The sequence below is a fragment of the Oceanobacillus sp. B139/18 genome, assembly GCF_055524595.1.
In genome coordinates, this window is record NZ_JBVFXI010000001.1 from 230,687 (window position 1) to 346,029 (window position 115,343).

General features: G+C 40.4%; 110 protein-coding genes, 1 riboswitch and 1 other annotated feature. Of the genes, 100 read left to right on the plus strand and 10 right to left on the minus strand.

Features of this window, described 5'->3' with window-relative positions:
• Window positions 1–268: 268 nt before the first annotated feature.
• Window positions 269–634 (minus strand): YugN family protein, encoded by a 366-nt coding sequence (locus ACZSMY_RS01075; RefSeq protein WP_042535224.1) that lies wholly within the window; start codon window positions 632–634, stop codon window positions 269–271.
• A gap of 311 nt (window positions 635–945) precedes the next feature.
• Between ACZSMY_RS01075 and ACZSMY_RS01080 the strand changes: the two genes are divergently transcribed.
• The 7 genes from ACZSMY_RS01080 (at window position 946) to coaD (ending at window position 5,400) form a co-directional block, all read left to right on the plus strand.
• Entirely contained in the window at window positions 946–2,013 is a 1,068-nt protein-coding gene (locus ACZSMY_RS01080) for a CAP domain-containing protein (protein WP_289584873.1), read from the plus strand.
• Window positions 2,014–2,382: 369 nt separating this feature from the next.
• Complete coding sequence (gene ylbD / locus ACZSMY_RS01085) at window positions 2,383–2,805, plus strand: YlbD family protein (RefSeq protein WP_193063300.1); 423 nt, start codon at window positions 2,383–2,385, stop codon at window positions 2,803–2,805.
• Window positions 2,806–2,815: 10 nt separating this feature from the next.
• Window positions 2,816–3,049, plus strand: coding sequence for a YlbE-like family protein (locus ACZSMY_RS01090; protein ID WP_193063302.1), 234 nt, complete (start codon window positions 2,816–2,818; stop codon window positions 3,047–3,049).
• A 171-nt stretch (window positions 3,050–3,220) separates the two neighbouring features.
• Entirely contained in the window at window positions 3,221–3,658 is a 438-nt protein-coding gene (locus ACZSMY_RS01095) for a YlbF/YmcA family competence regulator (protein ID WP_193063304.1), read from the plus strand.
• A 117-nt stretch (window positions 3,659–3,775) separates the two neighbouring features.
• Window positions 3,776–4,048 (plus strand): YlbG family protein, encoded by a 273-nt coding sequence (locus ACZSMY_RS01100; RefSeq protein ID WP_042535218.1) that lies wholly within the window; start codon window positions 3,776–3,778, stop codon window positions 4,046–4,048.
• A 296-nt stretch (window positions 4,049–4,344) separates the two neighbouring features.
• Window positions 4,345–4,914 (plus strand): 16S rRNA (guanine(966)-N(2))-methyltransferase RsmD, encoded by a 570-nt coding sequence (rsmD, locus tag ACZSMY_RS01105; protein WP_465147409.1) that lies wholly within the window; start codon window positions 4,345–4,347, stop codon window positions 4,912–4,914.
• 3 nt (window positions 4,915–4,917) lie between these two features.
• The gene (gene coaD, locus ACZSMY_RS01110; protein ID WP_042536352.1) at window positions 4,918–5,400 is read left to right on the plus strand and encodes a pantetheine-phosphate adenylyltransferase; all 483 of its coding nucleotides are present in this window, start codon (window positions 4,918–4,920) and stop codon (window positions 5,398–5,400) included.
• A 96-nt stretch (window positions 5,401–5,496) separates the two neighbouring features.
• On the opposite strand, the gene ylbJ is transcribed toward coaD, so the two are convergent.
• Window positions 5,497–6,705: a sporulation integral membrane protein YlbJ gene (gene ylbJ, locus ACZSMY_RS01115; protein ID WP_193063306.1), complete on the minus strand. Its 1,209-nt coding sequence runs from the start codon at window positions 6,703–6,705 to the stop codon at window positions 5,497–5,499.
• Between the two features lie 288 nt (window positions 6,706–6,993).
• Here ylbJ and ACZSMY_RS01120 point away from each other — a divergent pair, with 288 nt between their 5' ends.
• Entirely contained in the window at window positions 6,994–8,013 is a 1,020-nt protein-coding gene (locus ACZSMY_RS01120) for a SepM family pheromone-processing serine protease (protein ID WP_193063362.1), read from the plus strand.
• 94 nt (window positions 8,014–8,107) lie between these two features.
• On the opposite strand, the gene ACZSMY_RS01125 is transcribed toward ACZSMY_RS01120, so the two are convergent.
• On the minus strand, window positions 8,108–9,313 hold the full coding sequence (locus ACZSMY_RS01125; protein ID WP_256704865.1) for a nucleotidyltransferase: 1,206 nt from the start codon (window positions 9,311–9,313) through the stop codon (window positions 8,108–8,110).
• A gap of 291 nt (window positions 9,314–9,604) precedes the next feature.
• Here ACZSMY_RS01125 and ACZSMY_RS01130 point away from each other — a divergent pair, with 291 nt between their 5' ends.
• The 3 genes from ACZSMY_RS01130 (at window position 9,605) to ACZSMY_RS01140 (ending at window position 10,978) form a co-directional block, all read left to right on the plus strand.
• Window positions 9,605–10,135, plus strand: a complete 531-nt coding sequence (locus ACZSMY_RS01130) for a YceD family protein (protein WP_042535211.1) — start codon at window positions 9,605–9,607, stop codon at window positions 10,133–10,135.
• 46 nt (window positions 10,136–10,181) lie between these two features.
• On the plus strand, window positions 10,182–10,355 hold the full coding sequence (gene rpmF, locus ACZSMY_RS01135) for a 50S ribosomal protein L32 (protein ID WP_042535209.1): 174 nt from the start codon (window positions 10,182–10,184) through the stop codon (window positions 10,353–10,355).
• Between the two features lie 161 nt (window positions 10,356–10,516).
• Complete coding sequence (locus tag ACZSMY_RS01140; protein WP_042535207.1) at window positions 10,517–10,978, plus strand: RsfA family transcriptional regulator; 462 nt, start codon at window positions 10,517–10,519, stop codon at window positions 10,976–10,978.
• 60 nt (window positions 10,979–11,038) lie between these two features.
• On the opposite strand, the gene ACZSMY_RS01145 is transcribed toward ACZSMY_RS01140, so the two are convergent.
• Window positions 11,039–11,521 (minus strand): N-acetyltransferase, encoded by a 483-nt coding sequence (locus ACZSMY_RS01145; protein WP_042535205.1) that lies wholly within the window; start codon window positions 11,519–11,521, stop codon window positions 11,039–11,041.
• A 329-nt stretch (window positions 11,522–11,850) separates the two neighbouring features.
• Between ACZSMY_RS01145 and ACZSMY_RS01150 the strand changes: the two genes are divergently transcribed.
• From ACZSMY_RS01150 to pyrE, 39 genes are all read left to right on the plus strand, one after another.
• Window positions 11,851–12,231: a DUF3397 domain-containing protein gene (locus ACZSMY_RS01150; protein WP_193063310.1), complete on the plus strand. Its 381-nt coding sequence runs from the start codon at window positions 11,851–11,853 to the stop codon at window positions 12,229–12,231.
• Between the two features lie 259 nt (window positions 12,232–12,490).
• Window positions 12,491–14,119 (plus strand): bacillithiol biosynthesis cysteine-adding enzyme BshC, encoded by a 1,629-nt coding sequence (gene bshC, locus ACZSMY_RS01155; RefSeq protein ID WP_465147410.1) that lies wholly within the window; start codon window positions 12,491–12,493, stop codon window positions 14,117–14,119.
• Between the two features lie 196 nt (window positions 14,120–14,315).
• Complete coding sequence (gene mraZ / locus ACZSMY_RS01160) at window positions 14,316–14,747, plus strand: division/cell wall cluster transcriptional repressor MraZ (RefSeq protein WP_042535199.1); 432 nt, start codon at window positions 14,316–14,318, stop codon at window positions 14,745–14,747.
• A gap of 41 nt (window positions 14,748–14,788) precedes the next feature.
• Window positions 14,789–15,766: a 16S rRNA (cytosine(1402)-N(4))-methyltransferase RsmH gene (rsmH, locus tag ACZSMY_RS01165; protein WP_289584942.1), complete on the plus strand. Its 978-nt coding sequence runs from the start codon at window positions 14,789–14,791 to the stop codon at window positions 15,764–15,766.
• Window positions 15,766–16,140, plus strand: a complete 375-nt coding sequence (gene ftsL / locus ACZSMY_RS01170) for a cell division protein FtsL (RefSeq protein WP_042535197.1) — start codon at window positions 15,766–15,768, stop codon at window positions 16,138–16,140. Before rsmH ends, ftsL begins: the two co-directional genes overlap by 1 nt.
• Before the next feature lie 17 nt (window positions 16,141–16,157).
• Window positions 16,158–18,431 carry a penicillin-binding protein gene (locus tag ACZSMY_RS01175; RefSeq protein ID WP_042535195.1) on the plus strand — a complete coding sequence of 758 codons (2,274 nt, stop codon included), beginning with the start codon at window positions 16,158–16,160 and terminating at the stop codon, window positions 18,429–18,431.
• Between the two features lie 192 nt (window positions 18,432–18,623).
• Entirely contained in the window at window positions 18,624–20,558 is a 1,935-nt protein-coding gene (locus tag ACZSMY_RS01180; protein ID WP_042535193.1) for a stage V sporulation protein D, read from the plus strand.
• Between the two features lie 152 nt (window positions 20,559–20,710).
• Entirely contained in the window at window positions 20,711–22,192 is a 1,482-nt protein-coding gene (locus ACZSMY_RS01185) for a UDP-N-acetylmuramoyl-L-alanyl-D-glutamate--2,6-diaminopimelate ligase (protein ID WP_193063314.1), read from the plus strand.
• A gap of 3 nt (window positions 22,193–22,195) precedes the next feature.
• Window positions 22,196–23,551, plus strand: coding sequence for a UDP-N-acetylmuramoyl-tripeptide--D-alanyl-D-alanine ligase (locus ACZSMY_RS01190; RefSeq protein ID WP_465147411.1), 1,356 nt, complete (start codon window positions 22,196–22,198; stop codon window positions 23,549–23,551).
• A 157-nt stretch (window positions 23,552–23,708) separates the two neighbouring features.
• Entirely contained in the window at window positions 23,709–24,692 is a 984-nt protein-coding gene (gene mraY, locus ACZSMY_RS01195; protein WP_042535188.1) for a phospho-N-acetylmuramoyl-pentapeptide-transferase, read from the plus strand.
• On the plus strand, window positions 24,692–26,041 hold the full coding sequence (gene murD, locus ACZSMY_RS01200) for a UDP-N-acetylmuramoyl-L-alanine--D-glutamate ligase (RefSeq protein WP_465147412.1): 1,350 nt from the start codon (window positions 24,692–24,694) through the stop codon (window positions 26,039–26,041). The genes mraY and murD overlap by 1 nt, the downstream gene beginning before the upstream one ends.
• Window positions 26,042–26,172: 131 nt before the next feature.
• On the plus strand, window positions 26,173–27,297 hold the full coding sequence (gene spoVE, locus ACZSMY_RS01205; RefSeq protein ID WP_256706326.1) for a stage V sporulation protein E: 1,125 nt from the start codon (window positions 26,173–26,175) through the stop codon (window positions 27,295–27,297).
• A 223-nt stretch (window positions 27,298–27,520) separates the two neighbouring features.
• Entirely contained in the window at window positions 27,521–28,357 is an 837-nt protein-coding gene (locus ACZSMY_RS01210; RefSeq protein ID WP_042535183.1) for a cell division protein FtsQ/DivIB, read from the plus strand.
• 198 nt (window positions 28,358–28,555) lie between these two features.
• A complete protein-coding gene (gene ftsA / locus ACZSMY_RS01215; protein ID WP_042535180.1) occupies window positions 28,556–29,839 on the plus strand; it encodes a cell division protein FtsA in 1,284 nt (427 codons plus the stop codon).
• A 65-nt stretch (window positions 29,840–29,904) separates the two neighbouring features.
• Complete coding sequence (gene ftsZ / locus ACZSMY_RS01220) at window positions 29,905–31,059, plus strand: cell division protein FtsZ (RefSeq protein WP_042535178.1); 1,155 nt, start codon at window positions 29,905–29,907, stop codon at window positions 31,057–31,059.
• A gap of 447 nt (window positions 31,060–31,506) precedes the next feature.
• Window positions 31,507–32,427 carry a sigma-E processing peptidase SpoIIGA gene (spoIIGA, locus tag ACZSMY_RS01225; RefSeq protein WP_193063320.1) on the plus strand — a complete coding sequence of 307 codons (921 nt, stop codon included), beginning with the start codon at window positions 31,507–31,509 and terminating at the stop codon, window positions 32,425–32,427.
• Window positions 32,428–32,442: 15 nt separating this feature from the next.
• Window positions 32,443–33,162 (plus strand): RNA polymerase sporulation sigma factor SigE, encoded by a 720-nt coding sequence (sigE, locus tag ACZSMY_RS01230; protein ID WP_193063322.1) that lies wholly within the window; start codon window positions 32,443–32,445, stop codon window positions 33,160–33,162.
• A 121-nt stretch (window positions 33,163–33,283) separates the two neighbouring features.
• Window positions 33,284–34,066: an RNA polymerase sporulation sigma factor SigG gene (sigG, locus tag ACZSMY_RS01235; protein WP_193063324.1), complete on the plus strand. Its 783-nt coding sequence runs from the start codon at window positions 33,284–33,286 to the stop codon at window positions 34,064–34,066.
• Window positions 34,067–34,187: 121 nt separating this feature from the next.
• Window positions 34,188–34,448 (plus strand): YlmC/YmxH family sporulation protein, encoded by a 261-nt coding sequence (locus ACZSMY_RS01240; protein ID WP_040979961.1) that lies wholly within the window; start codon window positions 34,188–34,190, stop codon window positions 34,446–34,448.
• 96 nt (window positions 34,449–34,544) lie between these two features.
• Window positions 34,545–35,363 carry a peptidoglycan editing factor PgeF gene (gene pgeF, locus ACZSMY_RS01245; protein WP_465147413.1) on the plus strand — a complete coding sequence of 273 codons (819 nt, stop codon included), beginning with the start codon at window positions 34,545–34,547 and terminating at the stop codon, window positions 35,361–35,363.
• Between the two features lie 12 nt (window positions 35,364–35,375).
• A complete protein-coding gene (locus ACZSMY_RS01250; RefSeq protein ID WP_465147414.1) occupies window positions 35,376–36,056 on the plus strand; it encodes a YggS family pyridoxal phosphate-dependent enzyme in 681 nt (226 codons plus the stop codon).
• Between the two features lie 15 nt (window positions 36,057–36,071).
• Window positions 36,072–36,509 (plus strand): cell division protein SepF, encoded by a 438-nt coding sequence (locus tag ACZSMY_RS01255; RefSeq protein ID WP_465147415.1) that lies wholly within the window; start codon window positions 36,072–36,074, stop codon window positions 36,507–36,509.
• Window positions 36,510–36,518: 9 nt separating this feature from the next.
• Window positions 36,519–36,779, plus strand: a complete 261-nt coding sequence (locus tag ACZSMY_RS01260; RefSeq protein WP_374705734.1) for a YggT family protein — start codon at window positions 36,519–36,521, stop codon at window positions 36,777–36,779.
• Window positions 36,780–36,800: 21 nt separating this feature from the next.
• Window positions 36,801–37,577 carry a YlmH family RNA-binding protein gene (locus tag ACZSMY_RS01265; protein WP_193063366.1) on the plus strand — a complete coding sequence of 259 codons (777 nt, stop codon included), beginning with the start codon at window positions 36,801–36,803 and terminating at the stop codon, window positions 37,575–37,577.
• A gap of 84 nt (window positions 37,578–37,661) precedes the next feature.
• Window positions 37,662–38,165 (plus strand): DivIVA domain-containing protein, encoded by a 504-nt coding sequence (locus ACZSMY_RS01270; RefSeq protein ID WP_042536343.1) that lies wholly within the window; start codon window positions 37,662–37,664, stop codon window positions 38,163–38,165.
• A gap of 92 nt (window positions 38,166–38,257) precedes the next feature.
• Window positions 38,258–38,475, plus strand: a binding site (T-box leader).
• Window positions 38,476–38,548: 73 nt separating this feature from the next.
• The gene (gene ileS / locus ACZSMY_RS01275) at window positions 38,549–41,302 is read left to right on the plus strand and encodes an isoleucine--tRNA ligase (RefSeq protein WP_193063330.1); all 2,754 of its coding nucleotides are present in this window, start codon (window positions 38,549–38,551) and stop codon (window positions 41,300–41,302) included.
• A gap of 131 nt (window positions 41,303–41,433) precedes the next feature.
• A riboswitch (TPP riboswitch) is annotated at window positions 41,434–41,536 on the plus strand.
• 194 nt (window positions 41,537–41,730) lie between these two features.
• Window positions 41,731–42,573: a lipoate--protein ligase family protein gene (locus ACZSMY_RS01280; protein ID WP_175297072.1), complete on the plus strand. Its 843-nt coding sequence runs from the start codon at window positions 41,731–41,733 to the stop codon at window positions 42,571–42,573.
• Window positions 42,566–43,510, plus strand: coding sequence for a lipoyl synthase (gene lipA / locus ACZSMY_RS01285; RefSeq protein ID WP_042535161.1), 945 nt, complete (start codon window positions 42,566–42,568; stop codon window positions 43,508–43,510). The genes ACZSMY_RS01280 and lipA overlap by 8 nt, the downstream gene beginning before the upstream one ends.
• A 220-nt stretch (window positions 43,511–43,730) precedes the next feature.
• Window positions 43,731–44,201, plus strand: a complete 471-nt coding sequence (lspA, locus tag ACZSMY_RS01290) for a signal peptidase II (RefSeq protein ID WP_042535158.1) — start codon at window positions 43,731–43,733, stop codon at window positions 44,199–44,201.
• Window positions 44,198–45,109, plus strand: coding sequence for an RluA family pseudouridine synthase (locus ACZSMY_RS01295; RefSeq protein ID WP_465147416.1), 912 nt, complete (start codon window positions 44,198–44,200; stop codon window positions 45,107–45,109). Before lspA ends, ACZSMY_RS01295 begins: the two co-directional genes overlap by 4 nt.
• 169 nt (window positions 45,110–45,278) lie before the next feature.
• Window positions 45,279–45,827, plus strand: a complete 549-nt coding sequence (gene pyrR, locus ACZSMY_RS01300; RefSeq protein ID WP_212928499.1) for a bifunctional pyr operon transcriptional regulator/uracil phosphoribosyltransferase PyrR — start codon at window positions 45,279–45,281, stop codon at window positions 45,825–45,827.
• A gap of 395 nt (window positions 45,828–46,222) precedes the next feature.
• Window positions 46,223–47,152, plus strand: coding sequence for an aspartate carbamoyltransferase catalytic subunit (locus ACZSMY_RS01305; protein ID WP_042535152.1), 930 nt, complete (start codon window positions 46,223–46,225; stop codon window positions 47,150–47,152).
• Entirely contained in the window at window positions 47,109–48,392 is a 1,284-nt protein-coding gene (locus tag ACZSMY_RS01310; protein WP_465147417.1) for a dihydroorotase, read from the plus strand. The genes ACZSMY_RS01305 and ACZSMY_RS01310 overlap by 44 nt, the downstream gene beginning before the upstream one ends.
• Window positions 48,385–49,485, plus strand: a complete 1,101-nt coding sequence (locus ACZSMY_RS01315) for a carbamoyl phosphate synthase small subunit (RefSeq protein ID WP_332093775.1) — start codon at window positions 48,385–48,387, stop codon at window positions 49,483–49,485. The genes ACZSMY_RS01310 and ACZSMY_RS01315 overlap by 8 nt, the downstream gene beginning before the upstream one ends.
• Entirely contained in the window at window positions 49,478–52,678 is a 3,201-nt protein-coding gene (carB, locus tag ACZSMY_RS01320) for a carbamoyl-phosphate synthase large subunit (RefSeq protein ID WP_042535146.1), read from the plus strand. The genes ACZSMY_RS01315 and carB overlap by 8 nt, the downstream gene beginning before the upstream one ends.
• The gene (locus ACZSMY_RS01325; RefSeq protein WP_465147418.1) at window positions 52,675–53,433 is read left to right on the plus strand and encodes a dihydroorotate dehydrogenase electron transfer subunit; all 759 of its coding nucleotides are present in this window, start codon (window positions 52,675–52,677) and stop codon (window positions 53,431–53,433) included. The genes carB and ACZSMY_RS01325 overlap by 4 nt, the downstream gene beginning before the upstream one ends.
• On the plus strand, window positions 53,430–54,344 hold the full coding sequence (locus ACZSMY_RS01330; protein ID WP_042535144.1) for a dihydroorotate dehydrogenase: 915 nt from the start codon (window positions 53,430–53,432) through the stop codon (window positions 54,342–54,344). Before ACZSMY_RS01325 ends, ACZSMY_RS01330 begins: the two co-directional genes overlap by 4 nt.
• A complete protein-coding gene (gene pyrF, locus ACZSMY_RS01335) occupies window positions 54,341–55,030 on the plus strand; it encodes an orotidine-5'-phosphate decarboxylase (protein WP_042535143.1) in 690 nt (229 codons plus the stop codon). Before ACZSMY_RS01330 ends, pyrF begins: the two co-directional genes overlap by 4 nt.
• Window positions 55,020–55,628, plus strand: a complete 609-nt coding sequence (pyrE, locus tag ACZSMY_RS01340; RefSeq protein ID WP_042535141.1) for an orotate phosphoribosyltransferase — start codon at window positions 55,020–55,022, stop codon at window positions 55,626–55,628. The genes pyrF and pyrE overlap by 11 nt, the downstream gene beginning before the upstream one ends.
• Before the next feature lie 52 nt (window positions 55,629–55,680).
• Here pyrE and ACZSMY_RS01345 read toward each other — a convergent pair whose 3' ends face one another.
• Window positions 55,681–56,442 carry a class I SAM-dependent methyltransferase gene (locus ACZSMY_RS01345; protein WP_193063342.1) on the minus strand — a complete coding sequence of 254 codons (762 nt, stop codon included), beginning with the start codon at window positions 56,440–56,442 and terminating at the stop codon, window positions 55,681–55,683.
• 159 nt (window positions 56,443–56,601) lie between these two features.
• On the opposite strand from ACZSMY_RS01345, the gene ACZSMY_RS01350 reads away from it, so the two are divergent.
• Both ACZSMY_RS01350 and ACZSMY_RS01355 read left to right on the plus strand, forming a co-directional pair.
• Complete coding sequence (locus tag ACZSMY_RS01350; protein ID WP_042535137.1) at window positions 56,602–57,468, plus strand: LysR family transcriptional regulator; 867 nt, start codon at window positions 56,602–56,604, stop codon at window positions 57,466–57,468.
• Between the two features lie 273 nt (window positions 57,469–57,741).
• Window positions 57,742–58,164, plus strand: a complete 423-nt coding sequence (locus ACZSMY_RS01355; RefSeq protein WP_042535135.1) for an organic hydroperoxide resistance protein — start codon at window positions 57,742–57,744, stop codon at window positions 58,162–58,164.
• 56 nt (window positions 58,165–58,220) lie between these two features.
• Here ACZSMY_RS01355 and ACZSMY_RS01360 read toward each other — a convergent pair whose 3' ends face one another.
• Together ACZSMY_RS01360 and ACZSMY_RS01365 are read right to left on the minus strand one after the other, a co-directional pair.
• Window positions 58,221–58,763, minus strand: coding sequence for an NADPH-dependent FMN reductase (locus tag ACZSMY_RS01360; RefSeq protein WP_193063344.1), 543 nt, complete (start codon window positions 58,761–58,763; stop codon window positions 58,221–58,223).
• Between the two features lie 167 nt (window positions 58,764–58,930).
• Entirely contained in the window at window positions 58,931–60,634 is a 1,704-nt protein-coding gene (locus ACZSMY_RS01365) for an Rqc2 family fibronectin-binding protein (protein WP_465147419.1), read from the minus strand.
• A gap of 100 nt (window positions 60,635–60,734) precedes the next feature.
• Here ACZSMY_RS01365 and ACZSMY_RS01370 point away from each other — a divergent pair, with 100 nt between their 5' ends.
• The 14 genes from ACZSMY_RS01370 (at window position 60,735) to spoVM (ending at window position 76,722) form a co-directional block, all read left to right on the plus strand.
• Window positions 60,735–63,389: a calcium-translocating P-type ATPase, SERCA-type gene (locus ACZSMY_RS01370; protein ID WP_368900637.1), complete on the plus strand. Its 2,655-nt coding sequence runs from the start codon at window positions 60,735–60,737 to the stop codon at window positions 63,387–63,389.
• A 253-nt stretch (window positions 63,390–63,642) separates the two neighbouring features.
• Window positions 63,643–63,903, plus strand: coding sequence for an extracellular matrix/biofilm regulator RemA (remA, locus tag ACZSMY_RS01375; RefSeq protein WP_042535126.1), 261 nt, complete (start codon window positions 63,643–63,645; stop codon window positions 63,901–63,903).
• Between the two features lie 27 nt (window positions 63,904–63,930).
• Window positions 63,931–64,551: a guanylate kinase gene (gene gmk, locus ACZSMY_RS01380; RefSeq protein ID WP_042535124.1), complete on the plus strand. Its 621-nt coding sequence runs from the start codon at window positions 63,931–63,933 to the stop codon at window positions 64,549–64,551.
• Entirely contained in the window at window positions 64,548–64,742 is a 195-nt protein-coding gene (gene rpoZ / locus ACZSMY_RS01385; RefSeq protein ID WP_084613001.1) for a DNA-directed RNA polymerase subunit omega, read from the plus strand. The genes gmk and rpoZ overlap by 4 nt, the downstream gene beginning before the upstream one ends.
• Window positions 64,743–65,010: 268 nt before the next feature.
• Window positions 65,011–66,219 (plus strand): bifunctional phosphopantothenoylcysteine decarboxylase/phosphopantothenate--cysteine ligase CoaBC, encoded by a 1,209-nt coding sequence (coaBC, locus tag ACZSMY_RS01390; protein WP_042535122.1) that lies wholly within the window; start codon window positions 65,011–65,013, stop codon window positions 66,217–66,219.
• Window positions 66,216–68,624 carry a primosomal protein N' gene (gene priA, locus ACZSMY_RS01395; protein ID WP_289584552.1) on the plus strand — a complete coding sequence of 803 codons (2,409 nt, stop codon included), beginning with the start codon at window positions 66,216–66,218 and terminating at the stop codon, window positions 68,622–68,624. The genes coaBC and priA overlap by 4 nt, the downstream gene beginning before the upstream one ends.
• A gap of 38 nt (window positions 68,625–68,662) precedes the next feature.
• Window positions 68,663–69,604: a methionyl-tRNA formyltransferase gene (gene fmt, locus ACZSMY_RS01400; protein ID WP_175297071.1), complete on the plus strand. Its 942-nt coding sequence runs from the start codon at window positions 68,663–68,665 to the stop codon at window positions 69,602–69,604.
• A gap of 7 nt (window positions 69,605–69,611) precedes the next feature.
• A complete protein-coding gene (rsmB, locus tag ACZSMY_RS01405) occupies window positions 69,612–70,958 on the plus strand; it encodes a 16S rRNA (cytosine(967)-C(5))-methyltransferase RsmB (RefSeq protein WP_042535118.1) in 1,347 nt (448 codons plus the stop codon).
• A gap of 400 nt (window positions 70,959–71,358) precedes the next feature.
• Window positions 71,359–72,120 carry a Stp1/IreP family PP2C-type Ser/Thr phosphatase gene (locus ACZSMY_RS01410; RefSeq protein WP_042535116.1) on the plus strand — a complete coding sequence of 254 codons (762 nt, stop codon included), beginning with the start codon at window positions 71,359–71,361 and terminating at the stop codon, window positions 72,118–72,120.
• On the plus strand, window positions 72,117–74,330 hold the full coding sequence (gene pknB / locus ACZSMY_RS01415; protein WP_193063353.1) for a Stk1 family PASTA domain-containing Ser/Thr kinase: 2,214 nt from the start codon (window positions 72,117–72,119) through the stop codon (window positions 74,328–74,330). Before ACZSMY_RS01410 ends, pknB begins: the two co-directional genes overlap by 4 nt.
• The gene (rsgA, locus tag ACZSMY_RS01420) at window positions 74,331–75,212 is read left to right on the plus strand and encodes a ribosome small subunit-dependent GTPase A (RefSeq protein WP_465147420.1); all 882 of its coding nucleotides are present in this window, start codon (window positions 74,331–74,333) and stop codon (window positions 75,210–75,212) included.
• A 2-nt stretch (window positions 75,213–75,214) separates the two neighbouring features.
• Window positions 75,215–75,871 (plus strand): ribulose-phosphate 3-epimerase, encoded by a 657-nt coding sequence (rpe, locus tag ACZSMY_RS01425; RefSeq protein WP_193063355.1) that lies wholly within the window; start codon window positions 75,215–75,217, stop codon window positions 75,869–75,871.
• Complete coding sequence (locus tag ACZSMY_RS01430; RefSeq protein WP_042535108.1) at window positions 75,868–76,515, plus strand: thiamine diphosphokinase; 648 nt, start codon at window positions 75,868–75,870, stop codon at window positions 76,513–76,515. Before rpe ends, ACZSMY_RS01430 begins: the two co-directional genes overlap by 4 nt.
• A gap of 123 nt (window positions 76,516–76,638) precedes the next feature.
• Complete coding sequence (spoVM, locus tag ACZSMY_RS01435) at window positions 76,639–76,722, plus strand: stage V sporulation protein SpoVM (RefSeq protein WP_042535106.1); 84 nt, start codon at window positions 76,639–76,641, stop codon at window positions 76,720–76,722.
• Window positions 76,723–76,974: 252 nt separating this feature from the next.
• On the opposite strand, the gene rpmB is transcribed toward spoVM, so the two are convergent.
• A complete protein-coding gene (gene rpmB, locus ACZSMY_RS01440) occupies window positions 76,975–77,163 on the minus strand; it encodes a 50S ribosomal protein L28 (RefSeq protein ID WP_010649390.1) in 189 nt (62 codons plus the stop codon).
• A gap of 388 nt (window positions 77,164–77,551) precedes the next feature.
• On the opposite strand from rpmB, the gene ACZSMY_RS01445 reads away from it, so the two are divergent.
• Together ACZSMY_RS01445 and ACZSMY_RS01450 are read left to right on the plus strand one after the other, a co-directional pair.
• Window positions 77,552–77,914: an Asp23/Gls24 family envelope stress response protein gene (locus ACZSMY_RS01445; protein ID WP_042535103.1), complete on the plus strand. Its 363-nt coding sequence runs from the start codon at window positions 77,552–77,554 to the stop codon at window positions 77,912–77,914.
• Window positions 77,915–77,933: 19 nt separating this feature from the next.
• Window positions 77,934–79,592 carry a DAK2 domain-containing protein gene (locus ACZSMY_RS01450; protein ID WP_465147421.1) on the plus strand — a complete coding sequence of 553 codons (1,659 nt, stop codon included), beginning with the start codon at window positions 77,934–77,936 and terminating at the stop codon, window positions 79,590–79,592.
• A gap of 56 nt (window positions 79,593–79,648) precedes the next feature.
• On the opposite strand, the gene ACZSMY_RS01455 is transcribed toward ACZSMY_RS01450, so the two are convergent.
• On the minus strand, window positions 79,649–80,905 hold the full coding sequence (locus tag ACZSMY_RS01455; RefSeq protein WP_042535099.1) for an NCS2 family permease: 1,257 nt from the start codon (window positions 80,903–80,905) through the stop codon (window positions 79,649–79,651).
• A gap of 236 nt (window positions 80,906–81,141) precedes the next feature.
• Between ACZSMY_RS01455 and sdaAB the strand changes: the two genes are divergently transcribed.
• The 9 genes from sdaAB (at window position 81,142) to rnc (ending at window position 90,016) form a co-directional block, all read left to right on the plus strand.
• The gene (gene sdaAB, locus ACZSMY_RS01460; protein ID WP_042535097.1) at window positions 81,142–81,804 is read left to right on the plus strand and encodes an L-serine ammonia-lyase, iron-sulfur-dependent subunit beta; all 663 of its coding nucleotides are present in this window, start codon (window positions 81,142–81,144) and stop codon (window positions 81,802–81,804) included.
• 15 nt (window positions 81,805–81,819) lie between these two features.
• Entirely contained in the window at window positions 81,820–82,695 is an 876-nt protein-coding gene (gene sdaAA / locus ACZSMY_RS01465; RefSeq protein ID WP_042535096.1) for an L-serine ammonia-lyase, iron-sulfur-dependent, subunit alpha, read from the plus strand.
• Between the two features lie 427 nt (window positions 82,696–83,122).
• Window positions 83,123–85,150 (plus strand): ATP-dependent DNA helicase RecG, encoded by a 2,028-nt coding sequence (gene recG, locus ACZSMY_RS01470; protein ID WP_139089152.1) that lies wholly within the window; start codon window positions 83,123–83,125, stop codon window positions 85,148–85,150.
• 237 nt (window positions 85,151–85,387) lie between these two features.
• Window positions 85,388–85,960, plus strand: coding sequence for a transcription factor FapR (gene fapR / locus ACZSMY_RS01475; RefSeq protein WP_193063358.1), 573 nt, complete (start codon window positions 85,388–85,390; stop codon window positions 85,958–85,960).
• A 4-nt stretch (window positions 85,961–85,964) separates the two neighbouring features.
• Window positions 85,965–86,966 carry a phosphate acyltransferase PlsX gene (gene plsX, locus ACZSMY_RS01480; protein ID WP_193063360.1) on the plus strand — a complete coding sequence of 334 codons (1,002 nt, stop codon included), beginning with the start codon at window positions 85,965–85,967 and terminating at the stop codon, window positions 86,964–86,966.
• The gene (fabD, locus tag ACZSMY_RS01485) at window positions 86,967–87,905 is read left to right on the plus strand and encodes an ACP S-malonyltransferase (protein ID WP_042535088.1); all 939 of its coding nucleotides are present in this window, start codon (window positions 86,967–86,969) and stop codon (window positions 87,903–87,905) included. It abuts the gene before it with no gap.
• The gene (gene fabG / locus ACZSMY_RS01490; RefSeq protein WP_042535087.1) at window positions 87,905–88,645 is read left to right on the plus strand and encodes a 3-oxoacyl-[acyl-carrier-protein] reductase; all 741 of its coding nucleotides are present in this window, start codon (window positions 87,905–87,907) and stop codon (window positions 88,643–88,645) included. Before fabD ends, fabG begins: the two co-directional genes overlap by 1 nt.
• A 195-nt stretch (window positions 88,646–88,840) precedes the next feature.
• The gene (acpP, locus tag ACZSMY_RS01495) at window positions 88,841–89,074 is read left to right on the plus strand and encodes an acyl carrier protein (RefSeq protein WP_042535086.1); all 234 of its coding nucleotides are present in this window, start codon (window positions 88,841–88,843) and stop codon (window positions 89,072–89,074) included.
• 234 nt (window positions 89,075–89,308) lie between these two features.
• Entirely contained in the window at window positions 89,309–90,016 is a 708-nt protein-coding gene (gene rnc / locus ACZSMY_RS01500; RefSeq protein WP_374705731.1) for a ribonuclease III, read from the plus strand.
• A 150-nt stretch (window positions 90,017–90,166) separates the two neighbouring features.
• On the opposite strand, the gene ACZSMY_RS01505 is transcribed toward rnc, so the two are convergent.
• Entirely contained in the window at window positions 90,167–90,388 is a 222-nt protein-coding gene (locus ACZSMY_RS01505) for a DUF1128 domain-containing protein (protein WP_042535084.1), read from the minus strand.
• Between the two features lie 915 nt (window positions 90,389–91,303).
• Here ACZSMY_RS01505 and smc point away from each other — a divergent pair.
• The 23 genes from smc to codY all read left to right on the plus strand — a co-directional run bounded on the left by smc (window position 91,304) and on the right by codY (window position 115,261).
• On the plus strand, window positions 91,304–94,873 hold the full coding sequence (smc, locus tag ACZSMY_RS01510; protein ID WP_042535082.1) for a chromosome segregation protein SMC: 3,570 nt from the start codon (window positions 91,304–91,306) through the stop codon (window positions 94,871–94,873).
• 12 nt (window positions 94,874–94,885) lie between these two features.
• Entirely contained in the window at window positions 94,886–95,896 is a 1,011-nt protein-coding gene (gene ftsY, locus ACZSMY_RS01515; RefSeq protein ID WP_465147422.1) for a signal recognition particle-docking protein FtsY, read from the plus strand.
• 87 nt (window positions 95,897–95,983) lie between these two features.
• Complete coding sequence (locus ACZSMY_RS01520; protein WP_042535078.1) at window positions 95,984–96,301, plus strand: putative DNA-binding protein; 318 nt, start codon at window positions 95,984–95,986, stop codon at window positions 96,299–96,301.
• A gap of 13 nt (window positions 96,302–96,314) precedes the next feature.
• Entirely contained in the window at window positions 96,315–97,664 is a 1,350-nt protein-coding gene (ffh, locus tag ACZSMY_RS01525) for a signal recognition particle protein (RefSeq protein WP_042535076.1), read from the plus strand.
• Between the two features lie 119 nt (window positions 97,665–97,783).
• Entirely contained in the window at window positions 97,784–98,056 is a 273-nt protein-coding gene (rpsP, locus tag ACZSMY_RS01530; protein ID WP_042535073.1) for a 30S ribosomal protein S16, read from the plus strand.
• A gap of 13 nt (window positions 98,057–98,069) precedes the next feature.
• Window positions 98,070–98,297, plus strand: coding sequence for a KH domain-containing protein (locus tag ACZSMY_RS01535; RefSeq protein ID WP_042535071.1), 228 nt, complete (start codon window positions 98,070–98,072; stop codon window positions 98,295–98,297).
• A gap of 130 nt (window positions 98,298–98,427) precedes the next feature.
• Window positions 98,428–98,817, plus strand: a complete 390-nt coding sequence (locus tag ACZSMY_RS01540; RefSeq protein ID WP_042535069.1) for a YlqD family protein — start codon at window positions 98,428–98,430, stop codon at window positions 98,815–98,817.
• Between the two features lie 15 nt (window positions 98,818–98,832).
• Window positions 98,833–99,345, plus strand: a complete 513-nt coding sequence (gene rimM / locus ACZSMY_RS01545; protein WP_042535068.1) for a ribosome maturation factor RimM — start codon at window positions 98,833–98,835, stop codon at window positions 99,343–99,345.
• Entirely contained in the window at window positions 99,346–100,083 is a 738-nt protein-coding gene (gene trmD / locus ACZSMY_RS01550; RefSeq protein WP_042535066.1) for a tRNA (guanosine(37)-N1)-methyltransferase TrmD, read from the plus strand. It begins immediately after the preceding gene.
• A 122-nt stretch (window positions 100,084–100,205) separates the two neighbouring features.
• Window positions 100,206–100,550, plus strand: a complete 345-nt coding sequence (gene rplS / locus ACZSMY_RS01555) for a 50S ribosomal protein L19 (RefSeq protein ID WP_042535064.1) — start codon at window positions 100,206–100,208, stop codon at window positions 100,548–100,550.
• A 298-nt stretch (window positions 100,551–100,848) separates the two neighbouring features.
• The gene (gene lepB / locus ACZSMY_RS01560; protein ID WP_042535062.1) at window positions 100,849–101,397 is read left to right on the plus strand and encodes a signal peptidase I; all 549 of its coding nucleotides are present in this window, start codon (window positions 100,849–100,851) and stop codon (window positions 101,395–101,397) included.
• A gap of 15 nt (window positions 101,398–101,412) precedes the next feature.
• Window positions 101,413–102,252 carry a ribosome biogenesis GTPase YlqF gene (ylqF, locus tag ACZSMY_RS01565; RefSeq protein WP_042535061.1) on the plus strand — a complete coding sequence of 280 codons (840 nt, stop codon included), beginning with the start codon at window positions 101,413–101,415 and terminating at the stop codon, window positions 102,250–102,252.
• Window positions 102,253–102,375: 123 nt separating this feature from the next.
• Window positions 102,376–103,146, plus strand: coding sequence for a ribonuclease HII (locus ACZSMY_RS01570; protein ID WP_465147423.1), 771 nt, complete (start codon window positions 102,376–102,378; stop codon window positions 103,144–103,146).
• Window positions 103,147–103,167: 21 nt separating this feature from the next.
• Entirely contained in the window at window positions 103,168–105,345 is a 2,178-nt protein-coding gene (locus ACZSMY_RS01575) for a hypothetical protein (protein ID WP_455725842.1), read from the plus strand.
• The gene (locus ACZSMY_RS01580; protein WP_042535056.1) at window positions 105,342–105,620 is read left to right on the plus strand and encodes an EscU/YscU/HrcU family type III secretion system export apparatus switch protein; all 279 of its coding nucleotides are present in this window, start codon (window positions 105,342–105,344) and stop codon (window positions 105,618–105,620) included. The genes ACZSMY_RS01575 and ACZSMY_RS01580 overlap by 4 nt, the downstream gene beginning before the upstream one ends.
• 161 nt (window positions 105,621–105,781) lie before the next feature.
• Window positions 105,782–106,942 (plus strand): ADP-forming succinate--CoA ligase subunit beta, encoded by a 1,161-nt coding sequence (sucC, locus tag ACZSMY_RS01585; RefSeq protein WP_042535054.1) that lies wholly within the window; start codon window positions 105,782–105,784, stop codon window positions 106,940–106,942.
• A 62-nt stretch (window positions 106,943–107,004) separates the two neighbouring features.
• A complete protein-coding gene (sucD, locus tag ACZSMY_RS01590) occupies window positions 107,005–107,907 on the plus strand; it encodes a succinate--CoA ligase subunit alpha (protein WP_042535052.1) in 903 nt (300 codons plus the stop codon).
• A 121-nt stretch (window positions 107,908–108,028) separates the two neighbouring features.
• Window positions 108,029–108,928 (plus strand): DNA-processing protein DprA, encoded by a 900-nt coding sequence (dprA, locus tag ACZSMY_RS01595; RefSeq protein ID WP_042535050.1) that lies wholly within the window; start codon window positions 108,029–108,031, stop codon window positions 108,926–108,928.
• 84 nt (window positions 108,929–109,012) lie between these two features.
• Complete coding sequence (topA, locus tag ACZSMY_RS01600) at window positions 109,013–111,091, plus strand: type I DNA topoisomerase (protein ID WP_193064960.1); 2,079 nt, start codon at window positions 109,013–109,015, stop codon at window positions 111,089–111,091.
• 449 nt (window positions 111,092–111,540) lie between these two features.
• The gene (xerC, locus tag ACZSMY_RS01605; RefSeq protein WP_193064983.1) at window positions 111,541–112,434 is read left to right on the plus strand and encodes a tyrosine recombinase XerC; all 894 of its coding nucleotides are present in this window, start codon (window positions 111,541–111,543) and stop codon (window positions 112,432–112,434) included.
• A gap of 13 nt (window positions 112,435–112,447) precedes the next feature.
• Complete coding sequence (gene hslV / locus ACZSMY_RS01610; protein ID WP_042535046.1) at window positions 112,448–112,993, plus strand: ATP-dependent protease subunit HslV; 546 nt, start codon at window positions 112,448–112,450, stop codon at window positions 112,991–112,993.
• Window positions 112,994–113,054: 61 nt separating this feature from the next.
• Entirely contained in the window at window positions 113,055–114,452 is a 1,398-nt protein-coding gene (gene hslU, locus ACZSMY_RS01615; protein ID WP_042535044.1) for an HslU--HslV peptidase ATPase subunit, read from the plus strand.
• Between the two features lie 29 nt (window positions 114,453–114,481).
• Window positions 114,482–115,261: a GTP-sensing pleiotropic transcriptional regulator CodY gene (gene codY, locus ACZSMY_RS01620; protein ID WP_042535043.1), complete on the plus strand. Its 780-nt coding sequence runs from the start codon at window positions 114,482–114,484 to the stop codon at window positions 115,259–115,261.
• The last annotated feature ends 82 nt before the right edge of the window (window positions 115,262–115,343 follow it).

Consider the following 115,343-nt stretch of genomic DNA (forward strand, 5'->3'; position numbering starts at 1 on the left):
AATAATTCCACTTAGATGGGAGCGGATGTTGTCGACTCCTGCGGGAAAAGCAACAGGTAGACCTGAGCAGGAAGCGGTTTTCTTACCGTGCGGCTGAACGTTGCCCGCGGAAAGCGACTTCCCGTAGCGGACATCTCTTCGGCGAGAACACCGATGTTTTAACAAGCGGTATTCTTGGTTTTTCTTATCTGATTAAATCATTCAGAATATAAAAAGAGCTGACATATTAACTGGAGATAATATGTCAGCTCTTTTGAATGGTGTCTTTTTATTTTTTGTAATATTGCAGTTCGTCGCTAAGTTTTGCGAGTAATGTGTTCGTTCTTTCTACAACGCTTTCAGGAAAGTTCTCTTCTTCGCCATACTCAACGCCGTGTGGATAATAATGTTTACCAAGTAAAGGAGTCATTAATTTAATAACGGCGTTGCGCTTATCCACATCACCTTCGATAGCATAACCTTGTACGCGGATATAGTATGTAATACCTTCTTCGTTGGATCCGATTTTGTAATCATAGGTAACGCGTTCATAATCCCATTGCCCGGCCCGGATAAAGGCAAGATTTGCTGTTACGTGATCCAATACCTGTACATCAATAATTGTGTCTTCTATCCCAGTGTTTTCAAATCTCATTTTACTTTCACCTCATCAATAATATTCTGCTTAATTTAAGGATAATACGAAACGGTAATAGATGCAATAGAAACCATGGACGATAGCAAAGAAAGGGTATAATATTATGATAATAGGGTATAAAATAGATAAGTAGATTATACATAGAAAGTTCAAAAAGTCCCCGAATGATAAAACAGCAATCGCTTTAGCTGACGCGTTGTGTCAGATAGGAAAGAAGGATACAGGCACCCGCCTATCGGAAATCGCCGGCTGCTTTTTGAACATGCATTGATAATGTTTTATTTATCTGCTGGATGGGGGTTCCAATCATGAAAAGGCTTCGTAATGTAATGATAATCATGATTATTGCACTCCTTGTATTTATTGTTATATACCAGATGAATTCATCACCTGTAGAGGTTGTAAGAGAAGCAGCGTCCTATCTTGATGAGGATGAAGAAACGATAGAGCCTAAAGGAACAGCAGCAGAGCTTCCTCAGATGAATTTGGAAGGCGATTTATATCAATGGATAGGAAAGACGTCAAATGAACTTACAGAAGAGCTGGGAGAACCGGACAGAATTGATGTTAGTGCATATAATTATGAATGGTATGTATATAATGACTCAGAAAGCCAATATGGTCAGTTTGCTATTTTAGAAGATGAGATTGTATCTGTTTATGCCATTGGGGATAATTTAGAGATATCTCCAATTGACTCTGGAGCGGATTATATCGAAGTGGCAGATACATTTCCTTTTTTAAACGAAGTAACTTATACGGAAGGCGATTCTTCGTTTACTTTCCGGTTAAACACAGAAGACCTTCAGACGAGACCGCTGGTGAAAATAAGTGACTCTACTTTTATTCAATTTTATTTTGATACGTTTACAGAAAAGTTGTCGTCTATGAGGATTTCTACAGGAGATGCGCTTTTATTGCAAAGGCCATATGAAATTGAATATCAGGGAGATCTGCCTGAACAGCCTGAATTTAATGAAGAGGAATGGAGAGAAATTCAGGAAGGGATGGAGCAGCAGGTTTTTGATATTTCTAATATCATGCGTTATAAACATGACTTGCCGCAGTTAGAATGGGATGATCAAGTAAGTCTTGTTGCATATGACCACAGCAAAGATATGTACGAGAATGATTATTTTTCTCATGTTAGTTTAGATGGAGATGGTTTAAGAGAACGTCTGGAGGAAAAGCAGGTTGCCTATGTTGCCGCTGGAGAAAATATCGCAGCGCAATATCCGGACGCTCCTGCGGCAATGGAGGGCTGGTTAAACAGTGAAAGTCACCGGGAAGCATTACTTAGTGATGAATACAGTTTCCTTGGAGTTGGTGTATACCGTTTTTATTATACCCAAAACTTTTTAGGAAAACCTTTTTAACGTACTTATGTTTGTTTAACAGAGAAAGGAGCCGCACACCTGTGGCTTCTTTATTTTTTGTAGAGTAATAAAGTAAGGATAGCCGCTCCAGCGGACATCTCTTTGGCGAGAACACCGGTATTTAAAAAAACAAGCGGTATACCTAGTTTTCTTGTACAGAAAATAATAAGCGATAGCACATTTTCAACCGATTTACATAGGTTATTGTAGGGTTATAAATAACGCTTAGCAGGCTGAGCCTCACAAATAAAGGATTACTTTCAATAGGACTGGTAGTAGAAACGCGATTACTCGTTCCAACAAAACCATGCACAAACTGTAGCTTTCATAACTGTATGCCCCTAAAGTGTAAAAAGGACGGTGAAAAAAATGAGTCAATTACATCCTAGTGTTGCAGCATTTAAAGCCTTTGTGAACCGCCATCCTAAGTTGTTGGAGGAAATCAGAAAAAGCGGCAGGGGGTGGCAGGAGTTTTATGAAAAGTGGGCAATTTTAGATGAAGATGACCCGTTTTGGGATGAATATAAAACGGAAGAAAAAGCGGCAAAAACAGAATCAAAGAGTCAGGGCGAATCAACAAATCAAGAAAGCAAAAAAAGTAAGAAAACGGATCATTCCGATATTATCCGGCAGATTGTAGACTATACGCAAAACTTAGATTCGGAAAAAGTACATGGACAAATCGAACAATTAAGTAAAGCGATTGGTGTTGTTCAGGAAATGATTGGTGATATGAAAAAGCCTTCCGCTAATAAAGCGCCCCGGGCTCCTTTTTCACTAAGAAAAGATTAGAGGGGATAACATGGATAATGACGTCATTGCCTACCTTAGAAAAAATCCGGAACTTGCTGAATTTATCCGATATCATCCTATTTGGTATCGTTATTTGATGCGCGACCCCGGCCGTCTGACAGAGTTGAAAAAAGAAGCAAAAAAATTTTATGGAAAAACATTTCCTCAAAAAGTGAATACCTTCTCGAATCAATTACAAATGGTAAGAATGTTCGCAGAGATGGCTAAATCGATGAAAGATTGAAGTCAGCTCTGTTTTCTTTCGAATAATAAAATGGTATGATAAAAAGGATAACTATTAATTGAGGATGCAGTAAAATGAAAGAACATCTATTTTAATAGGAAATGGCATAAACCTTACTAAGAGATTGTTTCTCTTGTTTACATTTATTCATTTATTCGCGGAGGTGTGGAAATGATTGCTACAATGGAATATGTAGATATATTAGATGAGTCGGAGCATGTCGGAAAAATGATCCTGCAGTCCGATATCATGCAGCAATACCAATCGGCTAAGAAAGTATTGGATGAAGATAAAGAAGCACAGAAACTGATTAGAACATTTGCAGATGTTAAAGAGCACTATGAAGATGTGCAGCGGTTCGGCAGATATCATCCGGACTATTATGATATTATGAAGCAGGTCCGTTCCAAAAAAAGGGATATGGATTTGAACGACAAAGTAGCTGCTTTTAAAATTGCTGAAAGAAATTTGCAAAATTTATTGGATGAAGTCAGCCAGTTCGTGGCAGAGAGTGTCAGTGAGCAAATTAAAGCTCCTAAAGACGGCGCAGCGTTAACAGACAGCGGCTGTGGCTGCGGGAGCGGCGGAGCTTGCGGCTGTGCCTCGTAAAATGAAACTTCCTTCCGCAAGGGGTTTCAGACGGTTATTTGTGATAAGACGTAGAGCAGGGTCCAGAAAGCGGGCTTCCTGCTTTATACATATAGAAATAAAAGGAGGGATGACAGCATGGTAGAAAGGCAAGGAATTGTTGTCTGGTTTCAACATATGAAGAATGTCAGGCAGCTAAAAAAACATGGTCATCTTATTCACGTATCTAAAAAGCATCGCTATGCGGTTATTTACGTTAATCGCGAGGATATTGATGCTATTGAGAAAAAATTTAATCAGTTTGCTTTTGTTTCTAAAGTGGAACGTTCTCAAAAGCCGTTTATTCCGACAAACTATGAAAACGCGAAGCCGGATAAAGCGAAGCAATACGATTATAAAATGGGAATTTAAACAAGACGTCTAAAAAGAAATATATCAAATAAAAAGAAAAAACCTGCAGTCAAAATTACTGCAGGTCCTTTTATTTTTATAAAAAATAAAAGGCTAAAGGGAGAGGAGAAACCGGATGAAGAGCTTATGGGGAAGAATAAGCCTTCTTCCGTTTCAACTAAATCATATTTAGCTGAATCATTATGATAGTATAGACAAAGTAAAAAATAATATACATAACGAATAAAAATAATTTGCTAAAGCGGCGAATCGTGGTAGACTATTGACGAGCTAAAAGAAGCTGAGGTGATTCAGAAGTGCGCGTTATAGCAGGAATACATAAAGGAAGAGTGTTAAAAAATGCAGCTGGTGAGTCTACAAGACCGACTTCTGATAAAGTAAAGGAAGCTGTGTTTCAAGTAATGGGTCCTTACTTTTCAGGAGGACTAACTTTAGATTTATTTGCGGGAAGCGGGTCTCTGGGAATCGAAGCATTAAGCAGAGACATGTCTAAGGTGATTTTCGTAGATAAACATCCCAAGGCAGTTCAAATCATTAAAGAAAATTTGAAATCGCTCCAATTAGAAGCGCAGGCAGAGGTCTATCGAAATGACGCAGAACGTGCTTTAAAAGCCATCGCTAAACGAGAATTACAATTTGATTTAGTGCTTTTAGATCCGCCGTATAAAAGTAAAGATTATATGAAATTACTTGATTATCTGCTCGATAGCAAAATGCTGAATAAGAATGCGATTGTCTATTGTGAGCATGATAAGACAAACATGCTGCCAGATACGTATAAATCCTTGAAAGCAATCAAACAAGCAGATTATGGCGGTTTAGTTCAAGTAACGATTTACCAATCAGATAAAAGAGAGGAAGCATAAATGATGAGGAAATTAGCGATATGCCCCGGGAGTTTCGATCCGGTAACGAATGGCCATCTGGATATTATCAGACGTGGTGCTAAAGTGTTTGAAGAGATAGTAGTTACCGTGTTTAATAATCAATCCAAATCTCCACTCTTTACAGTAGAAGAAAGAATGCAGTTATTAGAAGAATCATTGAAGGACCTGCCAAATGTAAGGGTCGATTCTTCGAGCGGATTACTCATGGATTATGCGGAAGAAGTAGGAGCTACTGCAGTTATTAGAGGATTGCGGGCAGTCAGTGATTTTGAATATGAGATGCAGATTACGTCGATGAACCGGAAGTTAAACGAAGACGTGGAAACCTTATTTATGATGACAAACACAAAATATTCTTTTTTAAGCTCAAGTATGGTAAAGGAAGCGGCTAAATACCAGGGAAATATTTCTGGTCTTGTTCCAGAAGTGGTGGAAACGGCACTGAAGCAGAAATATAATCAATAAAAAAATAATGAACGGATGCGGATTTCATTCGTTACATATTTTCAGAAGAAGAGAGAGTCAGCGGTCAAGCGGCTCTTTCTTCTTCTTTAGGGAGAATTATTTTTTTCTGACTTTATTAATAAGGATGAAAATAGCAGCCCCTAAACTGATGATTGTCAGGCTTGGCCCAATTGCCTGTAATAGATAGTATATTTGTATCCCGATGGGGGTCTCTTGTATTGTGCCGGCAGGAATCTCGTTAGAATGAAAAACAATTCGATCCAGGTATAACGGTTTGTATAATAAAATAGTTAAAATCACAGCAAAAGTTCCGTGTAAAAGCCGGGCGAAGAAATAAGGGTAGAAACGGATATCTGTCTTGGCTAAGATGCTGGCTACCTGTGCTTGGATGGATAATCCATTAAAGCCAAGGATGAAGCTGATCAAAATTGCTTTTTGTAATAAAGAATCCGTGGTGACCTGTGAAATTAAGTTTGATCCGACGGTAATTTCAAATAAACCAGAAATAAACGGAAGTCCCAGCTCTTTTGGCAGATCAAAAACAGGAAAAATCGGTTCAATAAATGCAGATATAAAGGATGTGATGTCCATCAGGAAAAGCAATTTAATAAGAACGGAAAAGAGAATAATAAATCCTCCGACCATCACAAGAGTCTGAATCGAATTTAATACCGCATCCCCTAATATTTCTCCGAAAGGCCGGGGATTTCTTAACCGATTTCGATGCATCTCTTGAAATGCTTTTTTCAGTGAAAAGGGCTGTCTCTTTTGTTTGGTAATCTGCTTTTCCTGCTTTCTGCCATGAAAACGCATAACAACCCCGACAATCGTATTAGCTCCGTAATGACACACAGCCAATAGAAGCCCCAGTTTGATATTATAAAAAAAGCCTGCAGAAATGGCACCGAATATAAAGAGCGGGCTTGAATTATTGGTAAAAGACACTAATCTTTCAGCTTCTATCTGTGTGACTTGCTTTTCTTCACGGAGTCTTGCTGCTATTTTGGCACCGGTAGGATAACCGCTGGCCATTCCCATAATCCAGCCGAAGCTGCCGGCACCGGGGATATTAAAAAGCGGCCGCATGATCGGTTCAAATAAAATGCCTAGAAATTTCACAACGCCAAAAGCTAATAATAATTCAGCGGTTATGAAAAAAGGAAGCAAAGATGGAAATACGACCTCCCACCACATATTTAATCCACGGATGGCTGCTTCTAATGCTTGATCTGGAAAACGTATTAAACTAAAAAACAAAAAAATGGATATGCCGCCATAGCCTAGTGTTTTCAGCTTTTGCTTCAATCTGATGTCCCCCTATTAGTGCGTGTTTAAAAAATGGATGTATTATTTTAATTCGTTTTTTGAACATCCTTTATTCGTTAGAAGAAAGCATCCTCATGCTGTTTTTATCTTCCTGTTATGAAGTCTCATTCTGTACAATTATGGTAGGAAGTAGTAGAATAATGCTAGCTTGTCCGATGTATCGTTTTAATAAAAAAGTTGCTATATATGATATATACGCGAATACCATCTGAAAATATGCCATAGATATATTTTTAGTAAGGGTGTCAGGAAGGGGAATAAGCAGTGTTGCGATTATCAAAACGGAGGATTATAGGATTATTAGCGGTTGTACTGATTGTTTATTTTTTGGGAGTGTATCAATTGCCGTATTATATACAAAAACCAGGCGGAGCCGATGCATTAGATCCCATTGTCGAAGTGGACGACGGCTATCCAAGTGAAGGGGATATGCATTTAGTGACCGTCAGCGGAATGCAGGCAACTCCCATTTTATATGCTGCAGCCTTTGTCCTTCCACATCAGGATATTCTTCCTTTAGATCAGGTTTTCCCGGAAGGAATGTCTCAGGAAGATTATATGGCAGCACAGCTTCAGGTAATGGAAAGCTCTCAGGAAGCTGCAACTGTGGTGGCCTATGAAACAGCAGAAAAAGATATAGATATCCATTTTAATGGCGTCTATGTGGTTGCTGCGGTGGATGGCTTGCCGGCAGATGGTAAATTAGAGAGTGGAGACCGTATCATCGGAATTGATGATGCAGAAGTGCAAGAATCTCAAGATTTAATTGATTATATTGATGGAAAAAAAGCCGGAGATACAGTGACAGTTTTGTTTGAAAGAAATGATGAAGAACACACTGCCGAGATGGAATTAGAACCGTTGGATGACGAAGGAACTCGTGTGGGCGTTGGAATAAATCTTGTAACAGATCGTGAAGTAACTGTAAATCCAGAAGTTCATTTTTCCAGTGGTAATATTGGCGGGCCGAGTGCAGGGCTCATGTTTTCATTGGAAATCTATGATCAGTTAACAGAGGGCGATTTAACCGGCGGCAAGCAAATCGGCGGAACTGGTGAAATTGACTATGAAGGAAATGTCCATCGAATTGGCGGGATAGATAAAAAAGTTGTCGCTTCCGATAGAGAAGACGTTGATATTTTCTTCGCTCCGAATGAAGGCGGCCGCGAAGACTCCAATTACCAAGTGGCAGCAGAAACAGCAGAAAGTATCGGGACAGATATGGAGGTTGTTCCGGTGGATACGTTTGAAGATGCTGTAGAATATTTAGAAAGTGTTAATGAATAAATGAATTAAATAAAAGAGGATTTCCGTATTATAATGAAGACGGAAGTCCTCTTTTTTGTAACGTCAGAAAGAATTGCTTCAACAAAATGAAGTTTCACTTTATAATAATCGGTGATTTAATCTCCTGTAAAAAGAAGTCTCTTTGCTTCTTGCCGGGTAAAATACTGTAATACGCCTTCGCAGCCCGTTCCTCGATTTCCAGGAAGGGGTGTTTGATTTGATTTATTTTTGTAATAAACGGGAGGTCCGCTTTCTTTTTCTGCTGATTAAGATAAGCCTGGCCGGTTTTATTCATGGCCAGTACCCGTATATAACCTGTCTGGGTACCAAGTATATTATCTTCTTTTCTTGTATTGGTTAAAATATGGACAAAAATACGTTGAAGCCTTGTCCATGTATAACGTTTTGTTTTTAAAGCAGTCATCCATCCTTGAAAAGAGGAAGCCTCCATAGCTGTGCGTACAATACGATGCTCCAGCCCCTCAACAATCCCTTCGATCTGCTGCAATTCTGCTAACGTCATTGTTTGTACTCGATATTTCAAAAAAGAGAAATATAACTCCCAATCATGCCAGTACCCTGAGGCATGTTTATAGCTCTGTAAAATATCTGATGTGGTCTCCGGCATAGCTTCAGCAGCTGCTTTGCTGGCAGTCGGGTTATTCAGCACTTCTTTACGGATACTTGTTGCACTTGCTATATTTCCAGTAATAGCAGTGTCGTGATAATTATTTTCGATTCGTTTTATAGTGATTGGTTTTATTGGATAATGGGCGTCTTTAATTGCCCGGACATAGCTTAATCCTAAAATATTATTTGGTCTGGACACATCCAGTATATCAGATATACCAAAAATATGCTGATATGCTTTTGTTGCTGCGTCTGGATAGGCATGTCCCTTATTTAAATATTTTTTAACAAAGGATTCGTATTGATTCTGATGCTCTTTCTGGAGCTGATAAGCATCGGAAAAAGAATCGATTATGCCTGCTTCACTTCCAAAGCATACAGCACTGACGCCGGAATGATAAAGCATATCGATTGCTCCTTTGGCGAAATAATCGCTGTGCTGTACAGCATAGACATACGGCAGCTCAACAACTAAATCAGCGCCACCGAGAATGGCCGCTTTGGCCCGGTTATATTTATCCATAATGGCCGGCTCGCCACGTTGCAAAAAGTTCCCGCTCATAACCGCAACAATACAGTCTGCATCAGTTTTTTCCCTGGCTTGTTTTAAATGATATTGATGTCCGTAATGGAAAGGATTGTATTCAACTATTAAACCGCAAGCTTCCATACACTCACCTCTATTTTTTCAAGTAGCTTTATTTTAACATATTCCGGAATTTGTAGGACGAAAAGAGAAATAGAATGACAAAAAGAAAAACTGCGGTTAGAATAGTTTTAACTGTTGTTTTTTATACACTGTAACAGGGAATACTACGTATGTATGGAAGATTTAGCAATTGGCAAGCCGACAAGGGCTGTCTGAGCTATAGTCGAACTTATACCTGTGGTGTAAAGAAAATATATTGACAAACGAAGCATTTTCTTTTATCATTTATCTTGTTGCCTAGAGGTGATTTTAATGAAATTGACTGTTAATCAGATTAGAAAAGGTTCCGTAAATGAGCCATATTTCTTTGATAGCCAAGCCGATGTGTCAGAACTGGAAACGATGAGTAATGATATACGAAAAATACCTCCAGTACATGTGACCGGACAAGTAACTGTGCATGGTGAAGAATTCTATGTGAATTTTCATGTGACCGGAGAAATGACACTCCCGTGCGCACGTACATTGGTGGATGTTCCTTATCCATTTGAAATAGATGCAAATGAGGTCTTCTCTGCATCTGCTTATTATGGAAGAGAGGAAGAAGAACAAGAAATTCATCCTATTCAGGGAGAAGTTCTTGACTTAACACCATATATCAAGGAAAATATATTATTGGAAATTCCATTCCGCGTTTTTGCTGAAAACGCTGATTCGGATGAAGCAGCTCCTTCCAGCGGGAAGGACTGGGAATTTGTATCTGAGACAAAGGAAGAGAAGCCCATCGATCCAAGATTGAAAAAATTGGAATCTCTCCTTAATAATAACCAGAAAGAAAAATAAGAATCTGATTCAAGTTTTACTTTCATTTTTGAAGGAGGTGTAAGTCATGGCAGTACCTAAAAGAAGAACTTCCAAAAAAGTAAAGAACCAACGTCGTACGCATAAAAAACTACATGTACCTGGTATGGTAGAATGCTCCAACTGTGGCGAATTAACGAAACCTCACCATGTTTGCAAAGCATGTGGAAATTATGATGGAAAAGAAGTTATCAGCAACTAATTTTAATTAACGAAAACAGATCACACTGCGTGGTCTGTTTTTTTCGTTTTCCTCCACGTATATATTTTTTTAAGAGCTTTCTGGATATTTTTAATATAAAACGATTCTAGCATACCTATTTTTTGCATACATTGATAGCAAACCCTAATAGGAGGTATGTTATGAACGATACAAGGCAGGACGCGTGGACAGAAGAAGAGGACAGATTGTTAGCAGATACCGTACTTCAATGTATTCAGGAAGGGAGAACCCAATTAGAAGCTTTTAAGGAAGTTGCTGAAAAGCTATCCAGAACATCTGCAGCATGCGGATTCCGCTGGAATGCGAAAATAAGAAAGCAATGCCAGGACCAGGTGCAGGCTGCAAAGGACAAAAGAAAAGCAGGGTTAAAGCAGCGAATTGCCTATCCGGCTATCGAAACCTCATCGATTCAATCTATTGATGCTGCTATTCAGCTGCTAGAAAAAATGAGGACAGATATTCCACAGCAGGATGATTTTGTGAAGCGGGAAGAAGTAGATAAAATCTTAAAGGAAAACAAAGAGTTAAAAAAGCAGATGGAGAAATATGAAATGGTGTGGGGAAAAATAAATCAACTTATTCATACGGTCTCCAATCCATAAGAACCCCAGATAAAGGGGACGCCTTCATTTAATCTTATATGATGCAAAAAAGCACGAAGCTTATTGCTTCGTGTCTTTTTCTTCAACGCCCTCAGGCAGCCAGAGCAGTGGATTTTCTCCTAAATCGCGTTCCATTTCATAATGTGGTTTGATGAAATCCATCTTTTCCCAAAATCCATGCGAATTAATACGTGGGCTTGTTTTAATAGGAAGGTTAAAGCTTTTTGCAAAATCTACAAGCGCTTTTCCATAGCCTTTTCCTTGATAATCGGGAAGCACTTCTAATTTCCAAAGTGTCAAATAATCCTGAGAAGGCTTAAAGTAAAAATCATACTTCCTGCTCACTTCATAAAGACTCATTCTGGCTACTAAATTATCCCCGATATAAATTCCATAAAAAGGAGATTTACTATTATTCTCGATAATCTTATTCTCTAAATCTTCCATCATGGTCAATTCCTGGTTTCCATATTCACGAAAACGCTTAAATTTTTCTAGTGTTTTAAAATTAATCAGTAAATTTTCTATCTTTATATTTCCCATGTTAACCCCTCCTGAATAATTATCCTGTTATCAAAGATGAATGTAGATTTCCTTCTCTGTCTAAATTATAATACATAGGAGACAAATTTAAAATTATTTCTGTTATATTTATATTAGAAAACTTTTGCATTCATTAAAAGGAAGACTTGAAAGCGGGCTTAGTTTTCTAAAAATCGCTTCTGTTCAGAAGTGCATTTATAGGCGGACAGACGCCGGGGTTATGCAGTGGATGCCGATGCTGGTGCATTATGTCAAAATAAACTTGCATACATCAAAGCGGTCATCTTAACTTGATAGAAATAAATTGTTTAAAAGCAGGGAGGAAAAGGATGAGAGATTATATATATTATACAATAGCTCTTTTTATTGCATTCCCATTCATCATTACTTTTTTAGCATATGGGATAACGAAGCTCCGGAAACAACATACATGGAAAGCCGTACATAATGCTGTCCAGTGGTCAGCGATCTTTTTTATCTTAGGTGTAGGTGTCTTGCTGCAGCTTTTGTTTGATCGAAGCTTTTTTGGCTGGATAATCCTGCTGTTTCTGATAAGTTTGACGGGAATATTGATTCATCAATATCAGAAGCAAAGTGATATAGAGATTTCAAAAGCAATTAAAATTGTTTGGAGAAGTGCATTTTTATTATTCTCTTCTGCTTATCTTGTTTTAAGTCTTGTCTATATTATCAAAGAAGTATTATCTTAAAATGCGGCAGTAAGAATATAGGTAACCAGTAAGGGCGCAGAGCCTGGAAGAAAAGCTGTCTCTACAAGCTTTTTTTGCTTTCCGGAGAATGCTGCGCCAGCCCCGCCAAGATACGGGGAGTGAAAAGCTCTCGTTTGAGATAAAATAAACTTCTTCTGAAAAAAGTTTATTCGTTTCCCCGGAAGCAGATTAGTTTGATTCTTGCTGTTTTTTCTGTACAATACGGAATGTATTCAAATCGATATAAGGGGAAAATGATATGCAGATAAATTCGTTAACTTTGCCTGCTGCCAACAGGTTAGTAGCTGATTATAAAAAAGAAGCAGAAAATATAACACAGTTGTTTGATTACCATCCATATAATGATTTTCATAAACGATTACAAGATGTAGCTGAAAAAGATTTTGACCGGCATGGGCTGACGAATGTATTACATACATTAAACAAAGAATGGGGAGCGCCGGAAGAAACACTTAAACAAATTGAACGTTTAAACGATAAACAGAGCACCGTTGTTATCGGCGGACAGCAAGCGGGCCTTTTGACAGGACCTAGTTATACAATCAATAAAATTATTTCTATTCTTGAACTGGCGAAACAGCAGGAAAAACTATTGGAAGCACCAGTTGTCCCGGTTTTTTGGATTGCTGGTGAAGATCATGATTTTGAGGAAATCAATCATATTTATTGTCCGAAAGACGATGGAGATTTTCATAAGCTAAAGCTGCGGACTAAAAATATAGATGCGGGGAGAAAGGCTGTTTCGGAATTAGAAATGGATAAGAAAGAACTCTCCAAATGGGTGGAAGCTGTATTTGAAGCTTTGCCTGAGACAGCACATACAAGAGACATCTACACAGTGATTCAGGAAATACAACAAAAAGCTTCTAATTACATTGATTTTTTTGCTCGTCTTATTTTTGCACTATTTCCAAATCAAGGGATTGTATTAGTGGATTCTGGCAACGCAGCATTTCGTAAACTGGAATCAGAGTGTTTTGTGGAATTAATTCAGAATCAATCTCAAATCAGCGGTTCCGTAGTCAAGACGCTGAAAACGTTAGAAAAGCATCAATATCCGCTTGCTATTGAAGCAGATACATCAGATGGGAATATATTTTACCATGATGATATACAAGGAAGAATTTTGTTAAACGTAGACGAGAGTGGAAACTGGGTCGGTAAGCAGCAGGAGATTTCCTTCAATGTGGAGGAGCTCAAGGGTATTGCCAGAAATACACCGTGGAAACTAAGCAATAACGTGGTAACAAGACCAATTATGCAAGAGTATATGTTTCCTACGCTGGCTTTTATAGCCGGTCCTGGGGAGATAGCTTATTGGGCTGGATTAAAGGCGGGTTTTCATGTAATGAACCTGCAAATGCCACCAGTTGTGCCAAGGCTTTCCCTGACTTTTTTAGACGCAGCTACGAAAAAATTAGTCACAAAATATCAGCTGACGGTGAAAGATGTTATCTTAAATGGCGTTCAAGCAACGGTGAAAGATTACATGGAGAGAAATGGTCAGCGGGAAATTGATCAAATAACAGAAGACGTGGCGGAGAAAATTAAAGAAGCGCACCAGCCAATCCGGGAGATGGCTTCTGAAATGGGTGACGATATTCAGGCGCTGAGCAAAAAGAATTTAGCTTACTTATTAGAGGATATTCAATTTATGAACAAGCGGTTCCATAAGGAATTTGAAAAGAAGCATGCTAAAGTTTTATGTGAATTTAATCAGCTGGAGCAAGTGCTTCATCCGCATGGAGGCTTGCAGGAGCGCGTTTGGAATCCGTTATTCTTATGGAACCATTATGGTACAGAATTTATTTCACAGCTGACTGCCTTTTCATTTGATATGGAACAAGGGCATTGGGTGGTTGAATAAAATCCCCCACAACTCTCCACCACAACTATATAGTTGGAAGAAAAACTGTCTATCTATTGATACGGCAGTTTTTTTTCATGTCTTAAAAAGAGATATAAAACACAATGGAAAAGAGAAATAAAATATTTTTGAAGAAATAGTGGAGCATAGTGGGGGGATGTGGTATTATGAATTTACGAAAGTAGGGGGCGTCTATATGTTCATGGGAGAATTCCTGCATAGCATTGATACAAAAGGACGAATCATTGTCCCTTCCAAGTTCAGAGAAGAATTAGGGACAAGTTTTGTATTAACGCGTGGACTCGATAAATGTTTATTCGCATACCCTAAGCAAGAATGGGAAATTTTAGAAGGAAAGTTAAAGCAACTCCCACTGACTAAAAAGGATGCCCGGGCTTTTACACGTTTCTTTTTCTCTGGTGCTGTGGAATGCGAAGTGGATAAACAGGGAAGAATAAATATTCCTGCGAATCTTCGGACCTACGCTAATTTGGAGAAGGATTGCAATGTGATTGGTGTTTCCAATCGTGTGGAGCTTTGGGCGAGCGATCATTGGAATACGTATGTGGAAGAATCTGAAGAATCGTTTGCCGAGATTGCTGAGAACCTAATGGATTTTGATATTTAATTAGAACACGCATTATAAGGATAAAAAAGTTGGTGGCTAAAATGTTTGAGCATTACAGTGTTTTAAAAGAAGAAACAATAAAAGGATTAAAAATAAAGCCGGATGGTACTTATGTAGACTGTACGGTTGGAGGCGGCGGTCATTCCTTAGAAATTGCCTCAAGATTGAATGAAAACGGCAGGCTTTTTGCTTTTGATCAAGATATTCAGGCATTAGAAGCTGCCCGGGAACGCTTACGTATACATCAAGAAAAAATTACATTTATACACTCTAATTTTCAAGGGCTGGAAAAAAGTCTGTCAGAGCTCGGGGTGGTACAAGCTGATGGAATTCTTTTTGATTTAGGGGTTTCTTCCCCGCAATTAGATCAGGCAGACAGAGGTTTCAGCTATCATCAGGATGCAAAATTAGATATGCGTATGAACCAATCTCAGGTTCTCACTGCATATCAAGTGGTAAATGAATGGACCTATGAACAATTGGTATCTATCTTTTTTCGATACGGTGAGGAGAAATTTTCCAAAGGGATTGCCCGTAAAATTGAAAAAGCAAGAGAGGAAAAACCGATTGAAACGACCGGAGAGCTGGTAGATATTATTAAAGACGCGATACCTGCACCCGCCAGAAGAAAAGGCGGTCATCCGGCAAAACGTATTTTCCAGGCGATAAGAATCGCTGTAAATGATGAGCTGGAAGTGTTTAACCAGGCACTTCATCAGGCTGCGGAATTGACAGGTGTAAATGGAAGAATTGCAGTCATCACATTCCATTCATTAGAGGATCGTCTTTGTAAGCAGGCTTTTAAAACATGGAGTACAGATAAACCTGTACCCAGGAACCTTCCTATTGTCCCGGAAACACACCAGGCTCCATTTAAATTAATAACCAGAAAACCAATAATAGCTCATACGGATGAGCTGGATGAAAATAGACGATCGCGTTCGGCCAAGCTGCGGATTGTCGAAAAAATAAATGAATGGAATAATGATTTCCGTTATGAAGAAGGGTGGAAAAAGTAATGAGTGAAAATCAGGCTAGAAAGTGGCAAGTAAATCCCCAATATAATCCCCAAGAAGAAACGAAAACGATAGTCAAAAAGGTAAAGAAAACACCTTGGATCAGTAAAGGCGAAAAAGTGATTTATTCGGTTACCAGTGCTGCGATTTTAGTATTTGGAATCGGAATGGTCTCCTACGCTTCTGGGACAGATAGCTTAAATCGGGAAGTACAGCAATTAGAAAACTCCATAAATCAGCAAAAAATCGTAAATGAAAACTTAAATTTTGAGAGAGAGGAACTGTCGCGTCCAGAGAGAATCACAGAGATTGCAGAGAAAAACGGTTTAAAAATCCAAAATTCGGAAGTGAAACAAGCAGAAACAGTTAACAACTAGCAAGGGGTTTCTTGAACATGAAAAAAAATAAGACGGCAAATGTCATGGCTAGCATTTATATGCTAGTTTTCGTTGCTTTATTCCTTGTGCTTGCAGGCAGGTTTATGTATATACAGGCAACGGGTGAAGTTAGCGGCGTTGCATTGGATGAATGGGCAGAAAACCAGCGGACAACCTCCTATAAGATGAATGCAGAGCGTGGGCAAATCATGGATAAGAATGGCATGGTATTAGCTTATGACCGTCCGGCGTATCGGATGTACGCCATCTTAGATGAAGGATACTCAGAAAATTCACCGGAAGCCCTGCACGTTTCAGACACGGAGGAAACAGCGGAAGAATTGGCATCTATTTTAGATGAGGATGAAAGTGAAATAAAAGGGATACTGGATGAAGCGGTAGAGGCGGAGAGATTTCAGGTTGAATTTGGTCAGCTGGGACGTCAGCTGTCTCAACAAGAAAAAGAAGCCATTGAAGAAGCAGAAATTCCAGGTATCTACTTTGACGAAGAGCCGATGCGGTATTATCCAAATGGTATGTTTGCTTCACATATTATTGGTTTTGCCCGCGAAGTGGAAGAAGAAACCGAGGATGGCATTGAACACAGCATCACCGGTGTAACTGGAATGGAAAATGTCATGAATGAGGTCCTTGGAGGAAAGGATGGATTTATTTCCTATCAGCGTGACCGTTTTAACAGCAAACTATTGGATCCTGATGAAATTATTCAAGAGCCGGAGGATGGGGATCAGGTTTATTTAACCATTGATCAAAAAATCCAAACCTTGCTGGAGGATTTAATGACACAGGTAGATGAACAATATAATCCTGTGAAAATGAATGCAATTATTATGGATCCAAAAACGGGTGAGATTATGGCGATGAGTACACGGCCAAGTTTTAATCCAAATAGCCCTGAAAATGTAGAGAACTGGTATAATGATCCGATTTCTTCTCCATTTGAGCCGGGATCAACATTTAAAATATTTACTTGGGCAGCAGCGATTGAAGAAGGTGTCTATAATGGAGAAGATACATTTGAATCGGGAACGTATCAGCCCAATGAAAGAATTGAGGAAATCAGAGATCATAATCAAGGAGAAGGATGGGGGACGATTTCCTACGATGAAGGCTTTATGCGTTCTTCCAACGTAGCAGCTTCTAAATTGCTTTGGGAAGATATTGGCGCAGATGAATTCTATGAATATATCCAGGCGTTCGGTTTTGAAGAAACTACCGGAATTGACCTTCCTGATGAATCTGTCGGCCGGATACAATATAATTGGCCATCAGAGAAGTTAAGAACGGCTTTTGGTCAAGGGACAACTGTTACCCCGATACAGCAGATGAGAGCTGCTTCAGCCATCGCAAATGACGGACAAATGGTAAAGCCGTATGTAGTGGATAAAATTGTTGATTCTACGACAAACAATGTACTGGAAGAAACCGAAGCAGAATACACCGGTCAGCCAATTTCACCGGAAACTGCGGAAGAAATGAAAGAATTGCTTGCTTCTGTAGTGAATGATGAGGATGGAACCGGCGCCCCATATAAATTAGATGATTATGTGGTTGGAGGCAAAACTGGAACCGCACAAATGCCGGACCCTGAAGGCGGCGGCTATTTAACTGGAAAAGAAAATCATGTGTTTTCCTTTTTAGGGATGGCTCCAATGGATGATCCTCAGTTAATGGTTTATGTATCTATTCAGCAGCCGGAATTGGAGGATACAGAATCAGGTTCCGCCCCGCTTGCGTTTATCTTTAATAATGTAGTTGAAAATAGTCTTCATTATTTAGATGTAGAGCCCGAAGAAGATGAATCTAACAAGATTCAAGAGGTGGAATTCCCTGAAGTAGCAGAGCAATCTGCAGAAAGTGTTCAGTCTGAATTAGAGGAACAAGGAGTCCAGCCAATTCTGATTGGCGAGGGAGAAACCATTGTTGCCAGTAATGTGGAAGCAGGAGAGAGAATACTGCCAAATGAAAAAGTTCTGTTGCTTACAGATGAACCAACAATGCCTGATATAACAGGATGGTCGTTAAGAGAAGTGATGAGCTTTGCTGATCTGCTGAATCTGCAGACAGAAAGATTCGGTAATGGTTATGTCACTTCACAGGGTATCGAAGTTGGAAAACCGATTCAGGAAGGTGATTATTTAGGTTTTGAATTAGAAGTTCCTTCCGGAGAATCATCTGATGAAAATGATGATGATAATGCAGGTGAAGAGGAAACAGAAGAAGGAAATAACAACGACGAAGCAGGGAACGAAGAAACTGAAGAGGAATAGAGAGAAGGCTTGCTGAAAAAAGGATTACTTTTTCAGCAAGCCTTTTTTTACGACAGTCATACTATAAGCCTAAGTTTAGGAGAATCTGTTCTCAATAGAAATACATGAGGGACAAGTAGAAAAGATAGCTTGTTCTATTCCATTTTTTACATTCATATAGTGGATACAAAGCAGGTTGAAAGGAGTTCTTTCATGAAACGCGCATCCACCATTATCATAAAAAAACGAATGATTACTGTTTTTTTATTTGCGATTTTAATTTTTCTGGTTATTATTGCAAGATTAGCCTATGTTCAACTGGTATTAAGTGATGATTTATCTGACAGTGCCAATGATTTATGGACAAGAGATATCACTTTTGCTGCAGAAAGAGGGTATATCCTTGATTCGGAGGGAGAAATCCTTGCAGAGAATGTAACTGCTCCTACGGTATTACTGATGCCGCGGCAAATTAAAGAACCAGAAAATACAGCGAAGCTTCTGGGGGAGGTCCTTGACGTGCCAGAGGACAGAATGCTGGAATTAGTTACACAGAATTCATCCAGTGTGATGGTGCGCCCTGAAGGTATTAAAATAAATAATGAGCAGGAACAGGCGATTCGAGAACTGGATTTGGATGGTGTTTATTTAGCGAAGGATTCCAAGCGTCACTATCCAAATAACAGTGCTTTATCACATGTGCTCGGATTTACAGGGATTGATAATCAGGGGTTAATGGGACTTGAATTGTACTATGATGATAAATTAAAAGGAGAAAATGGGAGGCTGTCATTTTATTCCGATGCCAAAGGTGGAAGATTAGAGCAGCTGGCAGACGAATATACATCTCCAAAAGATGGTTTGAATTTAAAAACAACGATTAATAACAAAGTAACCACCATTATGGAAAGAGAGTTAGACCAGATTGTAGCGGAATATAATCCGGATGGGGCGATGGCCATTGCAGTTGACCCTAAAACAGGCGGTGTGCTGGGGATGTCCAGCCGTCCCAATTTTGATCCGGAAAATTATCAGGACGTGGATGCATCTATATTTGGCAGGAATTTGCCTATTTGGAGCACCTATGAGCCAGGGTCAACCTTTAAAATCATTACGTTAGCTGCTGCTTTAGAAGAGGGAGTCGTTGATTTAGAAAAAGATCGTTTTTACGATGATGGCGATATTAAAGTCGGCGGAGCAACGATTCATTGCTGGAAACGCGGTGGGCATGGAGATCAGTCGTATCTTGAGGTTGTTCAGAATTCCTGTAACCCGGGATTTGTTAATTTAGGACAAATGCTTGGTACGGAAAAGCTTTTTTCTTATATTGATGCTTTTGGTTTTGGGAGGAAGACAGGGATTGATTTGCAGGGAGAAGGAAACGGAATCCTATTTAAACCAGAAAATGTCGGTCCTGTGGAGCTGGCAACCACATCCTTTGGACAGGGTGTTTCGGTAACGCCGATTCAGCAGGTGATGGCTGTTGCAGCAACGGTAAACGGCGGTTATTTATACGAACCGATGATTGCGAAAGAATGGGTGGACCCTGTGACCGGAGAAGCGGTTGAAACCTATGAGCCGCAGTTAAAGGAACAGGTTATCTCCCAGGAGACCTCCGAAACGATTCGGGAAACCTTAGAGACAGTAGTTGCTCAGGGAACAGGAAGACCTGCTTATGTCGATGGATATCGTGTCGGCGGGAAAACGGGGACCGCTCAAAAGGTAGGACCGAACGGCGGATATTTAGAAAATAACTATATTGTATCCTTTATTGGCTTTGCACCGGCGGACGATCCGGAAATTGTTGTTTATCTTGCTGTCGATAATCCAAAGGATACGATTCAATTCGGCGGTGTTGTTGCTGCGCCAGTTGTCGGAACGATTATTGGTGACAGCCTGCGGGCGATGAATGTAGAACCGCGGACAGATGGATTAGAAAAAGAATATGCCTGGCCGGACCAGCCTAAAATTGAAGTACCGGATTTTATAGGTGAAAGTACAGATAAACTGGCGGAATATCCGTTAGATCTTTCCATTGAAGTAAACGGTGAAGGGGATGAAATCATTGATCAATCCCCAAGTGCGGGAACAATGCTGGAATCTGGAAGTACGATTCGATTAATATTAGGTCATAAAAATAATCGTTAAATCGTTAAAAATTTGCTATAATAGATTCTGTTGTAAGAGGATGTTTAACAAGTCCAGCAAAAATGTGAACAGAACATTCATGACAACCCTCTTAAACGATAGTTTTTTCGAGAATACATTAAAAGGAAAAGAACAGAAATAGGGTGTAAAAAATGAGACTAAAAGAATTATTGGATGGAATCGAATTCTATCAAACATCAGAATCTATTAAAGATATAAATATTGTCAATGTAGAAATGGACTCCAGAAAAGTAGAGCCGGGGAGCTTATTTGTCTGTATTGAAGGCTATACTGTGGACGGTCATAATTTTCTGCAGCAAGCGATAGACAAAGGTGCTGCGGCTGCAGTTATTTCCAGGGACGTAAACGTCAGCGGTGATATTCCACTTATCCGGGTCAGAGACACGGGACGTGCCTTGGCGATGCTGTCAGCCGCATACTATGATTATCCAACAACGAAATTTCCGCTGATTGGGGTTACCGGCACAAATGGTAAAACAACCACGACCTATTTATTAGATACTATTTTTGAAAAACAGGGTAAGAAATCGGGTGTCATTGGCAGCATCCAAGTGAAAATTGGCGATGAAACATTTCCAGTAAATAATACGACACCTGATGCATTAGAGTTAAATCGCATCTTTCATCAAATGCAAAAAAAAGAAACAGACCAGGTTATTATGGAGGTTTCTTCGCATGCTTTAGACATGGGAAGAGTTTTTGGCTGTGATTATGACATTGGTATTTTTACAAATCTGTCGCAGGATCATCTCGATTATCATAAAGATATGGATGATTATTTGCGGGCGAAGAGTCTTCTCTTTGCCGGTTTAGGGAATGACTATCATCAAGGGAAGAAAAAATATGCAATTATCAACGAGGATGATGCTTCAAGCGACTTATTAAAACGAAGTACAGCGCAGCAGGTATTAACTTACAGCTGCAAGCAGGATGCGGATATAATGGCAAAAAATATTATGCTTTCTCCTGCCGGTGTGGCATTTAACCTTGTGACTCCAATAGGCACAGTCCATATTAAAACTGGTTTAATCGGCATGTTCAATGTGTATAATATGCTTGCGGCGAGCGGCGCTGCTATCGCATCGAAGGTGGATTTAGATGTGATTAAAGAAGCCCTGGAGAATACAAAAGGGGTAGATGGCCGGTTTGAACCAATTAATGAAGGTCAGGATTTTTCTGTCATTGTTGATTTTGCGCATACACCGGATTCATTAGAAAATGTGCTTCAAACGAGCAAGGAATTTGCAGAGCGTAAAGTGTATGTAGTTGTGGGCTGCGGTGGGGACCGCGACCGTACTAAACGGCCGTTAATGGCGGATGTTGCTGTTAAGTATGCAGACCATGCGCTGTTCACATCCGATAATCCGCGTACAGAAGACCCGGTGCAAATCCTTGATGATATGACAAGTCATTTAACGGAAGAGGAAGCAACCTTTGAAGTAATTGTGGACCGGACAGAAGCCATTAAGCATGCGGTGAAGCTTGCTCAAAAGGATGATATTATTTTGATTGCGGGCAAGGGACATGAAACCTATCAAATCATCGGCAAGAAAAAATTTGATTTCGACGATCGTCAAATTGCCCGGGAAGCAATTAAAGAGAAAGGGGAGTAAAAGATGTTATTTACTGCATCACAATTAATGAAATTATTCCCCCGGCATCAAGGGAACGTCTCCGCTGATTTAGAAATTCATGAAGTAGTCCATGATAGCCGGGTGAATACAAACCACGGGCTCTATGTACCAATTGCTGGTGAACGGTTTGATGGACATCAATTTATTGGCGGAGCAGTGGAGAACGGGGCAGCAGCAGCCTTTTGGCAGAAAGAAAAGCCGCTTCCGTCAAACCTTCCTGACTCTCTGCTGATATTATTTGTAGAGGACACTGTAAAAGCATTACAGGAGCTGGCTGTTGCGTATCGGAAGGACGTCAACCCGACTGTTATTGGGATTACCGGATCAAATGGGAAAACAACGACGAAGGACCTGACTAATGCTGTCATGCAGACAACGTTTAAAACCCATGCTACAAAGGGGAATTTCAATAATCATATCGGGCTCCCATTGACGATTTTATCGATGGACCGGAAAACAGAAGTGCTGATTCTTGAAATGGGGATGAACCATTTTGGAGAAATCGAGATGTTGAGTAAGATCGGGGAGCCGAATCAGGCGATTATTACCAATATTGATGGGCAGCATATTGAAAATTTAGGCTCTAAAGAAGGAATAGCCAAAGCCAAATTAGAAATTGTGTCGGGTATCAAGCCAGAGGGTACATTGGTTATTGATGGGGACGAACCGCTGTTAACAGATGCAGCTGTGCCTGTAGCTAAAACACGGGTCGGCTTCAGTGAAGACAATGATGTAGTGGTTCGCAATATCACCGTAGAGGAAGAAACGACAACCTTTGATGCAGGAGAGAAAACTTACCAGATCTCGCTCTTAGGAAAGCATCACGCAAAAAATGCCGCTTATGTTATTCAACTGGCATCCGGGATGGGAATAGCTCCTGAAACAATCCAGAAAGCGTTCGGACAATTAGAAATGACGAAAATGCGCTTTGAAAAGCATACAGGCAAAAATGGTATTACGATTATTAATGATGCTTATAATGCTTCTCCTGCATCTATGAAAGCATCGATTCAAGTAGTCGAAGAAATGAAAGGCTATCAGCATAAAATACTTGTATTAGGTGATATTTTAGAGCTTGGTGATTATGCAGAAGAATTTCATCGCGGAATTGCAGATGTTATTCATTCTGAGATTACAGCAGTGTATACGTATGGTAATCATTCGCATTACATACATGACGAATTAAAAAAGAAAGGTACGGAGCTGATTGCTGTCCACTTGCAGGATAAGCAGGAGCTGGTGAATCAGATTGAACAATATCTGAAACCGGAAAACCTTATTTTGCTGAAAGCATCAAGAGGAATGAAATTTGAAACATTTTTAGAACAATTACGTTAAGGCATCTTATAGGTATTGTTTACATCATCAGGAAACAGAATCAGTGCGGTGGATTTGAGGATTAGAGAAGTTTCAGCAAATGCTCATAAGAATTGCACTGATTCTGGCATGCTTTGTTAACAATTCTATAAATGGTTACAAATGAGGTGGAGAGAAAATGAATATTACAGGTTTATTAATTACAATCGCAGTAGCGTTTCTTATAACAGTTCTTCTATCTCCAATTTTTATCCCTTTTTTAAGACGATTAAAGTTTGGACAGAGTATTAGAGAAGAAGGCCCTGAGTCTCATCAGAAGAAATCAGGAACACCGACAATGGGCGGAGTTATGATTGTATTCAGTATTGTGATTACATCCCTGATTATGGGAATGAGAATGGACACAGGGATCGGCTATGAGCTGTGGCTGTTACTTTTTGTGTTATTTGGCTATGGCTTACTAGGGTTTTTAGATGATTATATTAAAGTAGTAATGAAACGAAATCTAGGCTTAACTTCAAAGCAGAAGCTATTTGGACAAATTATTATTGCACTTGTATTTTATTTTGTTTTGCGCGGGCAGGAAGACTTCTCGTCAGCAATTGCCATTCCGGGAACAACGGTTGAATTTGATATTGGCTGGTTCTATGCAATTCTTATTATTGTAATGCTTGTAGGAGCCTCCAATGCTGTTAATTTAACGGATGGCTTAGATGGTTTATTAGCTGGTACTGCAGCGATTGCTTTCGGTGCTTTTGCCATTATTGCCTGGTATGGCGTGCCAAATGATATGGTAACCGTCTTTGCTTTAGCAGTTGTCGGCGCTCTGTTAGGATTTTTAGTGTTTAACGCGCACCCTGCCAAGGTGTTCATGGGAGATACAGGATCATTGGCGTTAGGGGGAGCAATTGCTGCCATTGCGATACTTCTGAAGCTGGAGATTTTATTAGTAATTATCGGCGGTGTGTTTGTTATTGAAACCTTATCTGTTATTATTCAGGTTATTTCCTTTAAAACGACAGGAAAACGTATTTTCAAAATGAGCCCGCTGCATCACCACTATGAGCTGGTAGGATGGTCAGAATGGAGAGTCGTTACCACATTCTGGTCTGTCGGCCTGCTATTTGCGATTCTTGCTATTTATATTGAGGTGGGTATCTAATGAACACATGGAAACAATTTCCCGAAAAAGTGCTTGTCTTAGGATTGGCCCGAAGCGGTACAGCTGCTGCGAATGTTTTGTTGGAGAGCGGCAAGGATGTAACGGTGAATGATGCGGCAGCATCCTATGAAGATGTACCTGTTTTGACGCTTCAGGAAAAAGGAGCCCGTCTTGTGCTCGGCTCTCATCCGCTAAGTGTTTTAGAAGGGATAGAGATGGTTGTTAAAAACCCGGGTATCCGTTATGATCATCCGGTTGTTGCAGAAGCACAGAAACGCAGTATTCCGGTAATTACAGAGGTGGAATTGGTAGCTTATATAACCGAACAGCCGATTATCGGAATTACTGGTTCCAATGGAAAAACAACCACAACAACGTTAGTTATGGAAATGCTGGAAAAAAGTGATTGTAAGGTAAAGCTTGCCGGGAACATTGGAATTGCTGCAACGGAAGTGGCCCAAACGATGCAAGCAGATGAAAAGGTGGTAATGGAACTATCCTCCTTTCAGCTGCAGGGAATAAATACATTTCGTCCATCGACAGCAGTCCTTTTAAACATTTATGAAGCGCATTTGGATTATCACGGCGATTTAGAAAGCTATGTCAGAGCTAAATGTAATATATTTAAAAACCAGCATGCCGATGATTATCTGGTATATAATGCTGATGATCCGACACTTGAAGAAAAAGTGAAGGGTACAAAAGCAAAAAATATAGCCTTTTCGGCAACAAAAAATCTGTATCATACAGGCGCTTGGGCAGATGATACGCATGTATACTTTTTCGATGAAGCAATTATTCCTTTAGAGGATATTGTCTTGGTCGGGAAGCATAACTTAGAGAATATCCTGGCAGCTGTTGCAGCAGCAAAATTAAATGGAGCAACTAATGAAGGCATACAGCATGTCTTAAAAACTTTTTCCGGTGTCAAGCATCGTTTAGAGTTTGTCGGGCTGCTGCATGGCCGCTATGTTTACAATGATTCGAAAGCAACAAATATCCTAGCTACGCAAAAAGCATTAGATTCCTTTAAAAAGGATATTGTCCTTCTTGCAGGCGGCTTAGATCGCGGGAATGAATTTGATGAGCTGATTCCACATTTGCATCATGTTAAAGCAATGGTTGTATTTGGAGAGACGGCACCGAAACTAGAGCGAGTTGGAAAAGAAGCCGGTATCCAGGTGATTGAGCACGCAGCCGGCGTAGATGATGCAGCTAAAACCGGTTTTTCATTAGCAGATGAAGGTGATATCCTATTGCTTTCTCCCGCATGTGCGAGCTGGGATCAGTACAAAACATTTGAAGAAAGAGGAGACATATTTGTTCAAGCAGTTCATACAATGAAGTAAGGGGCTTGAACAAATACTAATCCTAAACAGCAAACCATATTCGGACAAGCCGAGAATGATACAGCATATTTAAAATGCCCCTATTTCCAAAGTTTATCTCATGGAAAGAAGGGGTATTTTTGTCTAAGTTCATTCAAAATCAAAATAAAGTAGACAGAGTATTATTTGGAATAATCATTCTCCTTTTATGTATCGGTATGCTGATGGTTTACAGCTCATCCTATATTTGGTCGGAGTATAAGTTCAATGATGCATTTTATTACTTAAAAAGACAGCTTTTATTTGCCGGCATCGGGTTTATCGGAATGGTTGTTATCTCTTACTTTCCTTATTATATATGGAAAAAGTATGCAAAGATTTTATTATTTTCTTGCTTTGTTCTGCTTCTCCTTGTGCTTATTCCGGGAATCGGCATGGTGCGCGGAGGAGCACAGAGCTGGATTGGCATCGGTGCATTCAGTATTCAGCCCTCTGAATTTATGAAGCTGGGTTTAATTATTTTTCTGGCATCTATATTATCTGATCATCAAAAATATATTACCTCGTTTAAAAAAGGGTTTTTCCCGTGCCTTCTATTGATTTTTACGGCATTTGGTCTGATTATGCTTCAGCCAGATTTAGGAACTGGAATGGTGCTGGTCTTAACATGCATGATTCTGCTTTTTGTGGCAGGTGCAAAGCTTTCTCATTTTTTTGGACTGGCCGGCATTGGAATTATTGGGTTTATCGGATTGATTGCTTCTGCACCTTACCGGATTAATCGGATTCTGGCTTTCTTAAACCCATGGGAGGATCCGCTAGGACATGGATTTCAAATTATTCAATCTCTTTATGCTATCGGTCCCGGGGGACTGATGGGACTGGGGCTGGGCAACAGCCTGCAAAAATATTTTTATCTGCCGGAGCCGCAGACAGATTTTATTTTTTCAATCATTGGTGAGGAATTAGGTTTAATTGGAGGTTGTACAACTATTTTATTGTTTTTTCTGCTATTATGGAGAGGGATTAAAATTGCTATTGAAGCTCCGGATTTATTTAGCAGGCTGTTAGCGCTGGGAATCGCAAGTATGTTAGCATTACAGGCGATGATTAATATTAGTGTAGTCATCGGATTGATTCCGGTAACGGGAATTACCCTGCCTTTTCTCAGCTACGGCGGTTCATCACTGACGTTAACACTTTGTGCGGCCGGGATTCTTCTAAGTATCAGCAGGCACGCCAAAAGTATGGAAAAAAGTACGAAGCCGATTATTTAAAATAGCAGCGAAGAACATTTATATAAAACGTAAATCCCGTCCATGGAAGAAGTAAGAAAACTTCTGCGGACGGGTTATCCGTGATAAAAAAGAAAAAACTTCAGAAACAATAGAAGTCAATGACGTGTAGCACCATAATTTATGATATAATTTTTGTAAATACTAGGGAGTAAACTGATACAGTTATATTCCCTGAAAATAATGGATAAAGGAAGAAATGGAGATGAGTGATAAAAATATCGTTTCGATTGAGGATCGAATTCCAAAATTGAAGCAAGCTAGGAAGAAAAAAGCAAACAGACGATTAATATTTTATCTATCTATATTTTTCTTTCTCATTGCTATCATTGTTTACTTGCAATCTCCATGGAGTGAAATACGCACGATTGAAGTAAACGGCAATGTATTCTTAACGGATGAGTATATAATAGATGAGTCAGGGGTAACAGAAGGAACAAATATCTGGTCCATGAATGGATCATCTGTTGCAGCCGGGATGGAAGAAAATCCCGTCATTGAACATGCATCTATTAATCGGAGTTTTCCCAGCACCGTTGTGATTGAGGTAGAAGAACAGCCTGTCCTTGGCTATGTTCAGGACGAAAGGGAATTTTACCCGGTTCTTGCAGACGGTCAAGTCATCCAGCAAAATGCACAAAACTCTATCAGCAATGCTCCATTAATAACAGGCTTTAATGAAGCGCAATTAACAGAATTGGCAACAGCCATGGATAATGTTCGCCCAAGTATTTTTAATATGATTTCTGAGATTGAACGAAAAGATTCAGATGAAGAAGAGGATACGCTGCAGGTTAGATTGTATATGAGTGATGGGTTTCTGGTAGAAGGCATTGCAGATCAAATGTTGGACAGATTGGATTACTATCCTTCTATTGTGTCACAGCTTGACGAAGAGGATAGTGGTATCATTCATATAGGTGTCGGCATTTATTTCGAATCTTTTCAAAAAGATGAAATGGAAGAAGTAGATATCGAAGATGAAATTGAAGAACTCAATGAGGAAATTAATGAAGAAAATGAAGAAACAGGAAATGAATAATTTGCAGAATGAAGTCATATATCATCCTTTTTAAACGAATGGTATAATGTCGATTTTTATAGAAATAGATTACTTGAAAAAAATAAGCATAAAATATGTTTATTTTTTATTCATTTTCTTTTAGAATTAAAGACTATACAAAGGATAACGTGGCAGTAAAAATATCGTCAGCATATTTTTACGGGGAGGTGCTCTTTTTTGAACAACAGTGAGATATTAGTTAGTCTTGACATTGGGACAAACACGATAAAAGTAATTATTGGAGAAGTACAACAAGACTCTTTAAATATTATTGGAGTAGGTACTGCAGCGTCAAACGGAATGAAGAAGGGTGCTATAATTGATATTGATCAGACTGTTCATTCTATCAGGAATGCAGTAGAACAAGCAGAACGAATGGTAGGGATGGAAATTCACCGCGTAGTAGTGGGGATAAACGGATCCCATATCCAGCTTCAGCCTTGTCATGGCGTTGTCGCTGTACAAAGTGAGAATCGGGAAATAAATGATGAAGATGTAACGAGAGTAATTGACGGAGCTCAAGTGATTTCTATTCCGCCGGAGCGGGAAATCATCGATGTGATTCCGAAGCAATTTATTGTGGATGGATTAGATGAAATTACGGATCCGAGAGGGATGATTGGTGTCCGTCTGGAGATGGAAGGAACGATTATCACCTGCTCAAAAACGATTTTGCATAATATCTTAAAATGTGTGGAACGGGCTAATTTGGAAGTATCTGATATTTGTCTTCAGCCGCTTGCTGCCGGAACAGTTGCTTTATCAAAGGATGAGATGAATATGGGCTCTGCCCTGATTGATATCGGAGGAGGCTGTACAACGGTATCTGTATTTGAAAATGATCATTTGGCTGCGACAAGTGTTATTAATTTAGGCGGAGACAATATAACGAAAGATTTATCCGTCGGCCTGCGTATTTCTACAGAAGAAGCAGAGCAGATCAAACTAAATTATGGCTATGCATTTTACAACGATGCTTCTGAAGATGAGACATTTGAAGTCACAACAATCGGAAGCAATCAAAAACAGGTATTTAATCAACTTCAATTAGCTGATATGATAGAAGCTAGATTAGAAGAAATATACACTTATATTGATAGGGAAATTCGGAAAATGGGCTTTCAGGAGCTGCCTGGCGGTTTTGTATTGACAGGAGGCACCACGGCTATGCCGGGGAGCTTGGAATTAGCGCAAGACTTGTTTTATTCTCATGTACGTGTAGCTGTCCCGGATTATATTGGTGTCAGGGAAGCACAGTTTACTTCAGGTGTCGGTATTTTACAATTTGCTTATCGTAATGCGAAAATACAAGGGAAAGAATTATATCCTGCTGTAGCAATAGATGGGGAAGCGGAGCAGCAGCCAGTGAAGCAATCCAGACCTGCAGGCGAGAAGAAAAAGAAACAAGGCAAGAAAAAAGAATCAGGATTTGCTAACCTATTCAAATATTTCTTTGATTAATTTCTTTTAACAGAAGTTGAAACGAGGAATTGTTCGTAATTAGTAGACTAGGAGGAAACCATAATATGTTAGATTTTGATACAAACATGGAAGAATTAGCAACGATAAAAGTTATTGGAGTTGGCGGCGGCGGTAACAATGCTGTTAACCGTATGATTGAGCATGGCGTAGAAGGTGTCGAATTTATCGCAGTAAACACAGATTCTCAAGCTTTAAATCTTTCGATGGCTGAATCCAAGATACAAATCGGCGGGAAATTAACCCGTGGTCTTGGAGCCGGCGCTAACCCGGAAGTAGGGAAAAAAGCAGCAGAAGAAAGTAAAGAGCAGTTAGAAGAAGTGTTAAAAGGTGCTGATATGGTTTTTGTTACTGCTGGAATGGGCGGCGGTACAGGAACTGGAGCAGCTCCGGTCATTGCACAGGTAGCTAAAGATTTAGGAGCGCTGACAGTTGGTGTTGTTACTCGTCCGTTTTCTTTTGAAGGCAGAAGAAGATCAACACAGGCGATTTCCGGTATCGATACGCTGAAAGGAAGCGTGGATACACTAATTGTTATTCCAAACGATCGACTGCTTGAAATTGTAGATAAAAATACACCGATGCTGGAAGCCTTCCGTGAAGCGGATAATGTGCTTCGTCAAGGTGTACAAGGCATATCCGATTTAATTGCGAAGCCAGGTCTTATTAACGTTGACTTCGCTGACGTGAAAACGATTATGTATGATAAAGGTTCTGCTTTAATGGGTATTGGTATCGCAACTGGCGAAACAAGAGCAACAGAAGCTGCTAAAAAAGCAATTTCTTCCCCGCTGCTGGAGACTTCTATCGATGGAGCGCATGGTATTTTAATGAATATCACAGGCGGTACAAACCTGAGCTTGTATGAAGTGCAGGAAGCAGCTGACTTAGTTACTTCTGCAGCGGATCAAGAAGTGAATGTTATCTTTGGGTCTGTAATTAATGAGAACCTTAATGATGAAATTGTTGTAACTGTCATTGCTACCGGTTTTGATGAAAATGCTCAGCCAAAAGCAGATACGCGTCAAAAACAACAGCGTCCAAATATAGGACAAACCCAGCAGGCTGCTACACAGCAAACAAATGAATCAACTCCTGTCAGGGAAAGAGAAACATCCAATCCATCACCTTCTAAGCCTCGTCCCGAGGAAGATGAGTTAGATATCCCGACTTTCTTGAGAAACCGTAATCGTAATCGATAAAACGAAAAAATACTGTGCTAAGAGAACTCTTTTAGCACAGTATTTTTTTATTTAAAGAGTAAGAAAGTATATAAAAAATGCTGAATATAGCCGCTCTAACGGCTTTCATGGGGTAAGTAATCTTAGGCCCCAGAAATACACTCCGCTTTCCGTGGGCCCCGAGCTCATCTCCTTTAAAGACCAAGCGGTGTTCTTTGTTTATCTAACAGGAAAGAAAGTAAAGTTTCCTTGCCCCTCTTTTTTATTCCAAAAATCGTTAGACATTATTTCTAAGAATAAGTGCTAAATAGCTTAATTTTGCACACAAGAATTGACAGACTTTTCTCTTTCGATTGTCTATACTTTTCATCATATATTACTTCCATTCTATGAATATCATGATCAGCAAAGTACGCAGGAGATAACAGCTTCTTCTGATTAGCAGCAATTTAGGGGGTGCAACAGAGAGTGTCTATTTACTTAGACGTTATTTGGGCATTAAATTTTATGGTAGATTTAATGCTGCTGATGCTCGTACAAATACTTGCCCGGAAACCAGTAAAAAGAAGGCGCTTATTTCTAGGGGCATTTATTGCGTCATGCATTGTTCCGCTGACGATTTTGTATCCAAATTCGTTTTTTAATCATGTGGCCGGGAAACTGTTCTACTCTTGTATTATCATTTTCAGCACATTTGGATTTAAGAGTCTGTATCGCTTTATTAAGCTGATTTGCCTCTTTTATTTTGTATCCTTTTCCATTGGAGGCGGGTTAATGGCAATACATTTTTTCCTGCAGCGTCCGGTAACTGTTTCTTTGGAAGGGATAATCACCTTCAACCAAGGCTATGGTGATCCTGTCAGCTGGATATTTGTTATTACCTGCTTCCCGATTATTTGGTATTTTACAAAGAGACGAATGGACGAGCACGTAGGAGAACAAGTGAAATATGACGAAATGTACAAGGTAATCTTAACAATGAATCATCAGTCTTTTGAATCCATTGGTTATATCGACAGCGGAAATCAGCTTGTCGATCCATTAAGCAAGCAGCCTGTCGTCATTTGTGATCAGCCGTTTTTAAAGCAATGGTTCGATGATGAAGAGTGGGAAGAGCTGAAAAATATGAAAGAGCATTTAGACTTCAGCCGGCTGCCAAAGAAATGGGAGGATAAGCTGCATTTAATTCCTTACCAGGGAGTAGATGGAACACATTCTTTCATGCTTGCTATTCGGGCTGAGGAACTGACAATTTTTTATAATAACGAAATTCTTCAGGCAGTAAATGTATTCATTGGAATTCAATTTGGAGTATTGGAAAGGGACGGGCAATATCATTGCTTGCTGCATCCCCTCATCATTAAGCAATCTATCATACAATCTGCATAAAGGAGCGTGCGTTAAGTGGCTAATTGGAAATTCAAATTTAAATTACGCTGGTATCAATTTCTTAAAAAAATTGGAATAAAACCAAAGGAAATCTATTATATAGGCGGAAGTGAGGCATTACCCCCGCCGCTGACAAAGCAAGAAGAGCAGGAATTGCTTAAAAAATTGCCCGAAGGAGATAAAGCGGCAAGGTCGATGCTGATTGAAAGAAATTTGAGATTAGTTGTTTATATTGCCAGAAAATTTGAAAACACGGGTATTAACATCGAAGACCTGATTAGTATTGGCACAATTGGGCTGATTAAGGCGGTAAATACGTTTAATCCGGAAAAAAAGATTAAACTGGCAACCTATGCCTCCCGCTGTATTGAAAATGAAATCTTAATGTATCTGCGCAGAACGAATAAATTAAAGACAGAGGTTTCCTTCGATGAACCATTAAATATTGATTGGGACGGCAATGAGCTTTTATTGTCGGATGTGTTAGGAACTGAAGAAGATATTATTACCAAAAGTATTGAATCGAATGTGGATAAATCATTGTTAAAATCAGCATTAGGCAAATTAAATGCACGTGAAAAACAGATCATGGAATTGCGCTTTGGATTGATTGGTGATGATGAAAAAACGCAGAAAGATGTAGCAGATATGCTTGGAATTTCCCAGTCTTATATTTCCCGTTTAGAGAAGAAAATTATACGTCGGTTGAAAAAAGAATTTAATAAAATGGTTTGACTTGATATATCAATTGTTTGCCGCATAGGTTGACTTTATTTACATGATTTTCCTGCATAAAAACTTTTCCCGGGGAGATACTGTCCTTGAACAGCATCTAAGATTGGGGAGGTTTTCGGGAATGGCAAGACATAAAGTTGAAATATGCGGGGTTGATACATCCAAACTTCCAGTACTTAAAAACGAAGAAATGAAAAAACTATTTATCCGGCTGCAAGAAGAAAATGACATTACAGCCCGGGAAGAATTGGTAAACGGCAATTTACGCCTTGTTCTTAGTGTTATTCAGCGTTTTAACAACCGGGGAGAATATGTCGATGATTTATTTCAGGTCGGCTGTATTGGTTTAATGAAATCAATCGATAATTTTGATTTGTCCCATAATGTACGTTTTTCTACCTATGCTGTTCCGATGATTATCGGTGAAATCAGAAGGTACTTGCGGGATAATAATCCAATTCGTGTATCCAGATCTTTACGTGATATTGCTTACCGGGCTCTGCAGGTCAGGGAACAATTAATCAGTAAAACATCCAAGGACCCATCTCCAGCAGAAATCGCCAAGGAAATGGGAGTAGAGCAGGCTGATATTGTCTTTGCGCTGGATGCCATCCAAGACCCTGTTTCGCTTTTTGAACCAATTTATAATGATGGCGGCGATCCGATTTTTGTCATGGATCAGCTGAGCGATGAAAAAGATAAAGATTCCTCCTGGGTTGATAAGCTATCGCTAAAAGAAGGAATGCATAGATTGAATGCTAGGGAAAAGATGATATTAAATAAGCGCTTTTTTCAAGGGAAAACACAAATGGAAGTGGCGGATGAGATTGGCATATCCCAAGCACAAGTGTCCAGACTTGAAAAAGGAGCTATCCATCAAATGAATAAGCAAATGTTTGAATAAGGAACTAAAAGCCTTGTCCCCGCGGCAAGGCTTTTTGCATGCAAAAATAACTGTTTCCTTTTTATTTTCCATGAAAAAAAGCATGTTCCAATGCATAGGATAAGAAGAGGAGGGAGCTGGCATGGTGAAACTATCTGAACTGCAAATAAAAGAATTGATTGTCATGGATGATGGAACAAGGTTAGGGCATATCATTGACTTAGAGATAGATGGAAGAACCGGAAGAATCATTGCAATTATTGCGGAAGCCAAAGGGAAAAAATCAGGCATGTTTGCGAAAGCAGGCGAGCTTTTTATCGCCTGGGAAAAAATTGTACGGATTGGGGAAGATGTTATTTTAGTGGAGAAAGTAAAAGGACCGGATCTTTATACCGAAGATTAAGGAGAAATTATCGATATAATGTGTTAAAATAAGACACAAATTTGAATTTAAGATAATGTTCAATAGGAGACATTATGGGGAAAAGAGGGGAAAAACATGGAGCCATTTCAGCTTAAAAGTGAGACAAGACTTCATTTATCTTCATTGGAGGAAGAAATTCCAGGTCTGGTAGCAGGCTTTACAACAAAAAATGGCGGTGTAAGTGAGGGGGCTTATAAGCAATTAAATATGGGGCTCCATGTGTTGGACGACGAGAATAAGGTGCTGGAAAATCGGCGGATTCTGAGCAAGGAATTAAATATTCCCCTGAACCGTTGGGTTTGCGGTGAACAAGTACATGGAACAAGCATCCATTTTGCAGGGAAAGAAGATGCGGGAAAGGGCAGTATTTCCTTTGATTCCGGTATTTCCGGCATCGATGGATTAATTATCAATGAGGCGGATTCTCTCCTCGGCACGGCTTTTTTCGCAGACTGTGTTCCATTATTTTTTGCAGATTCGACCACAAGAATAGCGGGTATTGCTCATGCCGGCTGGAAAGGAACAGTCGGACAGATTGCCCGGGAAATGGTACAGAAATTGAAAGAAGCCGGTGCCTCTATAGAGAATTTGAAAGTTGTGATAGGCCCGAGTATTTCCAAAGAAAACTACGTTGTTGACGATGTTGTTTTATCACATCTAACTGATGAACAGAAACAAAAATTTACGAAAGAAATATCGCCAAATCAATATTTCATCGATTTAAAAGAGCTTAATGTCGATATCCTTGTACAATCTGGCGTCTTTCGTCATAATATAGAGGTAACAAAATATTGTACATTACAAGATGAGAAGCTATTCTTTTCTCATCGGCGCGATAATGGAAAAACAGGGAGAATGCTCGCGTTTATTGGATTTGAGAAACAGAAGAAGTAATGGAGGATAAGAATGGTTGCAGTAAAAGAAAATCTAATGGAAATTCAAGCAGATATCGAGCAGGCTGCAAGGAGAGCAGGCAGAAATAAGGAAGATATTAATATTATCGCAGTGACGAAATATGTTACAATAGAACGAGCTAAAGAAGCATTATCTGCCGGGGTAATTCATCTGGGTGAAAATAGAAATGAAGGATTTTTAGCGAAATTTGAAGAGATCAGGGACAGTGCCACTTGGCATTTCATTGGTTCCCTGCAATCCAGAAAAGTAAAAGATATCATACATCATATTGATTATATTCATTCACTAGACAGAAAATCTTTGGCGAAAGAGATTAATAAACGGGCAGAAAAAACGGTGCCCTGCTTTGTTCAAGTCAATGTGAGCGGAGAAGAATCGAAACACGGATTAGATGAAGGAGAAGTGGAATCGTTTATTAAAGATTTAGCGGCATTTGAGCATATACAGGTGGCAGGTTTAATGACGATGGCTCCGCATGTCGATAATCCGGAAGAAACCCGGCCGCTGTTTAGAAAATTGCGTTTGCTGAGAGACCGTATAAAGGGGCTTGGTTTAGACTATGCACCATGTGAATACCTGTCTATGGGAATGAGCAATGATTATGAAATTGCTGTAGAAGAAGGTGCAACACATATTCGGATAGGTACCAAGCTGGTCGGCAGCGAATTATAAAGTGAGGTGTAGTAAATGAGCTTTAAAAAGAAGCTTAAAAATTATTTCACGATGGACGATGAATATGAGTATGAATATGCCGAGGAAGAACAAAAAGAAGAAATACCCCAGGTTCAGGAAAAAACAGCAGGAAGCAAAAATGTTGTGAACCTTTCCAGTATACAAAATACGAATTCAAAGGTTGTATTAGCTGAGCCGAGAAATTATAATGAAGCTCAGGACATCGCAGATAATATTGTTAACAGACGAGCTGTAATCATTAATCTGCAGCGTGTGGATCGTCAGCAGGCAAAGCGGATCGTTGATTTTCTGAGCGGAACGGTTTATGCCGTAAAAGGGGATATTCAAAAATTAGGATCAGAAACATTCCTGTGTACGCCGGATAATGTAGAAGTAACCGGCAGTATTTCTGAAATGTTATATGAGCAGGAAGATTATGATAAAGGATGGTAGCAGGAGATGTTGGCACAAATCGTTTCACTAATAAGCTTTGGTTTAAACATTTATAGCTTTGCACTAATTGTGTATATTTTTATGTCCTGGTTCCCTGGAGCCAGAGAATCTCAATTTGGAGAATTACTCGGAAAAATTTGTGAGCCTTACTTAGAAATTTTCCGTAAGTTTATTCCGCCGCTTGGTATGATTGATTTTTCTCCAATTGTTGCGATATTATTATTGCATTTTGCAAGAATGGGATTTATCCAATTTGCAATGATGCTTTAGGCTTGAAGGAAAGGAATGACCATGGAAGTTTATCAGCATTTTCGAAAAGAAGAACAGCCATTTATTGATCAGGTTCTTTCATGGAAAGACCAGGTGGAGCGATCGTATATTCCAAAATTGACTGATTTTTTGGATCCGCGCGAACAAGAAATCGTGCAGATGCTGTTAGGCACTAATCACGACGAGCTTCAGGCAGCTGCTTTTGGCGGATCCGAGTACAGTGAACGAAAAAGAATGGTGATTGCTCCTATTTATGAAAGCATTACAGAAGATATGTTTCAAGTAGAGCTGCTGGAGGCATCTTACCCGGAGAAATTTGTAAGTCTGGAGCATCGGGATGTAATGGGTGCTTTTTTATCACAGGGTGTGAAGCGAAAAAAATTAGGAGATATTACAGCAGCAGATGGGAAAATTCATTTACTTGCAGCGGGAGAGGTCGTCCCTTTTATCAAGATGAATTTAACATCTATTAAGAAATCTCGTATATCTTTCAAAGAACAGCCGCTCACTTCGCTGGTTACAGAAAAAAAAGCCTGGAAAGAATATGATAAAACTATTTCTTCCCTGCGTTTAGATACAGTTGTTAAAGAAATATATGGTGTCTCCCGAAAAGACGCTGCTGCTTTGATTCAAAAACTGCTCGTAAAGGTAAATTACCGGGTAGTAGATGATGTGAAATTCCAATTACAAGAAGGGGACATGCTCTCTGTACGCGGAAAAGGCAGAAGTAAAATTACAGCGATACGCGGGAGAACCAAGAAAGATAAAATCAAAATGACGGCGGCAATTTTGCAATAAATGCTGGAAATTTAGCTGGAATTATTGAATAATAAAGAGAGAAATCGGAAGCTCAAGCAAGCACCGATTAGGGAGGTGGAGATGGTGGCACTATCACCATTAGATATTCATAATAAAGAGTTTGCAAGAGGATGGAAAGGCTATGACGTGGATGAAGTAAATAAATTTCTTGATCAAGTGATGAAGGATTATGAAATTGTTATACGTGAAAGAGATGAACTGGATCAAAAAGCGAAAGAGCTTCAGGAACGATTAGGACACTTTACGAACATTGAAGAAACATTAAATAAATCTATTCTGGTTGCTCAGGAAACAGCAGAAGATATTAAAGGCAGTGCGCAAAAAGAAGCAAAATTAATTGTGAAAGAAGCAGAAAAAAATGCTGACCGTATTGTCAACGAAGCATTAAGTAAAGCGCGTAAAATATCCCTTGATGTGGAAGAGTTGAAAAAGCAGGCAAAAGTATTCCGATCAAGAATGCGCATGCTTGTGCAGGCTCAATTAGAAATGCTCGGTACAGATGATTGGGAAGAATTATTTGATACTGAAGTGGATGAAGATTTAGAATTGATGGAGCATGAATCTTAAAGGCTTGACTTAGGCTTGTATATTACATATAATTCATACAAGTATCATGTTTTTTGACATTTAATTTATGCTAAAAATTTCATAATCACTATCGTTATACAATGAAAGAGAAAGTATAGAAGATGACTCTGTGTAAGCGAGTCAGGGGCGGTGGAAGCCTGATACAGAAGTCTTTTAGAAAATCACTCTGGAGTAGCTATTATGAAAATAATGTAGTAATAGCCGGCTGTCCACGTTACGGATTTCGAGTGAATTTAATGCCGTGCATTAAATTTATAAGGGTGGTACCGCGAGTCTTCTCGTCCCTTTAGGGATTAGAGGACTCTTTTTGTATATAAAAATTTAATCTACGATGTGTCATGAAAATAACAGGAGGGAATATCTTGGAATATAAACAAACATTATTAATGCCGAAAACAGCTTTTCCAATGCGTGGAAATCTTCCAAATAAAGAGCCGGAGCGCCAACAGAAATGGGAAGAAAGTGAACAATATCAAAAAAACTTAGAACGTACAAAGGACAGAGCCTTATTTATTTTACATGATGGACCGCCTTATGCGAATGGAGATATCCATATCGGTCATGCACTGAATAAAATCTTAAAGGATTTTATTGTCCGTTATAAGTCCATGACAGGCTATTATGCACCATATGTTCCAGGCTGGGATACACACGGGTTGCCGATTGAAACAGCATTAGCGAAAAAGAAAGTAAAAAGGAAAGAAATGTCTGTTGCAGAATTCCGCAAGCTTTGTGAAGAATATGCACTTGGACAAATTGACAGCCAGCGTACACAATTTAAAAAATTAGGTGTACGTGGTGATTGGGATAATCCATATATCACCTTAACGAAGGATTATGAAGCTTCTCAAATTAAGGTGTTTGGAGAAATGGCACGAAAAGGCTATATTTATAAAGGACTTAAGCCGGTATATTGGTCTCCGTCTTCTGAATCTGCCCTTGCAGAAGCAGAAATCGAATATCAAGATAAACGCTCTCCATCTATCTATGTTTCCTTCGAAGTAACGGATGGAAAAGATGTGCTTGACGGCGGCGAGAAGATTATTATCTGGACGACAACTCCTTGGACGCTTCCAGCGAACTTAGGAATCAGCTTACATCCTGATTTAAGCTATGTAGTAGCACAAGTAAATGATGAAAAATATGTCATTGCAGAAGCTTTATTAGAAGATGTGAAAGAAGTATTAGGCTGGGAAGATGTAACGGTTGTGAAGAAATTCAAAGGGCAGGAAGCGGATCGTGTAGAAGCACAGCATCCATTTTACAATCGTAAATCCCTTGTTATGCTTGGAGAACATGTTACAACTGATGCGGGGACTGGATGTGTTCATACAGCTCCTGGTCACGGGGAAGATGACTTCTATGTTTGCCGCAGATATGGAATCGATGCATTTTGCCCAGTGGATGAAAAGGGTGTCTTTACGAGTGAAGCGCCAGGATTTGAAGGTTTATTTTACGATGCAGCAAATAAAGTTATCACAGAACAATTGGATGAGAATGGCGCCTTATTAAAATTAGAATTTATCACACACTCTTATCCGCATGACTGGAGAACAAAGAAACCAACTATCTTCCGTGCAACTTCCCAGTGGTTTGCATCTATTAAAGATTTCCGTCAGGATATTCTTGATGAAATTAAAAAAGTGCATTGGTATCCGCATTGGGGAGAAACAAGACTTTATAATATGGTGAGAGACCGTGAGGATTGGTGTATTTCCAGACAGCGTGCCTGGGGAGTTCCGATTCCAGTATTTTATGGGGAAGACGGAACAGCAATCATTACAGATGAAACGATTTCGCATGTATCCGAACTCTTCCGTGAGCATGGTTCCAATGTCTGGTTTGAAAGAGAAGCGAAGGATTTATTGCCGGATGGATTTACATCAGAGCATAGTCCAAATGGCAAGTTTACTAAAGAAGTCGATATTATGGATGTTTGGTTCGATTCAGGCTCCTCACATGAAGGTGTACTGATGAACCGGGAAGAACTTGATCGTCCGGCTGATGTATATTTAGAAGGAAGTGATCAGTATCGCGGCTGGTTTAACTCTTCATTATCTACTTCCGTCGCAGTAACGGGTAAAGCGCCATTTAAAAATATTATCAGTCATGGGTTCGCCCTGGATGGAAATGGCCGCAAGATGAGTAAGTCATTAGGAAATACGGTTGATCCGTCCAAAGTACAAAAACAATTAGGTGCTGATATTTTGCGTCTGTGGGTTTCCAGCGTGGATTATCAGGCAGATGTGCGTATCTCGGATGCTATTTTAAAACAGACTTCAGAAAGCTATCGTAAAATCCGGAATACCTTCCGTTTCTTACTGGCGAACCTTGCTGATTTTGATCCTAGCAAAGATCGCGTGAAGGATGAAGAATTGCAGGAAGTAGACCGTTATATGCTTTATCGTCTGCAGCAGATCTTAAATAATGCACGTGATAATTATGAGCACTTTGAATTTGCACCAGTAATCAGCCAAGTCCATAATTTCTGTGCTGTTGATTTAAGCTCCTTCTATTTAGATTTTGCGAAGGATATCCTGTATATTGAAGCTGCAGACCACCCGCGCCGCCGCAGTCTTCAAACAGGCTACTATGAAATTTTAACAACACTTGTGAAATTGCTTGCTCCAATTATTCCGCATACAACGGAAGAAGTTTGGGAATACATTCCTGGAGTGGAGGAAGAAACGGTTCACTTAACAGATATTCCTGAGCCGCGGGAGGTTGCAGGTGCAAAAGACATTGTCGGAAAATGGGATCACTTTATGGAAGTAAGAGATGATGTTCTGAAAGCACTCGAAGAAGCAAGAAGCGAAAAGGTTATCGGGAAATCATTGGAAGCTAAAATTACAATCGTGCCGCTTGATGAAGAAACGAAGCAGGTGCTTGAAAACATTTCGCATCTGCATCAATACTTTATTGTTTCAGAAGCAGTTATCGCAGATGAAAAAGGAACAGGCAAAGCATATGATTATGTTGAGGTTGCTGTTGAAAAACATCCTGGAGAAACGTGTGAACGCTGCTGGGTTGTTTCAGAAACAGTAGGCGAAGACAAAGATCATCCAACACTATGTGCTAGATGTGCCAGTGTTGTCAAAGAAAATTATGAGAATTAAAAAACAGGAGCCAGCTTTCTCAAAAGCTGGCTCCTGTTTTTACATATCTGCAAATTGTAAATGCTAATTATTGTATTTTTCTTTACAATTATAAAAATTACCAGTAGACTTAATTTGTAAACTGAATAAGTATTATGCACTGGGGGAGCTGTTAAGCTGAGAAAGACATTCTGTATTGACCCTTGGCACCCGAACTAGATAATCCTAGCGTGGGGAATGTGCAGTCGATAAGGAATTAGATAATTTATCCATTTATCAATAAATCTATCAAAGGCTGCATTCTATGGAATGGGCTCTTTTTTTATTGAATATATTCCCCATTTCGCTTATATCTTTTAAGCTTGATGATCAGGAAGGGCCGCTAAGAAGCTTGGCATAACAGGGAGCAGCTCCTGCAACAAGTAATTTGTTCATTGGAGGTGACGAAATTGAAGAAACAGTGGGCGTTTATCGATACAGGATTCCGTGGTGCTGCATGGAACATGGCTTTTGATGAGTGCTTGATCAATTGGCATCAAGAAGGTAAAATTCCGCCGACATTACGTTTCTATGGCTGGGAAAAGCCCAGTTTATCGATTGGCTACTTTCAAAAAGTCGATAAGAAAATTGATCTGGAAGCAGTGGAGCGCCATCAGTGTCAGTTCGTCCGTCGTTTGACCGGCGGCAGTGCTGTGCTTCATGACGATGAATTAACGTATAGTTTGGTTATTACAGAGAGTGATCCAGATATTCCTGTATCTGTACAAGAGGCCTACCATGTACTGGCAGAAGGAATATTTGAAGGATATCGCAATTTAGGGATTCCTGCAGAATATGCAACACTGGACAGAGAAAGTGCCAGAGGAAGGACAGCAATATGCTTCGAAAAACCTGCGTTCTATGAAATGGTTGTTGACGGTAAAAAGCTTTCTGGAAACGCACAGACAAGGAAAAAAGGTGTATTGATGCAGCATGGGTCTATTCCTATGAGCATGAATACAAACATGCTTTTTGATTTATTTGTATTCTCTTCCGAAAAAATAAGAGAACGAAGCCGGGCAGCATTTTCTAAAAAAGCGGTGACGATTAATCAATTAACGAATCGAGAGCATCGGTATGATATGCTGACGGATGCATTCAAAGAAGGGTTCAAGGAAGGTTTAGGTTTAGAATTTCATCCTCTGCAATTAACCAAGGCTGAGTGGGATGAAGTAGAGCAATTAGCACAATCAAAGTATGAAACGGAAGCGTGGAATATCAACTCAAACAAGGAGCGTGCTGGCATTGGCTAAACAATCAGAATATATTCGTAAACCAGAATGGCTGAAAACAAAAATCAACACCAATGAATCATACAAAAAATTAAAGAACTTAATGCGGGATAAACGGCTGAACACAGTTTGTGAGGAAGCAAAGTGTCCGAATATTTATGAATGCTGGAGCGAGCGAAAAACGGCAACTTTCATGATTTTAGGAGATACCTGTACACGCGGCTGCCGATTCTGTGCCGTAAAAACTGGTCTTCCAAGCGGAGTTGACCTGGGAGAACCAAAGCGGGTCGCTGACTCTGTTGAAATTATGGGATTAAAGCATGTCGTTATAACAGCAGTTGCGCGTGATGACCTGGAGGACGGGGGAGCTGCTGTTTTTGCCAACACAGTCCGTGCAGTTCGTCATCAGAATCCAGGCTGTACAATAGAAGTTCTCCCTTCGGATATGAAAGGGGACTATGAAAGCTTACATACACTGATGGACAGCGAACCGGATATTTTCAATCATAATATTGAAACGGTGAGACGTTTAACGAAACGTGTTCGGGCAATTGCAAGATATGACCGGTCCTTGCAGCTGTTACAGCGTGTTAAAGAAATTGCTCCGGACACTCCTGTGAAATCAAGTATTATGGTAGGCTTGGGAGAAACAAAAGAAGAACTTATCGAGGCAATGGATGACCTGCGGGCGCATGATGTGGATATAGTTACTATCGGGCAATATTTACAGCCGACCAAAAAGCATTTAAATGTGGAACGGTACTATCATCCCGATGAGTTTGAAGAATTGAAAAATATCGCCCTTGAAAAAGGCTTCTCGCATTGTGAAGCTGGACCGTTAGTACGCTCCTCCTACCACGCGGATGAACAAGTAAGCCAGTCAGCCGCCCAAAGGCGAATTAAATATATGAAAGGCTATGAGTCACAGGAAGATACAAAGGTTGATTTTCAATTTTAAATGATATATTTTCTGATAATATTCCTCTCTGCCCGTTTATAAAACGGCCGGAGGGGATTTTTTATATGCTCATATGCTTACGAACCGATGAATGCAGCTGTCAGAAAGAAGGAAAGCCGTATTGTTTCTTGAAAATTACCAGCAGAAAGGATAAGATAAAGAAAGCTTGGTAAACGAACCCTGAAAAGGCGCAGATTTGCTTTAGATTGGAGAAATGAACATGTGGAGATATTATCTGATTACACTTGTCCTGATTGGGATAGACCAATGGACAAAATGGCTTGTTGCTGCACGAATGGAAATAGGTGAATCAATCCCGATTGTGGAGGACTTCTTTTATATTACCTCACATCGGAATTCAGGAGCAGCATGGGGTATTTTAGAAGGACAAATGACGTTATTTTACATTATTACGGTTATTGTGATTGCCGGGTTAATATACTTTTTACATACACATGGAAAACAGGACCGCCTGATTGCTGTCGGGGTCAGTGTATTGATTGGAGGGGCGGTCGGGAATTTCATCGACCGTATTTTATATCAAGAAGTAGTAGACTTTGCAAACTTCTATATTTTTAATTATAATTTTCCGATATTCAACGTCGCAGATGCATCTCTTACAATTGGTGTGGTGATTGTGATGATTGCAATTATTTTGGATGAGAGAAAGCGGGGGAAAGAGAAAAAATGACAGTAAACCAGCATACAGTGACAGAAACAGAGCATAAAAAAAGAGTGGATAAAATACTGGCGGATGTGCTGCATGAATATTCGCGTTCTCAAATTCAGGGCTGGATTGAAGAAGGCAATGTCAAGCTGAATGGAGAAGCAGTGAAAGCAAATCAAAAATGCCAAACCGGAGAAAGCCTTACATGGGAAATACCTGAAACCAAACCGCTTGTTTTAGAACCGGAAAATATTCCTTTAGATATCGTTTATGAAGATGAGGACCTGCTGGTGGTGAATAAAGCAAAAGGGATGGTTGTCCATCCTTCTGCAGGTCATCATACCGGGACATTGGTCCATGCGTTATTATATCATTGCACTGATTTATCAGGAATTAACGGTGTGGAGCGCCCCGGGATTGTCCACCGTCTCGATATGGATACGAGCGGACTTTTAGTTGTTGCGAAGAATGACTACGCCCATCAGTATCTATCAGAGCAGCTGCAGGAAAAGACATTAAAAAGAACGTATGAAGCAATTGTTCATGGAGAAATTGGCCATGAGACCGGGTTAATCGATGCACCGATCGGCAGAGATCCGAAAGACCGTCAAAAAATGGGGATCGTTGAAAACGGCAAACAGGCGGTTACTCATTTTCGCGTGCTCGAACGTTTCCCTGACTATACGCATGTGGAATGCCAATTAGAGACTGGCAGAACACATCAAATTCGTGTGCATATGCAATATATTGGTTTTCCGATTGTAGGCGACCCCAAATACGGTCAGCGGAAATCGTTAGATGTCCAAGGGCAGGCTCTGCACGCGAAGCAAATTGCTTTTTTCCATCCGAGGACAGAGCAGCAGATGGAATTTGAAGCAGCACCGCCTGCTGTCTTCATGGAAGCACTCGACCAAATCCGCAAAATGTATTGACAGGCTCGTCATATTCTGACATAATAAGTAACAACAAATAAAGACCTTTAACAATAGTCCTGTGAGGCTAGGAAGGCTGCGATTAGCAAGTTTGCTTACGGTACACGTATGCCCTTTTCCATCAGCAGGAAAAGGGCATTTTTATGCAATTTGGAAGGGGCGGGCTAATTTGAAGAAAAAAACAGAGATTCTTGATGCTGCAGCGATAAATAGAGCATTGACCAGGATGTCCCATGAAATCCTGGAAAAGAACAAAGGCGGAGAGAACCTTGTTTTAATTGGAATCAAAACAAGAGGCGTTCCACTGGCGAAAAACATTCAAGAAAAAATCAAGCAAATTGAAGACATCGAAGTTCCGTTTGGCGAATTAGATATTACCATGTACCGGGATGATTTGGAAAAAAAGGATCATCACGAAGAACCGCGAATCAACTCGGTTTCTATTGATATGGACATAACGAACAAACAGGTCATTCTGATTGACGATGTTCTTTATACAGGCAGAACTGTCCGTGCGGCAATGGATGCTGTAATGGATGTCGGCAGACCGGCGACGATTCAGCTTGGGGCTTTGGTAGACCGCGGGCACCGCGAGCTGCCTATTCGGGCTGACTATGTTGGCAAGAATATACCTACTTCTGAGCAAGAAATTGTTGTTGTTCAGCTGAGTGAAAAAGATCAAGTAGATCTTGTTTCTATTTATGAAAAGAATACATGATAACTTTTAATCAGATCCAGAGAGATTTGAAAGGTTGTTCAGAATAGCGAATGCTTATAGGGTATTCGTCTAGCTCTCTGCAGCCTTTGCAGGGAGCTTTTTTTTAGGAAGTTCAAAAAGTCACTAAATGATAAATGAAGAGCCCTTTAGTTGACTTGCTTTATCCGATGGGGCTGCGGTTACCGATGTTGTCAGGTTAATGAATTTTATTAATTTTGATATAGATAGTAATAAAACCTATCTAGCGTAGTGTTTTTCCGCAGCGGTCGCGCTAACCTGACAACATTGCTGCGATTACTCGTCCCATCAAAACCCGTTAGCAACTTTTTGAACATATATATTTGTATAATGAAAATCAATTTTAAAGAATGACACCAAAGAGGGAGAGATGAATCGTGAAACATTTTATTTCGATGCAGCAGCTGTCGAAGGAAACGATGAATCAAATTCTGAAAGAAGCCGAATTGATAAGAAAATCACCAAGAACCATGAATAAACAGTTATTTGCTGCCAACCTGTTCTTTGAACCAAGTACAAGAACGAAAATGAGCTTTGAAGTTGCACAGAAAAAAATTGGTTTAGAGATGCTCGATTTTCATACCGAAGCTTCCAGCCTTGTCAAGGGAGAGTCCTTATATGACACAGCGAAAACCTTTGAAGCGATTGGTGCCAATGTGTTAGTCGTCCGTCATCCATCTGATAAGTGGATAGCTGAAATTGAGAAAGAAGGTTACTTGAGCATACCGGTTATCAACGCCGGCTCCGGAAAAGAAGAGCATCCTACTCAGTGCATGCTGGATTTACTGACAATGTACCAGGAATTTGGCCATGTTGAAGGCAGGAAGGTTGTTATCGCTGGCGATATCAAGCATAGCAGGGTAGCAAGGTCGAATGCGCTTGCTCTGGAGAAATTAGGAGCTGAAGTTTACTTGAGTGCAGCACCAGGGTTTGAAGATACCAGCTTACATTATCCATATATCCGAATGGATGAGGCAGTAGAAATAGCGGATGTCGTGATGCTGCTGCGAATTCAGCATGAGCGTCATATTCATAAAGCAGAAACTTCAGATTATCTCACCCTCTATGGTTTGACAATGGAAAGAGCTGCAAAAATGCAGAAGCATGCAATAATTATGCATCCCGCCCCAATCAACAGAGGGGTGGAAATTGACAGCAGGCTTGTAGAAAGTAAACAGTCACGTATTTTTAAACAGATGGAAAATGGTGTCTATGTCCGAATGGCAATTTTAATTCACGTATTAAAAGAATGGGGGATTATCAATGAAAACGAAATTAACGAACGCAAAACGCTTAACATCATCTAATGAATTGGTAAACTGTGAGGTGCTTATCGAAGGCGGAAAAATCAAAAAGGTGGCCCGGGAAGTAACAGAGCAGGCGGATAACACAATTGATGCAAAGAATAACCTTGTTGCTCCAGGGTTTATCGATGTGCATGTGCATCTGCGTGAACCGGGCGGAGAGTATAAAGAAACGATTCGTACAGGAACAGAAGCAGCTGCCAAAGGAGGATATACTACTATTTGCGCAATGCCAAATACGAATCCGGTTCCGGATAGCCCGGAAACATTGGAGCAGCTGCTTCAAAAAATTAAAGAGGATGCTGTTATCCGTGTTCTTCCTTACGCTTCGATTACCAAAGGTTTAAAAGGTGAAGAACGTACAGATGTTAAGGCGCTGTTTGAGCAGGGAGCTTTTGCCTTTACAGATGATGGGGTAGGTATACAGACTGCCAATCAAATGCTTCAGGCCATGAAAGAAGCAGCTGCATGCGGTGCGGCAATTGTTGCTCATTGTGAAGATAATTCCCTGGTCTATGGCGGAGTAACCCATGATGGAGAAATAAGCAAGCGCCTTAACCTGCCGGGGATTCCGTCTTTAAGTGAATCGGTACAAATTGCCAGAGATGTTCTGTTAGCTGAAGCTGCCGGCTGTCACTATCATGTTTGTCATGTCAGCACGAAGGAATCGGTTCGCGTCATTCGTGATGCGAAAAAAGCTGGTATTCATGTTACAGCGGAGGCATCTCCACACCATTTAATATTAAACGAAACTGATATTACTGAAAATGATGCAAATTTCAAAATGAATCCGCCGCTAAGAGGAAAGGATGACCAGGAAGCACTGATTGAAGGGCTTTTAGATGGCACACTGGATGCTATCGCCACAGACCATGCGCCGCATGGAGAGGAAGAAAAAGCAAATGGCTTTTTAGAAGCACCATTCGGAATTGTTGGATTAGAAACAGCTTTTCCATTGTTATACACTCATCTGGTACAAAAAAACGTACTAAATTTACATGAATTGATTGATAGAATGACGAAAAAGCCGGCGGATGTGTTCGGACTTCCTTATGGAACGTTGGAAGAAGGAGCGCCAGCAGATTTAACCATTATTGATTTAGGAAAAACAGCAAAAATCGATCGCTATCAATTTGCTTCTAAAGGGAAAAATACACCTTTCCACGGCTGGGAGGTAACAGGATTCCCTGTCCTGACAATGGTAGATGGCAAGGTCGTATTTGAGGAGGGCAACCATGCGTAAACGTAATTTAATTTTGGAAGATGGAACAGTTTTTGAAGGATACGGTTTTGGAAGCGAAGAGGTTTCCAAGGGAGAGATTGTTTTTAATACAGGAATGACTGGATATCAGGAAGTTATCACCGATCCAAGTTATTGCGGACAATTTGTAACGATGACGTACCCTCTCATTGGAAACTATGGAATCAATCGAGACGATTATGAAACAGTGACACCATTTATTCATGGTTTGATTGTGAAAGAATATAGTGAGCAGCCTTCCAATTTCCGGAATGAAGAGACCATCGACAGCTTCTTAAAGGCGAATAATATTCCCGGGATCGCCGGAATCGATACGAGAAAATTAACACGGATTATTCGCAAGTATGGAACGATGAAAGCAGCTATCCTTTCTGCGGAAGAAGATGTAGAAAAAGCAGTAGAAGAATTGAGAAATGCGGAATTTCCTAGAGACCAGGTAAAACAGACATCGACAAGTAAGCCTTACGTTGTTCCGGGCAGAGGAAGCCGTGTGGTACTGGTTGATTTTGGTGCAAAGCATGGTATTCTGCGGGAATTAACGAAACGGGATTGCCAAATTACGGTGGTTCCTTATAACTATCGTGCAGAGGACATTCTGCGTCTCCGTCCAGACGGCATCATGCTGACAAATGGACCAGGAGATCCAAAAGACGTACCGGAAGCGATTGAAATGATCAAAGAGATTCTCGGGCAGGTGCCGATATTTGGAATTTGTCTTGGACATCAGCTTCTGTCTTTAGCCTGCGGGGCAAATACAGAAAAGATGAAATTTGGACATCGCGGTGCGAATCATCCAGTGAAAGATTTAGAGAATGATAAAACGTACCTTACTTCTCAGAATCATAGTTATGCAGTAAATCCAGATTCCCTTGAAAATACGGGACTTGAACTGACACAAATCGCCATCAATGATGAAACCGTAGAGGGAGTTAGACATACGAAGTATCCGGCATTCTCGGTACAGTACCACCCGGAAGCATCTCCAGGACCAGAGGATACCAATTATCTTTTTGATGAATTTTTAAAAATCATGAAACAGCAAGCGAAGAAGCAGGAGGTTCATATTCATGCCTAAACGTACAGATATTCAAAAAATTCTCGTGATTGGATCTGGCCCGATTGTCATTGGACAAGCGGCCGAATTCGACTATTCTGGAACTCAGGCTTGTCAAGCATTGAGAGAAGAAGGTTATGAGGTTATTTTAGCCAACTCCAATCCGGCAACGATTATGACAGATAACACAGTTGCAGATAAAGTATATATGGAACCTTTAACAGAAGAATTCTTAACAAAAATTATTCGTAAAGAGCATCCCGATGCTATTTTGCCGACATTAGGCGGACAAACAGGCTTAAACCTTGCTATGGAGCTTGTCCGTAAAGGGGTATTGGAAGATCATAAAGTACAGCTTCTGGGAACCGCACCGGAATCGATTCAGCAGGCCGAGGATAGAGAGCTGTTCCGTACCCTGATGAATGAGTTGAATGAGCCAGTGCCGGAAAGTGAAATTGTACATACCGTGGAGGAGGCTGTTAATTTCGCCAATACCATCGGCTATCCACTCATTGTGCGCCCGGCATATACGCTTGGCGGTACCGGCGGAGGAATGTGCTACAGCGAGGAAGAGCTGAAGGAAATCACACATAACGGACTGGTGCTTTCTCCAGTAAACCAGTGCCTGATTGAACGAAATATTGCAGGGTTTAAAGAAATAGAGTATGAAGTGATGCGTGACCATAAGGACCAGGCAATTGTGGTTTGTAACATGGAAAATATCGACCCGGTGGGAATCCATACAGGGGATTCGATTGTTGTGGCTCCGTCACAAACCTTAAGTGACCGGGAATATCATATGCTGCGTAATGCTTCCTTGAAAATTATTCGTGCCTTAGAAATTGAAGGCGGCTGTAATGTCCAGCTGGCGCTTGATCCATACAGCTTCCAATACTACATTATTGAAGTGAATCCGCGTGTCAGCCGTTCATCCGCGCTGGCTTCCAAGGCAACAGGTTATCCGATTGCAAAAATTGCGGCGAAAATCGCGGTTGGCTACACATTGGATGAAATTATTAACCCAATTACTGGTAAAACGTATTCAATGTTTGAACCGGCATTAGACTATGTGGTTACCAAATTCCCGCGTTTTCCATTTGATAAATTTACATCAGGAGACCGTCGTTTAGGAACGCAGATGAAGGCGACTGGTGAAGTAATGGCAATTGGCCGTAATTTGGAAGAATCCTTACTAAAAGGTGTGCGTTCTCTGGAAATGGGAACAGAAGAGCTTTACCTTGCAAAAGCAGAGGGCTTAGATGAAGAAACATTAGATAAACGCTTGAAGCGTGCAGATGATGAACGTATTTTTCTCTTGGCAGAAGCATTGCGGCGAGGCTATTCGGTCGATAAAATCTTTGACATGACCAAGATTGACCGATTCTTCTTAAACAGCTTAAATAAAATTATTGAAACAGAGAAAGCCTTGATTGAAAATAAGAACGATATGGCAGTGTTAAAAGCAGCAAAAGAGCTGGGCATTGCAGATGAGCAGGTTTCCAGACTCTGGGATGTTCCGCTGGATGACGTATATGCGTTAAGAAAAGAAAATAATCTCTTCCCGGTTTATAAAATGGTAGATACCTGTGCGGCAGAATTTGAGTCGGAAACACCTTATTTCTATAGCTCGTATGAAACGGAAAATGAATCGGAAGTAACAGAACGTAAGAAAATCCTCGTGCTTGGTTCCGGACCAATCCGCATCGGACAAGGGATTGAGTTTGATTATGCGACCGTGCATTCGGTATTTGCGATTAAAGAGCTGGGCTATGAAGCAATTATTATGAATAATAATCCGGAAACCGTATCTACTGATTTTACGATTTCCGATAAACTTTACTTTGAGCCGCTTACGCTGGAAGATGTTATGCATGTGATTGAACTGGAAAAACCAGAAGGCGTGATTGTGCAGTTTGGCGGTCAAACTGCGATTAATCTGGCAGATGGACTGGAACGCCGCGGAGTGAAAATTCTAGGTACCGGCCTGGAAGCAATTGATCGTGCAGAGGATCGCGATAAATTTGAAGTATTATTAGATGAGCTTGACTTACTTCGTCCGCAAGGAAAGGCAGTACCAAGGTTAGATAAGGCAATTGAAACAGCAAATGAAATTGGCTATCCGGTACTTGTACGCCCTTCTTATGTTATTGGCGGCAGCCGTATGGAAATTGTATACAGTGAAAAAGAGCTGGAAAATTATTTAGCGAAATCAGATGGTGTGGATTCTGCACATCCGATTTTAATCGATAAATATTTAACAGGAATGGAAGCAGAAGTAGATGCCATCAGTGATGGAGAAACAACGATTGTTCCTGGAATCATGGAGCATATCGAACGCGCTGGAGTCCACTCTGGTGACTCGATGGCTGTATATCCTCCGCAGCGTTTAAGTGAAGCTGTAAAAGAAAAATGTCTGGATGCAGCAGTGAAGATTTCAAGCGCATTGAACGTAAAAGGACTAATCAATATCCAGTTTATTATCCGTGATGAAGATGTTTATGTGCTTGAAGTAAATCCAAGAGCCAGCAGAACAATTCCATTTCTAAGCAAGATTACTGGCGTAACGATGGCAAATATTGCTACGAAATGTATCTTAGGTGAGAAATTAGCCGATATGGGCTATGAAACTGGTATTTTACCTGAACAGAACCTTGTTTCTGTCAAAATTCCAGTATTCTCTTTTGAAAAATTACGCAGTGTGGATACCATTCTTGGACCAGAAATGAAATCTACCGGTGAGGCAATCGGTTATGATAAAACATTAGAAAAAGCATTGTATAAAGGACTTATTGCTTCCGGATTAAAAGTGCCGCAAGAAGGCGGCGTATTATTGACCGTTGCCGATAAGGACAAGGCAGAAATGCTGGAAGTAGCAGAACGGTTCCACCAGCTTGGGTTTGTCCTCTATGCAACACAAGGGACAGCATCCTTTATTCAGGAAGAAGGCGATATTCCTGTTGTTCAAGTAGGTAAAGTAGGGGTAGATGAGCCGAATGTATTATCCATCATTGAAGAAGGAAAAGTCCAATTTGTTATCAATACACTTAATTCTGGGCAAAAACCAAGGTCGGATGGTTTCTTAATCCGCCGTGAAGCAGTAGAGCATGGCATTGCAAGTCTGACAAGCTTAGACACGGTGAATGCGATTATCAATGTCATTGACTCCACAACATTTACAGCACAATCCATCAGCCAGCAAAAGGTGAAGCAATGATGAAGAAAAGACATGAAATGGAAGTAATCGCTGTTGATACAATCGCCAAAGAAACAATTGAAATGACATTGTATCAGCCGGAAATCAGTCAGCAAACTGTGCCGGGACAATTCCTGCATTTGCTTGTCCCCGGTTTTACATTAAGAAGGCCTATCTCAATTGCCAAGGTCAATTCAGAGGAAGGCACCGTCACCATTTTGTTTAAAGTCGTCGGCGGCGGCACAAAAGCGTTAGCAGCTTATCAGCCGGGAATGACAGTCGATGCACTTGGTCCAAATGGAAATGGTTTTCAGGTAGACGATGTACAAGAAGGAGAACGTATTCTGTTAGTAGGTGGAGGAATTGGGGTTCCTCCCATCTACCATCTCGCCAAGCGCTTAAGTGAAAAGAATGTGGAGCTTGTTGTTGTATTAGGATTTCAATCCAAGGATTATGTCTTTTACGAAGAAGCATTCCAGAAAATAGCGGAAACGTATGTAGTTACTAATGATGGCTCCTATGGACATCAAGGGTTTGTCACACATGTATTTTCTGAAGTGGGCGCATTTGATCAATATTTCAGCTGCGGACCGCTGCCGATGCTCCGCGCTGTGACCACAGAATTAAAAGATGCGGCAGGAAAAGTATCTCTGGAAGAGCGGATGGGCTGCGGCGTCGGAGCATGTATGGCCTGTGTACTGCCAACGGTGGATAACAGCTATAAGAAGATTTGCAGTGACGGCCCCGTATTTTCTGCGCAGGAGGTTATTTTATGAACCTAGAGGTGAAATTGCCTGGACTAACATTAAAAAATCCGATTATGCCGGCATCAGGCTGCTTTGGATTTGGAAAAGAGTACAGTGAATTCTACGATTTAAGCCGGTTAGGCGCTGTTATTATGAAGGCGGCAACGCAATTTGAACGCTTTGGAAATCCGACGCCGCGTGTTGCAGAAACTTCTTCAGGCATGTTAAATGCCATTGGTCTGCAAAATCCGGGAGTAGAGCGGATTATTGCCAATGAAGTTCCCAGACTTGCTGCATATGATACATCTATTATCGCAAACGTTGCTGGAAGCTCATTAGAGGAATATGTTTTTGTAGCCAGTGCATTTAATCAGACTAAGGATGTGCATGCATTAGAATTAAATATCTCCTGTCCCAATGTAAAAGAGGGCGGTATTCAATTTGGCACAGACCCGGAAATGGCTAAACGCGTTACATCCGCAGTGAAAGAGGCGAGTAATCTTCCTGTGTATGTGAAGCTGTCCCCGAATGTGACCAATATTGTCGAAATGGCAAAAGCCGTAGAAGAAGCCGGTGCGGATGGACTTTCCATGATAAATACATTAACGGGCATGAAGCTGCATTTGCCGACTGGGAAACCGCTGATTGCCAATCAGACTGGCGGATTATCCGGTCCGGCTATTAAGCCGATTGCAATCCGGATGATTTACGAAGTGCGGCAGCAGGTGTCTATTCCGATTATCGGCATGGGAGGCATTTCTACTGCAGAGGATGTGCTGGAATTCCTGCAGGCTGGTGCAGATGCAGTAGCAGTTGGTACAGCAAACTTCCAAAATCCATTTGCGTGTGTAGATATCATCGATGCACTTCCAGAAACACTAATGAACTATCAATATACTTCTGTGCAGGATGTAATTGATAGAAGGGGCGTGCAGGTATGAGCGTCTTTGTCGCATTAGATTTTCCAACATGGACCGAAACGGAACGGTTTTTAAAGGATAATGATCTTGCAGGTGTCCCTGTAAAAGTCGGAATGGAGCTTTTTTATCGAGAAGGACCGGCAATCATTGAAAAATTGAAAGCAGATAACCACCCTATTTTCTTAGATTTAAAGCTTCACGATATTCCAAATACGGTTCATCAGGCAATGAAAAATATTGCTTCTTTGAACGTAGATATGGTAACAACGCATGCGATTGGCGGAAAAGAGATGATTTATCAGGCGAAGCAGGGGCTGGCAGGTTCATCTACCAAGCTGATGGCAGTGACGATTCTTACTTCGATGGATGATAATGTTTTAGAGCGGGAGCTTGGTTTATCAGGCGATGTAGAAGAGAATGTTATCCGTTTTGCAGCACTCGCAAAAGAAGCAGGAGCAGATGGAGTGGTCAGCTCCGTTCATGAGGTGCCAGTAATCAAAAAGCATTGCGGTGACGACTTCTTGTCCATTACTCCGGGCATCCGTTTAGCAGATTCTTCCCAGGATGATCAGAAACGAATAGCGACGCCTGAGAAAGCGAAAGAGCTGGGCAGTGATTTCCTGGTTGTCGGCAGAAGCATTACCAAAGCAGAAAATCCAAGAAAAGCATATGAACAAGTGATGAAGGAGTGGCAGCATGGAGAATAATATAACCAAAGATTTATTAGCAATTGAAGCCGTACAATTAAATGCAGATAACTATTTCACATGGACATCTGGACTTAAATCACCTATCTATTGTGATAACCGTTTAACGATGAGCTATCCTGCCGTCCGCAAAAAAATTGTTCAAGCATTTGCAGATATGGTGAAAAATAGTGATACCAAACCGGAAGTTATTGCCGGCTGTGCAACAGCAGGTATCCCGCATGCAGCCTGGCTGGCAGAAGAGCTTGATTTACCAATGGTATATGTACGTTCGAAGCCAAAAGGACATGGAAAAGGCAACCAGATTGAAGGGGCATCGGTAGAAGGGAAAAAGGTACTTGTGATTGAAGACCTGATCTCCACTGGCGGGTCATCCATTCAATCTGCCGAGGCGTTAAAACAAGATGGCGCTGAAATTACAGCAGTATATTCCATTTTCACATATGGACTTCCAAGAGCGCAAAAAGCGTTTGAAGAAGCAGGCTTCTCTTATGAATCGATAACCGGTTTTGATCAGCTGTTAGAATTACTTATTGAAGAAAATAAGCTTACAGAGAAAGAAAAAGAGACAGTACTTGCTTGGAGAAGCGAGTTATAAGAATAAGAAAGAAGGATGTGACTCGTAAAAGAGGGCACATCCTTTCTTATTTTTATTTTTCCCACATACTTATCCATTCATCAATGGAAAAGGAGAGAATGGTATTTTCATCTTTTTGTAAACGTATCGCTTCTTGCAGCTTTTCATCGGCTGTTTCGATAAAACGAGTAACCTGCTGGCGTACTTCCTCCGAATCTACAGTACGGTCAAGCCAGTCTTGGAAATGAAGCTTTTTTATCCGTATATCCTCCTGCAGTAACGTAAATGGATGTTTAGAAAATAGTTTTTTCCATTCGGAGATTTTTTTGGCACGTTCATGACTGGGATCACGCATGGCTTCCAGCTGATTTAAAAATTGATCAGCTGCATCCTCCTCTGGAGCTACATTATCAACAAATAAACATTTTCCGCCAGGCTTCAACACACGATATACTTCTTGAATAAACTTCTCAGGTCGTGGAAAATGATGGGCCGCGATACGGCAGGTGATGATATCCATAGAGTCATCCAGAAAGGGAAGTTCCTCTGCATCAGCAATAATCAGCAGGATGTTATCGTTTTCATTTATGCTATTTCTCACACCTGTCAGCATGGATGGAGTTAAATCGGTTGCGATAACTTGTTTGGCGAAGGGAGCTAACGTTTTTGCGACCTGACCTCCTCCTGTTGCTATATCTAAAATGATTTGGTCAGTGGATGGCTTTAACCATTCCGTGATTTTTTGTAAAGCGGCGGGGTTGCTATGTGTACGGCTGTTGACATAAGCATCCTTCCTTTTTGTGAATAATTCTTTGTTCTGCAATTTTTTATCCATTTAACACCGTTCCTTTCTTAATTTTCAGTAGAAAGTAAATTTCATGAGCAATTCATGCTGGAAAGTCTTCTTAAACTGATGTTATATGATATACTTGGATAAGTAAAATACTATATTATAATCAAAAATGATAACCTGTACTTATCGGAGGTTTTTGCTATGCGGATGGATGATTATGAAATCCTTTTAAAACTCTATGAAATTGGCACGATAAGGGGAACAGCAAAAGCGATTCTCATTTCCCAGCCAGCGGTTACCCAGCGTTTGAAATACATGGAGAACTATTTTGGAGAAGAGATATTTATACGAACATCAAAACGTTTATTACCCACACCTGCTGGAGAACAAATTATTCAGCATGCCAAAGAAACGGTGGAAAAGGAACGGCAATTTAAAAATCGTTTAGCAGAGACGGGCGAAGCGATACAAGGTACGCTGTCGATTGCCTGTTCTTCGTTGATCAGCCAGCGTTACTTGCCGGACATTTTAGGGGAATACACTGCTGCCTACCCCAAGGTAACGATTGATTTAGTAACAGGCATCAGTGAAAATATCAAACAAAATCATAAGCAATATCATGTATGCATTATTCGCGGGGAAAAATTAAAAGAAACGACCTCGGTCCATTTGTTTGATGATCCGCTCTATATTTTTGATACAGAACCATTTCCGGAGCAAGCTTTAAAAGAAAGACCTATTATTTCCTTTAAGAGTGATGACAGCATGCATGAGCTTGTCGACAGCTGGTTGTTTGAACAGCAGAATTACATTAAACCGCAAAAAAAGATGACCGTGGATCAAATCGAAACGTGTAAACAGTTTATGAAGCAGGGAATTGGCATGGCCGTGTTGCCCGGCAGTGTCTCAAATCATCTGAAGGAGCACTATCCGTATATTCCTTTATTTTTAGAGAAAAAGGCAGTAACCCGAGATACATGGGTCTGCTTCCAGGAAGGGATCCGCCAGCTCCCGCAGGTCGATCATTTTCTTCGGCTGCTGGAAAATTATGATTTTGTCGCAGTGTAACTGGCTGGGCCTGCGATTACTCGTCCCATCGAAAGGCTTTTGTAAGACTCCCGCTTCAAGAATAGGGAGAAATCGAACATTCTAAGTAGGAGATCTAACAGCCAACGGCCCGATTGGTTCAACTAACATTCAGTGGGGTAGAAAAGGCCTCCCACTGAATGAAGTTTCACTTTATCGCAGATTAAAATAAAGTATCTTTAGAAAAAAGGTTTAAAGAAAATGAATAAAGGAAATAGTACCATTAGATTAAATGATAAAGGAGCAGTGATTTCAATGAGTAATATTATTTTCAGTTCAAAAGCAACCGCACAAAACGGCAGAGACGGACATGTAAAATCAGATGATGGGATTATCGATGTTAACTTAGTTAATCCAGCCGGAAATAAATCAGATGAAAAAGGCTCCAACCCGGAACAGCTCTTTGCTGCTGGTTACGCAGCTTGCTATGATGGGGCACTTAATTTAATGGCATCCAATCAGGGAAAAAATATTACGTCAGAAACAACAGCAGAAGTTCATTTTATGAAAGACCCTGCTGACGACGGCTTTAAAATCGGCGCAACTCTGCATATCAAAATAGAAGGCGTTGATCAGAAAGAAGCGGAAGAACTGGCAGAAGCTGCGCATCAATTTTGCCCTTATTCGAAAGCAACGAGAGGTAATATTGATGTTGAACTGAAACCGACCGCAGTTTAAAAATCTATGTATAAAAAAATTCCAGCCGATAAAGGCTGGATTTTTTTATACATAGATTACTGATTTTTCATCCCCTGCTGCAAGGAAACCATTTCCTCTCCAAGCGCTTGAAGCCTTTCCAAAACACGTTCATCAATAATTTCATCACTGTCCATATTAAAAGCACTATTATGGACAAACACATTCCCGGTTGGAACTAAGCCTTTAAAATAAGACAGAATCGATCTTAGATGATATTCCATGACAAGAAAATGCCGGTCTGACCATCCAGTAGCAACCATTCCCGTTACTTTATGTTTAAAAGTGTATTCCGGTAAGTGGTCAAACAGATTTTTTAACGCTCCAGAAATCGATGCTTGATAAATTGGAGTCCCAAACACAAGGAAATCAGCGGAAGCAATTTTTTGAACTACATCCCAGGTATCTTCATTATAGTCTGCCAAGGGAGCACCGTTAAAAAAGTCGATTTCATAATCCCTTAAGTCCACTAATTCCGTTTTTATGGATGAATCGAAACGGCGAGCGTGGACTAGAATCTGATTAACAACAATCGATGTTTTATCTCCTGCAAGTGCACCTGATATTCCAACAAGTTTCATATATTTTAACCTCTTTTCCAGATGATTTTAATTAATAATTATAGTATGAGTTTATCATTTAGAAGGAGAAGGCTCTAATTTAATGATTGGTTTAGGCGATAAATCCGGATGATATTTTATTCATAAAAATTTGGTGTATCACGTCAGAGAAATGATACACCAGATTTTTATTTTACTTTCAGTTGATCCACCATCTCTTTTTTCGGCGTCACAAACAATGTTTTTTGATTATCATACGTCACGTACCCGGGTTTCGAGCCATTCGGTTTTTTTACGTGGCGAATCAACGTGTAGTCTACCGGTACAGAAGAAGATTGCTGGGATTTACTGTAATAAGCAGCTAAAACAGCAGCCTCCTCTAATGTCTTTTCACTTGGCTCTCTGTGCCGGATGATTACGTGTGAACCGGGAATGTCCTTCGTATGGAGCCAGATATCATCGCGGTGTGCCAGCCGCATCGTGGCGTATTCATTCTGTTTGTTATTCTTCCCGACTAAAATCGTTGTGCCATCAGAAGACTGGTAGATTTCAGGTTTTGGCTTCTGCGGTTTTTTCGTCTTTTTCGAAGCACGCTGTTTTCGCAAATATCCTTCTTCCCGGAGTTCCTCGCGAATTTCTTCAATATCATCGGTACTTGCTACATCCAACTGCTGCAATAACTGATCGAAATAAACGATTTCTTCGTTCGTCCGTTTGATTTCTGTTTCCATCATCTTACGGGAATTCTTCAGCTTCTGATAGGTTTTGAAATAATTCTGTGCATTGCCGCTTGGTGATTTATTCGGGTTTAACGGAATAGTGATTTCTTTTTGATCCGGATCATAATAATCTACAACGGAGATTTCTTTTTGGTTCGGCTTGACTAAATGCATATGCGCAGTTAAAAGCTCCCCCATTTTTTGATAATGATCTGCCCGTTCAGATTTTTCTACCGTCTGCCGATGTTTTTTCAGCTTGCGGACGTTTTTATCCTGTTCATTTTTAATAAAGCGATAGAGGTCTTTTGCCTGCTGCTTGACCCGGTCCCGCTCGGCTTTGCCGGAGTAAAAGGCATCGAGCATTGTATTGACCTCTTCAAAAACCGTGTCTGCTGGTTCATCTGGAAAAGACAGTACATGAAAATCTTCTTTTGGTTCCTGATAGATAGCAGGCTGATAATCATTTTCCTGTAATTGCTTCTGAACAAGGGAAAGCATATTCTCAAAATCCTGATTCGTGCCAAGGTGGACACGCTCGATCATTTTTTTCGTCACAAATGGGGAAAAGCCTTCTAATAACCCAAGCAGCTGTTTATCCATTTTGCCAGCATTGAAATCTAATTTTTTCACAATGGAATCACTGTCGGTATCTAAAATGGAAAGCTTATGCTGGTCAGGCGGCAGCTGATACTGCTGACCCGGCAAAATCATCCGGTGCCGGTTTTGGGACAGAGAAACATGCTTCAGGCTGTCAATAATATGCCTCTTTTCCTGGTCGACTAAAATAAAGTTACTATGCTTGCCCATGAGTTCGATAATTAATTGTTTATAACTGATATCTCCTATTTCATTACGAGTCCGGATAGTAAATGTAACGATCCGCTCCATTCCTTTTTGTTCGATCTGTTCAATTACACTTCCGGTCAGATGCTTCCGCAGCACCATACAAAACATAGGAGGTTCTTTCGGATTGGTATAGGAATCGTTCGTAATATGAAAACGGGCATAGGTGGGATGGACAGAAAAAAGCAGGCTGTGGTTTACAGACTGGCTGCGGACTGTCATCACAATCTCTGTTTCCGATGGCTGATAGATTTTATTGATTTTTCCTCTTTCTAATTTCGTTCTTAATTCTTCTGTAACCGCTCTTGTTACAATACCGTCGAATGGCATAAGTAATCACCTCATCGGCAATTATAGCATCTTTTTAGATGTTGAGGCATAGAAATGGATTAAGTGCTTGTACAATTTATGTCTGCCGGAGGAATGTATAATGAAATGGTATCAGCTTACAACCGAAAAATTAGAAGAGACATTACAAGTAAAATCGAATGTCGGGTTAGGAGAGAAGCAGGTTGCGAAAAGACGTCAGCAATATGGCGAGAATGTTCTAGCAGCGAAGAAAAAAATACCTGGATGGATTTTGTTTTTAAAGCAATTTCAGGATTTTATGGTATTAGTTTTATTAGCTGCCACGTTGATAGCCGGATTATTAGGGGAGTATATTGATGCGATTGCAATCATGGTGATTGTATTAATTAATGGAATCATTGGTTATTTTCAAGAGCAGAAAGCAGAAAATTCACTAGAAAAACTGAAAGAATTATCTGCGCCGATAGCCAGTGTCAGACGAGATGGACAGTGGGTCAAGATTCCATCCAAAGACATTGTGGTAGGAGATATTGTCCGGTTTACAAGCGGGGACAGAGTTCCAGCAGATGTAAGAGTGATTAAAACAACCAGCCTGGAAACCGAGGAGTCTGCTTTGACAGGAGAATCCCTTCCTGTTGCGAAACATACCAAAGAAATTAGAATGGACGGATTAGAAGCCCAGGATCAAGTGAATATGGCTTTTATGGGGACATTAGTTACACGGGGATCAGGTGAAGGAATTGTTGTCGGTACAGGAATGAAAACAGTCATGGGACAGATTGCCACGTTGTTGGATAATACCAAGAAGACCATTACACCGCTTGAAATGAAATTGGCCGAGCTGGGGAAAATCCTGATTGTTGTCGCCTTATTCTTAACGATACTCGTGGTCGGGGCAGGGATATTCCAAGGGCACCCAATGTATGAAATGTTTTTAGCAGGAGTTTCCTTAGCGGTAGCTGCTATTCCTGAAGGACTGCCGGCGATTGTTACGGTTGCTTTATCACTTGGTGTCCAGCGGATGATTAAAAAGAAAGCCATTGTAAGAAAGCTTTCGGCGGTAGAGACATTGGGATGTGCTTCCGTCATTTGTTCGGATAAGACAGGCACCATGACAGAAAACCAAATGACGGTAAAGGAAGTATATATAAATGGAAAAACATTATATGTTACCGGGGACGGATACCAGACACAGGGAGATTTTTTATATAATCAGAAGAAGGTAGAGGATTCTCATTCTAATTTAAAATCGATGCTGCTATATGGCATGCTGTGTAATCATGCCTCCATTTCTACAAAAAAAGGAAAGAATGTAGTGGATGGCGATCCGACAGATGGTGCGTTACTTGTTGCAGCATATAAATTTGGTTTTCATGAAAATGATAAACAGCCTTTTCGGATTATCAAAGAAATACCATTCGATTCCGATCGAAAGCGGATGAGTGTCGTAATAGAAGATGATAATGGCATGCGTTTATTGATTACAAAAGGTGCACCGGACATGCTGCTGCCGAGGTCATCCCATATTCAAACAAAGAATGGAAAGACTGTTTTAACAAAGGAACAGAGTAAACAGACAGAACAAGCAATGGTAGGGATGGCGGAAAAAGCACTCCGAACGATTGCGATAGGTTTTCGGGTATTATCCCCTTCCGATTCATTAGATACAGCATTGCTGGAAGAGGATTTGACCTTGATTGGCCTGTATGGGCTGATGGATCCTCCTAGAAAAGAAGTAAAAGCAGCCGTTCGCGAATGTAAAGAAGCCGGAATCAAAACGGTGATGATAACAGGGGACCATGCGCATACGGCAAGAGCAATTGCAAACCATTTAGAAATTCTTCCAGAGAGCGGGAAAGTATTGGAAGGAAAAGAATTAACACAGATGTCAGACGCTGAATTAGTGGATACGATTGAAGATACGTATGTTTTTGCACGTGTCACGCCAGAGCATAAACTTCGAATCGTCAACGCCTTTCAAGAAAAAGGACATATTGTTGCAATGACAGGAGATGGTGTCAACGATGCACCAGCGATGAAAGCAAGTGATATAGGCATTGCGATGGGAATAAGTGGAACAGATGTCACAAAAGAAGCATCATCGCTCGTGTTAATGGATGATAACTTTGCAACCATTAAATCGGCTATTCAGGAAGGCAGAAATATTTATGAAAATATTCGTAAGTTTATCCGCTATCTGCTGGCTTCCAATGTAGGAGAAATTTTAGTGATGCTCTTTGCTATGCTGCTTGGACTGCCGCTGCCGCTTGTGCCTGTGCAAATACTATGGGTGAACTTAGTGACAGATGGACTGCCGGCCATGGCATTAGGTGTGGATCAGGCGGAAGGAGACGTCATGAAGCGGGGACCCCGGAATCCACGTGAAGGCATTTTCTCCCGAGGGCTCGGTTACAAGATTATCAGCAGGGGAATTTTGATTGGGGTTGTCACCTTAATTGCATTTATTGTTGCTTACCAGAATGACCCAAGCAATTTAGTCTATGCGCAGACTATTGCTTTCTCAACTCTGGTGGTAGCACAATTAATTCATGTATTTGACTGCCGCAGCGAAAAATCTATTTTTGCAAGAAATTTGTTTGAAAACAGATACCTGATTTTAGCTGTACTGTCGTCCATGCTGCTGCTCTTAGTTGTTATTTACTTCCCTCCGATTCAGCCGATTTTCCATACCGTCAGCTTGTCTGTGGTTGACTGGTGCCTGATTGTCGGACTGGGAGCATTACCGACCGTATTATTTGGATTTACTAAAAGATAAGACAGGAAACAGCTATCCCATTTATTATGATAAGGCGGATAGCTGTTTTCATTATTTAAAATGTGTATTACAATATTTGCAGGCACTTATATAAAACGGATAAACCAAGCAATTCAAAGCCTGTAAATCTCACTCTATTTTCCTATTTCTTGGTTTTGCTCTTGTAACAAAAAAGTTTATAGTATAAAATTCAATAAAGATACAGTATAATGGTACTATTATAGATAGAAAAGAAATGGCAGGGGGAAAAATTTTGAATCTAAGTTTAATAAATATTGGCTTTGGTAATGTTGTTTCCGCAAACCGCATTATTTCTATCGTGTCTCCGGAATCAGCACCAGTAAAACGAATTATTACGGTCGCCAGAGATAATAATAAGTTAGTGGACGCTACCTATGGCAGACGTACCAGAGCTGTTATCATTACGGATAGCGATCATGTTGTATTATCTGCAGTGCAGCCTGAAACAGTAGGACAACGGCTTGTGACAAACGATGAAATTGCAGACGAATAACGAAGCTGGAAATTAGGAGGAAATGGTTTGATTAAAGAGAAAGGCATTTTATTTATTTTATCTGGTCCATCAGGAGTAGGAAAAGGTACAGTTCGTAAAAAATTATTTGAGGAAGAGTTAGATCTTCAATATTCTATTTCCATGACAACCAGAGACAGAAGAACCGGGGAAGTCGATGGTGTCGATTATTTTTATAAATCCCGTGAAGAATTTGAAAAGCTGGTGAAAGAAGGCGAGCTTTTAGAATATGCCCAGTATGTAAATAATTATTATGGGACTCCGAGAAAATATGTAGAGGAAACAATTGAAAAAGGACTTGATGTTTTTCTTGAGATAGAAGTGCAGGGAGCAATGCAAGTGAAGAAAAATTTCCCTCAAGGTGTATTTATCTTCCTATTCCCTCCTAGTTTAGAAGAGTTGAAAAATCGTATCGTTAATCGTGGTACAGAATCACAGGAACTTGTTTTAAACCGTTTGAAGGAAGCTCGCAATGAAATAGAAATGATGGATGCCTATGATTATGTTGTCGTCAATGATCAGGTAGAAACAGCAGTTGATAAAGTAAAAGCAATTATCAAAAGTGAGCATTTAAAGCGGGAAAGAATCGCAAAACAATATAAGCAAATTTTGGAGGATGAGTTATCATGATGTTAGAACCTTCTATTGATTCACTGCAAACGAGAATTAAATCAAAATACAGTTTAGTCACTTTATCGGCCAGAAGAGCGAGAGAACTGAGCGAAACAAATGAAGTTTTAGTAGACCGTCCCAAATCGCATAAATTTGTCGGGAAAGCATTAGAAGAAATTGAGGCTGGAAAGCTTTATATTAAAAAATAAATGTAAATTACAGAACAATAAAGACCTTTGCACAGCGAATAATTCTTCATACAAGAATTGTTCGGGGTGCAGAGGTTTTTCTATTTGCAGCGGAGTTGTTTTAAATTTTGCCCGGCCTCTTTTCCAAGCCTTCATTCGGCAGAGAAAGCCTATTATATGTTATAACTATGTATAGAGAAGATAAAAAAATGTTGAAATATGTTTTTAAATGTAAATGCTTGTTTAGCATACGAATACGTGAAGAAAAATCATAGAGAGGATGTTTTCCATGCTCCATCAGAAAAAAATACTTTTAGGTGTTTCAGGCGGTATTGCTGTCTATAAGGTAAGTGCGCTTGCAAGTAAGCTGACACAGCTTGGTGCGGAAGTGAAGGTTATCATGACAGAAAGTGCGACGGAATTTGTTACACCGTTAACCTTCCAGGCATTAACAAGAAATCCAGTGTATACAGATACCTTTGATGAAAAAAATCCAAAGAAAATAGCGCATATTGATTTGGCGGACTGGGCGGATATCGCCATTATTGCTCCGGCAACAGCGAATATTATTGCAAAGATGGCCCATGGGCAGGCAGATGATATGCTCTCCACCACCATGCTGGCAACGCAGGCCGAGGTATATATTGCTCCGGCAATGAATGTGCATATGTATGATCATCCGGCTGTTATCCAAAACATGAAACAGCTTGAAAAGTGGGGGTACCATTTTATCGAGCCGGGTGATGGTTATTTAGCCTGCGGTTATGTCGGAAAAGGCCGTCTGGAAGAACCCCAGGAAATTATTTCTGTGTTGGAACGTCATCAGCAGAGAACACTCGATATGCAGGGGAAAAAGGTGCTTGTCTCTGCCGGACCGACAAAGGAAATGATTGATCCGGTACGTTTCTTCACCAACCGTTCCTCCGGAAAAATGGGTTTTGCTTTAGCTGAAGCAGCTGCAGAACGGGGCGCAGATGTTACGTTAGTTGCGGGACCTGTGTCGATAGAGGCGCAGCATCCATCGATAAAACGAATCGATGTTGTTTCTGCCAAGGAAATGTATGATGCGATGAACGAGCAGTTTGCTGATAAAGATATTGTCATCAAATCAGCTGCGGTAGCCGATTACCGTCCCAAAGAGGTACAAACATCTAAGATGAAGAAAAAAGAAGGCGATGATGTAATAACTCTGGAACGGACAGAGGATATACTAAAAAAACTTGGAGAAAGAAAAGAAAATCAATTTTTAGTCGGATTTGCTGCAGAAACAGACACCCCTATTGAATATGGACTGGGAAAACGGAAGAAGAAAAATTTAGATGCTATTGTTGTCAATGATGTCAGCCGTGAGGGAGCAGGATTTGAAGGAGATACAAATATTGTTTCCTACATTAATAAGGCGGAATCGGTCATTGAATTGAAGCAGGCCACCAAAAAACAGATAGCAGTCCAGCTCTTAGATTGTATTTTACAAGATATGAAGGATGATTCCATTTGAAAATTGCCAGTGTCATCGTTGATGTGCCGACAAGTGCAACGAATCAAACATACGACTATTTAGTTCCAGAAAAATATCATGAAATCATTACTCCCGGTATGCGCGTCACTGTGCCATTTGGACCGCGGAAGATTATGGGGTTTGTTGTCCAATTAAAGAAGGAAACACATTTATCAAAAGTAAAAGAACTGCATGAGGTGTTAGATATAACACCTGTTTTAACAGAGGAACTGCTCCAGCTGGGGAAATCAGTCGCCAAAAAAACACTTAGCTTATATATTACCGTATTTCAAACGATGCTGCCCCAGGTATTAAAATCCCAGTACACGAAGGATTTGGTACGGGAGACAGACGAATTTCTCAGCCCGGAATTAGAGGATTTGTTTGCAGGCAGAGAATCCATTTCATTTGAAGAATTCACAGCTTCTTCTATCAGCTATTATCAATTACAAAAACAAATAGAAGCTGGAAATATTACGATTTACTATCATGTGAAGTCAAGAATTACGAAAAAACAGCTGACCATGGTGCAATTGGATGTATCAGAAATGCGTGCCATGGAGGCGTTAGAGGATTTATCCAAGCAGGCAAAAAAACAAAAAGAGCTGATTCAATTCTTTATTGAGTATCCGGAGCCGATCGAACAGGCGAAATTAATTCAAACTTTAGGCACCTCTGCTCAGACTGTGAAAACGTTGGTATCCAAAGGGATTGTAAAGACATTTCAGCAGGAAGTATTCCGTGATCCTTATAAGAATCAGCCAATTGAACAGACAGAAGCATTCGAACTTACGGAAGAACAGGCGGAGGCCATCAAACCGGTGATGGCCTCTATTGAGAATCAAGAGGATAATATATTTCTATTACATGGTGTTACCGGAAGCGGTAAAACAGAAATTTATCTGCAATCAATCCAGCATGTGATTTCAAAAGGACAGGAGGCGATTGTTCTTGTTCCGGAAATTTCGTTAACGCCGCAGATGGTCCGCCGCTTTAAAGGCCGATTCGGATCCAGTGTAGCAGTTATGCATAGCGGTCTTTCTGCCGGAGAAAAGTATGACGAGTGGAGAAAAATTCAGCAAAAGCAGGTGCAAGTGGTTGTCGGTGCCCGCTCTGCGATATTTGCTCCTTTTTCAAATATTGGTATTATTATTATTGATGAAGAGCATGAAACAACCTACAAACAGGAAGACCAGCCAAGGTATCACGCCCGGGACGTTGCGATAGAAAGAGCGGTCAGTCATCGCTGTCCGGTTGTGCTTGGCAGTGCAACGCCTTCGTTAGAAAGCTATGCCAGAGCTAAAAAAGGTGTCTACAAACTGTTAACACTTGCCAGCCGTACGAATCAGCAGCAAATGCCAAGTGTTGAGATTGTCGATATGCGCAAAGAACTGCATGCCGGCAACCGGACCATGTTTTCTACGTCGCTGATGGAAAATATGAAGGCTTGTATGGAGCGTGGAGAACAGATTGTACTGCTCTTAAATCGCAGAGGATATTCGACGTTTGTGATGTGCCGTGATTGCGGCCATGTATCCGAATGTCCACATTGTGATATTGCATTAACTTATCATAAGAACTCACATCGGCTTAAATGTCATTATTGTTCCTACGAACAGGCGGTTCCAGCACATTGTCCATCCTGTGAAAGTGATTCTATCCGCTACTTTGGAACAGGTACCCAGCGGGTGGAAGAGTCCCTGGCGAAGCTTCTGCCGGAAGCTCGCGTGATTCGGATGGACGTGGACACAACGAGACGCAAGGGTTCTCATGAAAAATTATTAAAACAGTTTTCAGAGAAGAAAGCAGATATTTTACTAGGGACACAGATGATTGCCAAAGGCTTGGATTTTAAAGATGTGACATTGGTCGGAGTGTTATCAGCAGACTCGATGCTGCATCTTCCTGATTTCCGTGCCTCCGAGCGTACTTTTCAATTATTGACGCAAGTAAGCGGTAGAGCAGGCAGACATGAGCTCACGGGTAATGTAATTGTGCAGACCTATACGCCGGAGCATTATAGTGTGACATATGCTGCCGGCCACAATTTTTTAGATTTTTATCAGCATGAAATGGCTGTCCGAAAAGCATTTCAATATCCGCCGTTTGTTTTCCTTGTATTAGTCACCGTATCGCATGAAAATCATGCCCGGGCCGTACAGGTTACGGGGGAGATTGTAAAGCAGCTGAGTGAGATTGTGTCACCTGGAACAACTATTTTAGGCCCGACACCTTCCACTATTGCACGGATAAAAGATAGATATCGGTATCAGTGCATGATAAAATACAAGCATGAACCTGACTTAATAAACTATTTAGAACAAATTCAATCGGCATATGCTGATGAGATACGGAAGCAGACGCTGCAGTTGTTCATCGATATGAAGCCGTATTATATGATGTAAGGAATTTAATTTAACTGGAAGGAAATGAGGGAATAAATTTGAAACGAATCGTTTTTATGGGGACACCAGACTTTGCTGTCCCTGTTTTACAAAAAATTATCGAAAATAACTATGAAGTTGTGCTTGTTGTAACCCAGCCGGACCGGCCGAAAGGAAGAAAAAAAGTTATTACCCCGACTCCGGTCAAAGAAGAAGCCTTAAAACATGGCATAGAGGTATTTCAGCCTGAAAAGCTAAAGAATGACTTTCAAGCGCTGGCAGATGCAAAGCCGGACCTGATTATAACGGCAGCCTACGGGCAAATCCTGCCTAAGGAGGTGCTGGATATAGCACCATTTGGAGCAATAAACGTACATGCTTCCCTGCTTCCGGAACTGCGCGGCGGTGCGCCGATTCATTATTCCATTATACAAGGGAAGCAGAAGACAGGAGTAACCATCATGTATATGGCGGAAAAACTGGACGCGGGAGATATCCTGACGCAGGTAGAAGTAGAGATAGAAAACACCGATCATGTCGGAACATTGCATGATAAGCTGGCAGAAGCTGGCTCAGACTTGCTTATTCAAACCCTGCCTGATTTATTTGCTTCTAAAATAACACCTCAGAAGCAGGACGAAGCATTAGCAACCTTCGCATCAAACATTAAACGGGAACAAGAAAAGATTGACTGGAATAAACCCGCCGCAGAGATTTATAATCAAATAAGAGGGCTCCACCCTTGGCCTGTTGCATTTACTACCTATCAAGGCAAGGTAATGAAAATCTGGTGGGGAGAAGAAGCAGCAGAAAGCTCATCGTCCAAACCGGCGGGGGAAATTATCTCGAAGGACAGTTCTTCTTTTACAGTGCAGTGCGGACAGCAAACAAGTATAAAGATAACGGAGATTCAACCTGCCGGAAAGAAGCGCATGAACGTAAAAGATTATTTGCAGGCTTCTCAGGACAGGATTCAAATCGGCGTCATACTAGGAGAATAAAATAATTATGAAATATCAACTGAGACAAACCATGCTTGATGTTCTTATTCGGATTGAAAAAGATAAAGGATACAGCAATCTGCTGTTAAATCAGGAATTAAAGCAAAAAGGTTTAATTGAAAAAGATAAAAGATTACTTACAGAAGTAGTCTATGGCACTATACAAAATCAAATAACCATTGACTATTATCTAGCACCATTTATCAAAAATAAGAAAAAAATAGATGTATGGGTGAAACAGCTGTTAAGAATGTCTGTATACCAGATGGTGTATTTAGAAAAAATTCCGGATCATGCTGTGCTTCACGAATCCGTTGAAATTGCTAAGATACGCGGTCATAAGGGGATTGCTTCTTTCGTGAACGGAATATTGCGCAGTATGCAGCGGGACGGTCTGCCGGACCTATCCTTGATAAAGGATCCTGTGGAACGAATCTCAGTGGAGACAAGCCATCCGCTCTGGCTTGTTGAAAGATGGATAGAAATGTATGGCAAAGAACGAACCGAAGCAATGTGCCATGAAAATTTAAAGCATTTCCCTATGTCTATCCGGATTCAGCCTATGAAAACAAATCGTGAAACGGTTATAGAGCAGCTTGAAAGAGAAGGATTCATGGTATCAGCATCCCAATTTTCACCACAGGGTATTTTGATTGAAAAAGGAAATATCTTTAAAACAAATCTTTTGCAGGAGGGGTTCGTAACTATACAGGACCAAAGCTCCATGCTTGCGGCGGAGTCATTAAAATTAGAGCCAGGTATGAAAGTGTTGGATACATGCAGTGCGCCGGGGGGAAAGGTAACGCATATTGCAGAGAAAATGACAGATCAAGGAGATATTCACGCCTATGATCTGCATCAGAAAAAAGTGAAATTAATCGAAGAAAAAGCAGCTGTATTGAATTTACATTCGATATCTGCCCATCAAGGGGATGCCAGAAAACTGAATGAAAAGTATGAAGAAGCAAGCTTTGACCGGATTCTTATCGACGCTCCCTGTTCCGGCTTAGGCGTTATTAACGGCAAGCCTGAAATAAAATATGAAAAACAGGTGCAAGATATTGAACGTCTTGCAGCCATTCAGCTGGATATTGTCCAGGCTGCAGCAAAACTTTTAAAACCAGATGGGCTGCTTATTTACAGCACATGTACAGTTGACAAAGAAGAAAATAACCAAGTAATCCAGAAATTTTTAGAAAAAAATGATGGATTTAGTGTGGACCTCTCCTTTAGAGAGGACCTTTCCGAACAATTAAAACAAGCGCCAGGCTGGTCATCAGAAGGATTACAACTATTCCCCCAAGATTTTCAGACAGATGGATTTTTCCTGACAAGAATCAAACGGAATAGGTAAAGGATGTTTACTAGAGGAAAAAGTTTCATTTAACTTATAGAATGCATAGTTTTAATCTACGGAAGAATGTGCCATAATTATAAAGAAGTCTATACGGATATTTAAATAATGAAAAACGCATAATCCGGTTTTATCAAGGTGTTATTGACTGGGACTGCGATTACTCGTCCCACTGAAGGACTTTTGTAAGATTCCCGATTCGAGAAGAGAGAATCGAAAATTCTAAGCGGGACTTCAGCAGTAAGTAACAGTCTGATTAGTTTAATTATCATTTCGTGGAGGAGAAAAGCCCCGCGAAATGAAGTTTCACTTTATCTTATTTGTGGACATTCATTTACGAAAAGTAATCAGTATTATTTGAGAAGGATATATATTTGGATTTGTAAAGGGGGAGTAGCTCTTGAAAGGACTTTTCTTAACGCATTGCGGACAAGTTCGCAATCATAATGAAGATGCAGGCGGTGTTTTTGAAAATAAAAGCAAGCAGCCAATTGCCATTATTGCTGATGGCATGGGAGGTCATCAAGCAGGTGATGTAGCAAGTATGCTGGCTGTTGATAATATTAAAAACAGATGGGAAGAAACCGAACAAGTTGAAAACACAGATGAGATTGAACAGTGGTTTCAACAAACAATTAAAGAAACAAATGAACAAATTTTTCAGAAATCGCAAGAAAACAAGCAGCTGGAAGGGATGGGGACAACCCTTGTAGCCGTAGTGATAATAGGAGATTCCCTTACGATTGCCCACATTGGGGACAGCCGCTTGTATATTGCCAGAGGCAGTCAGGTTGAACAGCTGACAGAGGATCATTCCTTTGTAAATGAGCTTGTAAAAAGAGGCGAGATTACAGAGGGGGATGCTGAGGTCCATCCTTATAAAAATTACATTATTCGTGCGCTGGGGACAGACGCCAAAGTTGATACAGATGTAAAGACGCTGACATGGCAGGCGGGAGACCGGCTGCTGCTATGTTCAGATGGTCTGTCAGATAAACTCAGTCAAACGGAATTAGCACAACATATTACGGCAGATAACGAGATGGATGAGATAGGTCGCCAACTTGTTGATTTAGCGAATCAGCGCGGTGGAGAAGATAATATATCGCTTATCTTGATAACACATGACGGTTCAGGCTCGGAGGCAGGTGAACCTGCATGAACACGGGACACTTACTAAATGACCGTTATCGAATCGAGAGAAAAATAGGCGGCGGCGGAATGGCTAATGTCTTTCTCGCCAGAGATACCATTCTTGAGCGTGATGTAGCTGTTAAAGCATTGCGTACCGACTATGTACACGACCAGGAGTTTATTGCCCGTTTTGACCGTGAAGCGCAATCTGCAAGCTCTCTCTCTCATCCGAATATTGTCAATATCTTCGACGTCGGTGAAGACGATCAGGTATTGTATATGATTATGGAATATGTAGAGGGGATGACTTTAAAGGAGTATATTCAGCAGTTTGGGCCAATAGAGGTTCCCCTAGCGCTGGATATCATGAAACAGATCGCTTCTGCTATTGCGCTGGCACATGAAAATGATATTATTCATCGTGATATCAAGCCTCAAAATATATTAATTGACCGTTTTGGCCAGGCGAAAGTGACAGATTTCGGGATTGCGATGGCTCTCAGCGCAACCGCATTGACGCAAACCAATTCTATCCTGGGTTCTGTTCATTACCTGTCACCAGAGCAGGCGCGCGGCGGAATGGCAACAAAAAAATCAGATATTTATTCATTAGGTATTGTATTGTTTGAATTATTGACTGGGAAATTGCCTTTTTCTGGGCAATCCCCAGTATCTATTGCATTAAAGCATTTGCAAAGCGATACACCGTCTGTGAAAGAAATCAACCCGGATATCCCGCAGAGTGTAGAGAATATTGTTTTGCAGGCAACAGCTAAAAATTCATTTTATCGTTATGAAGATGTCTATCAGTTTGAGGCAGCTCTTGAAACTGCATTGTCACCGGAAAAATTACATGAGGATCCTTTTACGATTCCGGATGAAGAAGGCGACGAGACAAAAGCGATTCCAATTATTACAGACGATGATTTGTCCGAGGATGATACAGAAGCAGGACGGACGATAGTTCATCAAGCGGATACAGAGCCGACAAAAAGCTACCCGGATGATGACAATAAAAAGAAAAAAGAAAAGAAGAAAAAGAAACCTGCCAGTAAAAAGAAAAAAATTATCTGGATATCGGTTCTATTATTATTACTTATCGGTATCGGAACTGCTGCGGTTGTGTATGCGATGCAGCCTCAAGATGTCACGATAGCCGATTATGTAAATGAACCGGCAGATGAAGCAAGAGAGGCACTGGAAAGTCAAAATCTTCTAGTTGAAATAGAAGAGGTTAATTCGGAGGAAATTGAGGCCGGATATGTGGAGAGAACCAATCCTGTTGCTGGAAGAACAATTAAAGAAGGGGCAGCAATCACTCTGTTTGTCAGTCAAGGGCCAGAACAAGTGGAATTTGGTGATTTTGTCGGAGAAGATTTTGAAGAGGTGGAAGCACAATTGAACCAAGAAGGTTTTGAAGATATTACACCTTTTGAAAGAAACTCTGACCAGCCTGTCGGCGAGATAATTTCGCAGGTGCAGCCGGATCCGGAATCATCTGTCGTTCCAGCAGATACGAAGGTTATTTTTGAAGTCAGTGCTGGACCAGAGATGGTGAGCCTTAATAACCTGACAGGAATGAGTGAAGAAGAAGCACAAGCTTATGTTGATCGTAATGAATTGGTTATGAATAAGCATGAAGAGCATTCAGATGATGTCGAAGAAGGGCTTGTTGTCAGACAATCTCCAGAATCAGGAACAGATATTGAAAAAGGTTCTACCGTTGATGTTTATTTCTCTTTAGGGCCGGAAGAGGAACCGCCGCGGTCTCATTCTGTTTCGTATATGGTTCCATATACGCTTAATAATGAAGAGGAATCAGCTGAAGAAGGCGGAGAAGAGAACGAAGGAAATCAAGAGGAAGACAACGAAGAACAATCATCTGGTGACGGGAATAATGACGAAGAGCAAAACAGCGAATCAGATGAAGAGAATGCAGAGAACGAGGACACAAATAATGAAGATTCGAATAACGAAGATTCCAATAATGAAGAAGCAAATGCAGAGAATGAAGAAGAAACAGAACCGGCAGAACCAGAGGAGCAAACGGTGCGAATCTATATAGGTGACAGTAATAACGATATTTCAGATGTATATCGGGAAGAGACAATAACAGAAGATACCGAAGTGACGTTCACATTAACGATTGCGCCAGGAACGGATGCCGAGTATCGAATCACCAGAGATGACGAGGAAATTACGGAAAGGACTGTATCCTATGATGGAGAGGAAGAGTAGATGGCAGTAGGAAGAATTATTAAAGCATTAAGCGGCTTCTACTATGTACAGTCAAATGAAGGAGTTTATGCTTGCAGGGGCAGAGGGGTATTCCGAAATAAAAAAATCACCCCTCTAGTTGGCGATTTTGTGGAATTTGAAGTTCGTAATGAAGTGGAAGGCTACATTATGAAAATAAGAGACAGGTCGAATGAGCTTATTCGGCCTCCTATTGCGAATATTGATCAAGTAGGAATTGTCAGTGCCGCAACTTCTCCGGACTTCAATCCGCTATTGCTGGACCGTTTTCTTGTCCTTGTAGAATCAAAGCATATTCAGCCTTTGATTCTTATTACAAAAATGGATTTAATAGCGCAAGCAGAAATCGATAGAATTAAGGAATATCAAACAGCCTATCAGGAGATCGGCTATGAAGTGAAGCTGTTATCATCCAAAGAGCCGGAATGGATTTCCGAAGTAATGCCCTATTTTAAAGATAAGGTGACCGTTTTTGCGGGGCAGTCCGGCGTCGGCAAATCATCGTTATTAAACACACTGGATCCAAATCTGTATTTGGAAACAGCTGAGATTTCAAAAAGTCTTGGAAGGGGAAAGCATACCACAAGGCATGTAGAGCTCCTGGCAATTGGAGAAGGGCTTGTGGCGGACACGCCTGGATTTAGTGCGTTAGAGTTTTCCGATTTAGAGCCGGAAGATTTGGGACCGTGTTTTCCTGAAATCAGACTTCATATGCCGGATTGTAAATTTCGGGGCTGTTTGCATGATAAAGAACCCAAATGTGCAGTGAAAGCAGCTGTTTCGGATGGAGCTATAGCTGACTTCAGATACGATCATTATTTACGTTTCCTAGAAGAAATTAAAACGAGAAAGCCGAGGTATTAATTATGACAAAAATAGCACCTTCTATTTTATCAGCTGATTTTGCCAAGCTTGGAGAAGAAATCAAAGAAGTGGAACAAGCCGGGGCAGATTATATTCATGTTGATGTCATGGATGGACATTTTGTTCCTAACATTACCATTGGTCCTTTAATCGCAGATGCGATTAAACCAATTACAAATTTGCCGTTAGATGTTCATTTAATGATAGAAAATCCAGATGCATATATACCGCAATTTGCTAAAAGTGCATCTATCATTACCGTCCATCAAGAAGCCTGTGTGCATCTGCACCGTACATTACAATTGATTCGCTCCCATGGTGTAAAGCCTGGCGTCGTTATTAACCCGGGCACTTCAGCCGAAGCCATTAAGCCGGTTTTAACGGAAGTGGATCTTGTTTTATTGATGACTGTGAATCCAGGCTTTGGGGGGCAGTCTTTCATTAAAGAAGTTGTCCCTAAGGTTGCCCAGATAGCCTCCTGGCGTGAAGAAATGGGCTTAAGCTTTGAAATAGAAATCGATGGCGGAGTAAATGAGGAAACTGCGCCTGTATGTACGGAAAATGGTGCAGATGTATTAGTCGCAGGAAGTGCTATTTTTAATCAGCGTGACCGAAAAGCAGCCATTGACGTGATTCGCAAGAGTGCAGAGAAACAATGACGCGTGTCGGCATTGTAGGTAATGGTCCGAAAGAACAGTTACCCAATCTGTTAACCTATCAAGAGGAAGTGGATTTTTGGATTGGCGCTGATCGCGGGGCACTTTATTTAGCAGAGCAGGGAATAACGATAGACATTGCACTTGGAGATTTTGATTCTGTCACTGAAAGCGAATATGCTATTATTGAAAAACATGCGGAGCTTTTTGATAAGCACCCGGTGATGAAGAATCAGACGGATTTAGAGATTGCTATCGAGACGGGAAAAAAGAAGGAAGCAAGTGAATTTTACTTGTTTGGAGCAACTGGGGGCAGGCTGGATCATGCATTAATGAATCTGCAGCTGCTTTACCCATTATTACAGCAAGGAAAGCGTGCGGTTATACTTGATAAGGGGAACCGTATTGAAATGCTGAAGCCGGGCAGCTATTCAGTGGAGGAGGAAGGATATTCTTATATTTCTTTTTTAGCATTTACACCTGTGGCTGCCGGATTAACATTGACCGGATTTGTATACCCATTAGAAAATAAAACGATACATTGGGGATCATCTTTATGCATATCTAATGAGCTTAGTCAAAAAAAAGGTACTTTTTCTTTCTCTAAAGGCATACTAATACTAGTAAAGAGTTATGATGCAGTTTAACTAATGATAAGTGTTCAACATTACGATAAAGGGGATTAAGAAGTTCGATACGTCATTTTTAGCGGACTTTTTGAACATCCTTTAGGAGCAAATAGGATAGTTAAACAGGGAGGGCCTTTATAAATGAAATTTTATACGATTAAGCTTCCTAAGTTTGTAGGCGGATTTGTAAAAGTGATTATTGGTGTATTTAAAAAAGAAAAGTAATAGTAAACGAGCTTTTGTCATTAACGGCAAAAGCTTATTTTTTAGAGGAATTTAGAGAAATTCGTTTAGTTGAAAGAGATAATTTAAGAAAAAAAGTAAAGCTGAAAATAATTTCTTTGTGGAGAAAAACCTGAAACTGATAACCATGATATGTATTTATTACTTCTCCAATGATAGTAAAATTTTTTTAGACACAAAAAAACACCATGTGAAAAATGGTGTTTTTAAGGCATATGCACATATTTTCGTATATTATACACGTTCTACTTTGCCTGATTTTAATGCACGAGCAGATACATATACTTTCTTCGGTTTTCCATCTACCATAATACGTACTTTTTGTACATTTGCTTTCCAATTACGCTTGTTGGAATTCATAGCGTGAGAACGTTGGTTACCACTACGTGTTTGGCGTCCAGTTACAACACATTTTCTAGCCATGTCATTCCCTCCTTACATTCCAAAATCAGTATACCACTAACTTAATTTATCATAACTTCCCCGATATTGCAATTGAATCTTTTTTATTCGTTAAAGTCTGTGTGCTTTTTGAACATCCTGTGAAAGAAAAATTGCTTGACAGATGAATGAAAATCATCCATTGTAATAATGGAGTTTTTCTTCTGCATAGAATAGAAGGCAATGGTTGAGTGGACAGGTTTTCGAATTCTCGCAGGCTCTCTTTTAAAATGGCAGAGCGTATAGTATAATTTTAACCATATATGGTGGAAAAACGAATGATTAAATGGAAGTGGGCAACGATAACTCGTCCCCTTCAGTTTGTTTGGACAGCGATTAAACATATTTTGTAATAAAAGGAGCTGTAGTTATGTCAATAGAGTTGCATACAAACGATGGACTCGTTACGATAACAACAGATGTTATTGCAACAATAGCTGGTGGAACAGCTGTTGAATGCTATGGAATTGTAGGAATGGCATCGAAAAGCCAAATTAAAGATAATATTTCAGAAATACTGCGCAAAGAGAATTATTCAAAAGGAATTGTCGTGCGTCAAGAAGACGGGAAGCTACATATTGACTTGTATATTATTGTAAGTTATGGTACAAAAATTTCTGAAGTGGCACATAATGTGCAATCACAGGTAAAATATACACTTAGTCAATCCTTAGGTTTAGAAATTGATTCGGTAAATATATTTATTCAAGGTGTCCGAGTAGAAAAGGAATAGAGCAGAAGGAGGAGAAGATGTGGCAGTTGAGAAAATAGATGCAGCGTTATTATCACAGATGGTGCTGACCGGAGCTTACCATCTTTCAAATAATGCACAAAAAATTGACGCATTAAACGTTTTCCCTGTTCCTGACGGGGATACTGGAACAAATATGAACTTAACAATCACTTCTGGAGCAAATGAAGTGAAGAAACTGGAAACAGACAAGGTTTATGAAGTTACAAGTGCCTTTTCGAAGGGATTATTAATGGGAGCCAGAGGGAATTCTGGTGTGATTTTATCCCAGATCTTCCGCGGCTTTGCGAAAGCATGTGAAGGAAAAAAAGAGCTTTATGTAAAAGATTTTGCTGAAGCCTTTGAAGGGGCTGTCCATGCAGCGTATAAGGCGGTTATGAAGCCTGTAGAGGGAACTATTCTTACCGTAGCAAAAGATACCGGAAATAAAGCAATGGAAATTTCCGATAATAATTTGGACATCATTGCATTCATGGAAGAAATTTTAAAAGAAGCAAAAGCATCGTTAAAACGTACTCCTGATCTATTGCCTGTTTTAAAGGAAGTAGGGGTCGTGGACTCGGGCGGTCAAGGTCTGGTGACAATTTATGAAGGCTTTCTTGCTGCGCTAAAGGGTGAAGAACTGCCGGAAGAATCTGATGCTGCTGGTAAAATGGACGAAATGATCAATGCCGAACATCATAAAGTAACTCAGGATTTCATGAATACTGAGGATATTGTATATGGATATTGTACAGAGTTTATGGTGAAATTAGAAGATGAAAAATTAAAAGATCATCCTTTTGATGAAACGACTTTCCGCAATGAATTAAGTGAATGGGGAGATTCCCTCCTTGTTGTTGCGGATGATGAAATTGTAAAAGTGCACGTACATGCTGAAGCTCCAGGCACGTGCTTAAATCTGGCCCAGCAGTATGGCAGCTTGATTAATCTGAAAATCGAAAACATGCGGGAACAGCACACAGCAATTGTCGGAGATAAAAAAGAAGCGCCAAAAGAAAAATCCGCTTATGGCATTATGACTGTAGCAATGGGAAATGGATTAAAGGAACTGTTTGAAAACTTAGGGGCTGCCGTAGTCATTGAAGGCGGACAGACAATGAACCCGAGCACGAAGGATATTACCGATGCAATTGAAAAAGCAAATGCAAAGAAAATCATTATCCTTCCTAATAATAAAAATATCCAAATGGCAGCGGAGCAGGCGGCAGAATTAGCCGGCGACCATGTTAGAGTGGTTCCGACTAAAACGATACCACAAGGCATCAGTGCTATGCTGTCATTCCATCCCGAATCATCTTTGGATGAAAATAAATCTGTGATGGAAGAGGCAGGAAAGCAAGTACGGAGCGGGCAAATCACTTATGCAGTAAGGGATACCCAAATTGATGGCATCGATATTGCTAAAGGGCATTTTATGGGGATTGATGAAGGAAAGATTGTAACAACACATAAGGAAAAACAAGAAACGGCTCAAGATCTGATTGATAAAATGATTTCGGAGGACAGTGAAATCTTAACGATTCTTTCAGGAGAAGATGTATCTGAAGAAGAAGTCGAAGCATTAGAAGCTTATGTGGAAGAAAAGTATGATGAAATCGAAGTTGAAGTTCATCGCGGAGAACAGCCTATCTATTCTTATATTTTCTCGGTTGAGTAAAAAAAATAAAGAAGCGTCCACTCTGATATTGTAATCAGGCTGGACGCTTCTTTTATTTATATACCAACGATCTTTAAAACAAACTCGATAAAAAACAAAGTGGATATGAGCAGCAGCGGCTTAGATATTTCATTTCTCTTTCCGAGAGCCAGTTGCACTATAGGATAGGCAATAAAACCAAATGCCATTCCATCACCAATACTATAGGTGAATGGAATCATCACTATAATGAGCAGTGCCGGGATACATTCGGAAAATTGATTCCATGGCAAATATTTCATGTTTTGAACCATTAAGAATCCAACAATAATTAGAATCGGGCTCATTGCTGTTGCAGGAATAATGGAAATCCATGGAATAAATACCACCGTAGCCAAAAATAAGAAACCAGCAGTTATCGCTGCTCTGCCAGTCTTTCCTCCTGATGCTATCACAGCTGCATTTTCAGCGCTTGAGATTGTAGGCGATGTCCCAAATATACCAGAAAGAAACGAAGATGTTGCGGTAATCCGATAAGATTTCTGAAAAGATTCAGGTGATTTCAGCATATCTAATTGGCTGGATAGTGTACCCATGTTTTCAAAAATCAAAATTAAAGTCAATGTAAATACAGATAGCCAAAAAGAGATGTCGCCAATTGCTGTAAATGAAGGAATAAATAGTAATTCATCCAAGTTAAAGCTTACAGATGAAACGCCATTTGTCGGAACATTGAATGCCATAGCAATGAAAGTACCAACAATCATGGTGATTAAAAAATTAGCTGGAACCCCTTTTACAAACAGGTAGATAGCAACAAATAATGTAATCAGTCCTGCAATCACAGTTGGCGAAGTAAAATCACCGATTGTAATGACAGTTTGTTCTCCGCTTGTAACAATTCCGCTATTTTCAACACCGATCAGAATTAAGAAAAACCCTAATCCGATTGTTATCCCGTGCTGCAGGGAGTCCGGTATAGCCTCTTTTAAGATGGTGCTGAGCTTTGTAAAGGCGGTAACCATAAATAATAGTCCTGCTAAACAGACAACAGCTAAACCTTCATGGAAACTAAAGCCATTATTTCCAATAATTGAAAATGCAAATAACGCATTAATCCCCATACCAGGAATTAAGATGAGAGGAAGTTTTCCGAAAAACCCCATCATGACAGTGCCGGCAAAACTCGCTAAAATGGTTGCTATCATCCCGTTTTCTAATGAAAGCCCTGCTTCACTTAGGATGCTCCCATTTACAACGACTATATATACCGTTGTCAGATAACCGATAACACCAGCAACAATGTCTTTTCTTAACGTATTTTTTTGTTGCATAGGAAACCTCAATATATTATTATCCCTCTCCCGCCCAATAAAGAATGAAATCTTTATCCACAATTGAATATTATAAGAAGATGTTCAGAAAGTCAATATTCCCAGGATTTAGCCTAGATCACTGTAAGAGATTCGAACGCATGGTTGCTTTTTCATGAATAAATTGTGAATGAAACTCGTATTTTTGTTATAATAGTAGTGGAAAGCTAAAACAATTACAGGGCGGTGTTATTTTTATGAAATATAATTCCGTATTCGATATTATCGGTCCGGTTATGGTAGGACCCTCCAGTTCACATACGGCAGGAGCAGCACGTATTGGAAAAGCGGCCCGGAACCTATTTGGAAGACAGCCCGCCTGGGCAAAAATACATCTTTATGAATCATTCGCTAAAACCTATCGGGGACACGGAACAGATTTTGCGCTTGTCGGCGGCCTTTTAGGTATGGAAACCAATGACCCGCAAATTAGTAAATCTTTGCAGCTGGCGAAAGAACAAGGATTAGAGATTGAGTTTATTGAGGATAGTGCAGCAGTAGACCATCCGAATACAGTCCGTATGATTATCGGCGATGACAAAGAACAGCAAGAGCTGATGGGAATATCTATTGGCGGAGGGAAAGTGGAGATTACAGAATTGAACGGCTTTGAGCTCCGTTTATCCGGGAATCATCCCGCTATTCTAATTATGCATAATGACCGTTTTGGCGCGATTGCATCGGTAACGAGAATTCTGGCAAAATATGAATTGAATATTGGACATATGGAAGTAAATCGAAAAGACGTTGGCAAAGAGGCGCTGATGGTTATTGAGGTGGATCAGAATATAGAAGATTCTATATTACAGGAGCTGCAGGCTGCTGACCACATTATCTCTATTGCAAAGATTGTAAGTTAAAAAGGGGGAATTGCGATGTTTCGAACGGTTGCAGAGTTAGTGGAAATGGCAAAAACAGAAAACATCCCCATATCAGAAGTAATGATACGACAAGAAATGGATGTAAAAGAAAAAACGAGAGATGAAGTTTTTGCAGAGATGGAAAAAAATCTTGTCGTTATGGAAAATGCGATCGAGGATGCACTGAAAGGGGTCCAATCCGTAACAGGACTTACTGGCGGAGATGCTGTGAAAGTGCAAAAATATATGAAAGAAAAAACCCCGCTGTCCGGTAATTTAATGATGGACGCGGTCAGTAAAGCAATGGGAACAAATGAAGTAAATGCAGCCATGGGAATCATTTGTGCCACCCCGACTGCCGGGAGCGCTGGTTGTGTGCCCGGCACATTATTTGCGGTGAAAGAACAATTGAATCCGACGAGAGAAGAAATGGTGCGGTATTTATTCACTTCCGGAGCATTCGGCTTCGTGGTGGCAAACAATGCGTTTATTTCTGGTGCAGCAGGCGGGTGTCAAGCGGAAGTCGGGTCGGCAGGAGCAATGGCCTCTGCCGCTATCGTTGAAATGGCGGGAGGTACACCAGAGCAGTCCGCTCATGCTTTTGCAATGACATTAAAAAACATGCTTGGCTTGGTATGTGATCCGGTAGCTGGTTTAGTAGAAGTTCCATGTGTGAAGAGAAATGCCGGAGGATCCTCTCTTGCTATTGTATCTGCAGACTTAGCTTTAGCGGGTGTAGAAAGCCGTATTCCATGTGATGAAGTCATTGGAGCAATGTATCGAATCGGAAAACAAATGCCTTCTTCTTTACGTGAAACAGGGGAAGGCGGCTTGGCTGATACACCAACGGGGCGATTCCTAAAAGAAAAAATCTTTGGGGTATCTGTCTAACAGAAGAAAAGATAAGAAATAGCAATAGCTCCTGCATTTTTTAGTATAGTATAATTTTTAGTATGGATTTAATAGTATTCAGGAATAGCCGCGGCCAGCTCCGAGCGCCAAAAACTAGGAGATTTCACGTCACGCCCTATGATAAAGAAGACATAGCGACTGGCAAGCCGTCAGGCGCAGACAGAGCCATAGTCGAACTTATGCCCTGCGGGTGAAAGTCAACATCGGTTCGTTACCTCACCGTGATTCCTTTATCTCTTTAAATAAAGGAAGTTCGACCAAGGTCGAACCACCCCCAAAGACCGGGGGCGCAATCTCTACGTTTTTCGACGCACACGACGTGCTAGTGCAGGCGTTGCGACATGGACGTCGCGTTCTTAGCCTGCAAGGGCGCTCTGCGCTTTTGGTTTAGAAAAGGATGTTGGAAATGAATGAATCAATCTTAGAAGTGAAAGGTATTGGCGAAAAAGTAGCAGAACAGCTTGCCTTCATGCATATTTACGAGACGAATGATATATTACAATATTTCCCGTATCGATATGATATCTATGAAGAAAAACCTCTGCAAGAACTGGTTCATGATGAGAAGGTTACGATTAAAGGGAAGGTCCTTTACAATCCTTCTCTTACTTTTTTTGGAAAGAAAAAGTCACGGTTAAGCTTCACTGTAGAAGTGGAAGGGATTGCTGTAAAAGCGATTATGTTTAACCGGGCATTCGCAAAGAAACAGATTCAGCAGGGACAAGATATTACCTTAACAGGAAAATGGGACGCGCACCGCCTGCAAATTACAGTCAGTAAATATAAAACAGGAAAAATGGAAGAAAATGATTCCATTACCCCTGTATATTCATTGAAAGGCGATTTAACTTCTTATAAATTCCAAAAGCTTATCAAGCAGGTGCTTGACTCACATGTGGACGATATCACAGAGATTCTTCCTGCTTCTTATTTGGAAAATTATAAGCTTCCGGAAAGGAAAGCTGCAGTAAGGACGATGCATTTTCCGGAGAGCAGGGTTGCTTTAAAGCATGCACGGAGGCGGTTTATCTATGAAGAATTTCTGCTGTTTCAGCTGAAGATGCAATTGATTCGAAAAATAAATCGTGAATCCACCAAGGGGAATGAACAGGATTATCAGGTGAATAAAGTTGAAAGTTTTATTACATCATTGCCGTTTACATTAACCGATGCGCAGCAAAAAGCATTAACTGAAATTTTAAAGGATATGAAAAGTGCTTATCGAATGAACCGGCTGCTTCAAGGCGACGTTGGCTCCGGGAAAACCGCTGTTGCGGCAATTTGTCTATACGCTGCTGTTACAGCTGGTAAGCAGGGAGCTTTAATGGTTCCTACTGAAATTTTAGCGGAACAGCATTTCCAATCCTTTCAAACGATGCTGGAAGGCAGAGCGGACGTTGCTTTGTTAACAGGATCTGTGAAGGGGAAAAAACGAAAAGAGCTGACCCGGCAAATTGAAAATCAAGAAATTGATATTGTGATTGGAACGCATGCACTTATTCAGGAGGATGTCTTATTTAAGGCTTTAGGCTTAGCAATTGTGGATGAGCAGCATCGCTTCGGAGTTGCGCAGCGCAGGACATTGCGAGATAAAGGACTGGATCCGGATGTTTTATTTATGACAGCAACCCCGATTCCCAGAACGCTTGCGATTACAACATTTGGCGATATGGATGTATCCATTATCAATCAGCTTCCTTCCGGGAGAAAAGAGATTGAAACATTATGGGTGAAGGAAAATATGTTTGAACGGATTCTTGATTTTATTCAAGAGCGGGTTAAGCAGGGCGAGCAGGCATATATTATCAGTCCGCTTATTGAGGAATCGGATAAATTAGATATTCAAAACGCTGTTGACCTGTACCATCAGCTGACAGCTTACTACGATAATGAAATGGAAATTGGCTTAATGCATGGCCGCCTATCTTCCGCGGAGAAGGATGAAGTAATGCGCGATTTTGCAGATAACAGGGTAAAGGTGTTAGTTTCAACAACCGTTGTCGAAGTCGGAGTGAACGTTCCGAATGCTACCGTAATGGTAATTTACGATGCAGAACGTTTTGGCTTGTCGCAGCTGCATCAGCTCCGGGGGCGAGTCGGCAGAGGAAGTAAGCAGAGTTACTGTATTCTGATTGCAGAACCCAAAGGGGAAGTAGGCAAAGAGCGGATGCGCATCATGTCAGAAACAAGTGATGGATTTGAACTGTCCGAACAGGACTTGCAATTGCGCGGACCGGGCGATTTTTTTGGCAGAAAACAAAGCGGTATGCCCGAATTTAAAGTAGCTGACATGGTACACGATTACCGCGCGCTGGAAACCGCGCGCCAGGATGCACAGCATATTGTTGAAAATAATTTATTACAATCCGAAGACTACAAGTATTTAAAGGAAATATTATCAGAAGAAGAGGGGCTGCTTGAAAAATTGGATTAGCAGAGACAGCAGTTAAATCAATAGATTACTTGCATAAAAAAGCATGCTATTATATATTACTATTAGTACCAAGTCTTAAAACGAAACTTCACCATCGGCAGTATTCAATAAGCGCTCTTTTTCCCGGATCGGGACAAGAGCCGGGACGGCGATTACATGCCCTTCCGAAGCTATTGTAATATGGCATAAAAAGAATCGGCACCTCTGAAAATATTAGATGAAAGTTTGATGATAGAAATGAGACGATCAAAAGCAGAACGGCAATCGTTATTAAGAGAAAAAATCGAAGGCTCTCCATTTGTAACGGATGAACAGCTTGCGAAGGATTTTCAAGTGAGTATTCAAACGATTCGGCTGGACCGTATGGAGCTGTCTATTCCTGAACTTCGTGAACGGATAAAACATGTTGCTACAAAGCAATGGAATGAAACGGTCAAAGCTTTGCCAGTGGAAGAAGTAATCGGGGATATTATTGATTTGGAGTTGGATGAGCGTGCTATCTCTATGCTCGATATTACATCAGAGTTTGTTTTTTCCAGAAATAAAATTGCCAGAGGGCATCATCTGTTTGCCCAGGCAAATTCATTAGCTGTGGCCGTCATTAATGATGAACTTGCATTAACTGCAAAGTCCACTCTGCGTTTTAAAAGACAGGTTAAGGAAGGCGAAAGAGTGATTGCCAAAGCAGCTGTTAAAGGAAGGGACAAGCGGGGGTATACCATCGTGGAAGTAAACAGCTTTGTTAATAATGAGCCTGTGCTTACAGGTGAATTTTTCATGTTTCATTCCAGTGAAAGCAAAGGAGAATAAATCAATGCGATTAGCGATAGATGCAATGGGAGGCGACCATGCACCAAAGGAAATTGTGTTAGGTGCGATGGAAGCTGTAAAAGAAAATAAAGATTTACAAATTACCCTTTATGGGGATGAAAATCAAATTAAACCAATTTTAACGGACAGCAAGCAAATTAATATCATACATACAGATGAAAAAATAACATCAGAGGATGAACCTGTAAAAGCGGTACGGCGCAAAAAGAATGCTTCGCTTGTTTTAATGGCTAAAGCTGTCAAAGACGGAGAGGCAGATGCCTGTATTTCTGCAGGGAATACGGGTGCATTAATGAGTGCCGGCTTGTTTGTCGTTGGACGTATTCCAGGAATCGACCGTCCTGCATTAAGTCCTACTTTTCCGACAGTGGACGGGCAAGGATTCTTAATGCTGGATGTCGGGGCAAATGTAGATGCAAAACCAGAGCATTTGCTTCAATACGCTATTATGGGCTCTATTTATGTGGAGAGAGTAAGAAATATCAAAAAACCTCGTGTCGGCTTATTAAATGTAGGCACAGAAGATGGTAAAGGGAATGACTTGACGAAAAAAGCTTTTCAGCTTTTAGAAAATGCTCCTATCCACTTTGTGGGAAATGTAGAAGCAAGAGATATATTAAATGGTGTGGCAGATGTTGTAGTGACAGATGGCTTTAGCGGGAATGTAGCACTGAAAACCATGGAAGGTGTTGCAGAAACAATCTTTTCTCTTTTAAAAGGTGCTTTTATGTCTTCCACAAAAACCAAAATTGCTGCGGCGCTTGTTAAAAATGACTTGAAAGGTATAAAAGACCGGTTAGATTACTCAGAGTATGGCGGTGCGGGGTTATTTGGACTTTCTGCACCAGTAATTAAAGCGCACGGATCTTCCAAAAGCCGGGCAATCACCAATGCTGTGAAGCAGGCAGTTTATATGGTTGAGAACAATGTGACCGCAACGATTCAGAATACCATTGAAACGATCAATGAAGAGGAGGAGAAATAAATGAAACGTATTGCATTTATGTTCCCGGGACAAGGGTCGCAGGCTGTTGGCATGGGGAAAGATTTATATGACGCTTATCCGCAGGTGCAGGCTCTGTATCAAGAAGCAAACGAAGTGCTGGATATGGATATCCAGACACTTATGTTTGAAGGACCGAAAGAAACTTTGACGGAAACAGAGAATACACAGCCGGCACTATTATTATCCAGTGTTGCCGTATCCAAGCTCTTAGAAGAAAACGGCATTCAGCCTTCGATGGTTGTTGGACATAGCTTGGGGGAGTACAGTGCATTAGTTGCTGCTGGTGCAATCAAATGGCAGGACGCAATTCAGCTTGTTAAAGTAAGAGGACGTTTAATGGAACAGGCATTTCCAAAAGGGCAGGGAACCATGGCTGCTGTGTTAGGTCTTGGTCAGGACAAGGTTCAGGAAGCACTTGAGCAAGTGAAAGACGAAATTGTAGATATTGCCAATTTAAATTGTCCGGGGCAGATTGTTATTTCCGGTTCTGTTGCAGGCGTGGAACAAGCAGCTGCATTATTAAAAGAAGCAGGAGCAAAACGGGTATTGCCGCTAAATGTAAGCGGACCGTTCCATTCCGGGTTGATGAAGCAGGCTAACGAGGATTTTGCAGCACATTTAAATGAAACAGCTCTAGGAGATGCAAAAACACCTGTTTATGCAAATGTTTCAGCTGATGCAGTAACGGAAAAAGAAACCATGAAAGAATTATTAGTACAGCAGCTCTACTCGCCGGTACGTTTTGAAGAATCGATTCAAAAGATGCTGGAAGAAGATGTGGATGCATTTGTTGAAGTAGGTACAGGTAAAGTACTTTGTGGATTATTGAAAAAAATCGATCGGAAAACAAAAACATTTGCTGTACAGGATCAGGAATCACTCGACGCGTTTATTCGCTGGTACAAGGAGGAAGAATAATGTTACAAGGTCAAACAGCAGTAGTAACGGGAGCTTCCAGAGGGATTGGCAGAGCAATTGCTTTGGAACTGGCAAAAAATGGAGCAAATGTCATTGTAAACTATTCAGGTAGTGAAGCAAAAGCAGAAGAGGTTGTTGGAGAAATTCAGGAGCTCGGAGTAAAAGCAGTTAAAGTACAGGCAAATATTTCTGAGGAAGAATCTGTTAAACAACTCATGAAGCAGGCTGTGGAAGAATTTGGATCGATCGATATATTGGTGAACAATGCCGGTATTACGAAGGATAATTTATTGATGCGAATGAAAGAAGATGAATTCGATCAGGTGATTCAAACCAACCTGAAAGGCACGTTCTTATGTACGAAAGCAGTCACCCGTCAAATGATGAAGCAAAAATCAGGACGTATTATTAATGTAGCTTCCATCGTCGGAGTAAGCGGAAATCCCGGACAGGCTAATTATGTTGCAGCCAAAGCGGGAGTAATTGGTTTAACCAAAACAACCGCAAAAGAGCTTGCTTCACGAAATATCTTAGTGAATGCTGTTGCACCAGGGTTTATTTCTACAGATATGACGGATTTATTAAGTGAAGAACAACAGGAATCTTTATTGCAATTAGTGCCGTTAGCGCGCTTAGGCAAACCGGAAGACGTCGCACGGGTTGTCCGCTTTTTAGCAAGTGAAGATGCAAATTATATTACAGGGCAGACCATTCATATTGACGGTGGAATGGTGATGTAATACAATTGCAGAACAATAAAGAAAAATTGGTATTTGCGAAGCCTTTAGGCAAACACCTCAGTTACACTTTCATTGACTAAAAATGGCCGCATCATGTGACCAGCGTCAATAATAGGACATCATGTCCGTTCTGCTTTTTAATTTTTAAAGTGAAACAAAAAATAATGATATATTTTGAAAGGAGGTGAACGGGTAATGGCAGATGTGTTTGAACAAGTAAAGTCTATTATTTCTGATCGTCTGGATGTAGACGAAGAAAAAGTAGTTTTAGAAGCTTCATTTAAAGATGACCTTGAAGCAGATTCACTAGATGTTGTTGAGCTTGTTATGGAATTAGAAGACGAGTTTGATATTGAAATTGCTGATGAAGATGCTGAAAAGATTAATACAGTAGGTGATGCTGTAGATTACATAAACAGCAAAGCTTAATGAATAAAAACAACCTATGGGAAAGCTTCTTTTTAGAGGCTTTCCCATAGCTATTTAACGTAGTGGTTACCTGTCTTATTGAAAGATGGTGCTGGTGGTCGTGCTTAATCATGAAATAAATAATTTATTAAAGTATGTGGTAAAATAAAGGTTATATAAGTCAGTATCTGTATGTATTAAAGAATTCCGGCAACGTTTATTTGTTTCTTTAGAAAGTGTGAAATCATTTATTTTATGGGGGTGAAGGAGATTAATTTGGAATTAAGCCAGCTGGAGAATGAATTAGGAATAACTTTTCAACAAAAAGATTTATTAAAGGAAGCATTTACACATTCTTCTTATGTCAATGAATATAAAAAAAGCAAGCTGAATGATAACGAGCGGCTGGAATTTTTAGGAGATGCCGTACTGGAATTAGCTGTTTCACAATATTTATATAGGAATAATCAGGAAATGCCTGAGGGAGAGATGACCAAATTACGTGCAGCTATTGTCTGTGAGGCGTCTTTAACGGTATTTGCAAAACAATTTGACTTTGGGAAATACATCCTTTTAGGTAAAGGAGAAGATAAGACTGGCGGACGTCAAAGACCTGCCATTCTAGCGGATGCATTTGAGGCCTTTTTAGGAGCACTTTATTTAGATCAAGGCTTTGATGCGGTGCTTCGTTTTCTAAATATGCATATTTTCCCTGCATTAACAGTAGATACGTCAACAAGTGTGATGGATTATAAAAGTCATCTTCAGGAAATCGTTCAGCAGCAAAAAGATAGAAAAATTGAGTATGAGATTATTGAAGAGCGCGGACCTTCTCATTATAAAGAGTTTATCGCTCAGGTTGTAATTCAGGGAGAACCCGCTGGAAAAGGAAACGGAAGAACAAAAAAAGAAGCTGAGCAAAAGGCAGCCAGAGCAGCGCTTGAGAAAAAACTTCCAGAATAAAAAAACGTTACGCAAGGATAATTTAGCTGCTTGTTCTTGCGTAACGTTTTTCTTATATTGCATGGCTGAAAAGGTACTGTGGCAACTTTTTCACTGGGATGAGTAATCGAAGCCCTAGTTCCTAAGCGTTGCAGCCTTAGGCTTTCTGTGTCATTTGCGAATGGCTGCTAATTCATTTATAAAGGCCTGTGTTTCTGACGCGCTTAAACGGCCTTTACTGATAACCATATCATACATCCATTTTAAGTCCTCATATTTTTCAAGGTTATAATCCTCTGCGTCCATAATTGAACGATTTACTACCTGTAGCTTTTCAGCTAACTCTTGAAGCATATACTCCATATTTTCCTTGCTTGGCTGCTCTAACTGCATCGTATCCTCCTCTTATTTATCCTCTTCAGGAATTTTATCCGTACATAGAAAAAGTACAAAATAGGAATGAATGGTATTTCAAATGGGCTATGTACGAATAAATAAAATTAATCTTATAACAAGTGTTAATTATAGCATAATTTTTATCCTTCGTTAAAGCATTCCTTTCTGAATTAATAGCATGTCGCGCATAGGCTAAAGTGTCATAATGTGATAAAATATATTAGCTAAACAATTCAAGCAGCGGAAGAAAGAAATAAGTTTCATTTTATTGAAATGTTCACTTTGCCACAGCTTTGGAAATCATAAAGCTGCGTATGAAATGATGAGAGAGGCTGCTGTCAGCCACTTTTTAAAGAATAAGAAAGTATAAAAAATGCTGAATATAGTCGCTCCAACGGGTTTCATGGGGTGAGTAATCTTAGGCCCAGAAATACACTCCGCTTTCCGTGGACCCCAGGCTCATCTCCTTTAAAGAAGACTTAGCGATTGGCAAGCCGACAGGCGCAGACAGAGCTAAAGTCGCACTTATGCCCTGTGGGTAGAAAAAAAGAAGGTCACTTTTTTTCTGCGGGGTCTTCACACTGGGACTGGGACTGCGATTACTCGTCCCATCAAAAAGCGTCGCTAGAATTAGCTTCATTTCTTTGTAAGAAAGCAAATAAAACATATTTCTTCAAAGATGGGAGGGGATGTTGTCTACTCCTGCGGGAAAAGCAACAGATAGACCTGAGCAGGAAGCGGTTTTCTTACCGTGTGGCTGAACGTTGCCCGCGGAAAGCGACTTCCCGGAGCGGACATCTCTTTGGCAAGAACATCGATATTTTAAAGACCAAGTGGTATTCTTGGTTTTTCTTACGATAACGATAAATAGATACGATAAAATAGAAAGATTAGATTTTTAGGAGAATGATTATGCATTTAAAGCGATTAGAAAGTGTTGGATTTAAATCCTTTGCAGAGCGAATTAACGTAGATTTTGTACCTGGAGTAACAGCGGTAGTAGGTCCGAATGGAAGCGGGAAAAGTAATATTACTGACGCAATCCGCTGGGTGCTGGGTGAACAATCTATGAAATCACTGCGCGGATCCAAAATGGAAGATATTATATTCCAGGGGAGTGACTCGAGATCTCCTTTAAATATCGCTGAAGTTACCCTTGTATTAGACAATAAAGATCAGCGCGTACCGCTGGATTACGAAGAAGTCAGTGTGACAAGAAGGGTTTATCGATCTGGGGAAAGCGAATTTTATATCAATAAACAGGTTTGCCGACTGAAGGATATTGTTGATCTGTTTATTGATTCCGGTCTGGGCAGAGAAGCTTTTTCTATTATCAGTCAGGGAAGAGTGGAGGAGATTCTCAGCTCGAAAGCAGAGGAACGCCGTGTGATTTTTGAGGAAGCGGCAGGCGTTTTAAAATATAAGCAGCGTAAGAAAAAAGCGGAATATAAGCTTGCTGAAACGCAGGAGAACCTGAATCGTGTCGAGGATATTGTTTATGAAATTGAACAGCAGCTGGATCCGTTAGAGGAGCAATCAAAAAAAGCAAAAGAATATCAGACCTTGCAGGCTGAACTTCAAGAAACAGAGATTTCTGTGCTGATTACGGAAATGGAACAAATTCATCAGGAATGGCAGCAGGTATTAGAAAACTTAGCTGTAAACGAAAAAAAACAGAAAGAACAATCCGAAGCCATTCGTCTGATCGAAACGGACGTAGCAAAAGAAAAAAAACATATACAGCAATATGAAACAGAAATAGAGCAGCTGCAGACGGATTTATTAGATATAACAGAACGACTGGAGAAATTTGAAGGAAAGAAGCAACTGTTTGATGAACGCTCCAAGCACGCAGATGAGAATAAAGAAAAGCTTGTACAGCAGTTAGATCGGGTTACTTCAAATGTTCGTGTGCTGGAAAAACAAAAAATAAATGAACAGGAGAAGCTGGCGCAGTTAGAGGCTGAGAAGACTGATACTTTGGCCAGGAAAAAAGAATTAGAAAAGAAATTAGCAATGCGGCCGGAAGATGTAGCTAACCGAATTGAGGATTTAAAAGCGGAGTATATCGAGTTGTTGAACCAGCAGGCTGCTTATCGAAATGAAAAACAATCTGTTGATCGGCAGCAAGAGCAAATTGAAGCAAAAAATAATTCTCAATCCATGAAATTTAAAGATATGCTCACGGAGAGAAATGAGCTGCAAGATAAACAGACAGCTGCGGAAGAGGTCTTGCAGACTTACCAGAACCAGCTGGAAAAGAAGGCGCAGCAATTAAAAACGTTAAAGGCTGAATTGCAATCAGAACGCACACAATATGAGGAAGCGCAATCCAAGCTTTATCAAGGCTATCAATACATTGAAAAAGTAAAGTCAAAAAAAGAAATGCTCGAAGAAATGAAGGAAGACTTTCAGGGCTTCTTTCAGGGCGTCCGTCAGGTGTTACGGGCAAGAGAAGAAGGCAAGCTGAAGGATATAGAAGGGGCGGTTATCGAGTTAATGGATGTCCCTAAAGACTATATTACGGCAGTGGAGACCGTATTAGGCGGACAAGCACAGAATATTGTTGTGGAAACAGACCAGGCGGCAAGAGAAGCGATTAATTGGTTGAAAAAGACCAATAGCGGGCGGGCAACTTTTCTCCCGCTTAAATCGATTCAGCCCCGTTTTTTATCCAGTGAAGGAAAACAGGAAGTAAGGGAGCACCCGGGATTTGTAGGTGTTGCTTCTGATTTAGTGCAGCCGAAAGCTAAAAAATATGAGAAAGCAGTGCAGCATTTAATGGGTAATGTGGTTATTGCTAAAACCTTGCGGGATGCAAATGACATTGCAATAAAACTGCATCGCAGATACCGGATTGTCACGCTGGACGGAGACATGGTCCACCCTGGAGGCTCTATGTCAGGAGGAGCGCAGAAAAAACAAAATCAATCGCTGTTTACCCGCGAAAAAGATCTGCAGGAGCTGCATGCGCGCTTGGCAGAATACAAACAGAAAACAGAGCAATTTGAGCAAGGTGTACAGAAGAAAAAAGATTATTTGCGAGAGCTGGATGAAAAAATCAGCGATACCGAGCAAGAAGTGCAGAAAATGCAAAAAGAGGTGCAGGAAAGTCAAGCTGATTTTCAAACCTTTCAGGCGAAGCTGACATCCATCAATGACAATTTGTCCATCTATGATATGGATAAAAAACAGAATGAACAGAGCCGCACAGAATTAGCGGATCGAAATAAAGTCCTGACAAAAGAATTAGAAGAAATCAATATTAAGCTTCAAACAGTGCAAAAAGAAGTGGATGATTTAACAGAGGAAGAAGCGAAATTAAAAGAGACGCAAGGAAAATTACAGGATGCGTTTTACGAGATCAAAGTAACACTGGCTGAGCAGGAAGAACGCTTTAAAAATCAAAAAGCGAATACAAAAGCTTTGGAGACGCAGCTTGAACGGGCAATTGAGGAAAAAAAACAGGTGGACGAAGAGCTGGAGACAATAACGGCAATAAAAAATCAGGAAGAAACAGAAGAAGAAATGGAAGAGAAAATTGTCAATGCCAGAACTTCCAAACAGAGATTAACGGAAAGCATAGAGAAGCTGCGCACTAAAAGAAAAGAAAGCTTAGACAAACAGCAGTCCCTGGAAGCGAAATTGAAAGAAGCGCAGGAACAATACAGCGTGACGAATGAGCACTATCAAAAACAGGAGGTCAAATCAAACCGCCTGGATGTGGAGCTTGATAACCACCTGCAGCAGCTTGAAAAAGAATACTTGATGACATATGAATTGGCAAAACGTGATTATGCAAAGGTTGAAAATATGGATGAGGCAAAAGCAGTCGTCAGCCGTTTAAAGGATAAAATCAACCAGCTGGGTACGATTAATTTAGGTGCTATTGATGAATATGAGCGTATTTCTGAAAGGTACCAGTTCTTAAAAGAACAAAGAGATGACCTTGTGGAAGGAAAGCGAACGCTATATACTGTTATTGAAGAGATGGACACAGAAATGAAGGAGCGGTTTTCAGCCACTTTTTCAAAAATAAAAGAAGAATTCTCTCAGGTGTTTATGCACTTGTTTGGCGGCGGACATGCTGAATTAAAATTAACAAACCCGGATAATTTATTAGAAACAGGCGTAGATATTATTGCGCAGCCGCCGGGGAAAAAATTGCAGCATTTAAGCCTTTTATCAGGAGGAGAACGAGCATTAACAGCAATCGCCCTTCTCTTTTCCATTTTGCGTGTCCGTCCAGTTCCGTTTTGTATACTGGATGAGGTCGAAGCGGCTTTAGATGAAGCGAATGTAGTCCGCTTTGCCAGGTATGTGAAGCAATTCAGCAAGGATACACAGTTTATCGTCATTACACATCGAAAAGGAACCATGGAGGAAGCAGATGTTCTTTATGGTGTGACGATGCAGGAATCAGGGGTGTCGAGACTGGTTTCTGTCCGATTAGAGGATACAAAAGAATTGATTCAATCGTAGGGGGATATCAATATGGGATTTATGGATAAATTGAAAGCGCGTTTTAAGCAAAACGAGGAAACCAAGGAGTTTTCCGAAAAATATCAGGAAGGTATGAAAAAGACAAGAGATACCTTTTCAGGGAAATTAAATGATTTGATTGCACGTTATCGTAAAGTAGATGAGGATTTCTTTGAAGAATTAGAAGAGGTATTAATTACAGCAGATGTCGGTGTTTCCACTGTGATGGATCTTGTCGAAGAACTTAAAATGGAAGTAAAGCGTCAAAAAATCAAGGATTCCTCTGAAATAAAGGATGTTATTTCAGAAAAGCTTGTAGATATTTATTATGGCGATGAAGATTCGTCCATCCAGCATTTGCAGCTGGATGAAGACGGATTACAGGTTATTCTTGTTGTTGGTGTAAATGGCGTGGGGAAAACAACAAGTATTGGCAAGCTTGCACATCAATTAAAAGCAGATGGAAAAAATGTCATCTTAGCAGCAGGGGATACTTTCCGTGCTGGAGCAATCGACCAACTAGAAATCTGGGGAGAGCGTGCCGACGTTCCTGTAATAAAGCACAGCGAAGGCAGTGACCCTGCTGCGGTTATTTATGATGGAATCAGAGCTGCAAAGTCTCGTGAAGCAGATGTTCTCATTTGTGATACTGCAGGAAGACTTCAGAATAAGGTGAATCTGATGAACGAGCTTGCTAAAGTGAAACGCGTCATTGAACGTGAAATTCCAGGTGCTCCCCATGAAGTTTTGCTGGTTTTGGACGCTACTACCGGTCAAAATGCATTGACACAGGCACGTACCTTTTCAGAGGCAACAGATGTGTCCGGAATTGTCTTGACTAAACTGGATGGTACAGCAAAAGGCGGGATTGTGCTGGCTATTCGTAACGAATTGCAAATTCCGGTGAAGTATGTCGGATTAGGTGAAGGGATCAATGACCTGCAGCAATTTGACGCAGATGCCTTTGTATTTGGATTATTTTCTGATTTAGGAATGAGTGAGGAGAGCGAGAAAACGGAATAGGCGAAACCCGCTTGACTACTTGACAATTTCCGATTGAGTTGGATATGATAAATGTAAAGGAAAATCACTTAACAAGAGGTGTGCCCGTTGCTGGAAAAGACAAATCGGATAAATTATTTATATGATTTTTATCAAGCACTGCTGACTCCAAAACAGCGCAGTTATATGGAAATGTATTATCTGGAAGACTACTCATTAGGTGAGATATCGGAGCTCTTTGAAGTTTCCAGACAAGCTGTATATGATAATATAAAAAGAACAGAAAAAATGTTAGAGTCTTATGAGGATAAGCTTCATCTTTTTTCTAGATTTGAAAAACGTAAGCAAATCATTGTGAAGCTTTCGGAAACGGTAAAAGATCCGGAGGCAAAAAAGTATGTTCAACAATTACTAGATTTAGATTAGGGGGATACCTTCTATGGCATTTGAAGGATTAGCGGACCGTCTCCAAGGTACGATAAAGAAAATTACCGGTAAGGGTAAGGTCTCTGAGCAAGATGTAAAAGAGATGACAAGAGAAGTTCGCCTGGCGCTTTTAGAAGCCGATGTAAACTTCAAAGTTGTAAAACAATTAATTGCCCGGATAAAAGAAAGAGCGGTCGGGCAGGAAGTAATGGAAAGCTTAACACCAGGGCAACAGGTTATTAAAGTTGTAAAAGATGAATTAACGAATTTAATGGGTGGAGAGCAAAGTAAAATTGCTGTCGCCGACCGTTCGCCGACCGTTATTATGATGGTTGGTTTACAAGGTGCAGGTAAAACGACCACCACGGGAAAGCTTGCGAACCATTTACGTAAAAAGCATAACCGTAATCCGTTATTAGTTGCATGTGACGTCTATCGTCCGGCAGCCATTCAACAATTGGAAACGCTCGGTACACAGCTGGATATGCCTGTTTTTTCATTAGGAACAGAAGCAAATCCGGTTGATATTGCCAATCAGGCGATTGCTCAGGCAAAAGAGAATCACAATGATTATGTCATTATTGATACGGCCGGCCGTTTGCATGTAGATGAAAACCTGATGGAAGAATTACAGAAAATCAAAACAGATGTAAAACCAGATGAAATCTTTTTAGTGGTTGATTCCATGACTGGGCAGGATGCTGTTAATGTAGCAGAAAGCTTTAATGAACAGCTTGATATTACAGGAGTTGTTCTGACAAAGTTAGACGGGGATACCCGCGGCGGTGCGGCGCTTTCTATCAAAGCGGTAACGGACAAGCCGATTAAATTTGCCGGGATGGGAGAAAAACTGGATCAGCTGGAAGCCTTCCACCCAGAACGTATGGCATCCAGGATTCTCGGTATGGGGGATGTGCTTTCTTTAATTGAAAAAGCTCAGACCAACGTGGATGAAAAACAGGCAAAGGAATTAGAAGAAAAAATGCGTACGATGTCCTTTACATTTGACGATTTCCTGGAACAAATGGGTCAGGTCCGTGAAATGGGGCCGTTAGATGACTTAATGGCTATGATTCCAGGCTCAAACAAGATGAAAGGCTTGAAGAATGCCCAATTAGATGAAAGCCAATTGACCGAAGTTGAGGCAATTATCCAATCCATGACGAAAAAAGAGCGTCAGGAGCCGAGTATTATCAATGGAAGCAGGAGAAAACGGATTGCAAAAGGTTCGGGAACTTCTGTTGCAGCGGTCAACCGCTTAATAAAGCAATTTTCGGAAATGAAAAAAATGATGAAGCAAATGACCAATATGCAAAAAGGGAAAAAAGGAAAAGGCGGCGGATTTAAATTTCCTTTCATGTAGAGTTGATTTTCATGCTTTTTTGTAATAAAATAAGCTTGTAATGGAAAAATACTTTACAGACTAAAAACTATCTGTTAAAATCAATTCTTGTGATAAGATAATTATTGGAGGTGCAAAGCATGGCAGTAAAAATTCGTTTAAAACGTATGGGTTCTAAAAGAAATCCATTCTATCGTATTGTTGTAGCAGACTCTCGTTCTCCACGTGATGGTCGCTTTATCGAACAAATTGGTACGTACAATCCTGTAGTAAATCCAGTTGAGGTTAAAATAGATGAAGAAAAAGCACTTGATTGGATGACAAAAGGTGCAAAACCAAGCGATACAGTACGTAATCTATTCTCTAACGAAGGCATCATGAAGAATTTTCACGAACAAAAAAATTCTAAATAAGTAGTGTGATATCATGAAAGCCCTGATTAAATCGATTGTTACCTCATTAGTAGATTATCCGGATGATATTGTGATAAAAGAAACGGAAGAAGATTCTAAAGTTACGTATCATTTAACTGTTCATCCGGACGATGTCGGAAAAGTCATTGGCAAAAACGGCCGGATTGCAAAAGCAATACGAACTGTTGTATACGCAGCAAACACTGGTGGTAATAAACGTATTTTTTTGGATATTATGTAAGGTTCGTATTCAGAAAGAATACATTCTTTCTGAATAACTTGGTAAAGGGAAAGCTGACCCTGCTTTTAGGGCTCAACTTTCCCTTTTTACACATTTAAACCCGAATCTATCAGGCAGGAGCTGAATTGAAATGAAATTAATTAAAAAAGTTCCCATTAAGGTAGTCGTGACAGAGGACAGCAAAGAAAAAATCCGCCAAAATTTCACAAATCATAAATTACGTCTTGAACAAGAGTGTCAACAACTCCAATTTGAAATGAGAAAATTAAAGAACAAAAATGCAAATGTTCGTTCAGATATGGAAACTCGGTTTAACCAGGAAATTAAAAATCGCCAGGAAAAAATGAAGCTGTTAGATTTTAAGATAGAACAGTTAGATGAATTAAAAATGGGTAGCGAAATCGTTGAAAAAGAGGTTGAAGCTCTTGTTGAGGTCGAAGTAGGCTCCGATTGGCACCATCTTATGAAGGAGCAGGCTATCGTAATTAAAGATGATAAGGTTATCCGAATCGACGAATGAAATAGGTGAAAAAAGATGCATACAGAGAAATTAAAAATTGGTAAAATCGTGAATACACATGGAATTAAAGGCGAGGTAAAGGTTTTGCGCATTACCGATTTCGAAGAACGTTTTACGCCTGGAAATGAAGTGATTATTTCATCAGACCAGCGTGATATCACATTGGAAATTGGATCACATCGCATTCATAAAGGGTTTGATTTGATTACATTTAAAGGATATGCCAATCTGAATGATGTAGAACAATGGAAAGGCATGAATTTGTATATCGATAAAAATCAAACAGCAGAATTGGAAGAGAACGCGTTTTACTATCATGAAATTATCGGCTGTCAAGTTCAGACAGCGGAGGGAGATACATTAGGGAAAGTGAAAGAAATCCTCTCTCCCGGCGCTAATGATGTCTGGGTAGTACAAAGGCCTGGCAAGAAGGATTTGTTAATACCCTATATTGAAGATGTAGTCAAAAAGGTAGACATTCAGACTGGAGTTATTTCAGTGGAGTTAATGGAAGGGATGTTAGATTAGATGCATATTGATATTCTGACACTTTTCCCGGAAATGTTTTATGGTGTGATGGAAAGTTCTATCCTGAAAAAAGCGGCTGATAAAGATCAGTTTTCTTATCAGCTTGTTGATTTTCGTCATTATTCCACGCAAAAACATAAAAAAGTAGATGATTATCCTTATGGGGGCGGAGCAGGTATGGTACTGACGCCACAGCCTGTATTTGATGCTGTTGAAGCGGTGAAAAAAGAGAGAACTTCCCGTCCGCGTGTTGTTTTGATGTGCCCTCAGGGAGAGCCTTACACACAGAAAAAAGCAGAGGAGCTGGCTCAGGAGGAGCATCTGATTTTTATTTGCGGTCATTACGAAGGATATGATGAGCGAATTCGTGAGCATCTTGTAACGGATGAAATTTCTATAGGAGACTATGTCTTAACTGGTGGAGAATTAGGGGCAATGGTTGTTGTTGACAGTGTTGTTCGTTTATTGCCAGAGGCTCTTGGAAACGAAGCCTCCGCAAAGCAGGATTCTTTTTCGACTGGATTATTGGAACACCCCCATTACACTCGCCCTGCGGATTTTCGCGGGATGAAGGCTCCAGAAGTCCTTTTATCCGGAAACCATGCGAATATTGAAGCCTGGAGAAGGAAAGAATCCTTGAGGCGAACTGCTGAAAGACGCCCTGATTTATTAGAAAATCAACCGTTAGATACAACAGATAAAGAAATACTTCAAGAATTAAAAAATGACGAAAAATAGTTGTGCTTTACGCCATAATATGCTATATTATTAATTGTGCTTATGTGCGTGTAAGCATGTAAAACGATGTTCCGCTGTTCAGATAAAAGGGCATGAGCATTAGTTTGGAAGGAGTGAAAATCATGCAACAAATTATTGCAGACGTAACCAAAGATCAATTACGTACAGACCATCCTGATTTTCGACCTGGTGACACTTTAAAGGTGCACGTGAAGGTTGTAGAGGGAAGTCGTGAGCGTATTCAGGTATTTGAAGGTGTTGTAATTAAACGTCAAAACGGCGGAATCAGCGAAACATTCACAGTAAGAAAAATTTCTTACGGTGTTGGTGTGGAGCGTACTTTCCCATTACATTCACCAAGAGTTGATAAAATTGAAGTTTCTCGTCGCGGTATTGTACGTCGTGCGAAGCTTTACTACCTGCGTAACCTGCGCGGAAAAGCTGCTCGTATTAAAGAACGTCGCTAATCAGCCGGCAGAGGATATGAAACGAATACAAAAGGGCTACGTCAATCATGGCAGTAGCTCTTTTTCATTCTTAAAGAGAACGTTCAAAAAGTCCAATAAAAAGGAATAAAAATAACACGGTGATTAGACGAACTTTTACTAAAATCGCAGTCTCAGGACGTCGCGTTCTTAGCTGACTGGTCCTATTTATCGAACTTTTGAACAGGCACTTTAATAAAAATAATACTACTTAGAATTTGTTTATCTAACACTTACTAGCTACAATATAAGGTAGACTGAAGTTATCGGAGGAAATCAGATGACAGAGAAAGAGCAAAAAAAGAAAAAGAATGAGTGGTTGGAGTGGATAAAAGCTATCCTTCTTGCTGTAGGTTTTGTGTTCTTAGTGCGGATGTTCTTATTTGCGCCTATCGTTGTAGAAGGACCATCGATGCTGCCAACCTTGCATGACCGTGATCAAATGATTGTTAATAAAATTAATTATACGCTTGGAGAACCAGATCGTTTTGACATTGTTGTGTTCCATGCTCCTGAGCAAAATGATTTTATTAAGCGTGTTATTGGACTGCCTGGAGAGCATGTAGCAGTGAGAGATAATGTACTGTATATCGATGGGGAACCGGTAGATGAGCCGTTCTTAAATGATCAGGTCTTTACAAATGATTTCGAACTGGAAGAATTGGAAGAAGGCTATGAAGTGGTTCCTGAGGATTCCGTATTCGTACTAGGCGATAATCGGAGCAACTCAACAGACAGCCGAATTATCGGAGTAGTACCGATGGATGAGGTAGTCGGAGAGGCAAGTCTGGTCTACTGGCCATTGAATCGTATACACTTTAGTGAATAAGGAAGGTGAAAAAATATGCCTATACAGTGGTTTCCCGGTCATATGGCGAAGGCGCGCAGAGAAGTACAGGAGCAATTAAAGCTTGTTGACTTTGTCATTGAACTGGTTGATGCAAGAGCACCGTACTCCTCGCAAAACCCGATGCTGCAAGAGGTTTTAGGGCAAAAACCTAAGCTTGTCTTACTGATGAAAAAAGATTTAGCTGACCCTGCGAAAACAGCTGAATGGATAGCAGGTTATCAGGAGCAGGGGATACAGGCTGCAGCGGTCGATGTGAATCAAAAAGGAGATATACAGCAGGTTGTTCAGCTGGCCAAAGCAATGGGACAAGAAAAGATGGACAAGCTGAAGGCGAAAGGAATTAAGCCGAGACCAGCCAGAGCAATGATCGTTGGTATCCCGAATGTGGGGAAATCTACTTTGATTAACCGGCTTGCCAATAAAAAAATTGCGAAGACGGGAGATCGTCCCGGAATTACTAAACAGCAATTATGGATTAAAATAAAGAAAGACTTCGAATTACTGGATACACCAGGTATTTTATGGCCGAAATTTGAAGAAGAGGCTGTAGGATACCGGCTGGCGGCAATCGGAACAATAAAAGACCAGCTGCTTCCTCTTCAGGATATTACAGCCTTTGTTATTCGCTTCTTATTTGAAGAATATCCGAATTACCTGAAGGAACGCTATGCTGTAGAAGATAGTACGGACATGGTAGAACTATTTGAGGGTATCGGCAGAAAAAGAGGCGCATTAGAAAGCGGCGGTCATGTGAATTTTGATAAAGTATCCGATATCGTTCTTCAAGATTTAAGAACAGGAAAATTAGGCAAGTTCACTTTGGAACAGCCATAAAATATATTTAACAGCCTGCAAGGGATTTTCTTTGTAGGCTATTTTCATATTTATAGAAGATGTTTAAAAAGATAGCTTAACAAGTTTGATAAAATGACGATAATAAAAGAAAGCAGGATAGATATGAAAAAGCAATCAATCGCAGAAATTAAAGGGTTACTTAAAGAAGGTACCCTGACAGCAGAAGAATGGGAAGTAATTCTTCAAGACGAAAGGAAAGGCGTTCAGACACTGGTACAATCCTATCAGCGTAAACAAGAGCGTGAAAAACGTTTAATTAAACAGTTTGCTGATATGCAGCGCTATGAGAACAATGCATATATGAATGGAATAGAAAATATAGCAGGTGTGGATGAAGTCGGCAGAGGTCCGCTTGCAGGTCCTGTTGTAGCAGCTGCTGTGATTCTTCCAAAAGATTTTCAATTAATCGGGTTAAATGACTCCAAGAAACTAAAAGAAAACGTAAGGGAAGAATACAGCACCTATATCAAAGAGCATGCTGTCAGCTATCATATTTCATTTATAGATAATCAGACTATAGATACGATTAATATTTATGAAGCAACCAAAAAAGCAATGTATGATGCGTTATCAGGGCTGACTCCATCTCCTGAGCATGTACTGGTTGATGCAGTTCATTTGCCCGGCTTAACCTGTTCTCAGGAAGCGATTATCAAGGGAGATGCGTCAAGCGTCAGTATTGCGGCTGCCAGTGTTTTGGCAAAGGTAGCCCGTGATCAGTATATGAAGGAATTACATAAGGAATATCCCGGCTATGATTTTGATAAAAATATGGGATACGGGACCAAAGCACATTTAGAAGGGCTGAATCAATTTGGGGTGACGCCTTACCATAGAACATCATTTGCACCAATAAAAACAATGGGAAAATGATAAAGAAAAAGAGGAGAGCCTATGCGGATTCAAGACAATGTAAAGGCGGCTAAATTACTGCATCCTTCCAAGGCGAATCTGCTTCATAATCTGAAGACAGGGGATATTTTACAAGGAACAGTAAAGCAGCTTTTTCCAAATCAACGAGCAGCCATTCAAATTCAGGGCAGCCAGCTAATTGCCCAGCTGGAGGCTTCTCTTTCTGTGGGCGGAAAATATTTTTTTCAAGTAACATCCCATGAAGGGAAGATGCCTGAATTAAAAGTAATGACTGGTGAGCAGCATAATGGGCAGCAGATGACTCGTCATCTTCTCCAGCAGCTTGGCATCAAAGAAAATAAATTATCGTTCCAGCTGGCCAGTGCGCTTGTCGGAGAACAAGTGCCCATGCAGAGAAGTGATTTGATGCAGGCAATGCAGTATATTCAGGATAACAAAATCTCACAGAAGCAAGCACAGCCTATTCTTATGGAGTTAATGAAAATGCGTATCCCGGTAACGCCAGCTTCATTCCAAGCAGTGCAGGCGTTTCAAAACGGCAATTTTAGTGAGAGCTTAGCGTCGCTGGAACGTTCCCTTCTTCCCGGCCAGCAGCCGATGTTGCGGGCTAGCCTGGAACACATACTTAAAGGTTTTCCTTCTGAACAAAGCGCTGTGCGTGCCATTTTGAGTGCCGATGCTCAAGCTGCAAAGCCTGTTTTATTTCCGCTGCTTCAAAGCCTCGGCTTCGTTTCTAAAGGACTGGACAGACAGGCATGGACAAATATTTTGCAGCAATGGAATTCACCTGTTACACAAACGCCGCCCAATCAAGCGGCGGCTTCAGCTCCATTTACAGCTGGTTTGGAAGAAATAAAGGGGAAGATTCAATCTATTTTAGCTACTCAGCAGCAGCTGACAGCAGAAGCGAAGCCTGTACTACAACAAGGCAATAACACGGCAGCACTGATGAAGCAGAGTATAGAAGCGCAGTTTCCGCAATCTTTTTCAGATAAAGGATTAGGAAATGAAGGAAATGTCCGTCAAATTATCGAGGCTTTATCTGATTCTAAAAATTTTCCAATGTTAGAACGGTTCTCGAATATTTTGGGAACTTCGAATGAAAGAGCGATGAGAATTGTACTGACAGCCGATGCACAAGCTGAGAAACCAGTACTGTTTCCTCTTTTGCAAAACTTAGGAATGGTTTCCAAAGCCCTGGATAAACAAAGCTGGATAAATGCATTAAAGCAATGGAACCCGCCTGTATCACAAAATCAAGGGCCAGTAACCGCGCCATTTACAAGCAGTTTCGAAGGAGTAAAGGAGCAGATTCAGTCTATTTTAGGCAATCAAAAGCAATTAATGACTGAAGCTAAAGCGTTACAAGGAGCACTGATGCAAGGAAACAATGCTGCAGTACAGCCCAAGTCAACTCTGGCTGCTGAGTTTCCGCAGTATTTCGCCAATCAATCACCGGTTACCCAGGAGAGCGGCACCGTGCGTTCATTACTGGAAGCTTTGGCCGAACCGAAAACCTATCAGGCACTGCAGCGGTTCATAAATATATGGATAGCTTCAAATGAAAATACCATCCATGATCCTAAAGAACAGTTCCTGCAGCAAATGCAGTGGGTTCTCCGCGATGCCGGACTGAATGCTGAAAATTCGTTGAAAACAGATGATGCAAACACGATGCAGTTCAAACACTTATTACTAGAAATGCTTCAGAGCAGCAGTGGTGGAATCAGCAGGGATAACGCACAGCAGGTGGTTCATTTTTTAAATGGCATGCAATTAAATAACATGAATGACAGCAGTTATTTTATTCAGGCTAATATACAGATACCTGGACAAAAATTGGGGGTATCCAAGGATATCGATTTGCATTTTGAGGGCAAGAAGACTGCTGACGGGAGGATTGATCCGGAGCATTGCCGTATTATTTTTGACCTGAATCTGCACGGAATGAAAGAAACCATTGTTGATCTGCATGTTCAAAAAAAATCACTGTCTATCACCATCTATAACGATCAGGCTACAACCCCGGTGCTGGTGGAAAAGCTTCGTCCTAATCTGCAGGAAGCATTAGAAAGCATGGATTATCACGTGGCATCAGTTACCTGCAAGCCCTATACGGAAGCAGAAAAACAACAGCGTCAGGCAATAAAAACTGCTGAGGAAAGGCCTGGTTCTGGAAAGGTGGATTTTCGAGTATGAATGAAAAACGAAAAAAAGCAGTTGCCTTAAGCTATGAGCAGAGTATGGACGATGCACCAAGAGTAATGGCTTCAGGAAAAGGCTTTGTTGCAGAAGAAATTATTGAGCGGGCAGAGGCGCATGATATACCAATTTTAGAAGACCCTTCCTTAGTCGAGGTACTGGCTGAATTAAATATCAATGAACAGATTCCAGAGGAGTTATTTCAGGTAGTGTCAGAAGTGTTTGCTTTTATCTATCGGGCAGATAAACAAACTGGAATAGAGAATAGGTGAATAAGAGTTTAGTCAGGAACCATTCATTTTCTATTTTACAACGGTGTCCATACTTTTGGCGGGTTAAGAAATAATATTGATTTTTATGTTCCCTATTTCTTGTTTATTTCCTATATTTTTAATACAATAGTAGTGCATTGATTTTGATAGGAGGATGGAAGATGAACATTCATGAGTACCAAGGTAAACAAGTTTTACGAGAATTTGGTGTAAACGTTCCGAACGGTCATGTTGCTTATTCTGTAGACGAAGCTGTAGAAGCTGCGGAAAAGCTTGGCTCGTCTGTAACCGTTGTCAAGGCGCAAATCCATGCAGGTGGACGCGGTAAAGCCGGCGGGGTAAAGGTAGCAAAGAGTCTGGAGGAAGTTCGTACATATGCGGATGAAATTTTAGGGAAAACGCTTGTAACACATCAGAACGGACCTGACGGCACAGAAGTAAAACGTTTACTTATTGAAGAAGGCTGTGATATTCAGAAAGAATATTACGTAGGGGTAGTTCTTGACCGTGCCACATCAAGAGTTGTTATGATGGCGTCTGAAGAAGGCGGTACAGAAATTGAAGAGGTGGCAGAAGCAACACCTGAAAAAATCTTTAAAGAAGTGATTGACCCTGTTGTTGGTTTATCACCTTATCAAGCTAGAAGACTAGCATTCAATATTAATATTCCGGATGAATTACTGGGTAAAGCAGTTAAATTTATGACTGCACTATATGATGCTTTTGTTGCAAAAGATTGCTCTATCGCAGAAATTAACCCGCTTGTAACTACAGGTGATAACGAAGTTCTTGCGTTGGATGCAAAATTAAACTTTGATGATAACGCACTCTATCGTCAACCAGAAATTGCAGAACTGCGTGACTTAGGCGAGGAAGACGAGAAAGAAATCCAAGCTTCTAAATATGACTTAAGCTATGTTTCATTAGACGGAAACATCGGGTGTATGGTAAACGGCGCCGGCTTAGCAATGTCTACAATGGATATTATTAAGCATTATGGCGGCGATCCGGCTAACTTCCTTGATGTAGGGGGCGGTGCTACAGCCGAAAAAGTAACCGAAGCATTTAAAATCATTCTTTCAGATAAAAATGTAAAAGGAATTTTTGTAAACATTTTTGGCGGAATTATGAAATGTGATGTTATTGCTGAAGGTGTTGTAGAAGCAACGAAGCAAATTGGCTTGACTATACCATTAGTTGTCCGCTTAGAAGGTACAAACGTAGAGCGGGGCAAAGAAATTTTAGATGAATCAGGTCTAAATATTACTTCTGCAACCTCTATGGCAGACGGCGCAGAGAAAATTGTTGCTGCAGTGAAGTAAAGCAGTTACCGTGTATTGACTTACAAATAGAGGACGTAAAAATAGGAAAGGGCGGACTTATAATGAGTGTTTATATTAATAAAGATACAAAAGTAATAGTCCAAGGAATTACAGGTGGAACTGCACGTTTCCATACAAAACAAATGCTGGAATATGGTACAAAAATTGTTGGCGGGGTAACACCGAAAAAAGCAGGTACAGAAGTAGAAGGAGTTCCTGTTTTTAACACAGTTGATGATGCTGTAAAAGCTACTGGAGCAACCGCATCTGTTATCTATGTACCGGCACCTTTTGCTGCAGATGCTATCATTGAAGCAACAGATGCAGAGCTTGATTTAGTTATCTGTATTACAGAACATATTCCGGTAATGGATATGGTGAAAGTGAAACGCTATATGGAAGGCAAGAAAACACGCCTTGTTGGGCCAAACTGCCCTGGTGTGATTACAGCAGATGAAACAAAAATTGGGATTATGCCAGGATATATCCATAAAAAAGGGCATATCGGCGTGGTATCCCGCTCTGGTACATTGACGTATGAAGCTGTTCATCAATTGTCCGAAGCTGGTTATGGACAGACAACTGCTGTCGGTATTGGCGGCGACCCGGTTAACGGGACAAACTTTATTGATGTACTAGAAGAGTTTAACAAAGACTCTGAAACAGAGGCTGTTATTATGATCGGTGAAATCGGCGGTACCGCGGAAGAAGAAGCTGCTGAGTGGGTGAAAGCGAATATGACAAAGCCCGTAGTCGGATTTATCGGCGGAGCAACAGCACCTCCAGGAAAACGTATGGGACATGCCGGTGCTATTATCTCCGGAGGAAAAGGAACAGCTGATGAAAAAATCCGTGTAATGGAATCCTGCGGAATTAAAGTAGCTGCAACTCCTTCTGTTATGGGAGAAACAATGATTGAAGCATTGAAAGAAAATGGTTTAGAGGAAAAATGTAAAACGCATTAAGCATGTTGAAGTACTTTAAGGTACCTGGGCAGAGGATTCTACTTCCTTCTATAATATAGAAGGAAGTAGAATTTTGTCCGGGTTTTTCAGCCTCAATTAAGTAGGAAGGGAAGGATATGGATTGAATTATCTTTTTGATCGGCTGGATTTTATTCATCTCAGCCGGTGCCGTTATGCTACACGTACTTTTATACGCAAGTGGGTACGAACAGATCCTGAACTAAAAAAGATTTATCAGCTGTCCCCGTACGAATTGTCACAAATTATTCGAATTCCTCATCAAAAAGCACAAACCCTCTTGAAAGACCTTCATAATCCGCAATTAAAAAAGAAGATATTGGAAGAATCTAGAGATTTTCATATCATCACAATAGTTGACGAATATTATCCCTCTATGTTAAATACAATTAAAGATGCACCCCTCGTTTTATATGGTTCAGGAAATCTGGATCTTTTAGCAAAGCAGCCGATGCTCAGCGTTATCGGTACAAGAAATCCGTCAAATGAGGCCTTTGGAAAGCTATTTATGGCGATTGCGCCTCTTATTGATGCGAAATGGGTGATTGTCAGTGGAATGGCAAGAGGTGTTGACAGTATGGCACATCGGCTGACACTGAAACGGCAGGGAAATACGATTGCTGTTTTAGGCGGCGGCTTTCGATCCATTTACCCAAGAGAGCATTTGCCGCTTTATCAAAAGATTGTAAAGCAAGGACTGGCTTTATCTGAATACCCGCCAGACGCACCGCCTCAAAAATATCATTTCCCGGAAAGAAATCGAATTATAAGTGGCTTGACAATGGGAACCTTAGTGATAGAAGCAATGAAGAAGAGCGGTACGATGATTACGGTGAATCAAGCCCTTGACCAAGGAAGAGATGTGTTCGCTGTACCGGGCAATCCGCTTTTGGAACAATGTGCCGGGTGTAATCGAATTATTCAGGATGGTGCAAAATTAATTCAATCTGCTGAAGATATTTACACAGAATGGAATTATAGTTTTCGATTATTCAATAAATAGTGTTTGACAAAAACGTATTCTATCTATAGTATTAGGAAAGATTTCTATTCGTAAATTGTCAACCTCATTATGGGAGGAACGTACATGTCAGATTATCTCGTTATCGTTGAGTCGCCAGCGAAAGCAAAGACGATTGAACGGTATTTAGGAAAAAAATATACAGTAAAAGCTTCCATGGGGCATCTTCGCGATTTGCCAAAAAGTCAAATGGGAGTAGACGTTGAGGAAAATTATAAATTAAAGTATATTACTATTCGCGGAAAAGGGGATATACTTAAAGATTTAAGAAAATCAGCAAAAAAAGCCAAAAAAATCTATCTCGCAGCCGATCCGGATCGCGAGGGAGAAGCAATTGCATGGCATTTAGCTCATGTTTTAAATGTGGATGAAAATTCAAAATGCCGGGTTGTTTTTAACGAAATTACTAAGGATGCCATTAAAGAATCCTTTAAGAATCCCCGGGCGATAGATTTAGACTTGGTTGATGCGCAACAGGCCCGCCGCGTTCTCGATCGTTTAGTAGGCTATAATATCAGTCCTATACTATGGAAGAAAGTGAAAAAAGGATTGAGTGCCGGACGAGTACAGTCTGTTGCTTTAAAAATGATTATTGATAGAGAAAAAGAAATTGAGAATTTCCAGCCGGAAGAATACTGGTCTATCGACGGATTATTTGCAAAAGGAAACGAAACATTTGAAGGCGCCTTTTATGGTGTCGATGGTAAAAAAACAAAGCTTAAAACAAAAGATGATGTGGAAGAGGTTAAAAAGAAGCTGGACGGAAAAGAGTTCACCATTCAAAGTGTGAAAAAAAGAGAAAGAAAACGAAATCCAGCACATCCATTTACTACTTCATCCCTTCAACAGGAAGCAGCAAGAAAACTTAACTTCCGTGCAAAGAAAACGATGATGATTGCCCAGCAATTATATGAAGGTATTGATTTAGGGCGTTCTTCAGGCGGGATTACTGGATTAATTACGTATATGCGTACAGATTCCACACGAATCTCAGATGGGGCGAAGGAAGAAGTAAAAGGCTACATCAAAGAGAACTATGGCGAAACGTATCTTGGCAAGCAAAGCCCTGTTAAAAATAAAAGCGGCGCGCAAGATGCCCATGAAGCCATTCGCCCGACTTCCACTTTACGGGACCCTAAGGCATTAAAAAATATTTTATCAAGAGATCAGCTGCGTTTGTACAAACTGATCTGGGAACGCTTTGTTGCCAGTCAAATGGCGCCTGCTGTAATGGATACGATGACTGTCCACCTGTTAAACAATGGGGTGGAGTTTCGTGCAACCGGTTCAAAGATAAAATTCAAAGGGTTTATGAAAGTTTATGTGGAAGGCAACGATGACAATAAAAAACAGGAAGATAAAATATTGCCGGAGCTGGAAGAGGGAATGAAAGTTGAATCGAAAGAAGTGAAGCCGAATCAACATTTCACCCAGCCGCCTCCACGGTATACTGATGCAAGACTGGTTAAAACAATGGAAGAAATGGGCATTGGCCGGCCGTCTACTTATGCACCAACGCTGGATACGATTCAGCGCAGAGGCTACGTATCCATGGATAATAAGCGGTTTGTGCCAACGGAGCTTGGAACCATCGTCTGCGAGCTTGTAGAAGAGTTTTTCCCTGAAGTCATTGATGCAGAATTCACTGCCAAAATGGAAACAGACTTAGACTCTGTTGAGGAAGGGAAAACAGCCTGGATACAAATTATTGACGATTTCTACCAGGACTTCAGCAAACGGCTTGAAAAAGCAGATGCTGAGATGGAAAAGGTAGAAATACGTGATGAGCCTGCCGGAATTACCTGTGAAGAATGCGGACACGAAATGGTATATAAAATGGGCCGCTATGGGAAGTTTCTAGCTTGCTCCAATTTCCCTGAATGCAGAAATACAAAACCGATTTTAAAGAAAATTGGTGTCACTTGTCCGAAATGTCAAGAGGGGGATGTTGTAGAAAGGAAATCAAAGAAAAAAAGAACTTTCTATGGCTGTGACCAATTTCCGGAATGTGATTTTGTATCATGGGATAAACCGATTGCCAGAACGTGTCCAAAATGTGACTCCATGCTGGTTGAAAAGAAAAGTAAAAAAGAAACGCAAGTTCAATGCTCTAATTGTGAATATAAGGAAGTTGCACAGAAGTAGCTGATATCATCAGCTGCTTCTGTTCTGCTGTGTGTGAAGAAATGTAAAATAAATAATAAAAAGAGATGCATCGTGTTAGTTAGAAACGTTGAATTAGACGTATAATAATCGTTAAAGTTGACTAAAATTATAATTGTTATTAAAATCTATTTGGTAAGGCATTTCCCTTTACAGAAGCTGTTCAACTATTTAGCAGGAAGACCCCAAGCTATTGGAGCAGTTATTTATCGTTTTGTGGATACACTTATAGAATGGAAATAAACAGGATCTTCAGATACTCCTAACCACCCTTTCGTTGTTTTTTCACTTCATCGAATATTCATAACTCTAAGCACCTTTCTGAATTTTATTACAATTTAGTTAAATTCATTGCAATCTCAGAAGGAGTGTGCTATGCTTTATCCGTTATACGATGATGAGGTGACTTCTTTGTGAATTTAAAAACATACATGGACCAGTTTATAGAGTATTTACAAATTGAAAAAAATGCCTCACCGTATACCATTCAATTTTATCGGACTGATTTAGAAACATTCGAAGCTTTTATGCAAAGAGAAGAAGTATATGATTTAAAAGATGTAACCTACCGGGAAGTCCGGATATTTCTTACAGAGTTATATAACAATGCGTTAAGCAAAAGGTCTGTCTCCAGAAAAATATCTTCACTGAGAAGCTTTTACCGTTTTTTGGAACGGGAGAAGCTGATTGTGGGGAATCCGTTTACGCAGCTTTCACTCCCTAAGTCAGAAAAACCTGTCCCAGGCTTTTTGTATGAAGAGGAGTTGGAGAAGCTTTTTTGTGTGAGTGATTTGACGACAAATTTAGGGCAGCGCAATCAAGCGCTGCTGGAGGTTCTGTATGGAACCGGAATCCGCGTCAGCGAGTGTCAGCAATTGCGCTTGCAGGATATTGATTTTTCGATTGGAACTATTTTTGTAAAAGGGAAAGGGCGGAAAGAACGTTATGTCCCCTTTGGCAGTTTCGCGGAAGCGGCTTTAGAAAAGTATCTGTTCCACGGAAGGAAAAAATTACTGAATAAATCAAATAACAAAACAGAGAATGTATTTCTAAATGCAAGAGGAAATCCGATAACCACAAGAGGCATTCGTACTGTGTTAAATAAAATAGTAGAAAAAGCTTCTATAAATATTCAAGTGCATCCTCATAAGCTCAGGCATACTTTTGCAACGCATATGTTGAATGAGGGAGCTGATTTAAGGTCTGTGCAGGAACTATTAGGACATGAAAGTTTATCCTCTACCCAAATATATACGCACGTTTCAAAAGAGCATTTGAAGAAGGCTTATATGAAAAGCCATCCGCGCGCAAATGATAAAAAATAAGTGAGGTGGATATATGGACTCCCAAATGCATGCTACAACCATATTTGCGGTGCAGCATAATGGAAAATGTGCCATGAGCGGTGACGGCCAGGTGACACTTGGCAATGCCGTCATTATGAAGCAAACCGCAAAAAAAGTGAGAACTTTGTATAATGGAGAAGTTCTGGCTGGGTTTGCCGGATCTGTGGCAGATGCCTTCACATTATTTGAGAAATTTGAAGGTAAGCTACAAGCATTTAATGGCAATTTGACAAGAGCTGCTGTCGAATTAGCAAAAGAATGGCGTTCTGATAAAGTTCTCAGAAAGCTCGAAGCTATGCTGATAGTCATGAATAAAGAAAATATGTACCTTGTATCCGGCACAGGAGAAGTTATTGAGCCGGACGACGGGATACTTGCTATTGGTTCTGGAGGCAACTATGCGTTAAGCGCCGGCAGAGCATTGCTTCAAAAAGCACCGCAGTTATCTGCTGCTGAGATTGCGCAAACTGCGTTAGAAATTGCAGGAGATATTTGTGTGTTTACGAATGATCAGATTACGTTAGAAGTACTGGAATAATCGTTTCTTTCTTTTTGAATGAACGCTTTTAATGAAGTCTTGACAAAGGAGGATGCTTTTGATGACGGTGGATTTAACGCCAAAGCAAATAGTGAATCAATTAGACAGATATATTATAGGGCAAAAGCAAGCGAAAAAATCGGTGGCAGTAGCTCTGAGAAATCGCTATAGGCGAATGAAGCTTGATGAAGAATTTCAAGATGAGGTCGTGCCCAAAAATATTTTAATGATTGGTCCGACTGGTGTAGGTAAAACAGAAATTGCCAGACGGCTTGCAAAGCTGGTCGGTGCACCGTTTGTTAAAGTAGAAGCTACAAAATTCACAGAAGTTGGTTATGTCGGCAGAGACGTGGAATCAATGGTTCGTGATTTAGTGGAAAAAGCTGTACGAATGGTGAAAGAAGAAAAGATGGAAGATGTCATGGAGCGGGCGGAGCAGGAAGCAAATCAAAAACTTGTTAAACTGCTTGTACCACAGACAAAAACTAAAAACTCCGTGAAAAACCCTTTTGAAATGTTGTTTCAAGGCTCTGATTCAGATGAAGATCAAGAAGATGATGCTTCGAATGAAGAATCAGAGATAAGGACCAAAAGAAAACGAACAGCTCATCAGCTGGCATTAGGTGAGTTAGAAGACCATTATGTTTCTATTGAAGTAGAAGAAATTCCGCCTTCAATGTTTGACATGCTGCAAGGTTCGGGAATGGAACAAATGGGGATGAACATGCAGGATGCTTTTGGTCAGTTCATGCCCAAAAAGAAGAAGAAAAGGAAACTAACCGTTTCTGAGGCAAGAAAAGTGTTGACCCAGCAAGAGGCGCAAAAGCTTGTCGATATGGATGAGGTCACTCAAGAAGCGATTAACCGCTCTGAACGAACAGGTATCATTTTCATTGACGAAATTGATAAAGTAGCAGGCAAACAAGAAGGCTCTGCAAATGTTTCCAGAGAAGGTGTACAAAGGGATATTCTGCCGATTGTGGAAGGATCAACGATTGTCACCAAGCATGGAACCTTGAAGACGGATCATATCCTATTTATCGCTGCAGGAGCTTTTCATATGTCGAAACCTTCTGATTTGATTCCTGAGCTGCAAGGCAGGTTTCCAATTCGCGTAGAGTTGGAGAAGCTTACAATCAATGAATTTAAGCAAATTTTAACAGAGCCTTCCAATGCCTTATTAAAACAATATAAGCAAATGCTAGAAACAGAAGGTATAAAACTTAAATTTACGGACGAAGCTATAGAGAGACTTGCGCAAATTGCTTATGATGTGAACCAGGAGACCGACAACATTGGGGCTCGCAGATTACACACAATCTTGGAAAAATTATTAGAGGACCTATCCTATGAAGCTCCTGATATTTCAATGACAGAAGTTGAAATTACAAAAGGGTATGTTAATGATAAGCTTTCGACAATTGCTCAAAACAAGGATCTCAGTCAATTTATATTATAATTTAAAATACCAAAATGGAGGAATATCAAATGGATTTATTAACGAGAGCAAGAAAAATTAATGCAATGTTACAAACAGCAACAGGAAAGTCAGTGAATTTCAATGAAATGTCAGCATCATTGCGTGATGTGATTCGCGGGAATGTATATATTGTCAGCAGACGCGGAAAATTATTAGGTGTCGCAGTGAACCAAGAGGTTGAAAATGACCGTATGAAATCTATGCTTGAAGAAAAACAATTTCCTGTAGAATATACAGAAGGATTACAAGAAATCCGTGAAACAACTGCAAACTTGGATATTGAAAACAAACACACAGTATTCCCTGTAGAAAATAAAGAGTTATTCAAAGACGGCTATACGACTATTGTTCCAATTATCGGCGGAGGAGAACGCTTAGGAACGTTAATCATCGGCCGTGTGAACGAAACATTTAATGATGATGATTTATTGTTGGCTGAATACGGTGCAACGGTAGTAGGCATGGAGATTCTTCATGAAAAAACGGAAGAAATTGAAATGGAAGCTCGAAGCAAAGCTGTTGTACAAATGGCAATCAGCTCTCTGTCTTACAGTGAACTGGAAGCAATCGATCATATTTTTGAAGAGTTAAATGGAAAAGAAGGCTTATTAGTAGCAAGTAAAATTGCTGACCGTGTAGGAATTACCCGTTCTGTTATTGTTAACGCACTTCGCAAGCTGGAAAGTGCAGGAGTTATCGAATCTCGTTCTCTAGGTATGAAAGGAACGTATATTAAAGTATTAAATGATAAATTCTTAGTAGAATTAGAAAAAATCCGTACACGCTAAAAAGTAAATAAACTTAAAAATGCTGTGAGGGAAATATTTCTTCACAGTTTTTTTATGTGCGAATAAGGAAGGATATTGCGTT

What these genes read in the sequence shown, in the direction of transcription:
- ACZSMY_RS01075 (WP_042535224.1), bottom strand. Translation starts at nt 634, where the DNA reads ATGAGATTTGAAAACACTGGGATAGAAGACACAATTATTGATGTACAG.
- ACZSMY_RS01080 (WP_289584873.1), top strand. Translation starts at nt 946, where the DNA reads ATGAAAAGGCTTCGTAATGTAATGATAATCATGATTATTGCACTCCTT.
- ylbD (WP_193063300.1), top strand. Translation starts at nt 2,383, where the DNA reads ATGAGTCAATTACATCCTAGTGTTGCAGCATTTAAAGCCTTTGTGAAC.
- ACZSMY_RS01090 (WP_193063302.1), top strand. Translation starts at nt 2,816, where the DNA reads ATGGATAATGACGTCATTGCCTACCTTAGAAAAAATCCGGAACTTGCT.
- ACZSMY_RS01095 (WP_193063304.1), top strand. Translation starts at nt 3,221, where the DNA reads ATGATTGCTACAATGGAATATGTAGATATATTAGATGAGTCGGAGCAT.
- ACZSMY_RS01100 (WP_042535218.1), top strand. Translation starts at nt 3,776, where the DNA reads ATGGTAGAAAGGCAAGGAATTGTTGTCTGGTTTCAACATATGAAGAAT.
- coaD (WP_042536352.1), top strand. Translation starts at nt 4,918, where the DNA reads ATGAGGAAATTAGCGATATGCCCCGGGAGTTTCGATCCGGTAACGAAT.
- ACZSMY_RS01125 (WP_256704865.1), bottom strand. Translation starts at nt 9,313, where the DNA reads ATGGAAGCTTGCGGTTTAATAGTTGAATACAATCCTTTCCATTACGGA.
- ACZSMY_RS01130 (WP_042535211.1), top strand. Translation starts at nt 9,605, where the DNA reads ATGAAATTGACTGTTAATCAGATTAGAAAAGGTTCCGTAAATGAGCCA.
- rpmF (WP_042535209.1), top strand. Translation starts at nt 10,182, where the DNA reads ATGGCAGTACCTAAAAGAAGAACTTCCAAAAAAGTAAAGAACCAACGT.
- ACZSMY_RS01140 (WP_042535207.1), top strand. Translation starts at nt 10,517, where the DNA reads ATGAACGATACAAGGCAGGACGCGTGGACAGAAGAAGAGGACAGATTG.
- ACZSMY_RS01145 (WP_042535205.1), bottom strand. Translation starts at nt 11,521, where the DNA reads ATGGGAAATATAAAGATAGAAAATTTACTGATTAATTTTAAAACACTA.
- ACZSMY_RS01150 (WP_193063310.1), top strand. Translation starts at nt 11,851, where the DNA reads ATGAGAGATTATATATATTATACAATAGCTCTTTTTATTGCATTCCCA.
- bshC (WP_465147410.1), top strand. Translation starts at nt 12,491, where the DNA reads ATGCAGATAAATTCGTTAACTTTGCCTGCTGCCAACAGGTTAGTAGCT.
- mraZ (WP_042535199.1), top strand. Translation starts at nt 14,316, where the DNA reads ATGTTCATGGGAGAATTCCTGCATAGCATTGATACAAAAGGACGAATC.
- rsmH (WP_289584942.1), top strand. Translation starts at nt 14,789, where the DNA reads ATGTTTGAGCATTACAGTGTTTTAAAAGAAGAAACAATAAAAGGATTA.
- ftsL (WP_042535197.1), top strand. Translation starts at nt 15,766, where the DNA reads ATGAGTGAAAATCAGGCTAGAAAGTGGCAAGTAAATCCCCAATATAAT.
- ACZSMY_RS01175 (WP_042535195.1), top strand. Translation starts at nt 16,158, where the DNA reads ATGAAAAAAAATAAGACGGCAAATGTCATGGCTAGCATTTATATGCTA.
- ACZSMY_RS01180 (WP_042535193.1), top strand. Translation starts at nt 18,624, where the DNA reads ATGAAACGCGCATCCACCATTATCATAAAAAAACGAATGATTACTGTT.
- ACZSMY_RS01185 (WP_193063314.1), top strand. Translation starts at nt 20,711, where the DNA reads ATGAGACTAAAAGAATTATTGGATGGAATCGAATTCTATCAAACATCA.
- ACZSMY_RS01190 (WP_465147411.1), top strand. Translation starts at nt 22,196, where the DNA reads ATGTTATTTACTGCATCACAATTAATGAAATTATTCCCCCGGCATCAA.
- mraY (WP_042535188.1), top strand. Translation starts at nt 23,709, where the DNA reads ATGAATATTACAGGTTTATTAATTACAATCGCAGTAGCGTTTCTTATA.
- murD (WP_465147412.1), top strand. Translation starts at nt 24,692, where the DNA reads ATGAACACATGGAAACAATTTCCCGAAAAAGTGCTTGTCTTAGGATTG.
- ACZSMY_RS01210 (WP_042535183.1), top strand. Translation starts at nt 27,521, where the DNA reads ATGAGTGATAAAAATATCGTTTCGATTGAGGATCGAATTCCAAAATTG.
- ftsZ (WP_042535178.1), top strand. Translation starts at nt 29,905, where the DNA reads ATGTTAGATTTTGATACAAACATGGAAGAATTAGCAACGATAAAAGTT.
- sigG (WP_193063324.1), top strand. Translation starts at nt 33,284, where the DNA reads ATGGCAAGACATAAAGTTGAAATATGCGGGGTTGATACATCCAAACTT.
- ACZSMY_RS01240 (WP_040979961.1), top strand. Translation starts at nt 34,188, where the DNA reads ATGGTGAAACTATCTGAACTGCAAATAAAAGAATTGATTGTCATGGAT.
- pgeF (WP_465147413.1), top strand. Translation starts at nt 34,545, where the DNA reads ATGGAGCCATTTCAGCTTAAAAGTGAGACAAGACTTCATTTATCTTCA.
- ACZSMY_RS01250 (WP_465147414.1), top strand. Translation starts at nt 35,376, where the DNA reads ATGGTTGCAGTAAAAGAAAATCTAATGGAAATTCAAGCAGATATCGAG.
- ACZSMY_RS01255 (WP_465147415.1), top strand. Translation starts at nt 36,072, where the DNA reads ATGAGCTTTAAAAAGAAGCTTAAAAATTATTTCACGATGGACGATGAA.
- ACZSMY_RS01265 (WP_193063366.1), top strand. Translation starts at nt 36,801, where the DNA reads ATGGAAGTTTATCAGCATTTTCGAAAAGAAGAACAGCCATTTATTGAT.
- lspA (WP_042535158.1), top strand. Translation starts at nt 43,731, where the DNA reads ATGTGGAGATATTATCTGATTACACTTGTCCTGATTGGGATAGACCAA.
- ACZSMY_RS01295 (WP_465147416.1), top strand. Translation starts at nt 44,198, where the DNA reads ATGACAGTAAACCAGCATACAGTGACAGAAACAGAGCATAAAAAAAGA.
- ACZSMY_RS01310 (WP_465147417.1), top strand. Translation starts at nt 47,109, where the DNA reads ATGAAAACGAAATTAACGAACGCAAAACGCTTAACATCATCTAATGAA.
- ACZSMY_RS01315 (WP_332093775.1), top strand. Translation starts at nt 48,385, where the DNA reads ATGCGTAAACGTAATTTAATTTTGGAAGATGGAACAGTTTTTGAAGGA.
- carB (WP_042535146.1), top strand. Translation starts at nt 49,478, where the DNA reads ATGCCTAAACGTACAGATATTCAAAAAATTCTCGTGATTGGATCTGGC.
- ACZSMY_RS01325 (WP_465147418.1), top strand. Translation starts at nt 52,675, where the DNA reads ATGATGAAGAAAAGACATGAAATGGAAGTAATCGCTGTTGATACAATC.
- ACZSMY_RS01330 (WP_042535144.1), top strand. Translation starts at nt 53,430, where the DNA reads ATGAACCTAGAGGTGAAATTGCCTGGACTAACATTAAAAAATCCGATT.
- pyrF (WP_042535143.1), top strand. Translation starts at nt 54,341, where the DNA reads ATGAGCGTCTTTGTCGCATTAGATTTTCCAACATGGACCGAAACGGAA.
- pyrE (WP_042535141.1), top strand. Translation starts at nt 55,020, where the DNA reads ATGGAGAATAATATAACCAAAGATTTATTAGCAATTGAAGCCGTACAA.
- ACZSMY_RS01345 (WP_193063342.1), bottom strand. Translation starts at nt 56,442, where the DNA reads ATGGATAAAAAATTGCAGAACAAAGAATTATTCACAAAAAGGAAGGAT.
- ACZSMY_RS01350 (WP_042535137.1), top strand. Translation starts at nt 56,602, where the DNA reads ATGCGGATGGATGATTATGAAATCCTTTTAAAACTCTATGAAATTGGC.
- ACZSMY_RS01355 (WP_042535135.1), top strand. Translation starts at nt 57,742, where the DNA reads ATGAGTAATATTATTTTCAGTTCAAAAGCAACCGCACAAAACGGCAGA.
- ACZSMY_RS01360 (WP_193063344.1), bottom strand. Translation starts at nt 58,763, where the DNA reads ATGAAACTTGTTGGAATATCAGGTGCACTTGCAGGAGATAAAACATCG.
- ACZSMY_RS01365 (WP_465147419.1), bottom strand. Translation starts at nt 60,634, where the DNA reads ATGCCATTCGACGGTATTGTAACAAGAGCGGTTACAGAAGAATTAAGA.
- ACZSMY_RS01370 (WP_368900637.1), top strand. Translation starts at nt 60,735, where the DNA reads ATGAAATGGTATCAGCTTACAACCGAAAAATTAGAAGAGACATTACAA.
- rpoZ (WP_084613001.1), top strand. Translation starts at nt 64,548, where the DNA reads ATGATGTTAGAACCTTCTATTGATTCACTGCAAACGAGAATTAAATCA.
- coaBC (WP_042535122.1), top strand. Translation starts at nt 65,011, where the DNA reads ATGCTCCATCAGAAAAAAATACTTTTAGGTGTTTCAGGCGGTATTGCT.
- rsmB (WP_042535118.1), top strand. Translation starts at nt 69,612, where the DNA reads ATGAAATATCAACTGAGACAAACCATGCTTGATGTTCTTATTCGGATT.
- pknB (WP_193063353.1), top strand. Translation starts at nt 72,117, where the DNA reads ATGAACACGGGACACTTACTAAATGACCGTTATCGAATCGAGAGAAAA.
- rsgA (WP_465147420.1), top strand. Translation starts at nt 74,331, where the DNA reads ATGGCAGTAGGAAGAATTATTAAAGCATTAAGCGGCTTCTACTATGTA.
- rpe (WP_193063355.1), top strand. Translation starts at nt 75,215, where the DNA reads ATGACAAAAATAGCACCTTCTATTTTATCAGCTGATTTTGCCAAGCTT.
- ACZSMY_RS01430 (WP_042535108.1), top strand. Translation starts at nt 75,868, where the DNA reads ATGACGCGTGTCGGCATTGTAGGTAATGGTCCGAAAGAACAGTTACCC.
- spoVM (WP_042535106.1), top strand. Translation starts at nt 76,639, where the DNA reads ATGAAATTTTATACGATTAAGCTTCCTAAGTTTGTAGGCGGATTTGTA.
- rpmB (WP_010649390.1), bottom strand. Translation starts at nt 77,163, where the DNA reads ATGGCTAGAAAATGTGTTGTAACTGGACGCCAAACACGTAGTGGTAAC.
- ACZSMY_RS01445 (WP_042535103.1), top strand. Translation starts at nt 77,552, where the DNA reads ATGTCAATAGAGTTGCATACAAACGATGGACTCGTTACGATAACAACA.
- ACZSMY_RS01455 (WP_042535099.1), bottom strand. Translation starts at nt 80,905, where the DNA reads ATGCAACAAAAAAATACGTTAAGAAAAGACATTGTTGCTGGTGTTATC.
- sdaAB (WP_042535097.1), top strand. Translation starts at nt 81,142, where the DNA reads ATGAAATATAATTCCGTATTCGATATTATCGGTCCGGTTATGGTAGGA.
- sdaAA (WP_042535096.1), top strand. Translation starts at nt 81,820, where the DNA reads ATGTTTCGAACGGTTGCAGAGTTAGTGGAAATGGCAAAAACAGAAAAC.
- recG (WP_139089152.1), top strand. Translation starts at nt 83,123, where the DNA reads ATGAATGAATCAATCTTAGAAGTGAAAGGTATTGGCGAAAAAGTAGCA.
- fapR (WP_193063358.1), top strand. Translation starts at nt 85,388, where the DNA reads ATGAGACGATCAAAAGCAGAACGGCAATCGTTATTAAGAGAAAAAATC.
- plsX (WP_193063360.1), top strand. Translation starts at nt 85,965, where the DNA reads ATGCGATTAGCGATAGATGCAATGGGAGGCGACCATGCACCAAAGGAA.
- fabD (WP_042535088.1), top strand. Translation starts at nt 86,967, where the DNA reads ATGAAACGTATTGCATTTATGTTCCCGGGACAAGGGTCGCAGGCTGTT.
- fabG (WP_042535087.1), top strand. Translation starts at nt 87,905, where the DNA reads ATGTTACAAGGTCAAACAGCAGTAGTAACGGGAGCTTCCAGAGGGATT.
- acpP (WP_042535086.1), top strand. Translation starts at nt 88,841, where the DNA reads ATGGCAGATGTGTTTGAACAAGTAAAGTCTATTATTTCTGATCGTCTG.
- rnc (WP_374705731.1), top strand. Translation starts at nt 89,309, where the DNA reads ATGGGGGTGAAGGAGATTAATTTGGAATTAAGCCAGCTGGAGAATGAA.
- ACZSMY_RS01505 (WP_042535084.1), bottom strand. Translation starts at nt 90,388, where the DNA reads ATGCAGTTAGAGCAGCCAAGCAAGGAAAATATGGAGTATATGCTTCAA.
- smc (WP_042535082.1), top strand. Translation starts at nt 91,304, where the DNA reads ATGCATTTAAAGCGATTAGAAAGTGTTGGATTTAAATCCTTTGCAGAG.
- ftsY (WP_465147422.1), top strand. Translation starts at nt 94,886, where the DNA reads ATGGGATTTATGGATAAATTGAAAGCGCGTTTTAAGCAAAACGAGGAA.
- ffh (WP_042535076.1), top strand. Translation starts at nt 96,315, where the DNA reads ATGGCATTTGAAGGATTAGCGGACCGTCTCCAAGGTACGATAAAGAAA.
- rpsP (WP_042535073.1), top strand. Translation starts at nt 97,784, where the DNA reads ATGGCAGTAAAAATTCGTTTAAAACGTATGGGTTCTAAAAGAAATCCA.
- ACZSMY_RS01535 (WP_042535071.1), top strand. Translation starts at nt 98,070, where the DNA reads ATGAAAGCCCTGATTAAATCGATTGTTACCTCATTAGTAGATTATCCG.
- ACZSMY_RS01540 (WP_042535069.1), top strand. Translation starts at nt 98,428, where the DNA reads ATGAAATTAATTAAAAAAGTTCCCATTAAGGTAGTCGTGACAGAGGAC.
- rimM (WP_042535068.1), top strand. Translation starts at nt 98,833, where the DNA reads ATGCATACAGAGAAATTAAAAATTGGTAAAATCGTGAATACACATGGA.
- trmD (WP_042535066.1), top strand. Translation starts at nt 99,346, where the DNA reads ATGCATATTGATATTCTGACACTTTTCCCGGAAATGTTTTATGGTGTG.
- rplS (WP_042535064.1), top strand. Translation starts at nt 100,206, where the DNA reads ATGCAACAAATTATTGCAGACGTAACCAAAGATCAATTACGTACAGAC.
- lepB (WP_042535062.1), top strand. Translation starts at nt 100,849, where the DNA reads ATGACAGAGAAAGAGCAAAAAAAGAAAAAGAATGAGTGGTTGGAGTGG.
- ylqF (WP_042535061.1), top strand. Translation starts at nt 101,413, where the DNA reads ATGCCTATACAGTGGTTTCCCGGTCATATGGCGAAGGCGCGCAGAGAA.
- ACZSMY_RS01570 (WP_465147423.1), top strand. Translation starts at nt 102,376, where the DNA reads ATGAAAAAGCAATCAATCGCAGAAATTAAAGGGTTACTTAAAGAAGGT.
- ACZSMY_RS01575 (WP_455725842.1), top strand. Translation starts at nt 103,168, where the DNA reads ATGCGGATTCAAGACAATGTAAAGGCGGCTAAATTACTGCATCCTTCC.
- ACZSMY_RS01580 (WP_042535056.1), top strand. Translation starts at nt 105,342, where the DNA reads ATGAATGAAAAACGAAAAAAAGCAGTTGCCTTAAGCTATGAGCAGAGT.
- sucC (WP_042535054.1), top strand. Translation starts at nt 105,782, where the DNA reads ATGAACATTCATGAGTACCAAGGTAAACAAGTTTTACGAGAATTTGGT.
- sucD (WP_042535052.1), top strand. Translation starts at nt 107,005, where the DNA reads ATGAGTGTTTATATTAATAAAGATACAAAAGTAATAGTCCAAGGAATT.
- topA (WP_193064960.1), top strand. Translation starts at nt 109,013, where the DNA reads ATGTCAGATTATCTCGTTATCGTTGAGTCGCCAGCGAAAGCAAAGACG.
- xerC (WP_193064983.1), top strand. Translation starts at nt 111,541, where the DNA reads ATGGACCAGTTTATAGAGTATTTACAAATTGAAAAAAATGCCTCACCG.
- hslV (WP_042535046.1), top strand. Translation starts at nt 112,448, where the DNA reads ATGGACTCCCAAATGCATGCTACAACCATATTTGCGGTGCAGCATAAT.
- hslU (WP_042535044.1), top strand. Translation starts at nt 113,055, where the DNA reads ATGACGGTGGATTTAACGCCAAAGCAAATAGTGAATCAATTAGACAGA.
- codY (WP_042535043.1), top strand. Translation starts at nt 114,482, where the DNA reads ATGGATTTATTAACGAGAGCAAGAAAAATTAATGCAATGTTACAAACA.